Origin of the sequence: Citrobacter sp. TBCS-15 (assembly GCF_005280815.1) — a bacterium.
GTDB lineage: Bacteria > Pseudomonadota > Gammaproteobacteria > Enterobacterales > Enterobacteriaceae > Citrobacter > Citrobacter werkmanii.
On the sequence record NZ_SZWK01000292.1, the window covers coordinates 1 to 114,480 of the forward strand.

General features: G+C 49.8%; 113 protein-coding genes, 2 tRNA genes and 1 pseudogene (1 of these 116 only partly in view). 75 read left to right on the top strand and 41 right to left on the bottom strand.

The features are described from left to right. Positions 1-202: 202 nt before the first annotated feature. Positions 203-1,006 carry a 2,5-didehydrogluconate reductase DkgB gene (gene dkgB, locus FDW96_RS17635; RefSeq protein ID WP_137366050.1) on the top strand — a complete coding sequence of 268 codons (804 nt, stop codon included), beginning with the start codon at positions 203-205 and terminating at the stop codon, positions 1,004-1,006. A 21-nt stretch (positions 1,007-1,027) separates the two neighbouring features. Here dkgB and yafC read toward each other — a convergent pair whose 3' ends face one another. Further along, a complete protein-coding gene (yafC, locus tag FDW96_RS17640) occupies positions 1,028-1,942 on the bottom strand; it encodes a DNA-binding transcriptional regulator YafC (RefSeq protein WP_061383113.1) in 915 nt (304 codons plus the stop codon). Positions 1,943-2,046: 104 nt separating this feature from the next. On the opposite strand from yafC, the gene FDW96_RS17645 reads away from it, so the two are divergent. The 3 genes from FDW96_RS17645 (at position 2,047) to FDW96_RS17655 (ending at position 5,003) form a co-directional block, all read left to right on the top strand. Then, entirely contained in the window at positions 2,047-3,222 is a 1,176-nt protein-coding gene (locus FDW96_RS17645; protein WP_042310505.1) for an MFS transporter, read from the top strand. Positions 3,223-3,353: 131 nt separating this feature from the next. After that, positions 3,354-4,154, top strand: a complete 801-nt coding sequence (locus tag FDW96_RS17650) for an endonuclease/exonuclease/phosphatase family protein (RefSeq protein ID WP_038637479.1) — start codon at positions 3,354-3,356, stop codon at positions 4,152-4,154. Between the two features lie 78 nt (positions 4,155-4,232). Next, the gene (locus FDW96_RS17655) at positions 4,233-5,003 is read left to right on the top strand and encodes a class I SAM-dependent methyltransferase (protein ID WP_061383112.1); all 771 of its coding nucleotides are present in this window, start codon (positions 4,233-4,235) and stop codon (positions 5,001-5,003) included. Between the two features lie 49 nt (positions 5,004-5,052). On the opposite strand, the gene mltD is transcribed toward FDW96_RS17655, so the two are convergent. Continuing rightward, entirely contained in the window at positions 5,053-6,411 is a 1,359-nt protein-coding gene (mltD, locus tag FDW96_RS17660) for a murein transglycosylase D (protein ID WP_042310500.1), read from the bottom strand. Between the two features lie 71 nt (positions 6,412-6,482). Further along, entirely contained in the window at positions 6,483-7,238 is a 756-nt protein-coding gene (gene gloB, locus FDW96_RS17665; protein ID WP_042310498.1) for a hydroxyacylglutathione hydrolase, read from the bottom strand. Positions 7,239-7,271: 33 nt separating this feature from the next. Here gloB and FDW96_RS17670 point away from each other — a divergent pair, with 33 nt between their 5' ends. After that, entirely contained in the window at positions 7,272-7,994 is a 723-nt protein-coding gene (locus FDW96_RS17670) for a class I SAM-dependent methyltransferase (RefSeq protein WP_137366310.1), read from the top strand. Here FDW96_RS17670 and rnhA read toward each other — a convergent pair. Then, the gene (rnhA, locus tag FDW96_RS17675; RefSeq protein WP_137366051.1) at positions 7,991-8,458 is read right to left on the bottom strand and encodes a ribonuclease HI; all 468 of its coding nucleotides are present in this window, start codon (positions 8,456-8,458) and stop codon (positions 7,991-7,993) included. The two genes, FDW96_RS17670 and rnhA, sit on opposite strands and share 4 nt — an antisense overlap. A gap of 64 nt (positions 8,459-8,522) precedes the next feature. On the opposite strand from rnhA, the gene dnaQ reads away from it, so the two are divergent. Together dnaQ and FDW96_RS17685 are read left to right on the top strand one after the other, a co-directional pair. Further along, positions 8,523-9,251 (top strand): DNA polymerase III subunit epsilon, encoded by a 729-nt coding sequence (gene dnaQ / locus FDW96_RS17680; protein ID WP_042310534.1) that lies wholly within the window; start codon positions 8,523-8,525, stop codon positions 9,249-9,251. 133 nt (positions 9,252-9,384) lie between these two features. After that, positions 9,385-9,461: transfer RNA gene (locus FDW96_RS17685), tRNA-Asp, on the top strand. A 156-nt stretch (positions 9,462-9,617) separates the two neighbouring features. Here FDW96_RS17685 and FDW96_RS17690 read toward each other — a convergent pair. Both FDW96_RS17690 and FDW96_RS17695 read right to left on the bottom strand, forming a co-directional pair. Beyond that, positions 9,618-10,136, bottom strand: coding sequence for a hypothetical protein (locus FDW96_RS17690; protein ID WP_042310494.1), 519 nt, complete (start codon positions 10,134-10,136; stop codon positions 9,618-9,620). Between the two features lies 1 nt (position 10,137). Beyond that, entirely contained in the window at positions 10,138-10,926 is a 789-nt protein-coding gene (locus FDW96_RS17695; protein WP_137366052.1) for a winged helix-turn-helix domain-containing protein, read from the bottom strand. Positions 10,927-11,568: 642 nt separating this feature from the next. On the opposite strand from FDW96_RS17695, the gene FDW96_RS17700 reads away from it, so the two are divergent. The 9 genes from FDW96_RS17700 (at position 11,569) to FDW96_RS17740 (ending at position 20,671) form a co-directional block, all read left to right on the top strand. Continuing rightward, positions 11,569-12,117: a fimbrial protein gene (locus FDW96_RS17700; protein WP_038637500.1), complete on the top strand. Its 549-nt coding sequence runs from the start codon at positions 11,569-11,571 to the stop codon at positions 12,115-12,117. A gap of 69 nt (positions 12,118-12,186) precedes the next feature. After that, complete coding sequence (locus tag FDW96_RS17705) at positions 12,187-12,735, top strand: fimbrial protein (protein WP_042310489.1); 549 nt, start codon at positions 12,187-12,189, stop codon at positions 12,733-12,735. Positions 12,736-12,776: 41 nt separating this feature from the next. Next, the gene (locus tag FDW96_RS17710; protein ID WP_042310487.1) at positions 12,777-15,248 is read left to right on the top strand and encodes a fimbria/pilus outer membrane usher protein; all 2,472 of its coding nucleotides are present in this window, start codon (positions 12,777-12,779) and stop codon (positions 15,246-15,248) included. A 26-nt stretch (positions 15,249-15,274) separates the two neighbouring features. Further along, a complete protein-coding gene (locus FDW96_RS17715) occupies positions 15,275-16,051 on the top strand; it encodes a molecular chaperone (RefSeq protein ID WP_042310485.1) in 777 nt (258 codons plus the stop codon). 11 nt (positions 16,052-16,062) lie between these two features. Beyond that, positions 16,063-16,668, top strand: a complete 606-nt coding sequence (locus tag FDW96_RS17720) for a fimbrial protein (protein WP_137366053.1) — start codon at positions 16,063-16,065, stop codon at positions 16,666-16,668. After that, the gene (locus tag FDW96_RS17725; RefSeq protein ID WP_042310479.1) at positions 16,665-17,729 is read left to right on the top strand and encodes a fimbrial protein; all 1,065 of its coding nucleotides are present in this window, start codon (positions 16,665-16,667) and stop codon (positions 17,727-17,729) included. The genes FDW96_RS17720 and FDW96_RS17725 overlap by 4 nt, the downstream gene beginning before the upstream one ends. A 9-nt stretch (positions 17,730-17,738) precedes the next feature. Continuing rightward, the gene (locus FDW96_RS17730; RefSeq protein WP_042310477.1) at positions 17,739-18,281 is read left to right on the top strand and encodes a fimbrial protein; all 543 of its coding nucleotides are present in this window, start codon (positions 17,739-17,741) and stop codon (positions 18,279-18,281) included. 1 nt (position 18,282) lies between these two features. Beyond that, a complete protein-coding gene (locus FDW96_RS17735; protein WP_137349238.1) occupies positions 18,283-19,950 on the top strand; it encodes an O-antigen ligase in 1,668 nt (555 codons plus the stop codon). Position 19,951: 1 nt separating this feature from the next. Then, positions 19,952-20,671, top strand: coding sequence for an EAL domain-containing protein (locus tag FDW96_RS17740; RefSeq protein WP_137366054.1), 720 nt, complete (start codon positions 19,952-19,954; stop codon positions 20,669-20,671). Positions 20,672-20,686: 15 nt separating this feature from the next. Here the strand turns inward: FDW96_RS17740 and FDW96_RS17745 are convergent, their stop codons facing one another. The 3 genes from FDW96_RS17745 to fadE form a co-directional block, all read right to left on the bottom strand. Then, positions 20,687-21,097, bottom strand: coding sequence for a Spy/CpxP family protein refolding chaperone (locus tag FDW96_RS17745; RefSeq protein WP_038637532.1), 411 nt, complete (start codon positions 21,095-21,097; stop codon positions 20,687-20,689). 180 nt (positions 21,098-21,277) lie between these two features. Then, a complete protein-coding gene (locus tag FDW96_RS17750; RefSeq protein ID WP_042310470.1) occupies positions 21,278-22,045 on the bottom strand; it encodes an amidohydrolase in 768 nt (255 codons plus the stop codon). Positions 22,046-22,886: 841 nt separating this feature from the next. Continuing rightward, the gene (gene fadE, locus FDW96_RS17765) at positions 22,887-25,331 is read right to left on the bottom strand and encodes an acyl-CoA dehydrogenase FadE (protein WP_087856497.1); all 2,445 of its coding nucleotides are present in this window, start codon (positions 25,329-25,331) and stop codon (positions 22,887-22,889) included. A gap of 239 nt (positions 25,332-25,570) precedes the next feature. Between fadE and lpcA the strand changes: the two genes are divergently transcribed. Then, on the top strand, positions 25,571-26,152 hold the full coding sequence (lpcA, locus tag FDW96_RS17770) for a D-sedoheptulose 7-phosphate isomerase (RefSeq protein WP_016149592.1): 582 nt from the start codon (positions 25,571-25,573) through the stop codon (positions 26,150-26,152). Between the two features lie 111 nt (positions 26,153-26,263). After that, positions 26,264-27,031, top strand: coding sequence for a class II glutamine amidotransferase (locus tag FDW96_RS17775; protein ID WP_042310466.1), 768 nt, complete (start codon positions 26,264-26,266; stop codon positions 27,029-27,031). Here FDW96_RS17775 and dpaA read toward each other — a convergent pair. Continuing rightward, on the bottom strand, positions 27,002-27,742 hold the full coding sequence (dpaA, locus tag FDW96_RS17780) for a peptidoglycan meso-diaminopimelic acid protein amidase (protein WP_042310464.1): 741 nt from the start codon (positions 27,740-27,742) through the stop codon (positions 27,002-27,004). The two genes, FDW96_RS17775 and dpaA, sit on opposite strands and share 30 nt — an antisense overlap. Before the next feature lie 349 nt (positions 27,743-28,091). Between dpaA and FDW96_RS17785 the strand changes: the two genes are divergently transcribed. Continuing rightward, positions 28,092-28,853: a C40 family peptidase gene (locus FDW96_RS17785; protein ID WP_137366055.1), complete on the top strand. Its 762-nt coding sequence runs from the start codon at positions 28,092-28,094 to the stop codon at positions 28,851-28,853. A gap of 37 nt (positions 28,854-28,890) precedes the next feature. Here FDW96_RS17785 and flhA read toward each other — a convergent pair whose 3' ends face one another. From flhA to FDW96_RS17820, 7 genes are read right to left on the bottom strand one after another with little or no spacing between them, the layout of a single operon-like run. Beyond that, on the bottom strand, positions 28,891-30,984 hold the full coding sequence (flhA, locus tag FDW96_RS17790) for a flagellar biosynthesis protein FlhA (RefSeq protein WP_137366056.1): 2,094 nt from the start codon (positions 30,982-30,984) through the stop codon (positions 28,891-28,893). Continuing rightward, complete coding sequence (gene flhB, locus FDW96_RS17795) at positions 30,968-32,107, bottom strand: flagellar biosynthesis protein FlhB (RefSeq protein WP_137366057.1); 1,140 nt, start codon at positions 32,105-32,107, stop codon at positions 30,968-30,970. Before flhB ends, flhA begins: the two co-directional genes overlap by 17 nt. Continuing rightward, positions 32,097-32,879 (bottom strand): flagellar biosynthetic protein FliR, encoded by a 783-nt coding sequence (gene fliR / locus FDW96_RS17800; protein ID WP_137349244.1) that lies wholly within the window; start codon positions 32,877-32,879, stop codon positions 32,097-32,099. Before fliR ends, flhB begins: the two co-directional genes overlap by 11 nt. 1 nt (position 32,880) lies before the next feature. After that, a complete protein-coding gene (locus FDW96_RS17805) occupies positions 32,881-33,153 on the bottom strand; it encodes a flagellar biosynthetic protein FliQ (RefSeq protein WP_003838859.1) in 273 nt (90 codons plus the stop codon). Positions 33,154-33,165: 12 nt separating this feature from the next. Continuing rightward, positions 33,166-33,924, bottom strand: coding sequence for a flagellar type III secretion system pore protein FliP (fliP, locus tag FDW96_RS17810; protein WP_137349246.1), 759 nt, complete (start codon positions 33,922-33,924; stop codon positions 33,166-33,168). Continuing rightward, positions 33,921-34,292 carry a FliM/FliN family flagellar motor switch protein gene (locus FDW96_RS17815; RefSeq protein ID WP_137366058.1) on the bottom strand — a complete coding sequence of 124 codons (372 nt, stop codon included), beginning with the start codon at positions 34,290-34,292 and terminating at the stop codon, positions 33,921-33,923. The genes fliP and FDW96_RS17815 overlap by 4 nt, the downstream gene beginning before the upstream one ends. Continuing rightward, positions 34,285-35,148 (bottom strand): FliM/FliN family flagellar motor switch protein, encoded by an 864-nt coding sequence (locus FDW96_RS17820; RefSeq protein ID WP_061383097.1) that lies wholly within the window; start codon positions 35,146-35,148, stop codon positions 34,285-34,287. The genes FDW96_RS17815 and FDW96_RS17820 overlap by 8 nt, the downstream gene beginning before the upstream one ends. Before the next feature lie 593 nt (positions 35,149-35,741). Here FDW96_RS17820 and FDW96_RS17825 point away from each other — a divergent pair. From FDW96_RS17825 to FDW96_RS17860, 8 genes are read left to right on the top strand one after another with little or no spacing between them, the layout of a single operon-like run. Further along, complete coding sequence (locus FDW96_RS17825) at positions 35,742-36,728, top strand: sigma-54-dependent Fis family transcriptional regulator (protein WP_137366059.1); 987 nt, start codon at positions 35,742-35,744, stop codon at positions 36,726-36,728. Between the two features lie 47 nt (positions 36,729-36,775). Continuing rightward, positions 36,776-37,129, top strand: a complete 354-nt coding sequence (locus FDW96_RS17830; RefSeq protein ID WP_042310447.1) for a flagellar hook-basal body complex protein FliE — start codon at positions 36,776-36,778, stop codon at positions 37,127-37,129. Positions 37,130-37,133: 4 nt separating this feature from the next. Next, positions 37,134-38,813 (top strand): flagellar basal-body MS-ring/collar protein FliF, encoded by a 1,680-nt coding sequence (gene fliF, locus FDW96_RS17835; RefSeq protein WP_137366060.1) that lies wholly within the window; start codon positions 37,134-37,136, stop codon positions 38,811-38,813. After that, complete coding sequence (locus FDW96_RS17840; RefSeq protein WP_003838846.1) at positions 38,791-39,807, top strand: flagellar motor switch protein FliG; 1,017 nt, start codon at positions 38,791-38,793, stop codon at positions 39,805-39,807. Before fliF ends, FDW96_RS17840 begins: the two co-directional genes overlap by 23 nt. 3 nt (positions 39,808-39,810) lie before the next feature. After that, the gene (gene fliH / locus FDW96_RS17845) at positions 39,811-40,521 is read left to right on the top strand and encodes a flagellar assembly protein FliH (RefSeq protein ID WP_061383093.1); all 711 of its coding nucleotides are present in this window, start codon (positions 39,811-39,813) and stop codon (positions 40,519-40,521) included. Then, the gene (fliI, locus tag FDW96_RS17850; RefSeq protein ID WP_137366061.1) at positions 40,514-41,854 is read left to right on the top strand and encodes a flagellar protein export ATPase FliI; all 1,341 of its coding nucleotides are present in this window, start codon (positions 40,514-40,516) and stop codon (positions 41,852-41,854) included. Before fliH ends, fliI begins: the two co-directional genes overlap by 8 nt. Before the next feature lie 2 nt (positions 41,855-41,856). Beyond that, entirely contained in the window at positions 41,857-42,300 is a 444-nt protein-coding gene (gene fliJ / locus FDW96_RS17855; RefSeq protein WP_042310438.1) for a flagellar export protein FliJ, read from the top strand. Then, positions 42,297-42,692 carry an adenylyltransferase/cytidyltransferase family protein gene (locus FDW96_RS17860; RefSeq protein WP_137366062.1) on the top strand — a complete coding sequence of 132 codons (396 nt, stop codon included), beginning with the start codon at positions 42,297-42,299 and terminating at the stop codon, positions 42,690-42,692. Before fliJ ends, FDW96_RS17860 begins: the two co-directional genes overlap by 4 nt. A 17-nt stretch (positions 42,693-42,709) precedes the next feature. Here the strand turns inward: FDW96_RS17860 and FDW96_RS17865 are convergent, their stop codons facing one another. From FDW96_RS17865 to flgA, 9 genes are all read right to left on the bottom strand, one after another. Beyond that, positions 42,710-43,912 carry a sulfatase-like hydrolase/transferase gene (locus tag FDW96_RS17865; protein ID WP_137366063.1) on the bottom strand — a complete coding sequence of 401 codons (1,203 nt, stop codon included), beginning with the start codon at positions 43,910-43,912 and terminating at the stop codon, positions 42,710-42,712. Position 43,913: 1 nt separating this feature from the next. Then, positions 43,914-45,182 (bottom strand): ATP-grasp domain-containing protein, encoded by a 1,269-nt coding sequence (locus tag FDW96_RS17870; RefSeq protein ID WP_137366064.1) that lies wholly within the window; start codon positions 45,180-45,182, stop codon positions 43,914-43,916. Then, a complete protein-coding gene (locus FDW96_RS17875) occupies positions 45,179-46,294 on the bottom strand; it encodes a DegT/DnrJ/EryC1/StrS aminotransferase family protein (protein ID WP_137366065.1) in 1,116 nt (371 codons plus the stop codon). Before FDW96_RS17875 ends, FDW96_RS17870 begins: the two co-directional genes overlap by 4 nt. After that, positions 46,291-47,367, bottom strand: a complete 1,077-nt coding sequence (locus FDW96_RS17880) for a glycosyltransferase (protein WP_170974729.1) — start codon at positions 47,365-47,367, stop codon at positions 46,291-46,293. Before FDW96_RS17880 ends, FDW96_RS17875 begins: the two co-directional genes overlap by 4 nt. Before the next feature lie 31 nt (positions 47,368-47,398). After that, entirely contained in the window at positions 47,399-49,960 is a 2,562-nt protein-coding gene (locus FDW96_RS17885; RefSeq protein WP_137366067.1) for a glycosyltransferase family 2 protein, read from the bottom strand. A 56-nt stretch (positions 49,961-50,016) separates the two neighbouring features. Then, on the bottom strand, positions 50,017-50,961 hold the full coding sequence (locus FDW96_RS17890; protein WP_137366068.1) for a lysine-N-methylase: 945 nt from the start codon (positions 50,959-50,961) through the stop codon (positions 50,017-50,019). 135 nt (positions 50,962-51,096) lie between these two features. After that, positions 51,097-51,525: a flagellar protein FlgN gene (gene flgN / locus FDW96_RS17895; RefSeq protein WP_137366069.1), complete on the bottom strand. Its 429-nt coding sequence runs from the start codon at positions 51,523-51,525 to the stop codon at positions 51,097-51,099. Between the two features lie 12 nt (positions 51,526-51,537). Beyond that, positions 51,538-51,825 (bottom strand): flagellar biosynthesis anti-sigma factor FlgM, encoded by a 288-nt coding sequence (flgM, locus tag FDW96_RS17900; RefSeq protein WP_137366070.1) that lies wholly within the window; start codon positions 51,823-51,825, stop codon positions 51,538-51,540. Positions 51,826-51,921: 96 nt separating this feature from the next. Then, a complete protein-coding gene (flgA, locus tag FDW96_RS17905; RefSeq protein ID WP_373562173.1) occupies positions 51,922-52,692 on the bottom strand; it encodes a flagellar basal body P-ring formation chaperone FlgA in 771 nt (256 codons plus the stop codon). Positions 52,693-52,774: 82 nt separating this feature from the next. On the opposite strand from flgA, the gene flgB reads away from it, so the two are divergent. From flgB to FDW96_RS17965, 12 genes are all read left to right on the top strand, one after another. Then, positions 52,775-53,122, top strand: coding sequence for a flagellar biosynthesis protein FlgB (gene flgB, locus FDW96_RS17910; protein ID WP_042310529.1), 348 nt, complete (start codon positions 52,775-52,777; stop codon positions 53,120-53,122). A gap of 2 nt (positions 53,123-53,124) precedes the next feature. Next, a complete protein-coding gene (gene flgC, locus FDW96_RS17915) occupies positions 53,125-53,556 on the top strand; it encodes a flagellar basal body rod protein FlgC (RefSeq protein ID WP_006685942.1) in 432 nt (143 codons plus the stop codon). Continuing rightward, positions 53,556-54,425 carry a flagellar hook capping FlgD N-terminal domain-containing protein gene (locus FDW96_RS17920; protein ID WP_137366071.1) on the top strand — a complete coding sequence of 290 codons (870 nt, stop codon included), beginning with the start codon at positions 53,556-53,558 and terminating at the stop codon, positions 54,423-54,425. Before flgC ends, FDW96_RS17920 begins: the two co-directional genes overlap by 1 nt. Before the next feature lie 26 nt (positions 54,426-54,451). Continuing rightward, positions 54,452-55,654, top strand: coding sequence for a flagellar hook protein FlgE (gene flgE, locus FDW96_RS17925; protein ID WP_137349256.1), 1,203 nt, complete (start codon positions 54,452-54,454; stop codon positions 55,652-55,654). Positions 55,655-55,663: 9 nt separating this feature from the next. Beyond that, a complete protein-coding gene (locus tag FDW96_RS17930) occupies positions 55,664-56,401 on the top strand; it encodes a flagellar basal body rod protein FlgF (RefSeq protein ID WP_042310418.1) in 738 nt (245 codons plus the stop codon). A gap of 30 nt (positions 56,402-56,431) precedes the next feature. Beyond that, positions 56,432-57,217: a flagellar basal-body rod protein FlgG gene (gene flgG, locus FDW96_RS17935; protein ID WP_042310416.1), complete on the top strand. Its 786-nt coding sequence runs from the start codon at positions 56,432-56,434 to the stop codon at positions 57,215-57,217. A gap of 56 nt (positions 57,218-57,273) precedes the next feature. Further along, positions 57,274-57,939, top strand: coding sequence for a flagellar basal body L-ring protein FlgH (gene flgH / locus FDW96_RS17940; protein ID WP_038643004.1), 666 nt, complete (start codon positions 57,274-57,276; stop codon positions 57,937-57,939). Between the two features lie 14 nt (positions 57,940-57,953). Further along, entirely contained in the window at positions 57,954-59,075 is a 1,122-nt protein-coding gene (locus tag FDW96_RS17945) for a flagellar basal body P-ring protein FlgI (RefSeq protein WP_137366072.1), read from the top strand. An 8-nt stretch (positions 59,076-59,083) separates the two neighbouring features. Continuing rightward, positions 59,084-59,386, top strand: a complete 303-nt coding sequence (locus FDW96_RS17950) for a rod-binding protein (RefSeq protein ID WP_029139422.1) — start codon at positions 59,084-59,086, stop codon at positions 59,384-59,386. A gap of 98 nt (positions 59,387-59,484) precedes the next feature. Beyond that, a complete protein-coding gene (gene flgK, locus FDW96_RS17955) occupies positions 59,485-60,861 on the top strand; it encodes a flagellar hook-associated protein FlgK (protein ID WP_043015271.1) in 1,377 nt (458 codons plus the stop codon). A 17-nt stretch (positions 60,862-60,878) separates the two neighbouring features. Further along, a complete protein-coding gene (gene flgL / locus FDW96_RS17960) occupies positions 60,879-61,808 on the top strand; it encodes a flagellar hook-associated protein FlgL (protein WP_137366073.1) in 930 nt (309 codons plus the stop codon). A 25-nt stretch (positions 61,809-61,833) separates the two neighbouring features. After that, a complete protein-coding gene (locus FDW96_RS17965) occupies positions 61,834-62,835 on the top strand; it encodes a flagellar hook-associated protein (RefSeq protein WP_137366074.1) in 1,002 nt (333 codons plus the stop codon). On the opposite strand, the gene FDW96_RS17970 is transcribed toward FDW96_RS17965, so the two are convergent. Both FDW96_RS17970 and FDW96_RS17975 read right to left on the bottom strand, forming a co-directional pair. Continuing rightward, positions 62,832-63,311 (bottom strand): hypothetical protein, encoded by a 480-nt coding sequence (locus tag FDW96_RS17970; RefSeq protein ID WP_043015274.1) that lies wholly within the window; start codon positions 63,309-63,311, stop codon positions 62,832-62,834. The genes FDW96_RS17965 and FDW96_RS17970 overlap by 4 nt on opposite strands. Then, positions 63,289-64,239: a transcriptional regulator gene (locus FDW96_RS17975; RefSeq protein ID WP_137366075.1), complete on the bottom strand. Its 951-nt coding sequence runs from the start codon at positions 64,237-64,239 to the stop codon at positions 63,289-63,291. Before FDW96_RS17975 ends, FDW96_RS17970 begins: the two co-directional genes overlap by 23 nt. A gap of 553 nt (positions 64,240-64,792) precedes the next feature. Between FDW96_RS17975 and lafA the strand changes: the two genes are divergently transcribed. The 11 genes from lafA to dinB all read left to right on the top strand — a co-directional run bounded on the left by lafA (position 64,793) and on the right by dinB (position 74,081). After that, positions 64,793-65,707 carry a lateral flagellin LafA gene (gene lafA, locus FDW96_RS17980; RefSeq protein WP_137366076.1) on the top strand — a complete coding sequence of 305 codons (915 nt, stop codon included), beginning with the start codon at positions 64,793-64,795 and terminating at the stop codon, positions 65,705-65,707. Between the two features lie 196 nt (positions 65,708-65,903). After that, complete coding sequence (gene fliD / locus FDW96_RS17985) at positions 65,904-67,229, top strand: flagellar filament capping protein FliD (RefSeq protein WP_137366077.1); 1,326 nt, start codon at positions 65,904-65,906, stop codon at positions 67,227-67,229. Positions 67,230-67,262: 33 nt separating this feature from the next. After that, positions 67,263-67,655, top strand: coding sequence for a flagellar export chaperone FliS (fliS, locus tag FDW96_RS17990; protein WP_003843794.1), 393 nt, complete (start codon positions 67,263-67,265; stop codon positions 67,653-67,655). 4 nt (positions 67,656-67,659) lie between these two features. Further along, positions 67,660-67,983, top strand: a complete 324-nt coding sequence (locus FDW96_RS17995) for a hypothetical protein (RefSeq protein WP_043015277.1) — start codon at positions 67,660-67,662, stop codon at positions 67,981-67,983. Beyond that, complete coding sequence (locus FDW96_RS18000; protein WP_137366078.1) at positions 67,980-69,152, top strand: flagellar hook-length control protein FliK; 1,173 nt, start codon at positions 67,980-67,982, stop codon at positions 69,150-69,152. The genes FDW96_RS17995 and FDW96_RS18000 overlap by 4 nt, the downstream gene beginning before the upstream one ends. Positions 69,153-69,159: 7 nt before the next feature. Then, on the top strand, positions 69,160-69,630 hold the full coding sequence (gene fliL / locus FDW96_RS18005) for a flagellar basal body-associated protein FliL (protein WP_061383066.1): 471 nt from the start codon (positions 69,160-69,162) through the stop codon (positions 69,628-69,630). Between the two features lie 20 nt (positions 69,631-69,650). Continuing rightward, entirely contained in the window at positions 69,651-70,367 is a 717-nt protein-coding gene (locus FDW96_RS18010) for a FliA/WhiG family RNA polymerase sigma factor (protein WP_006685924.1), read from the top strand. A 29-nt stretch (positions 70,368-70,396) separates the two neighbouring features. Then, the gene (motA, locus tag FDW96_RS18015) at positions 70,397-71,260 is read left to right on the top strand and encodes a flagellar motor stator protein MotA (RefSeq protein ID WP_006685923.1); all 864 of its coding nucleotides are present in this window, start codon (positions 70,397-70,399) and stop codon (positions 71,258-71,260) included. A gap of 2 nt (positions 71,261-71,262) precedes the next feature. Further along, positions 71,263-72,261 (top strand): putative lateral flagellar export/assembly protein LafU, encoded by a 999-nt coding sequence (gene lafU / locus FDW96_RS18020; RefSeq protein ID WP_042310392.1) that lies wholly within the window; start codon positions 71,263-71,265, stop codon positions 72,259-72,261. Between the two features lie 56 nt (positions 72,262-72,317). Continuing rightward, on the top strand, positions 72,318-72,959 hold the full coding sequence (locus tag FDW96_RS18025) for a DNA primase (RefSeq protein ID WP_137366079.1): 642 nt from the start codon (positions 72,318-72,320) through the stop codon (positions 72,957-72,959). A gap of 66 nt (positions 72,960-73,025) precedes the next feature. Next, positions 73,026-74,081: a DNA polymerase IV gene (gene dinB, locus FDW96_RS18030; protein ID WP_137366080.1), complete on the top strand. Its 1,056-nt coding sequence runs from the start codon at positions 73,026-73,028 to the stop codon at positions 74,079-74,081. Between the two features lie 102 nt (positions 74,082-74,183). On the opposite strand, the gene pepD is transcribed toward dinB, so the two are convergent. Then, positions 74,184-75,641 carry a cytosol nonspecific dipeptidase gene (pepD, locus tag FDW96_RS18035; protein WP_137349260.1) on the bottom strand — a complete coding sequence of 486 codons (1,458 nt, stop codon included), beginning with the start codon at positions 75,639-75,641 and terminating at the stop codon, positions 74,184-74,186. 261 nt (positions 75,642-75,902) lie between these two features. Between pepD and gpt the strand changes: the two genes are divergently transcribed. From gpt to crl, 3 genes are all read left to right on the top strand, one after another. Next, positions 75,903-76,361: a xanthine phosphoribosyltransferase gene (gene gpt / locus FDW96_RS18040; protein ID WP_038637683.1), complete on the top strand. Its 459-nt coding sequence runs from the start codon at positions 75,903-75,905 to the stop codon at positions 76,359-76,361. A 100-nt stretch (positions 76,362-76,461) separates the two neighbouring features. Further along, a complete protein-coding gene (gene frsA, locus FDW96_RS18045; RefSeq protein ID WP_079225374.1) occupies positions 76,462-77,706 on the top strand; it encodes an esterase FrsA in 1,245 nt (414 codons plus the stop codon). 57 nt (positions 77,707-77,763) lie between these two features. Continuing rightward, positions 77,764-78,165 (top strand): sigma factor-binding protein Crl, encoded by a 402-nt coding sequence (gene crl / locus FDW96_RS18050; protein WP_042310381.1) that lies wholly within the window; start codon positions 77,764-77,766, stop codon positions 78,163-78,165. 57 nt (positions 78,166-78,222) lie between these two features. Here crl and phoE read toward each other — a convergent pair whose 3' ends face one another. Next, on the bottom strand, positions 78,223-79,278 hold the full coding sequence (gene phoE, locus FDW96_RS18055; protein WP_137366081.1) for a phosphoporin PhoE: 1,056 nt from the start codon (positions 79,276-79,278) through the stop codon (positions 78,223-78,225). Positions 79,279-79,567: 289 nt separating this feature from the next. On the opposite strand from phoE, the gene proB reads away from it, so the two are divergent. The 11 genes from proB (at position 79,568) to FDW96_RS18110 (ending at position 92,688) form a co-directional block, all read left to right on the top strand. Further along, entirely contained in the window at positions 79,568-80,671 is a 1,104-nt protein-coding gene (gene proB / locus FDW96_RS18060) for a glutamate 5-kinase (protein WP_003031373.1), read from the top strand. Positions 80,672-80,682: 11 nt separating this feature from the next. Further along, complete coding sequence (gene proA, locus FDW96_RS18065; RefSeq protein ID WP_061383056.1) at positions 80,683-81,933, top strand: glutamate-5-semialdehyde dehydrogenase; 1,251 nt, start codon at positions 80,683-80,685, stop codon at positions 81,931-81,933. 279 nt (positions 81,934-82,212) lie between these two features. Further along, the gene (locus FDW96_RS18070) at positions 82,213-82,932 is read left to right on the top strand and encodes a Crp/Fnr family transcriptional regulator (RefSeq protein ID WP_042310374.1); all 720 of its coding nucleotides are present in this window, start codon (positions 82,213-82,215) and stop codon (positions 82,930-82,932) included. A 594-nt stretch (positions 82,933-83,526) separates the two neighbouring features. After that, positions 83,527-84,114 carry a common pilus major fimbrillin subunit EcpA gene (locus FDW96_RS18075; protein WP_042310373.1) on the top strand — a complete coding sequence of 196 codons (588 nt, stop codon included), beginning with the start codon at positions 83,527-83,529 and terminating at the stop codon, positions 84,112-84,114. Between the two features lie 52 nt (positions 84,115-84,166). Then, positions 84,167-84,844, top strand: a complete 678-nt coding sequence (locus FDW96_RS18080; RefSeq protein WP_137366082.1) for a hypothetical protein — start codon at positions 84,167-84,169, stop codon at positions 84,842-84,844. A 58-nt stretch (positions 84,845-84,902) separates the two neighbouring features. After that, positions 84,903-87,395: a CS1-pili formation C-terminal domain-containing protein gene (locus FDW96_RS18085; protein ID WP_137366083.1), complete on the top strand. Its 2,493-nt coding sequence runs from the start codon at positions 84,903-84,905 to the stop codon at positions 87,393-87,395. 4 nt (positions 87,396-87,399) lie between these two features. Next, positions 87,400-89,016 (top strand): fimbrial protein, encoded by a 1,617-nt coding sequence (locus FDW96_RS18090; RefSeq protein WP_137366084.1) that lies wholly within the window; start codon positions 87,400-87,402, stop codon positions 89,014-89,016. After that, entirely contained in the window at positions 89,013-89,708 is a 696-nt protein-coding gene (locus tag FDW96_RS18095) for a fimbria/pilus periplasmic chaperone (RefSeq protein WP_137366085.1), read from the top strand. The genes FDW96_RS18090 and FDW96_RS18095 overlap by 4 nt, the downstream gene beginning before the upstream one ends. 647 nt (positions 89,709-90,355) lie before the next feature. Then, the gene (locus FDW96_RS18100) at positions 90,356-91,804 is read left to right on the top strand and encodes an EAL domain-containing protein (protein ID WP_137366086.1); all 1,449 of its coding nucleotides are present in this window, start codon (positions 90,356-90,358) and stop codon (positions 91,802-91,804) included. A gap of 178 nt (positions 91,805-91,982) precedes the next feature. Beyond that, positions 91,983-92,447: an isoprenylcysteine carboxylmethyltransferase family protein gene (locus tag FDW96_RS18105; protein ID WP_137366312.1), complete on the top strand. Its 465-nt coding sequence runs from the start codon at positions 91,983-91,985 to the stop codon at positions 92,445-92,447. Between the two features lie 165 nt (positions 92,448-92,612). Further along, positions 92,613-92,688: transfer RNA gene (locus FDW96_RS18110), tRNA-Thr, on the top strand. A gap of 14 nt (positions 92,689-92,702) precedes the next feature. Here FDW96_RS18110 and FDW96_RS18115 read toward each other — a convergent pair. Next, positions 92,703-93,140 (bottom strand): annotated as a pseudogene (locus tag FDW96_RS18115) (tyrosine-type recombinase/integrase); the annotation flags it as partial. 528 nt (positions 93,141-93,668) lie between these two features. Between FDW96_RS18115 and FDW96_RS18120 the strand changes: the two are divergent. Genes FDW96_RS18120 through FDW96_RS18130 form a run of 3 tightly spaced genes read left to right on the top strand, consistent with a single transcriptional unit; the run spans position 93,669 to position 95,540 of the window. Continuing rightward, positions 93,669-94,337 carry a hypothetical protein gene (locus FDW96_RS18120; RefSeq protein WP_137366087.1) on the top strand — a complete coding sequence of 223 codons (669 nt, stop codon included), beginning with the start codon at positions 93,669-93,671 and terminating at the stop codon, positions 94,335-94,337. 8 nt (positions 94,338-94,345) lie between these two features. Continuing rightward, the gene (locus tag FDW96_RS18125; protein ID WP_137366088.1) at positions 94,346-94,981 is read left to right on the top strand and encodes a hypothetical protein; all 636 of its coding nucleotides are present in this window, start codon (positions 94,346-94,348) and stop codon (positions 94,979-94,981) included. 7 nt (positions 94,982-94,988) lie between these two features. Next, the gene (locus FDW96_RS18130; RefSeq protein ID WP_131797670.1) at positions 94,989-95,540 is read left to right on the top strand and encodes a hypothetical protein; all 552 of its coding nucleotides are present in this window, start codon (positions 94,989-94,991) and stop codon (positions 95,538-95,540) included. Positions 95,541-96,228: 688 nt separating this feature from the next. On the opposite strand, the gene FDW96_RS18135 is transcribed toward FDW96_RS18130, so the two are convergent. Both FDW96_RS18135 and FDW96_RS18140 read right to left on the bottom strand, forming a co-directional pair. Continuing rightward, the gene (locus FDW96_RS18135; RefSeq protein ID WP_042310362.1) at positions 96,229-96,621 is read right to left on the bottom strand and encodes a VOC family protein; all 393 of its coding nucleotides are present in this window, start codon (positions 96,619-96,621) and stop codon (positions 96,229-96,231) included. Positions 96,622-96,703: 82 nt separating this feature from the next. Continuing rightward, on the bottom strand, positions 96,704-97,699 hold the full coding sequence (locus FDW96_RS18140) for a LacI family DNA-binding transcriptional regulator (protein WP_042310361.1): 996 nt from the start codon (positions 97,697-97,699) through the stop codon (positions 96,704-96,706). A gap of 265 nt (positions 97,700-97,964) precedes the next feature. Here FDW96_RS18140 and FDW96_RS18145 point away from each other — a divergent pair, with 265 nt between their 5' ends. From FDW96_RS18145 to FDW96_RS18170, 6 genes are all read left to right on the top strand, one after another. Next, a complete protein-coding gene (locus FDW96_RS18145; protein ID WP_042310359.1) occupies positions 97,965-99,203 on the top strand; it encodes an MFS transporter in 1,239 nt (412 codons plus the stop codon). Between the two features lie 19 nt (positions 99,204-99,222). Beyond that, a complete protein-coding gene (locus tag FDW96_RS18150) occupies positions 99,223-100,656 on the top strand; it encodes a glycoside hydrolase family 32 protein (RefSeq protein ID WP_061383051.1) in 1,434 nt (477 codons plus the stop codon). A gap of 98 nt (positions 100,657-100,754) precedes the next feature. Next, entirely contained in the window at positions 100,755-102,044 is a 1,290-nt protein-coding gene (locus FDW96_RS18155; protein WP_137366089.1) for an OmpG porin family protein, read from the top strand. Positions 102,045-102,058: 14 nt separating this feature from the next. Then, entirely contained in the window at positions 102,059-103,552 is a 1,494-nt protein-coding gene (locus FDW96_RS18160; RefSeq protein ID WP_137366090.1) for a glycoside hydrolase family 32 protein, read from the top strand. 12 nt (positions 103,553-103,564) lie between these two features. After that, the gene (locus FDW96_RS18165; RefSeq protein WP_137366091.1) at positions 103,565-104,578 is read left to right on the top strand and encodes an OmpG porin family protein; all 1,014 of its coding nucleotides are present in this window, start codon (positions 103,565-103,567) and stop codon (positions 104,576-104,578) included. Positions 104,579-104,623: 45 nt separating this feature from the next. Next, the gene (locus FDW96_RS18170) at positions 104,624-105,574 is read left to right on the top strand and encodes an aminoimidazole riboside kinase (RefSeq protein WP_042310349.1); all 951 of its coding nucleotides are present in this window, start codon (positions 104,624-104,626) and stop codon (positions 105,572-105,574) included. A gap of 104 nt (positions 105,575-105,678) precedes the next feature. Here FDW96_RS18170 and FDW96_RS18175 read toward each other — a convergent pair whose 3' ends face one another. The 6 genes from FDW96_RS18175 to FDW96_RS18200 all read right to left on the bottom strand — a co-directional run bounded on the left by FDW96_RS18175 (position 105,679) and on the right by FDW96_RS18200 (position 111,790). Next, a complete protein-coding gene (locus FDW96_RS18175) occupies positions 105,679-106,851 on the bottom strand; it encodes a MalY/PatB family protein (RefSeq protein WP_042310347.1) in 1,173 nt (390 codons plus the stop codon). Between the two features lie 12 nt (positions 106,852-106,863). Then, positions 106,864-108,315, bottom strand: a complete 1,452-nt coding sequence (gene nhaC / locus FDW96_RS18180; RefSeq protein WP_042310346.1) for a Na+/H+ antiporter NhaC — start codon at positions 108,313-108,315, stop codon at positions 106,864-106,866. A 140-nt stretch (positions 108,316-108,455) separates the two neighbouring features. After that, positions 108,456-109,466: a LacI family DNA-binding transcriptional regulator gene (locus FDW96_RS18185; RefSeq protein ID WP_137366092.1), complete on the bottom strand. Its 1,011-nt coding sequence runs from the start codon at positions 109,464-109,466 to the stop codon at positions 108,456-108,458. A 101-nt stretch (positions 109,467-109,567) separates the two neighbouring features. Then, entirely contained in the window at positions 109,568-110,179 is a 612-nt protein-coding gene (locus tag FDW96_RS18190) for a LysE family translocator (protein ID WP_042310341.1), read from the bottom strand. A gap of 236 nt (positions 110,180-110,415) precedes the next feature. Beyond that, positions 110,416-111,222 (bottom strand): AraC family transcriptional regulator, encoded by an 807-nt coding sequence (locus FDW96_RS18195; protein WP_137366093.1) that lies wholly within the window; start codon positions 111,220-111,222, stop codon positions 110,416-110,418. A 118-nt stretch (positions 111,223-111,340) separates the two neighbouring features. Next, positions 111,341-111,790, bottom strand: a complete 450-nt coding sequence (locus FDW96_RS18200; protein ID WP_042310338.1) for a GNAT family N-acetyltransferase — start codon at positions 111,788-111,790, stop codon at positions 111,341-111,343. A 124-nt stretch (positions 111,791-111,914) separates the two neighbouring features. Between FDW96_RS18200 and FDW96_RS18205 the strand changes: the two genes are divergently transcribed. Then, positions 111,915-113,384, top strand: a complete 1,470-nt coding sequence (locus FDW96_RS18205) for a PLP-dependent aminotransferase family protein (protein WP_137366094.1) — start codon at positions 111,915-111,917, stop codon at positions 113,382-113,384. Positions 113,385-113,573: 189 nt separating this feature from the next. Beyond that, on the top strand, positions 113,574-114,287 hold the full coding sequence (locus FDW96_RS18210) for a GNAT family N-acetyltransferase (RefSeq protein ID WP_137366095.1): 714 nt from the start codon (positions 113,574-113,576) through the stop codon (positions 114,285-114,287). A 52-nt stretch (positions 114,288-114,339) separates the two neighbouring features. On the opposite strand, the gene cbdX is transcribed toward FDW96_RS18210, so the two are convergent. Together cbdX and appB are read right to left on the bottom strand one after the other, a co-directional pair. Further along, the gene (cbdX, locus tag FDW96_RS18215) at positions 114,340-114,429 is read right to left on the bottom strand and encodes a cytochrome bd-II oxidase subunit CbdX (RefSeq protein ID WP_072014779.1); all 90 of its coding nucleotides are present in this window, start codon (positions 114,427-114,429) and stop codon (positions 114,340-114,342) included. A 1-nt stretch (position 114,430) separates the two neighbouring features. Then, positions 114,431-114,480: the 3' end of a cytochrome d ubiquinol oxidase subunit II gene (appB, locus tag FDW96_RS18220; protein WP_137366096.1), read on the bottom strand. Its footprint extends 1,099 nt past the window's final position; only the last 50 of its 1,149 coding nucleotides appear in the window; its start codon lies off the right edge, out of view; its stop codon occupies positions 114,431-114,433.

Below are 114,480 nucleotides of genomic sequence, written 5' to 3' on the forward strand. Positions count from 1 at the left end.
GCAGGGGGTCGCGGGTTCGAGTCCCGTCCGTTCCGCCACTTATTAAGAGCCCTGAGCTAACGCTCAGGGCTTTTTTCTTTGCTTGTCATATGATTATTGCTGTTTTAGCAAAAATCCTCTGCTTTAATCGATCTTTTTCTCGATCCTCTCGTTCGTCATAATGATTCCAGTTAACCCATTTTGATAAATAAAGAGGAATTTCATGACTATCCCTGCATTCGGTTTAGGTACTTTTCGTCTGAAAGACGACGTGGTTATTGCTTCTGTTAAAACGGCGCTTGAACTGGGCTACCGTGTTGTCGACACTGCGCAAATCTATGATAATGAAGCGGCTGTTGGTCAGGCAATTGCTGAGAGTGGCGTACCACGTAGCGAGCTGTACATCACCACCAAGATCTGGATTGAAAACCTGAGCAAAGACAAGCTGATCCCAAGCCTGAAAGAGAGCCTGAAAAAACTTCGTACGGATTATGTCGATCTTACGCTGATCCACTGGCCATCACCGGGGGATGCCGTGTCTGTTGAAGAATTTATGCAGGCATTGCTTGAAGCTAAAGAACAAGGTCTGACTCGCGAAATTGGCATCTCAAACTTCACCATTCCGCTGATGGAAAAAGCCATTGCTACAGTGGGCGTGGAGAATATTGCCACTAACCAGATTGAACTGTCTCCGTATCTGCAGAGCCGCCAGGTGGTTGACTGGGCGAAAGCGCACGGTATCCACATCACCTCTTACATGACGCTGGCTTACGGTAAGGCGCTGAAAGATGAGGTGATTGCACGCATTGCGGCTAAGCATAATGCGACTCCGGCACAAGTTATCCTGGCATGGGCAATGGGAGAAGGTTATTCAGTAATCCCTTCTTCCACCAAGCGTGAAAACCTGGCAAGTAACCTACTGGCACTGGAACTGCATCTGGATGCCGAAGATAGAGCAGCGATCGCGGCACTGGATTGCAACGACCGCCTGGTTAGTCCGGAAGGTCTGGCCCCTGAGTGGGATTAATTGCCTGACCCTTTGTATCCTTTAACCCTCTTTCACAGCTCCTTCGGGAGCTGTTTTTATATGTTCACTTAAGAAGTCGATAAATGCCCGGATACGTGTACTGACGGCACGATCGCTGTAGTAAACGGCGCTGAAAGGCATTTCTACCGGCAGACGCTTATCGGCCAGCAGTTCCACCAGTTCTCCCTGCTCGATCTCTTTGTCAATCATATAATCTGAAAGACATGCAATGCCGTTACCGTTCAGGCAAAGCTGTTTTAACGTTTCTCCGCTGTTGGAAGAAATCCCACATTCGATCTCATGGAGCTGCCCATCGCTACAGGCTATTGGCCAGGTATTGAGCGAGATGGGTTCAGAAAACCCCAGGCACAGATGCCGTTTTAACTCTTCAACGCTCTCAGGCTTGCCAAAGCGGGCAATATAGTCAGGTGAAGCGATAATCTTGCGATAGCTGGTAAATAACGGGCGCGCGCGCAGACTTGAATCTGTCAACGTGCCTGCGCGTATCGCAACATCCACTTTTCGTTCAATAAGATTGATGAACGTTTCTGAGGAGACAAGAGACAACGTCATTTCCGGATACCGTTCACGAAAAGGTTTGATCAGCGGCATCAGGAAATGCAGCATTACCGGCGTTGCCGCATCGATACGCAGTAAGCCGCGCGGAGTATTACGCGACTCCATGATTTCCGTTTCTGCTGCGGCCATTTCTTGCAGTATCTGCTGCACACGCCTGAAGTATCGCTCTCCTTCTTCGGTCAGGCTCAGCTGTCGGGTCGTACGATTAAGCAGACTGACGCCGAGCTTCATCTCCAGCTTTTTAACTGCCCGGCTGACAGCGGAATTGGCCTGGCCGAGCTGCTCTGCCGCCCGACTGAAGCTGCCGCTTTCCACGACAGCGACAAAAATTGCAAGTTCTTCGGAGGTTGCTTTCATTTTTGCACCTGAAGCAAAATTAAATTGATATTTTGAATATTTTTGTCATTAAAACATCCAGGCATACTGCGTGTCATCTGATTACTGATGTTATGGAGTTATTTATGCCTCTCGCTTTATTTGCACTGACAATAAGTGCCTTCGCTATTGGCACGACTGAGTTTGTGATTGTCGGCCTGGTGCCGACCATTGCACAACAACTGGCGATCTCGTTACCTTCCGCCGGAATGTTGGTTTCAATCTACGCGCTGGGCGTGGCTATTGGCGCGCCGGTGCTGACTGCTCTGACCGGACGCTTACCGCGTAAACAGTTACTGGTCGCGCTGATGGTCTTGTTTACGGCCGGAAATTTGCTGGCATGGCAGGCACCGGGCTATATGACATTAATCGTCGCCCGTCTGCTGACGGGGCTGGCGCACGGTGTGTTCTTCTCAATTGGCTCTACCATCGCGACAAGTCTGGTGCCGAAAGAGAAAGCGGCTTCCGCGATCGCCATTATGTTTGGCGGCTTAACGGTCGCGCTGGTCACGGGCGTGCCGCTGGGAACATTCATCGGTCAGCATTTTGGCTGGCGCGAGACTTTTCTTGCGGTATCACTGTTAGGAGTGATTGCGCTGATTAGTAGCCAACTGCTGATCCCGGCTAACATCCCCGGTCGGGCTGCCGCCAGCATTCGTGACCAGGTGAAAGTGCTGACCCATCCTCGTCTGTTGCTGATTTACGCCGTTACGGCGCTGGGCTATGGCGGGGTATTCACGGCATTCACCTTCCTGGCGCCGATGATGCAGGATCTGGCTGGATTCTCTCCGGCAGCAGTAAGCTGGATCTTGCTGGGCTATGGCGTATCTGTGGCTATCGGCAATATCTGGGGCGGCAAACTGGCAGATAAGCATGGCGCCGTTCCTGCGCTGAAATTCATTTTCGCCGCGCTGTTTGTTCTGCTGATGGTCTTCCAGGTGACCGCGTCTACTCAGTACGCCGCACTGGTCACTATTCTGGTGATGGGGATCTTTGCCTTTGGCAACGTACCGGGTTTGCAGGTCTACGTTGTTCAGAAAGCCGAACAATTCACGCCTAATGCGGTAGATGTGGCATCAGGACTCAACATTGCAGCGTTTAACATTGGTATTGCATTGGGTTCAGTGATTGGCGGGCAAACGGTGGAGCATTACGGTTTGGCGCAGACGCCGTGGATTGGCGCCCTCATTGTTCTGGTGGCTTTCTTACTGATGGGCGTCAGCGGTCGTCTTGATAAACCTGTACGCATTGCTCTGGGGTAAATCATTGATGTAAGCGCCCACTTACAAAACAAACTGCAATTGTTCGTTGAAAGTGAGTGCTAAAATCCCTATAACAGAAGAACCAGTCCGGCTGCGGACTGGTTGACGTTACAGAGGTTTGAAAGTCTAAAGTGCGAAAAAACACCTATGCCATGCGTTATGTTGCCGGACAGCCGGTAGAGCGGATTTTACCGCCAGGCTCGTTTGCGCATATTGGCCAGGCATTACCCGCAGGCGCTCCGTTAAGCAGTGAAGATCGTATTCGCGTGCTGGTATGGAATATTTTTAAGCAGCAGCGTGCAGAATGGCAGTCGGTGCTGAAAAATTTTGGCAAAGACGCGCATCTGGTGTTATTGCAGGAAGCACAAACCACGCCTGAACTGGTGCAGTTTGCGACCGCTAACTATCTCGCTGCCGACCAGGTACCCGCCTTTGTGCTGCCTCAGCACCCCTCTGGCGTTATGACGCTCTCCGCCGCCCATCCTGTTTACTGCTGTCCATTGCGCGAGCGTGAGCCTATCTTACGGCTGGCGAAATCAGCGTTGGTGACAGTTTACCCGTTGCCTGATACGCGTTTATTGATGGTGGTGAATATCCACGCGGTAAATTTCAGCCTTGGCGTTGATGTCTATAGTAAGCAGTTACTTCCTATTGGCGATCAGATTGCCCATCACAGCGGTCCGGTGATCATGGCGGGTGATTTCAATGCCTGGAGCCGTCGACGGATGAATGCGCTGTACCGCTTTGCGCGCGAAATGTCGCTGCGCCAGGTGCGCTTTACCGACGATCAACGCCGACGCGCGTTTGGTCGCCCTCTCGATTTTGTGTTCTATCGTGGTTTGAACGTGAGTGAAGCCTCTGTGCTGGTCACCCGCGCATCCGATCACAATCCGCTACTCGTTGAATTCAGTCCCGGCAAACCTGAACAATAACGGTGTATCAGGTCTGCCGTAGGGCAGACCTGTAGTGGTGCTGCCCTTCCTATTAAACAACAACCGAAGGACAACACAATGACAACACGCTCTCATCATGACAACGTCGAAAAACAGTTTGGCTCTCAGGCTAATGCCTATTTGACCAGTGCGGTACATGCCTCTGGCCGCGATTTGCAACGCCTGTCCGCAAGGTTGTCAGCATTTCCGCAAGCCCGGTTACTGGATATGGGATGCGGAGCAGGGCATGCCAGTTTTGTGGCTGCGCAGCAAGTCAGGCAGGTCGTAGCTTATGATTTATCGTCACAAATGCTTGAAGTGGTGGCGGAGGCGGCAAAAGACAGGGGGCTGGAAAACCTCTCCACGCGCCAGGGTTATGCCGAAAGTCTGCCATTTGAAGATAACGCTTTTGATGTGGTGATTAGCCGCTATTCCGCGCATCACTGGCATGATGTCGGGCGCGCGCTGCGCGAAGTGAACCGCATCCTGAAGCCCGGCGGCGTACTGATCGTGATGGATGTGATGTCGCCGGGTCACCCTGTACGTGATATCTGGTTACAAACCGTGGAAGCGTTGCGTGATACCTCGCACGTACGCAATTATTCCAGCGGGGAGTGGCTGTCTTTAATCAATGACGCCAACCTGATTGCTGACACCTTGTTAACTGATCGTCTGCCTCTGGAGTTCAGTTCGTGGGTTGCGCGGATGCGTACGCCTGCGGCGTTGACCGAAGCGATTCGTTTATACCAGGAGAGTGCTTCTGCTGACGTGAAGGCCTACTTTGCATTACAGGAAGAGGGTTCGTTTACCAGCGACACGATAATGGTAGAGGCGCATAAAGCAGGATAAATAAAAAAGGCACTGGGGGGAAACCAGTGCCTTCATTTCAACAATGTTATCAGGAGTCCGGCATACCGTTGTTTTTCACAAACAACGTTAGCTGATCGCCAGGCTGCAGGTTGTCCGTATCGCTATTCCAGCGCATCACATCCTTGATGTTAACCCCGTGACGTTTGGCAATGCTCGACAGCGAGTCGCCCTTACGGACACGATAGGTGATGCTATCGCTGTTGTTAGCCAGTCGCTGCGCGCTGGTTCCGGCGCCTACCGTCAGGCTTTGGCCTACTTTCAGGGAAGAACCACGCAGATTGTTCCACTGTTTCAGGTCTTTTGTGCTCACGCCAAGACGTGAAGCAACGCCAGAAAGCGTATCGCCAGAGCGAACCTTGTAGCTACGGCTGTTCAGCGGCGTGTTATCCGCGAGCAGCGTTGACTGCACGGCTGCAATTTCGCCTGAAGCCAGAGACTCACGCAGTTTTTCTGCATGCTTCTTTGGCACCATCACGTATTGCGGACCGCTGGCACCCAACGTGGAGCCTTTCACGCCTGCATTGAAGGTCTTCAGCTTGCTGACGGATATACCCGCCATATCGGCAACCTGAGCCATCTCAACCGGGCTATTCAAGCGAACACGTGCCAATGCGCGGCTTTCGTCTGTTGTAGGCAGACGCACGCCATAGCGCTTGCTGTTTTTGAGAATATCGCTCAAAGCCAGCATTTTGGGCACATACAGCTTCGTTTCCTGAGGCAACGGTAACGACCAGAAGTCGGTGGATTTACCACGCGCTTTGTTCGTTTTGATCGCCTTCATCACGCGACCTTCACCGCTATTATAAGCAGCAATGGTCAGCAGCCAGTCGCCATCAAACATCTTGTTCAGACGCTGCATCATGTCGAGCGCGGCAGTGGTGGAAGCCACAATGTCGCGACGTGCATCATAATTGCGGGTCTGCTTTAAACCATAATTGCGCCCCGTGCTCGGAATGATCTGCCAAATACCTGCGGCATTGGCGCCAGACGTTGCGTGAGGATCAAAAGCGCTCTCCACTATGGGTAGTAGTACCAGTTCCATTGGCATGTTACGTTTCTTAACCTGCCCGGCTATCCAGTACATATACGGCTCTGCCCGTAAAGTTACATCGTGGAGATAGCTCTTATTGCGTAAATACTTCTGTTTCTGTTCGCGAATCCGGCTGTTTTCCGGAATTCCCATCTTTAGCTCGTCACCAATGAAAGCCCACAAATCTTGATCAGCAGCGATAGATGTTCCATCGTCCATCCATCGCGCCTGACTTGTAAACTTTCCTGCTTCCCCTTGACCAGCTGCAGAAAGGCTCTGTGCGTGCTGTTGGACGTTACCAGTATTCTGGCACCCAACAAGCAGGACAGAGGCGAGTAATATCGCTTTTGCCTTCATGTGTGTGTCAATAGTTGCTTAAAAGACGACCGATCATAACGGCGAAGTTTTCAAAAGGCAACCCGGAATTGTCAGAACGTATCTTTCTTTGACCTTAACCAGGCAAAACGCTCTTCAGGTTGTTGCAATATTGTTTCTTTGTTTATTTCGTTAATTAAATCAATATCTTCAGTTCGCAAAAAAATATTATTTCGCCGCTCATTTTTCAGAATTACGGGTAGTGTCATTTGTTTTTTTACGCGTAACTCATTAACTTTACGATAATATTCATTTATGAACGAATCGTGCGGGAGGATGCTTAAAGCAAACTTCATATTTGCTAATGTGTACTCATGTGCGCAACAAATCAAAGTATCATCGGGAAGAGCGCTGATTCTTTTAAGTGATTGATACATCTGCGTTGCAGTACCTTCGAAAAGCCGACCACAGCCCCCAGAAAAGAGCGTATCTCCGCAAAATAGGTAAGGTTGGCTAAAGTAACAGATATGTCCTAAAGTGTGACCCGGAGTGGCAATTACCTTAAATTCATGCCCCAATACGAGTGCAATATCGCCATCTTCGACTATGTGCGTCGTTCCCTTATCTTGCGTTTCAGCCGGTCCGTATACCACTATTTGTGGGAAGTGTTGCAGGAGTTCTTTCACGCCGCCAACGTGATCCTGATGATGATGGGTCAGCAGAATGGCCTCTGGCACCCAGTTATGTTCTGCAATGGCTTGCAGAACTGGGGCGGCTTCGCCCGGGTCGACAATCAGACAATGTTGGTCATTATTTGACAGGACCCAGATGTAATTGTCCTGAAATGCAGGAATACTGTTAAGATTCATATCTTACCTCTCAAAGTGAAACGGAAGGTTATGATGAAACCGGCAAGGATCCCTCAAACTGTCGTAGCGCCCGTGAGCTGGGGTGATTTACCCTGGGGCGAATACTATCGTGAGGCGCTGGAGCATCAGCTTAACCCGTGGTTCGCAAAAATGTACGGTTTTCATCTGCTTAAAATTGGTAATTTAAGCGCAGAAATCGATTCTGAAGCGTGCGCGGTTTCTCATCAGGTAAATGTTTCTTTGCTGGGTTCTCCCATGCAGGTAACGGCCGATCCTTTACATCTGCCCTTTGCCGACAAGTCAGTGGATGTCTGTTTGTTGGCCCATACGCTACCGTGGTGTTCCGATCCGCATCGGTTACTGCGTGAAGCCGATCGCGTGCTGATTGATGACGGCTGGTTGATTCTGAGCGGGTTTAATCCGGTAAGCCTGATGGGACTGCGTAAACTGGTGCCGGTATTGCGCAAGACCTCGCCTTACAACAGTCGGATGTTTACCCTCATGCGTCAACTAGACTGGCTCTCTTTGCTAAATTTTGAAGTGATGCACTACAGCCGTTTTCATGTCCTGCCCTGGAACAAGAAGGGCGGGAAAATGTTAAGCGCCCATATTCCTGCCCTGGGATGTTTGCAACTGGTGGTCGCACGTAAGCGAACCATTCCGCTTACGCTCAACCCAATGAAACAAAATAAAAGCAAAACGCCAATCCGCCAGGCCGTTGGCGCTACCCGGCAATACCGCAAACCGGACGCTTAAGCCTCGGCCTGATAACCAATGTCATCCTGAGTGGGGCTCATTGCCGCGGCGCGCGCAAGCTCATCGCAGCGTTCGTTTTCCGGATGACCCGCATGGCCTTTAACCCATTCCCATTTGATTTGATGTGGACCCAGCGCGGCATCCAAACGTTTCCACAGATCGACGTTCTTTACCGGTTTTTTATCTGCCGTTTTCCAGCCGCGCTTCTTCCAGTTGTGGATCCATTGCGTGATGCCCTGGCGCACATACTGGCTGTCGGTACTGAGTATTACTTCACACTGCTCTTTCAGGGCTTCCAGCGCAACGATTGCCGCCATCAGCTCCATGCGATTATTGGTTGTGAGGTTGTACCCTTCACTAAAGGTTTTTTCGCGTCCGCGATAGCGTAAAATCGCCCCGTAACCACCTGGCCCTGGATTTCCCAGGCAAGAACCATCGGTGAAAATTTCTACCTGTTTAAGCATCTCTGGTAGACTTCCTGTTTTAGCAAATCGAAATCAAACGATAAGTCTGACATAAATGACCGTTATGAGCACTGGAATTACACGACAGGTAGTCCTTGATACCGAAACCACCGGTATGAACCAGATTGGCGCCCACTACGAAGGCCACAAGATCATTGAGATCGGTGCGGTTGAAGTGGTGAATCGCCGCCTGACCGGTAATAACTTCCACGTTTACCTGAAGCCGGATCGGCTGGTGGATCCGGAAGCGTTTGGCGTACACGGCATCGCAGACGAATTCCTGCTCGATAAGCCTACATTTGCCGAAGTTGCCGATGAGTTTCTCGACTACATTCGCGGCGCGGAGCTGGTCATCCATAACGCATCGTTTGATATCGGCTTTATGGATTACGAGTTTGCTAAGCTCAATCGTGGTATTCCGAAAACCAACGAATTTTGCAAAATAACCGATAGCCTGGCGCTGGCAAGGAAAATGTTTCCTGGCAAGCGAAACAGCCTTGATGCGTTATGCTCGCGTTATGAAATAGACAACAGTAAACGAACCCTGCACGGCGCATTGCTCGATGCCCAGATTCTGGCCGACGTTTATCTGATGATGACCGGTGGGCAGACCACCATGGCGTTCTCGATGGAAGGCGACAGCCAGCAGCAAAATGACACGGGGATCCAGCGCATTGTTCGACAGTCCAGCAAACTACGCGTTGTTTTTGCCACTGATGAGGAGTTAGCGGCCCATGAGTCGCGGCTTGACCTGGTGCAGAAGAAGGGGGGAAGTTGTCTCTGGCGGGCGTAGATGACCCAATTACAGTGCAGAAATGACCATTCGGGTGATTTTTGCAGCAAACGATTAAAAACGTGAGAAAAAGCGTTGACGAGGCGCGAGGCAATCCGTAATATTCGCTTCGTTCCCAAGCGGAACACAACGCGGAGTGGTAGTTCAGTTGGTTAGAATACCTGCCTGTCACGCAGGGGGTCGCGGGTTCGAGTCCCGTCCATTCCGCCACTATTCAGAAAGCCTGAATCAGAAATGATTCAGGCTTTCGTCGTTTTAGTCCCACCCAAAATAACAATCCCTTCATTACACTGTATCGATACATCCGCGCTGCCGGGCGGGAAACACATCAGGTCATCCTTAACCCGACGCATATCGTAGAGGCGATTAACCCGCGAAGTGATTCATCACGCAGGCGAAGCGGGGTGAAAAGTTATCGCCAATAAGAACCGTTTCCTCATTCAGGTGCTTCAGCATATATAGCTTGTCGGCACGTTCGTAAGCGTCGAAGAAGAGATAATCGACAGCATCCGTTGCGTCATCATCGGGGGATTTTTCACGTCCATCGGGAGTGAGCATGAAAACGCCTGCGGTATGGCCGAGCGGACGGGCGTAGCGAAAGAACAGTTTTCGGTTAACCGTGAACTCACCATCATCACTTTTGAATTTCCCTTGTACTGACAATGAAAGGTGTCCGGAATTGTAGCTAGTGATCAGCATAATTCCGTTGAGTTCCTTTTTGCTATTTTGGATATCGAGTATCGACGTGAATTCCGATGAGCATGAAAAGCTGATTTCTTGTTTCTTCGCATTCCCGGCGATAATGAAAAAAGCAATGGCCGCCAGCCCAAAAATGGCAATTACCACTGACCATAGTAAAGGAGAGTGATCGCTTTCCTGCTTCATATCATTCCTCATAATGACGATACTGGCTGACGCAATGGTAATAGCCGAGGTTTAGTCCGCATTCAGCGGCAAACGACCACTCAACCAGGTTATGGTTGCTCGCCCACGTATTAAGATAGAGATCTTTTGGATGCGAACAGTTTGGGGTAATTCCCACTGACTTGAATATATCCAGCGCTTTCTTTTCAGTTATGGTATCGGTGAGAGCATTCCCTAATATATGTACCCGGCATTGCTCGTAGTCGATTGTCCGCAGAATAGCTGCGTCCGTCATGGCGATTTCATTGGGGATCCATGTTAACCACGCTGTCGCCAGCACTGCGAGGCCGGTGATTAACGTTGTTATTGCGACAGGCCATCGGTTCCGGTTCTTTTTGTTGAGCTTCGTTGCAACATTGGCAATTCGCGCTGGTGTTTGCGCCTCTTCCAGTTGCTGAATATTGATATTGACATCGCCCATCCGAAATCCCATTCGCGGAATGGTGACGATGAGCTCTGCAGGGTGACCCGTTGACGTTATTGCTTTGCGCAGAAATGAAATGTGCTGGTTGAGATTGGCATCCGTCGCCCGGGCGCCATTATGCTGGAAAACATTCAGCAGAATTTCATCGCGCGAGGAAATCTCTTTACCATTTTGCAACAAATAGAGCAGTAATTGCGTTGCCACATTATTCAATGTGGCCATTTCACCGGATGTCAGGTCTTTTAGGGTATTTTTATTTGGTCTGAAAACTAAGCCATCACCAATAATTACGGATTTAATTTTGTTTATTGGTATATGAGAAATCACTGATGTCTCCTTTAAAGCAGGATATCTCGCATTCGAGTGGGGGAAGCAATAGCATAACATAATTCATTTATAAAAAATGGTTGCGCCATAGATCGCTTCATTAATATTTATATAACAATATTTTAATATTTCTTATAGATGTCTCATTCTCCTTTCTCTCTGTCACTATCTTATTGTCATTACTCGGTTTTGATATCCACCTTCATTTTTACAAAACTTTCATAAATACATTTTGCCTGGTGTCCGGACTAAATAAAAAAATAGTTGATAGATAAAAACTCTATAAAAACGCAAAATAATAGATATTAACACTAACGGTTGCCTGAATTTTGGCGATTTTTTAGGTAAACGATCGTTGTGCAGGCGGTGATACAACACGATTCCCTGAGTTTGATTAATACCGTATTTTTGCATTGTGTCATTTTTCTGCCGACTTAATATAAGCCCCGAAACAGCCTGAACAGCTGTAGACGGTATTTCGTATGGAATGCCAGCGATGTTCAAAATAAGGGGCGGGTTGAGATGGATTGTTTGCAAGGATATGCGCTACCGCCACCTGCAGATCAGCATTTCCATGACTTAAATGTCTGCGGAAATAGATCGTCGGAATAACTAAAAACGGATATAAGGTTAAGTAGTAATATGAAAATGAAAAACGTGGCTGTGGCCTGCGCGCTGATGGCGGGAATGACTTTGACTGCCTCTTCTGCTTTCGCTGCAAAAAATGTTGAACCGACTAACGGTAAAATTCAGTTCACCGGTTCTCTGGTTAATTCCGCATGCGGTCTGGCACCTGAATCCAGCCCGGTGCAGGTTAATTTTGGTGAGATCCCAACCTCTCAGTTAAAAGACAACCAACGTGCTGGCGTTAAGCATGCCAAAATCGTTCTTCAGGGCTGCGACACCACCGTTGCGAAAACGGCCACTGTGACCTATACCCCGGCAACAATTGATACAGACAACAACGCGCTGGCTGCATTCACTTCTGGTACTGCAAAGGGCGCGGGTATTGGTATGGTTGACAGCGGCAACCAGGATGTGGAATGGGGTAAAGCTGCCTCTCAGGTCAACATCACTGACGGCGAAACTGACATTGATTTCGTGGCTTATCTGCAGGCAAACAACGCTTCTGCAGCGGTAACACCGGGTGATTTCGAATCTACCGTTAATTTCCAGATCGACTATCAGTAATTACCCGCAGCGGGCGCATTAATGCGCCTGCTTAACCCTTCCTGCGAATAACTGAAAGGAAATACGGTTATGCCTGGATGGCGAATTTTACTGCTTTTTGTCTTTATCTCGCCTGCATGGGTTATGGCTGGCGCCAATCGTCTAAACAGTACGCCCGGCAAAATGCGCATGCGAGGAAATATTATTGAGGCTGCCTGTTATGTTGATCCGCGCGACCGATCGCTACTGGTTGAATTCGATGATCTCTCTGCCAGAGATATTTCTGGAAGACCAGAAAAAGTGTCCGCGCATGATTTCAGTATTCATTTGCTGGGATGTTCATTAGGGGATTCTCAACATTCCGGGAATGTGTTTCAACGCGCCAATATTACCTTTTCTGGTGCGCCCGACAGGGACAATCCTGATTATCTGAGCGTGCAGTCGGAAACTGAAAATTTAGCAATAGAAATATACGACAGCAAAGGACAGCAAATTCATCTGGGCGAACCATCACCGGATTATGTGCTTAATCCAGGGAAGAACACGCTCAACTTTACGGCTTATTTGATCTCCCGTGACGGAAGAATGACATCCGGCGAATTTACTGCGGTCACGCATTTTGTTGTGAATTATCTCTGAGCTGCACTGCAATTCGGGTATCTGAAGGTTTGCGAACGAAAATGATCACGCTGAAAACAGATAAAAAACGCCTGGCGCTATTTATTACTCTGGTTTGTGCCTCTGCATGGGCTGAAGCGGATGAGGCCGTTGAATTTAATACTGACGTACTGGATGCCAGCGACCGGCAGAATGTCGATTTGCAGCGTTTTTCCGAAGGCAACTTTGTGACTCCCGGTGAATATCTGCTGGATGTTCGTATTAACAGCCAGGAAATTCCTCAGCAATCGATCCGCTATATCGTCGATCCTGCCAACTCGCATAAATCCATGGCGTGTCTGACGCCACAGCAACTCGAATTACTGGCGCTCAAAGAAGAGGCACTGACCTATATTCATCCGATTAGCGCGACATGTTATGACATTTCCCATCTGCCGGGTGTGGCGTTGAATAATAGCGCAGGCGTACTGGACATTACCGTGCCGCAGGCATGGATGAAATATACCGATCCAGACTGGACGCCGCCGGAACGCTGGGATAATGGCGTCGCGGGGCTGATTTTTGACTACAGCATCTCGGGTCAGGCCACACATTACGAGCAGGGGGGCGATCGTTACCGCTCTCTTTCTGGCTACGGGCAAACAGGTTTTAACCTCGGCGCGTGGCGCTTTCGCGGGCAGTATCAGGCCAATTACGCTTCTGATGATAATCGTGGGCGTATCGACTGGGATCAGATCTATGCTTATCGCCCATTACCGATGCAGGCGGCAAAACTGACGCTTGGCGAAATCTATCTGAATTCTCAGGTCTTTGATTCGGTTCGTTTTACCGGGGCTAACCTCGCCAGCGATGAGCGTATGCTGCCACCGAATTTGCAGGGTTACGCGCCTGAAGTTCATGGCATCGCTCGTAGTAACGCCAAGGTCACCGTTAGTCAGCAGGGCCGTGTTATCTATCAAACCACCGTTCCTGCGGGGCCGTTTAATATTCAGGATCTGCACGGCTCGGTACGCGGCACGTTGGATGTACGCGTTGAGGAACAGGATGGCAGCGTACAAACCTTTCAGGTTAATACGGCTGATATACCTTACCTGACGCGCCCAGGCTACGTTCGCTACAACGCCGCGGTCGGTAAGCCATCGCTTTACAACCATGACATTCAGGGCCCTGCGTTTTATACCGGCGATTTTTCATGGGGGGTCAGCAATGCGTGGTCGCTGTACGGCGGCGCGCTGCTCACTGGCGAGCGCTATAACGCCTGGTCGATGGGGATTGGGCGGGATTTGAGCTGGCTGGGGGCGTTGTCGGCGGATGCGACGCAATCCGTGAGCCGTGTGAAGCATCAGGCTGAACAAAAAGGCATGTCCTTTAAGCTCAGCTATGCCAAAACCTTCGATGAATACAACAGCGCCATCACCTTTGCCGGGTACCGCTTTTCACAGCGTAATTTCCGCACTTTTTCGCAGTTTCTCGACGAGCAGTATGCCAATAACAACAGCGCCGGTAACGAAAAAGAGATGTACACCATCACCGGTAACAAGACCTTTTTTGCCGACGATCCGCAGTTAGCCACCACGCTGTATCTGACCTACACCCACCAGAACTACTGGGATCGTCGTTCGCAGGATCGTTACGGGTTGTCGATGGGACACAGCTTTTCGTTGGCGGGCATCCAGGGGATAAGCGCCAACCTTGCGGCTTACCGTTCTGAGTATCAGGGCAAACGGGACGACAGCCTTTCGCTTTCAATTTCGATTCCCTGGAGCGATGGCCGCTCCATGGATTATGAGTTGCAGAACAGCGGCAACCAGACCAGCCAGATGGTTTCGTATTCCGATAACCGCGACCGTAACAACCCATGGCGTTTGCGCGCAGGGGTTTCCGGTGAAGGGCGCACGGCATTTGATGGCTATTACAAGCACCGCAGCATGATGGCGGAGCTGGAATCTAACGTCAGCTGGCAGCAATCACGCTATTTCTCCGTAGGCGGCACGATGCGCGGCGGTTTTACCGCGACGCGTCACGGCGCGGCGTTGCACAACAGCCAGGCGTCAATGAATACCGCCAGAGTGATGGTTGATACCGACGGTGTGGCGAATGTACCGCTGAACGGCGAACAGGCGCATTCAAACCGCTTCGGTATTGCCGTGGTACCGGACGTCGTCAGCTATCACAGCTTTGATACCCGCATCGATGTGGACGCAATGGACGAGGATATTTCCGCGACCAAAGCCATCGTCACCAACACCCTGACGGAAGGGGCGATTGGCTATCAGCGCTTTGCCGTGGCGCAGGGGCAAAAAATGATGGCGCTGCTGCGCCTGAAGGATGGTTCGGTCCCGCCGTTTGGCGCCGAAGTGTTTAACGCCAACGGCGTCAGCGTCGCCATGGTGATGGAAAACGGCATGGCCTGGATTGCCGGTGTGAATCCAGCCGAGCGTCTTTCCGTGGCGTGGGGCGGCCGAGCGCAGTGTCACTTACAGGTGCCACAACAACTCAACCCGGAAGGTAACGTGCTGTTGCCTTGTGAATAATTTCAATAACCAGAATGAATTTTGTCATGAAAAATCAAGCTTTTTACTCCGTGCAGCGTTGGCTCAAACCCGTGGCTTGTGGCCTGCTTTTTATTGCAGAGATCAACGCTTCCTGGGCGGGTATTGCGCTCGACCGTACCCGGATGATCATCACCGGTGATGCGCGATCTGTCAGCGCGAACTTAACCAATACCAGCCCGAGCATTCCGTTTTTGGCCCAGTCGTGGGTGGAAGACGCCAACGGAACAAAAGTTACCTCGCCGCTGATGGTCTTACCGCCGCTACAGCGAATTAACGGTGGGCAAAAGGGCATTGCCCGGGTGACGAAAACCAGCGGGATTAATGCGCTGCCTCAGGATCGAGAAAGCCTGTTCTACCTGAATGTGCGTGAGATTCCACCTAAGCCTGATAAGCCGAACGTGCTGCAACTGGCGATGCAGTCGCGCATCAAATTGTTCTACCGTCCGACCGCCATCGTGCCGGAAACGCCGGGCGCGGTGTGGCAAAACCAACTGGTCTTTCACAAGCAGGGTCTACGCTGGACCGTGGATAACCCAACGCCATACTTCGTCACCTTGATCGGTTTAAGCCGTAAGCCGGAAGCGCAGGGCGGCGGCAGGCTGACTGATTTCCCCGGGGTTATGGTTTCACCAAAATCCTCGCTTGATTTCAGCGTCACCGACGGCAGCGTTAGCCAGTTCAGCATGATGTATGTGAACGATTTTGGCGGTCACCCTGAATTGAAATTCAGCTGCACAGGCAATGTGTGTAAAGCATTGCCGATGGAGCAACAGCCCCGGTAAAGGACTCGTAAATGAAAAAGATGCTTTGCGCTCTGCTGATGGCAGGTATGGCCTGCCCGGTTCAGGCCACTAGCGGCCGCCAGGATATGAGCAACGTTTCCGGCGAGTATGGCAACGTCCGCTTTCATGGTCGGGTGTTCGTTTCGCCGTGCGTGCTGGATATGGCTTCACGCGATCAGACCATCGATCTGGGTGATATTTCCGCCAGCAGCTTTCGCCAGAGCGGCGATCGCAGCGATCCGGTATTAGTGACGCTGAACCTGAATGGCTGCTTAAAAGGTTCTGGCCATACCTTAAGGGATTTTCCCGGACAGACCAGCGAAATGCCGGAGCTGGCGCATAGCACGGTGGAACGTGGCGTTTCGATGACGCTGATGGCCGAAGGCGCGCCGGAAAACAGCGATCTGGGGCGTATTCGCGGCGATGTGCGTGGTGCGGGCATTCGGCTACTGACCGAACGCAACCAGTTGATCCACCTGAATCAACCGCAACGCATGTGGATCCTCAAACCAGGTGATAACGCGATTCACTTTCTTGCCGCGCTGGAATCTTTTGGGCAGGAGGTGACCGCTGGCGAATTTAACGGTCTGGTCAGACTTAAGCTGGAGTATCTATGAGCGTATTGCATAAAGCGCTGCTGTGGGTCGTGCTGGCAGGCAGTCCTCTGGCCGGGCATGCATTCACACAGGGGGAAGGTGAGCCGGAGGGCGGGTCGCCGCATCAGTACGATATTGAACTGAGTTCGCTGGATGTCAGCAAAAACCATGTAGGCGGCAGAACGGAGCCTTTTACCTGGAATCTGGGCAGTTGGTATGTGGTGAATTTTTATTGCGAACAGGCCGATATCTCTCGGGAGCCTATTTATTACACCACCACGACCACCATGCCGCCTTCAAATCAGGGGGCGAACCGTTTTCGGTTAAACGAGTATCTGGATGTGGAAGTTCAGGTGTGGGTTGCCGGACGTTACAACAAATACGTCCAGGCGCCTTTTACCAACGTTTCAAACCGCAACAGTAACAACAGCTGCAAAAAGCGTAAGGGCTACACGCGCGCCACGAACGTTGAAAGTGGTTCAAAAGGGAAAGTGACGTTTATTGTCACTAAACCCATTATCAATGGCATCAATATCACCTCCCAGTCGCTGGTGGAGGTTGCCGGGCGCATGGGCGGTGCGGGACCTACGCCAACCACGGCGATTTCACGTGTGGTCATTAAATCCGGGCTCATTACCGTGCCGGATAAATGCACCTTCAATCGGGGAGACAAAATCAGCATTGAGTTTGGCGATCTGCCCGGATCCGCTGCAAAACTCAACGGCACCAATTACAGCAAGTCGATCCCGATACATGTGGTCTGTGAAGGCGGCAGCTTCGATCAGGGCGCGCTGAATATCAATTTAGGTGTACAAACCACCACGGCGTCAGGTACGGCTGGGTTTAACGATCATCTTCTCGGCACGTTGAGTGGGGGACAGAAACGCGACGATCTCGGCATTATGATTAAAGACGAGAGCGGCGGCACCGTAGTGCCCAATCAGTTCTACAACGTGAAGGGTTTTTACCAGAATCAGGGCGACTGGAATCTCACTGCCGCACCGGTGGCAAAGCCGGGCGTGGGGAGCGTTAAGGAAGGTGAGTTTGAAGCCTCTGCCACCGTTGTCGCGCAGTTTCAGTAGGGTAATACCATGACTTTCAGAACGTTAATCGCGGTGAGTACGCTGCTGTTTGGCGCAACGGTACAGGCTGATACCAAACTGGTCGGTGGCGATATGTATTTTCACGGCACCATCAGAGCGCTGGCCTGCAGCCTTGCACCCGGCGGCGACAAAATCGAGGTCGATTTCGGGCAAATCGCGACGCAGGATCTCTATCTCTCAGGACGCAGTAAGCCGGAAAAATTCAGCATCCAGTTACGCGACTGCAACCCGGAGGTTTTCCGCGGGATCTCGGTCACTTTCAGCGGCAAGGAAGATGCGGAGCTTACCGATCATCTGGCGCTGGATAGCAGCGAGCAGGACGGGGCATCGGGGATCGGGATTGGAATGAGTGAAGACGATGGCACGGCAATCCGGCTTGATGAAAGCACGTCAGTTACAGAGATTACTGAAGGGTCGATGACGCTGAATTTTTTGGCGTGGGTCGCGGCAGAACCGTCGGCGATAAAAAACCAGTCTCTTGAATACGGTCCGTTCAGCGCCAGCGGGACCTGGACGTTGAATTACCAGTAGCATGATGAACGCACTGAATCGTATTGCGCCGCTGCCTGGCCAGAAATTATTGCTGATTGTCAGTCTGTTTTTCTGGTGCGGGATCATGCACCTCTACTGGCTGAATAACGGCGGCAGCGGTCTGTCGTTGCCGCTTAATATTACCAGTTGGATCTACGCTGCAGTATTGGCAGCAAGTACGGCGATGCTACTGCCTCGCCGACGCTGGCGCATCACTGTACCTGCTATTGGATTTATGCTGGGCGCGCTGATCCTGACGCTGCTTTGTCTGCTGACGCCGGGCATCTGGCGGTCCGAGGCGCTGCTGGTAGCGGGGGCGTTACTGGGTGGCGTGCTTGTCTATCTGGTGACGTTACAAATTCCACTTACGACAAACGTTCGCACGGTATTGCTGGCCCTGTTATGGGGGGCATGCGTCATCGAATGTGTGGCGTTTGTCTATCAGTACTGGCATTGGCCGGGCGTTGATTACTGGGAGTTCGCATGGCGGCGCGGCACGCGGCCCTACGGTATTTTTCAGCAGGTCAATCTGCTGGCCAGTTTCACTGCGTGCGGCGTGCTGCTGTCAGCGCTGCTCTTTTTACGCCAGGGCGGCAGATACCGAATTGTTTTCGGGGTTGCTCTGGTGATGATGGGATTTGTGCTGCATGAATCCCAGTCGCAAACCGGCTATTTGTCTCTGGCGGTCGGTGAGGTGTTACTGATGGTGGTGTTCCCTGCACAACGCCGCACGCTGTTGCTACTTCTCCTGCCGTTGGCGTTAGGTATGGCGACAGGCGCTGCCGCTCGCCATTTTTTGTCCGTTGCCACGGTAGATCATTTAACGACTTCTCATGTGCGCTGGACGGTGCTGAAAACATCACTGGCATTATTTGCCGAACGCCCGTGGATGGGATGGGGCGTGGGCAGTTTCGCTGCTGTTTTTCTCGAACGAGCGGGGCCATTGGGGCTGAGTAGTATCTCGCATCCGCACAACGAACTGGTGCTGTGGCTGGTGGAGGGCGGTCTGGTTGGACTGGCGGGCGCGCTGTGTTTTATTGCGGGTGGGTTATGGCTCTGGCTGCACGGAAATTGCTGGCGTCGTGCCTGCCTGGTGGCGGCGTTGCCAGTGGTTATCCATATGTTGACGGAATACCCGGTCAGACAGTCAACGCCACACTGGTTATTGCTGATCCTGCTGCTTCGTTGCGCAGATGGCGCGCTAAAAGGGGCTAGTCTGACGCGCCCGGCGACGTCGTTGATTCGTGGGCTGGCATTTATCTCGTTTCTGATAGCCACTCCCTTGTTACTTCTCACGCTACAGACGCAACAGCAACTGACGCTGGCGGAACGGCAATCAACACAGTGGCAACTTGCCGAATCGCTCCCGGTAGGCGGCTGGTTGCTTGCCACACGCTACCACTTTGATCTCCAGATGGGATACCTGCAACGGTATCAACGTACCCGGGATGCTCGCTGGCTGGAGTTGGTGCGCCGTTGGGCGCCTGACTATGTGCGTGTTCACCCGGACCCGAATATCTCCTTCACGCAAATCTTGCTGGCGATGCAGCAGCGCGACCTGGCTCAGGCGCACCGCCTGGCGACCCGCTTTTACCTGATCTATCCGAACGATCGCCGTATCTCCTGGTTACAGGATGCACGACGTCCTTTTAATCAAAAAATGGAATGATATGAACAGACTCAGCGAACAGGCTCAATATGTACCCGAGCTTCCCCGTAATGCCGAACTGCTGCGGATCTCCGGGATCCGTTTGCAGCGCATTCATTTTTTTGATGATGCATCACTGGATGTCCGTGAGGTGTTAAGCCAGGTACGCACACCGCTCCCGCTGGATCTTTTTTTCAAGCATCTTTCTGTCACCGCGAAACAGCAGCTGTTTATGTGGCAAATGCAGCGGGTACTCTTACTCCCAGGAAGCTATTCGCTGAATTTATCCGTCAGGATGCTGACCTGTCTGTCGTGGATCTCGCGACTCACCAGGCAGGCGCATCAGGGGCGGATTGTTATTGAAATTCAGGATCCCGCTACCATGATGCGTCTGGAAAAGGCAGAACAGCAGGCGGTATGCATCGCCATAAAAACCCTGGTGCGCCATGGTTTTCGCGTGTGGCTGGATGACGTTTCGCCTGAGCTGTTTTTTGTCTGGCGACTGTCTGGCATCCGTTTTGATGCCATTAAAATTGAAAGCGGGATGTTTCATCAGTTCAGATCATCGGAGTGGCAGTTGAGGGTACTGGTCAATCAATTTCGCGGGCTGGGAGAGCGGGTGGTGATCGAGGGAGTAGAAACCGCGCAGGATTACGCCATCTGCCGTATGAGCGGCGCTGATGCTGTACAGGGCTTCTTTTTTCAGCAGGAGATCGTGCCGAAAAGCCTGAATCATTGCTGATTCAGGCCCTGGGGATTACTCGCTCAGCGTCTGTGCGATATCTTTCTGTACCTGCTGGCGCTGTTCCGGAGTCAGCACTTTGTTCAGGTCAAAGTAGTATTTCACACGATAATAACGCGCTTGTTGTTCGATGTTGCTGAACGCGGAAAGCTGCTTCTTAACGGCGGTTTCATCCCATTTCCCGGACTTGATGACGTCGATCAATGCGCCATCTTTAACATCTTTCACTGAAATCTGGCTGACGTTGGTTTCAAGCTGCTGGTGCAGTTTTTTGATCTGCGCAACCTGATCGGTGGTCAGCTTAAGGTGCTGGACTACCGGGTCCTGAGCTGGAGCGGGAACGTTGGATACATTTGCTGCAAACGTGCTAAAAGAAGCGCCAGCTACGGTTGCAGCCAGCAAAGTCATGCGTACGAAGTTCTTCATTATTGAAATCCTGATAAAGGAATTATTAACATTGTCAGACACTCGCCGGTTACGAGTGATTATCCCTTGCAGAATACGTTGCCTGAAGCATGTCGCCACGCGAATTTGTTTTGCGGTTGGTTACGGAGTGCAACAATCCCGCTACGGAAAAATGTTACGCAGCGGGAGGAGAGGCGATATCTACAGCGCGAACGGGTCGGCGTCCTGCCAGGCGGGAAACTTTTCGCGATACTCACGCAGTGCCGAGAGCGACAGTTCAGCGTCAATACGTGTGGCTTGATGCGGCTCGGCGGTGGCAATAATCTCACCCTGTGGATTTATCACCCGGCTGTCACCGCGATAATGATGACCGTTACCGTCAGTTCCTACACGGTTACATCCTGCTACATACGCCTGATTCTCAATCGCCCGTGCAGTGAGCAGAACCTGCCAGTGCAGTGAACGCGGCGCGGGCCAGTTAGCCACATACAAGGCGAGGTCGTAATCGTTACGGTTGCGCGACCACACCGGAAAACGCAGGTCATAACAGACTAACGGCAGAATGCGCCAGCCGCGCCATGTAAAAATAACGCGCGCTTCTCCCGCCTGGTAATGCTGATGTTCATCCGCCATGCGGAACAGATGACGTTTGTCATAGAAATGCACATTACCTTCGGGCTCGACCAGTAAAAAACGGTTAACCGCACCGCGTTCGGACTGAATCGCGGCACTGCCCGCGATCAGGGCGTTCGTCTGTTGCGCTTTGGCGCGCATCCAGCTTACGACTTCTTCCTGTGGCAGCGATTTGTTTGCCGCTTCCATCGCAAATCCGCTGGTAAACATCTCGGGCAACACAATCACATCACGTCCGGTGACGGTTTCCAGTTGTCGGTCGAAATGGCGCAGGTTGGCCGGGCCATCCATCCAAATCAACGGTTGTTGCAGCAGAGTAATTTTCAAACCAGGCACGATCGAGGCTCCTCGTTGAACAACATTTTGACACTGTAGCATGAGCTTTAACGAAAATGTGGCAATAAGAAATCTCCCCGCATATAGCGTAATGCTGTTCAGTTAACGCCTCTGTTTCAGAAAGCATCACCAGTATTGGTAGAAGTTATGAATATGCTGTCTCAGAGAAAGGGTTCCGTTCACCTTATGTTCATTGTTTCTCTGAAACATCGATTCCTGTGAACGTGTAAAGGGCGTTCTCCGCCACGCCCTTTACCATCCCGGCTCCCGGCGGGAAAATTGTTGCTGCGCAATACCCTCCGCTTATTCCTTCAGGCTACCGGGCCGGGCGCGATGAAGCGTCCCTGCAAAGCGCGCCCTGAGCCAGCATCCATGCTGGCTCTCCCGGCCTTACGGAAACACGTCGGCAATTTTCAGCCGGACCAGCCCACACCTCACCATCTGCGTTTTTGGTCTGAACAGCAAAACAGATTTAACTGGAAGTCAGAGCATTGAAGCGATGACTCCGGTCCGGCTGAAAATCGATGAGGCGCTGACGGCTGACCGGGGTTGCCCGCAGGGATGCGGGCAGAGGGGACGGCCTGCATGGACGCAGGCTCGGCCCCGACCCGACAGGCAGACGGCATAAGACGAATGAATCGCGAAGCGACGATTTTCCCGCCGGGAGCCTGGGATGCAAGGGAGGCGGCGGGAGCCTCCCTTGCACGTTCATGTGTAATGCGGTTTCAGAGAAGTAATGAGCATAAGGTGAACGTAATCCTGTTCATAGGCGGAATGTTCACCCTATATGCTTAACTGACTGGCATTACCCATTTAGCGGTGCTTAATGCCGTGCGGAAGGTTATGCCGCTTCGACCTTACGCACTTTCTCTGGCAGCTTTACCGGCTGAGTCGCCAGCTCCTCGGGTTCGAAGTCATCCACGTTGATACTGCGCAGACGGCTCGCTTCGGCTTTCACCAGAATCGCGGCTTCGTCTTTATCAATCAACCCTTTGGCCAGCGCGTTATGCGCCAGTTCGTCCAGGCGGGTAAACGGCAGGTTTTTACCCAACTCTTTGCAGATCCGCTGGTGGATAGGGTCGGCTGCAATCACGTCCAGCAGAGCCTCTTCCAGCAAACCGACCGGGTTATGCTCGCTTGGCGTCAGGTATTGACCGCGGCCAAGGCGAGAACGGGTGGCGCTCGGAACCTGCAAAATCTTCGCGACCTTATGATCCAGCTTGTCGGACGGTGCATGATAGTGGCGACCGGTCGGGAAGATAACCACACTCAGCAAACCGGCAACCAAACGGTTCGGGAAGTTTTTCAGCAGATCGTCCATCGCCTGTTCGGCTTTGTACAACGCATCCTGGACGCCCCAGTGAACCAACGGCAGGTCGGCTTCATTACGGCCTTCATCGTCATAACGCTTCAGCACCGCAGAGGCCAGGTACAGCTGGCTTAACACATCCCCCAGTCGCGCCGAGATACGTTCACGACGCTTCAGGCTACCGCCCAGAACAGCCATAGACACATCCGAAAGCAGTGCCAGGTTGGCGCTCAGACGGTTCAGGTGCTGATAGTAACGTTTGGTCGCATCGGCGGTCGGCGTGCTACTGGTTAAGCCACGCGTCAGGCCCAGCCAGAAACTGCGTACCTTATTGCTGCCAACGTGACCGATGTGTTTGAACAGCAACTTGTCGAACGCATTCACATCGTTATTCTGCGCCGCAGCCATCTCTTCCAGCACATACGGATGGCAGCGAATCGCACCCTGACCGAAGATCATCATACTGCGGGTCAGAATGTTAGCGCCTTCAACGGTAATGGCGATAGGCGCCCCCTGATAAGCACGGGCGAGGAAGTTACTTTCGCCAAGCATGATGCCTTTACCGCCAGTAATATCCATGGCATCGATGATTGATTGCTGCCCACGGTGGGTACAGTGATACTTCACGATAGCCGACAGTACCGCCGGCTTTTCACCTAGTATAATGCCGTAGGTAATCAGCGACGCCGCAGCATCCATCACGTAGGCGTTACCGGCAATACGCGCCAACGGCTCTTCAATACCTTCCATCTTGCCGATAGAGATTTTGAACTGGCGACGAATATGCGCATACGCGCCGGTTGCCATTGCGACCGATTTCACGCCGCCCGTGGAGTTAGACGGCAGGGTAATACCGCGCCCCACAGACAGACATTCCACCAGCATACGCCAGCCCTGACCGGCCATTTTTGGGCCACCGATAATGTAATCAATCGGCACGAAGACATCTTTGCCCAGCGTCGGACCGTTCTGGAACGGCACGTTAAGCGGGAAGTGACGACGGCCAATCTGTACGCCCGGGGTTGAGGTTGGGATCAGCGCACAGGTAATGCCGAGTTCCTCTTCCCCACCCAGCAGTTTTTCCGGGTCGGAGAGTTTAAATGCCAGACCCAGTACGGTAGCGATAGGCGCCAGCGTGATATAACGTTTGTTCCAGGTCAGGCGCATCCCCAGCACCTGCTGACCCTGCCAGTCCCCCATACAGACCACGCCGGTATCAGGGATCGCGCCTGCGTCGGAACCTGCTTCCGGGCTGGTCAGGGCGAAACATGGGATCTCCTGACCACGTGCCAGACGCGGCAGGTAATGATTCTTCTGCTCTTCGGTGCCGTAGTGCTGCAGCAGTTCGCCTGGGCCTAATGAGTTAGGTACGCCGACTGTGATTGCGAGGATCCCGGAGACGCCGGAGAGTTTCTGCAATACGCGAGCCTGAGCATACGCGGAGAATTCCAGCCCGCCGTACTCTTTTTTAATGATCATCGCGAAGAAGCGGTGTTCTTTCAGATACGCCCACAGTTCCGGCGGCAGATCCGCGAGTTCGTGGGTGATCTGGAAGTCATTCGCCATGCGGCATGCTTCTTCAACCGGACCATCAATAAACGCTTGTTCTTCAGCTGTCAGATGCGGCTGAGGATAGTTATGCAGTTTTTTCCAGTCAGGTTTCCCCTGGAACAGGTCGCCTTCCCACCAGGTTGTACCGGCATCAATCGCTTCTTTCTCTGTACGCGACATTGGCGGCATGACTTTACGGAAACCGCGGAACACCGGCGCAGAAATCATGGATTTGCGCATCGGCGTAAAGTTAAACGGTACGAGAATAATGGCCAGAGGAACCAGCAGCCAGACTGACCACAGACCTGCCACGCCAAGCGCAGCCGTCCAGGCGAGCAAAATTAAGCTGCTGAGGAATAAGCTCACGCGGTGATAGAACAATACGCCGAGCAGAACAACCGTAGCGATAATACTCAAAATCATCATAACGAAAAGCTCCCTTGCTTGTAGGAGGTCTGACCACTTGTGATGGTATGGTTGTAGTGGATGTAAATTCTTTTAGCAATGTGTTTACAAAATAATTACAACAAAGCTCACATTGTTGGTGTTTTAACCGGCACAAAAAATCAAAAGCCGCGGCCATTCCTGTGGCTTGTACTTCTCGCTGGTAGCGCTATCCGGTACACTGCATCTTGTCATTTACATTCATGCTGAAGGATATCCTCATGTACCAGGATCTTATTCGTAACGAACTGAGCGAAGCGGCGGAAACGCTGGCTAATTTTCTTAAAGATGACGCCAATATTCACGCCATTCAGCGCGCGGCGGTCCTGTTGGCAGACAGCTTTAAAGCCGGTGGTAAGGTACTTTCTTGCGGTAACGGCGGTTCCCATTGCGACGCGATGCACTTCGCCGAAGAGCTGACCGGGCGCTATCGTGAAAACCGCCCTGGTTATCCGGCTATTGCTATCTCTGACGTTAGCCACATCTCCTGCGTCAGCAACGATTTCGGTTACGATTATGTGTTCTCCCGCTACGTTGAAGCGGTTGGCCGTGAAGGTGATGTCCTGTTAGGCATCTCGACGTCGGGTAATTCTGGTAACGTGATTAAAGCGATTGCCGCAGCGCGTGAGAAGGGGATGAAAGTCATCACCCTGACCGGTAAAGATGGCGGCAAAATGGCGGGCAGTGCGGATATCGAAATTCGTGTGCCGCACTTTGGCTACGCTGATCGTATTCAGGAAATTCATATCAAAGTGATTCATATCCTGATTCAGTTGATCGAAAAAGAGATGGTTAAATCATAAGAAGGCGATTGCCGGATGGCGGCTGAAACCTTATCAGGCCTACATGAGCTCCACGTAGGCCTGATAAGCGCAGCGCCATCAGGCAGTTCACGGTTTTAAGGTAGGTGATGTATGTGCGAACTGCTCGGGATGAGCGCCAATGTGCCAACCGATATCTGCTTTAGCTTCACCGGGCTGGTTCAGCGCGGCGGAGGGACCGGGCCGCACAAAGACGGCTGGGGTATTACGTTTTATGAGGGTAAGGGTTGCCGTACGTTTAAAGATCCGCAACCCAGCTTTAATTCGCCTATCGCTAAACTGGTACAAGACTATCCCATCAAATCCTGTTCCGTAATTGCCCATATTCGTCAGGCGAATCGTGGAGAAGTGGCGCTGGAAAATACCCATCCATTTACCCGTGAACTATGGGGACGCAATTGGACGTATGCCCATAACGGGCAGCTCAGCGGTTATAAATCGTTGGAGACTGGTAATTTCCGTCCGGTCGGTGAAACCGACAGCGAAAAAGCCTTTTGCTGGCTGCTGAACAAGCTGACAGAGCGTTATCCACGCACGCCAGGTAATATGACAGCGGTGTTTAAATATATCGCGGCGCTGGCAGGAGAACTGCGGGAGAAGGGCGTCTTCAACATGCTGTTGTCTGACGGTCGTTATGTGATGGCTTTCTGCTCGACCAACCTGTTTTGGATCACCCGTCGAGCGCCATTTGGCGTAGCGACGCTGCTGGATCAGGATGTGGAAATTGATTTTAGCTCAGAGACCACACCCAATGATGTGGTCACCGTGATTGCCACTCAGCCGTTAACCGGCAATGAAACCTGGCAAAAGATTATGCCAGGCGAATGGGCATTATTTTGTCTCGGGGAGCGCGTAGTTTGATGCCAGCTGCGGTTGAACGACTTCGTGACTCAACGGCTTGCTGATAACGTAACGGCCATCGACGACGGAAACGGTCGGTGGCTTACGCGTTTGTTCAAAGTAATCGTATCCTGGCTTTAACTGGGCCCAGAAATCTTTGTAATACGAAAACTTATGACGCTGCATGTTGGCATCGGTCATGCGGAACGGGTAAATGCTCACCTGTACGCTGGATTGTCCGAACACCAGAGCGCCGGTGACAAACTGGAAAATCTCATCAATACCGTTGTCGGTCATCGCATAGCAGCCGACGGAAACGCAGGCGCCGTGGATCATCAGGTATTTACCTTCATAACCGTGTGCACGGTCGTAGGCGTTAGGGAAACCGATGTTAATCGCCTTATAGAAGCGGCTATCCGGTTTGAGCTGTCCGCGTTGTACGCTGTAAAACCCTTCCGGGCTTTTGAAATCGCCCTGACGCTGTTTCGGTCCTAAACCGCCGGAATAATTACAGATCTTATAACTGTCGAGCAATTGATACTGTTCGCCCATCTTGACGTACAGATCCAGCGTTCGCTCTTCTTTGAAGATCTGGATATAGACAGGGGAGCCCATTAACTGCTGCTTATATTCTTTGCTGACAGGCGTGGTCGGGCTGCTGCTGCTCAGCAAACCAGCAAATGAAACGCACGGCAATAAAAGCATCGCAAGAAAAAATGCGATTTTACGCATACTGCTTATTCCTTGATAAAACGATTACACACGCCAGGACGGCAAAAAGAGTCCCCAAATCGGATAAATCTGGATCTGGAGCGCTCACATTAGCACCAAGAGAGTTTTTCGCAAGTCTCTCGTGCGGCGTTTACACTTTAGTTTTTCTTTATACGGAAAATTGCGCTTAAAGGCAGTCAGACACTGGCTTGTTTTGTTGGTTAGCACACTGCATTTCTTCTTATTAGTGAAGAATGTCTAATATATTGAATTTAAAAAATTAATTATTTAATAATCGAATATTAAACAGGAACGATGAGCAATAGCGGTAAACTGCGGTGAACGTGTTTGACCAGGTATTCTTCTTTTCATGTTTTTTGTCTCTGCGCCCCGTTGCTTCTTACCGGGCCTGCTGTCTTTGTGTGTTGTGCTGTCTTTACCGTCTGTCGCCAAAGTTCAGCCCCACTTATCTGACGCCCATTTAAGCTATGCGGCGCAATTGCGGATGCGTAACCGCGCCCGGCTGCTGAAGCAGTATCACGCACAGGAAAAAAAACAGGCAAGCTACGTGGTGGAAGGCAACGCAGAAAGTAAACGCGCGCTGCGCCAGCAGAACCGGGCGCTGATTAAACAGCACCCGGAGTGGTTCCCTGGCCCACTAAAAGCCAGCGACCATCGCTGGCAGGAACTGGCTGAGAATGATCATTTTCTCAGTAGCGATCATCTGCACAATATCACTGAAGTGGCCATCCACCGACTTGAGCAACAGCTAGGTAAACCCTACTTGTGGGGAGGTACCGATCCTGATGAAGGGTTTGACTGTAGCGGGCTGATTTTTTATGCCTACAACAAAATCCTGGCGGCAAAATTGCCCCGGACGGCGAATGAAATGTATCACTACCGACGGGCAACCATCGTCTCTAACCGCGATCTTCGCCGTGGTGATTTAGTCTTCTTTCATATTCACAGCCGGGATATTGCCGATCATATGGGCGTCTATTTGGGGCAGGGGCAATTTATTGAATCGCCGAGGACGGGAGAAACCATTCGGGTGAGCAATTTAACCGATGACTTCTGGCGGGATCATTATCTTGGTGCCCGTCGTATTCTTACGGAAAATACGATTCTGTAATCAAAAAGGCGGTGTAATCACACCGCCTCGCCAGGCGTTAACTCAACGCCCCCATGATCTTTAATTCCAGCTCATCCGGAACTTCGTTATAAGACAACACCTGTAGGCCCGGGGCAAACAGGCGCGCATAGCGCGCGAGCAGAGGACGTAACTGCGGCGCGACCAGCAGCACCGGCTCTTTCCCCGCCGCTTTCATCTGCTCTTTTATCTGCGGCATATTGGTCTGGAACTGATTCAGCATATTGGGATCGACCGGCACACTGTCCAGCATCACTTTTCCACTTTGCTGAGCCTGATTCACCACATTCGCCAGCAGATTCTCCAGTTCACTATTCAGCGTATATACCGCCAGCTCATCTTTGCGTACAAACGGGTGGGTAATGCTGCGACGTAGCGCCAGACGCACATCCGCCGTTAACAGAATATGATCTTTGGTCACGGCGCTACTAGCGACCAGTACGGTGGCTATGGTGACGATATCGCGCAATGACACACCTTCGATAAGCAGCGCCCGGTACACTTTCAACAGTTGGCTGTAATTCAGCGCTGCGCTCAAATCTTCCGCCAGACGTGGCGCCATAGAAGAGAGACGGTTATGCAACTGCGTAATGTCATCGTAATTAAACAGCTCTGGAATATAGTTACGAATGATCTTATTCACATGCGTCGCAATGACGCTGGCGCTATCAATAACCTGATACCCCATATTTAACGCTTTCGCTTTTTGCGTTGGGACAATCCAGGTGACCGGCATTCCGTAGGCCGGATCGTGACCTAAAACACCGTCGATCTCGCCATAGGTTTCACTGGAGGGCAGCGCCATCAGCTTATCTGCGGGAATGTCGGCCTCATCAGCCTTGATCCCATTGATAAAAATGGCGTACTGGGTCGGTTTGAGACGGAAGTTTTCACGAATGCGAATTTCCGGTAACAACACGCCGTTGCTGTCTGAGATCACCTGCCGCACACCGCGAATACGTTGAGTGAGCGGATTCCCTTTGGATTTATCGACCAACGACACCAGCTTGTATCCCAGGCTCAGGCTGATAGGTTCAATTAAAGGGATGGTTTCCCAACTGACCTGCTGCTCGGTGGTTTCTGCGATGGTTTTGGTCAGCGTTTCGAGATTTTTCTCTTCGGTCTCCGCAACCTTGGGGCGCTTGCTCATGCGCCAGGCGGTGAATCCCAACAGGGCGCTGAAAATCAGGAAGGGGAAATGAGGCATCCCCGGCACCACTGCCAGCACAAACATAATGCTGGTGGCGGTATACAGCACGGAGGGGCTGGCCAGCAGTTGGCTACGCACGTCTGTGGCAATATCGCCGCTGTCGCTTACACGGGTGACGATGATCGCTGCCGCGGTCGACAACAGCAGAGAAGGGATCTGGGCGACCAGGCCGTCACCGATGGTCATCAGTACGTATTGCTGGAATGCGGCTTCGGCGCTTAAATCGTATTTAAAGATCCCGATACAGACGCCGCCGATCAGGTTGATAGCCAGGATCATCATCCCGGCGATGGCATCGCCGCGTACGAACTTTGACGCACCATCCATCGCGCCATAGAAATCCGCTTCGCCCGCTACGTCTTTACGTCGTGCTTGCGCCTGCGCCTGATTAATCAGTCCTGCGTTGAGATCGGCATCGATCGCCATCTGCTTACCGGGCATGGCGTCAAGCGTAAAGCGGGCAGAAACTTCGGAGATACGCTCCGCACCTTTGGTCACCACGATAAAGTTAATGATCATCAGAATGATGAACACCACGAAACCAACGACAAAGTTACCGCCGATCACCACCTGGCCGAAGGACTCAATCACCTTACCGGCAGCGCCTGCACCCATGTGACCGTGCAGTAATACCACGCGTGTTGACGCCACGTTCAGCGTCAATCGCATCAGGGTGGTGATCAGCAGAATGGTCGGGAACAAGCTGAATTCGAGCGGGCGTTTCGCTGAAACGGCCACTAACAGCACCATCACCGCCAGCACGATGTTAAAGGTGAACAGAATATCCAGCAGGGCCGGTGGTAACGGCAGGATCACCATGGCCAGGATACACAGTATAACCAGCGGAATGCCGATGTTACCGTTACGCAGCAGCGCCAGGAATTGTTTAGTTGTTTTCGGCATCCAGTTTAAGAACCTCTTTTGGAATGGAAATATGTCTGTTCAGCGAAGGACGTGCTTGTGAACCGTCACGCCAGTGCTTCATTTGCAGTACATAGGTCAGGACGTGTGCAATCGCCCGATACAGTTGAAATGGGATCTGTTGATTCACCTGGGTGGTGTAATAAACGGAGCGTGCCAGCTTAGGAAACTCAACAACTTCAATATTGCTTTCTGCCGCCACCTGGCGGATATACAGCGCGATTTCATCAGTGCCTTTAGCAACCACGAAAGGCGCTGCGGCGCGTGACTGGTCGTACCGTAGCGCCACGGCATAGTGGGTTGGGTTGGTGATCACCACATCGGCTTTTGGCACAACTTTGCGAATTTGCCCCATCGCCATTTGCCGTTGCAGGCGACGGATCCTGGCCTTAACCTCGGGTTTACCTTCCTGATTCTTATACTCTTCTTTCACTTCCTGTTTCGTCATCTTCAGCCCTTTGGTGAACATTTTTTTTGCCAGAGGGACATCGATCAACGCAAAGAAAACAAACAGGATGACAAAGTTGCGCATGATGCTGCTGTACAGCGCCAGACCATCGCTGATGGCCTGTTTGAAATGAAGCTCTTGTAAGCCGAGGAATGCGGCAACGTTATTGCGTACGCTGAGCCATAGCATCACCAGCAGCACTATCGCTTTGAGCGTCATCTTGCCGGTATCGACCAGATGGTCGGTGGAAAACAGGCGACTAATCCCTTTGATCGGGCTTAATTTGCTAAAGTCCGGCAATATTTTTTTCGGCAGGAATAGCCAGCCTCCCGGAATCAGTGAGGCAAACAGCGCGGCAACCGGCATGGGTAACAGCGTCAGGATGAATTTCCCCAGAATCAGCAGATGGTGCTCAAGGAACTGACCGATGATATCCGGGTCATTAATGTTCTGCGCGTACTGATGCACACTGATAAAGCTTTCGCGCACGAAATCTTCGTACCAGGGAAAGCTGCTGGAGATCACCATAAACGCGGCAAACAGACTGGCGGCAAGCCCCATATCTTTTGAACGCGGTATTTGTCCCTCTTGTCTGGCCTTGCGAAGTTTTTGCGCCGAGGGTTTTTCTGTTTTTTCTTCGCTACTGTTATCCGCCATAGTGCCCCTTCAACGCGTCAAGCTGCTGTAAGACGAAATTCGCCAGGTGCAAATAGTGGTCGGGCAGGTTGTAAAGCAGAGTCGCAAAGCAGATCAGGCCCGCCAGCATGTTGATGGGAAAACCTAATGAGTACAGGTTGAGCGGTGGTGCAATACGGTTTAGCAGACCAAAGCAGCCCTGAACAATCAGCATGATGAAGGTTGTCGGCAGCGCCAGCAGCGTGGCGGCGGCGAATACCCAGCCCAGCGCCAGGGAAATCGTGCGCAGAGATTGCGGATGCAGAGCATTGCCAATCGGCCAGTAAGTAAAGCCTTTGAATAAAATACTCACCAGCAACAGATGTCCGTCCATGGCAAAAAACAGTATCACCGCGTAGATGTTAATCATTTCCGCCAGCACCGTCGTTGACGCGCCGCTGCTGGGGTCGTTCATTACCGCCATGCTCATCCCCATATTAAAAGAGAGGATCTGACCCGCCAGTTGCAGCGCTAAAAATAAAAACTGCAGCATCAGGCCAAAAAGCATCCCCCACAGAAACTGCTCTGCGGTCAAAATAATGCTGTTCATCGACAGCAGGCTGGTGGGCACCGGGTGGGGGATAAGGGGCGTAATGATAAAGGCCAACGCCAGTGACAAAATAATGCGTATACGTATGGTGAGCGCGGCATTATCCAGTACCGGCGCGTAGTGAATAAACGCCATAATGCGCACGAAGGGAAACCACATACCCAGAATCAGATTACTTAACTGTGTAATATCTGTTTCGCGCATGTCAGTGCACCAGAATGGCGGCCTGAGTGAACAGATGCACGCAGAGATCGCTCAACTGGACGATCATCCATTTTCCGCAAATACCTAATACCGCGAGGGTGACGATCAGCCTGGGTAAAAAACTAAGCGTTTGTTCGTTAATCTGCGTCACAGCCTGAAAAATGCTGACTAACATACCGACCAGCAGGCTGGGAACGACCAACACGCAGACTAAAATGATCACAACTTTTATACCGCTGGCGACGATGTCTGCGGCTACATCAATGGTAAGCATGTCTGATCTCCGTTAGCCTAGTCCCAGACCGCGAATGCTGGAGGTCAGCGTCCCAACGGTCAGCGCCCAGCCATCAATAAGCACAAACAGCATCAGCTTAAAGGGCAGCGAAACGATCAGCGGTGACAGCATCATCATCCCCATCGCCATCAGTACGCTGGCGACGATCAGGTCGATCACGAGGAACGGAATGTAAATCATAAAACCTATCTGGAAGGCGGTTTTGAGTTCGCTTAGCACATAGGCGGGAACGATAATGGAAAGATCCTGATCGACGGCGTTCCCTTTCGCATTGGCGATCGTCATTATCTGCGCAATCGCTTTTTTATTGGTCTGCGCCAGCATAAAACGTTTCAATGGCGAAGCGGCTGTACTCAGGGCGTCGGGGAGCGTGATTTGATCGTTTTCAAACGGAACCACGGCATGATCGTAAATGTTGAGCCAAATTGGGCGCATCACCAGCATGGTTAACGACAGCGCAATGCCAATCAATATGCGGTTCGGCGGCGTTTGTTGCAGCCCCAACGCCTGACGAAGCAGGGAAAGAACAATAATAAAACGGGTAAAACAGGTCATCATCAGCACCAGGGTAGGCAGAATGCCCACCAGGGTCATCAGGATCAGGACCTGGATTTTTACGCTGTATTCCTGGCTATTTCCGTGTGAAATCACATTCAGCAACGGGATATCTCCCCCTTGCGCGCAGGCAAAGGGAGAAAGGATGAGTAACGAGATACCCAGTAAGAGTGTGAGTGTTGGCGCGCGTTTCATGGTGCCAGGTCGTTGATTTCATGCGTGTTGAATTCAAGGACGCGCAGGCCATATTTTTCGTTGACCACAACCACTTCAGCCTTACCTAGCAGGATATTATTGACCTTGATATCCAGCGGTTCACCGGCGAGTTTATCCATCTCGATGACGGTGTCGTCATCGATGTTCAGCAGATCGGCCAGCATCACCTCTACGGATGAAACTTCCAGCGTTAGCGTGACCGGAATACGTTTGAGTAATGACATCGACTCGGAAAAACGGTCTTCTAAACGCGCCACCAGCTTTTCTGTGGCAGACGGTGTGGGTGGCGTAGTCGCTTCGGGGGCTAACTCGAAGCCTTGCTCTAAAATATCTTCTGGCTTACTCATAGGATTTCTCCGTCTTGCTCGTTAATTCGGACAAAAACAGTTTGTCTTTATCCTCTACGATCAGGGCATTAAATAATTCGGATTTCCCGATATAAACAGGGAAAGTATCAGGCATCGCAATCGGTAAAATATCGCCGGGTTTAATCGTCGTCAGGTCGGCAACATTCAGAGGAATTTCTGCAATCTTCACGTTCATGGTTAGCGGCAGCGTATGAATGATTTCTTTGATCAGCGTTTTTTTACGCGTTTCAGCGCTGGCTTTATCAATCTGCTTTTTTTTCTCTCCGTGTTCGCTACGGCGGATCAAATTCAGAATGTAATCGGTATGCGAATCGTCCAGTAAGATGCGGAAACTGCAATTCTCATCATCACCTAATACAAATGTAAGCTGATAAGCCCAGTGGGTTTGTATGGTGCTGCTGTCGGGTTTGAGCGTCAGTGGAATACCGGATATATTTTTATTAAAAATGATATTGCAAATATCCAGTGCCAGTCTGCTTCTCAAGCGGATTTCCGTTTTGGTTGGTAAATCATCTTGCGACTTCTCGTCGGCGAGAGATGATGTCAGACCATAAAAGTTACCTAATAACATTAACAATAATGCGCGGTCGATATCAAAGGCCAGATGCCCAACCTGAGAAACTAATAATTCCGCACTTTTATTGATAACATCCATCTCACAGTGTATTTTTTTTAGTGTTATATTTGTGCGATGTTTTTTCAGGAAATAGTTTCCAAGATGTGATTCAATTGTATCAAAACTTCCCGTAAACATAGTCGGCAGACGATGATATGGACGTCCAAGCCGGTTTCCTTCAAGTTTAAAGATTCCGGGCGTTTGACTATATTTCAGCATGGTACGCTTTCTCAGCTGTAATTTCTGGGGCGGATAAGTTGATATCAAATTCCGCGGTTATCAAAGAAAATACAAATCCATTTAATTTACTGTTCATCCTTGACGCTATTCTCATAGTGTTGAAGTCCATTAGATACGAAATGCAGTACCTACTCACGTCTATGGAGTAGGGCTGGATATTAGATATTTTACCCCTCTCCTCTGCAAGTTATTAATGGTGATGAACTATAATTAAAAAATAATTAATTACGCATCCGTGATGTTGCCCACTTACTGCCTGTCGCTGCTTAGGCTTATCATTATGTCTGTTTTTTATGCGATTTTTCTTGTATGTTGATGTTTTTAAAGGAATAATATTTTTATTATCTTTTAATTTAAGATTGTTAATGTTACTGGTGATAGTATTTTTTTAGGAAAATCCCTATTTGGAAATAGTCTCAGATAGGGCAGCCCCGTGAACGGGTGGTAAAACATGAGCAAGGATGAGATTAAGACATGGCACGGGCGATATCTATTATTCGATGATTGTGCTTTGGAATGATTTGTATATTTCTCGTAACGGATGTTAACTTTACTTCTAAGTGTAAATAATCATGTTTGAACTTATTGCCGAAGCAGCCTCCAGCATTAACGTTTTTTCAATGGCCAGGCGTATTGCTGCGTTTAATGTTCCAGTACTTATCCATGGCGAAACCGGTACTGGTAAAGAATGTATCGCCAAATTTATTCACTCGATTGCATTTGCGCAGGAGGCGTCGGCGCCTTATATCGGTGTGAACTGCGCCGCTATTCCTGAAAACATGCTTGAAGCAACGCTCTTTGGTTATGATAAAGGGGCGTTTACTGGAGCGGTGGCCACCGTACCGGGAAAGATGGAATTAGCCAATAACGGTACATTACTGCTGGATGAGATTGGCGATATGCCTTTAGCGCTACAGGCTAAAATATTGCGTGTATTGCAGGAGCAACAGGTTGAGCGCTTAGGGAGTAACCGTTTAATCAAACTGAACTTCCGTTTAATTGCCTGTACCAATAAGAATCTTGAAGAAGAGGTGGCCGCAGGACGCTTCAGAGAAGATCTCTATTATCGGTTATCAGTTATTCCGTTGACCATGCCGCCGCTGCGCGAGCGCATGGAAGACATTATTCCGCTGGCGGAGTCCTTTATCAAAAAATACTCCACGGTGCTGGTTAAAAATATCAAGCTTTCTGAATCATCGCGCCGGGCATTACTGAGCTACGAATGGCCGGGTAACGTGCGTCAACTGGAGAACGCTATACAACGGGGAATGATCCTGAATCGTGATGGCGTCATTTACCCCGATACTTTAGGTCTGCCATCCATTGAGTCTGATTCCTGGAGCGAGCCGCAATGGCAACCTAAACCCAGCGCGCAGATCACCACCAGCGACAATCTGGGCCAGCATGGTCGCAGCGCACAGTATCAATATATCGCTGACCTGATGCGCAAATATCAGGGTAATAAAACCAAAATCGCTGATTTATTAGGAATCACCCCACGTGCGCTTCGTTATCGTCTGGCATCAATGCGAAAACAGGGAATAGAAATCTTTTCCTGAATCAGTCTGTGGTACCGAGAACGCTTTTCTAATTTTAAGAGTAGGTCATGAGCATAAATACGATAGCCCCAGCCAGTACCATGCAGACGCAAATGATGCAGGACATGCAGCAGATGAAAGCGGTCGCGCAAGCGCCCGTCCTTTCGCCGATGCAGGTAAACCCCCAGTTGGCATCATCTCCGGTTTCGTTCGACCGGGTTATGCAGGGGGCGCTGAATCATGTTGATCGGTTCCAGCAGGTTGCGGAACAAAAACAAACGGCCATTGAGATGGGGAAAAGCGACGACCTGGCGGGGGCGATGATCGCGAGTCAGCAGGCATCGTTATCGTTTTCCGCGCTGGTGCAGGTACGTAATAAAGTCGCTTCCGGATTCAATGACCTGATGAGCATGTCAGTCTAACGCTATGAATGAACTAATAAAAAAAGTAACTCAGTTTTTACCCTCGTTCTCTTTCAGGCTGGATGGTAAAAAACGCCTGGCGTTACTGGCGGCAGCGGCTATTGCGGCTACCGCCATTATTGTCAGCGTGCTGTGGAATGGCAACCACGGCTATGTTTCGCTGTACGGTAGCCAGGAGAATATCCCGGTTTCGCAGATAGTCACCGTGCTGGATGGTGAAAAACTGGAATACCGCATCGATCCGCAAAGCGGACAAATTCTGGTTCCGGAAGAGGCTTTGTCCAAAACGCGAATGACGCTGGCGGCGAAAGGCGTTCAGGCCATGCTGCCCAGCGGCTATGAGCTGATGGACAAAGATGAAGTGCTGGGTGCCAGCCAGTTTGTGCAGAACATTCGCTATAAGCGGAGCCTGGAAGGCGAACTGGCGCAAAGCATTATGACGCTGGATGCGGTTGAGAGCGCCCGCGTGCATCTGGCGCTCAATGAAGAGAGTTCTTTTGTCGTCAGCGACGAGCCGCAAAACAGCGCCTCGGTGGTGGTGCGTCTGCATTATGGCAGCAAGCTGGATCTCGATCAGGTGAATGCCATCGTGCACCTGGTATCCGGCAGTGTGCCTGATTTGAAAGCTTCGCAGGTCAGCGTTGTCGACCAGGCGGGGAATTTGCTGTCCGATGGTATTGGCGCGGGTGAAGCGGTTTCTGCGGCGACGCGTAAGCGCGACCAAATCCTCAAAGATATCCAGGATAAGACCCGCGCCAGTCTCGCAAATGTTCTCGACTCGCTGGTAGGAAGCGGTAACTACCGGGTGAGCGTGATGCCGGATCTCGATCTGAGCAATATCGACGAAACCCAGGAGCATTACGGCGATACGCCAAAGGTTAATCGTGAAGAAACGGTACTCGATAGCGATACCAACCAAATCGCCATGGGGATCCCCGGCTCGCTGAGTAACCGTCCTCCATTGGCGGCAAATCAGGTGACGAATGGTGCCAATGGAACCGCGCCAGAAGAGCCTCGCCAGCCTGCTGCGTTGTCAAAGCATAGCGAGAACAAACGCGACTACTCCTGGGACCGTAGCGTTGAACATATTCAGCATCCTGGTTTCGACATTAAACGTTTAAATGTGGCCGTGGTACTTAACCAGAGCGCGCCTGCGTTGAAGAACTGGAAACCGGAACAAACCACGCAGCTGACGGCGCTGTTGAATAACGCCGCCGGGATTGATGCTAAGCGTGGCGACAATCTGTCCTTATCGCTGCTTAATTTTGTGCCGCAGTCGATCCCCGTCGAGCCGGTGGTCCCCTTATGGAAGGATGACAACATTCTGGCCTGGGTGCGTCTGATTGGTTGCGGCCTGCTGGCTCTGCTGTTGCTGCTGTTTGTTGTTCGTCCGGTCATGAAACGGTTGACCGCCGAACGTCGCCGGACGTCGACACCAGAGCTGGCGCTGGACGCCGCACCGATCGCGATTCCTGCGGACAAACCTCATTTTGCGGCCGCTGAAGATGAACGCAAAAACATTGAACTGCCTTCTTTCCCTGGTGACGACAGCCTGCCTTCGCAGAGCTCCGGTCTGGAAGTGAAGCTGGAGTTCCTGCAAAAACTGGCGATGAGCGACACCGATCGCGTAGCTGAAGTTCTCAGACAATGGATTACCAGCAATGAGCGAATTGACAATAAATAACGGCAGTAACAACAGCTACCTCGAGCAGGCCGCAATTTTATTGCTGTGTCTGGGCGAGGAGGCGGCAGCCACGGTGATGCAAAAGCTCAGCCGCGAAGAGGTGGTTCGTCTCAGCGAAAACATGGCGCGTCTGTCTGGCGTAAAAACCAGCATGGCGAAAAAAGTGATCAATAACTTTTTTGATGAATTCCGTGAGCAGAGCGGCATTAACGGCGCCTCGCGTTCCATGCTGCAAGGGATCCTCAATAAAGCGCTGGGCACTGAAATCGCCAGCAGCGTGATCAACGGTATTTATGGCGACGAGATCCGTTCGCGGATGGCGCGTTTACAGTGGGTGGAACCGCGCCAGTTGGCGATACTGATCTCAGAAGAGCATTTGCAGCTACAGGCCGTATTCCTTGCCTTCCTGACGCCAGAGATCTCGGCTACGGTACTGTCTTACATGAATGAGTCAGTGCAAAACGAGATCCTCTATCGGGTTGCCAAACTGAACGATGTAAACCGCGACGTGGTGGATGAGCTGGATCGGTTGATCGAACGTGGGCTGTCGGTGCTCTCCGAACATGGTTCGAAAGTGAAAGGGATCAAGCAGGCCGCAGATATCGTGAACCGCTTCCAGGGTAACCAACAGGTGATCCTCGATCAGCTGCGCGAACGCGATGAAGATGTCCTCGAACAGTTGCAGGACGAAATGTACGACTTCTTCATTTTGAGCCGCCAAAGCGACGAAGTGCGCCGTCGCCTGCTCGACGAAGTACCGATGGAAGACTGGGCGGTGGCGCTGAAAGGTACCGAAGCGCTGTTGCGTCGCTCGATTTATGCCGTGATGCCTAAGCGTCAGGTACAACAGCTGGAGGCGATAACGTCGCGCCTGGGTCCGGTTCCGGTGAGCCGTATTGAGCAGATCCGCCGTGAGATCATGGGGATTGCCCGCGAGCTTGAGGAAGCGGGTGAAATTCAGCTTCAGCTGTTTGCTGAACAGACGGCGGAGTAACACATGGCGATTGAAACCATTCGTGGTCGTTACCGGCTGCATCGTTTTCCTCCTCGCCAGCGCCATCTCCAGGCTGAACAGCTCACGCCGGGTATTACCCCAGCGGATTATCAGCGCCAACTGATGGATGGCTTCCAGGAAGGGCTGCAAAAAGGTTTTGAGCAGGGGATGACCGAAGGCCAGGAGCAGGGTTTTCAGGAGGGGCATCAGAAGGGGCACGATGAAGGTCGTCGTCAGGGATACACTGAAGGCAGCCTGGCCGGACAGCAAGAAGGGCGCAAGCAGTTTGAACGAGCCGCCCAGCCGCTGGAAGCTATCTCCGGCAAAGTGAATGACTATCTCGCGCACATCCAGCGTAAACAGCGGGAAGACCTGCTGCAGCTGGTTGAAAAGGTTACCCGCCAGGTGATTCGTTGCGAGCTTGCGCTGCAACCGACGCAGCTATTATCGCTGGTCGAAGAGGCTATTTCGGCCTTTCCGGCGATGCCTGAGTCGCTACAGGTGCTGCTGAGTAACGAAGAATTTAACCGTATCAAAGATGTCGCGCCTGAGAAGGTCACCGCATGGGGACTGACGCCATCTCCCGATCTGCAGGCGGGCGAGTGCCGGGTGATTACCGATAAATCCGAGCTGGATATTGGCTGCGAGCATCGACTCGAGCAATGTATGTCGGCGCTCAAAGAGTCGCTGCTGCCGGAGTCGACGGGTGAGTGACCTTTCCAGCTTCGACAACGCGCTGCGTTCCATTGAGTCGATTCCTTTAGCCCGGGTTGCCGGGCGACTGGTGCGCGTGAACGGCATTTTGCTGGAGAGCGTGGGCTGCCCGTTGGTAACGGGCCAATTGTGCCGCGTTGAAAGCGCCAACCATACGCTGATTGACGCGCAGGCGGTGGGATTTAATCGTGATATCACCTACCTGATGCCCTTCAAACACCCCGTCGGACTGATGGCGGGGGCGCGCGTATTCCCCGAAGAAAAAGCCCAGGAGATCCTGATTAGCGAAAGCTGGCTGGGGCGGGTGGTCAATGGCCTGGGCGAACCGCTGGATGCCAAAGGTCGTCTGACCGGCAATGACGTGCTGCCACCTCAGGCGCCGTCTATCAACCCCCTCACGCGTCGGTCGGTAAACCAACCGCTGGATGTTGGCGTAAAAGCAATCAACGGTCTGCTCACTATCGGTAAAGGCCAGCGCGTGGGATTAATGGCCGGCAGCGGCGTGGGAAAAAGCGTGCTGTTGGGGATGATCACCCGCCAGACCAAGGCCGACATTGTGGTGGTGGGGTTAATTGGTGAGCGTGGCCGCGAGGTGAAAGAGTTTATCGATCATTCACTGGGCGCGGAAGGGTTGGCAAAATCTATCGTCGTCGCGGCTCCGGCGGATGAGTCGCCGTTGATGCGTTTGAAAGCCACCGAGCTGTGCCACTCTATCGCGGCCTGGTTTCGCGATCGCGGGCATCACGTTTTACTGCTGGTGGATTCGTTAACCCGTTATGCCATGGCGCAGCGTGAGATTGCGTTGTCATTAGGGGAACCTCCGGCGACGAAAGGCTATCCGCCATCGGCGTTCGGCATGATCCCAAAGCTTGTGGAAAGCGCGGGCAACAGCGAAAGCGAAGGTTCAATGACCGCCATTTACACGGTGCTGGCGGAGGGGGACGATCAGCAGGATCCGATCGTTGACTGCGCGCGCGCGGTGCTGGATGGGCATATCGTTCTGACCCGTAAGCTGGCGGAAGCCGGGCATTATCCAGCCATCGATATTGGGCAGTCGATCAGTCGATGCATGACGCAGGTTACGCCCAACGAACACCAACAGTCAGCCCGTCTGCTGAAACAAAACTACGCCACCTATATGGAAATTAAGCCGCTGATCCCGTTGGGAGGCTATGTTGCCGGAGCCGACCCCAGCGTTGATAAAGCCGTCAAAGTGTTCCCCGCTATCGAGCGTTTTCTGCGTCAGGAGGTGAGTGAACCCGCCTCACTTGAGCTGGTGCAAAGTCGCTTACAGGCCCTTTTCCCCCAGGCAAAGAAAACGGAAGGTAAATAATCATGCGGCAAATTATTGATACCCTGGCGCAATTGCAGCGCCTGCGGGATAAATCAGTAAAAGACATGACGGTCCAACTGGCTAAACAGCAGCAGGTCTGTACCGGTTTTGACAATAACATAAAAGCGCTGGGCTACCTTATTCAAAAAACCGGCACCGGCGTTGACACCCCTTCCGTTGAATCACTTAAAAACGTCACGGGTTACAAAGGTACGCTGCGCACGGTAATTGCCTGGCAAGAACAGGAAAAAACGCTGGCTAAAATCAAAGAGCAGCGTATTCAAAAAAATCTGGTTGCCGCGGCCTGCGAAGAGAAAATTGTTGCCATGACGTTGGCAGATAAGCGTTACGCGCTGAGCAATGAGGCGCAGGTAAAAGAGCAAAAAGCCGTAGATGAAATAGCCGCGCAATGCTGGCTAAGACAGAAGACGCTGGGACTGGTATGAAAACGATCATTACTTTCGGCACATTTGATGTTTTTCATATTGGACATCTGCGTATTCTTGAACGCGCCAGGCAGTTGGGTGAGCGACTGATTGTCGGTATCTCTTCCGATGCGCTAAATATGCAGAAAAAAGGCCGGATGCCGGTTTACAGCCAAAGCGATCGTATGGGGATTGTTGCCGGGCTGAAATGCGTGGACAGTGTGTTTCTCGAAGAGTCGCTGGAGAAAAAAGCGGATTATATTCGCCAGTTTAACGCCGATACGCTGGTGATGGGCGATGACTGGGCAGGACGCTTTGATAGTTTGTCGTACCTGTGCGAAGTGATCTATTTCCCAAGAACACCATCGATATCCACCACCTCGATTATTGAGGTGGTGAAAGGATACAAGTGAGGTTTCAGTGGATTCGGTTATTTTGCCGGGAGCACCTCACTTTTATTTTTAATCCAGACATCCAGCTGTGTTTTCATGTCATGTATATGTTGCGCAATAAGCGGTACCATTTCGGCTGAGAAAAAATGTTGCATATGCGGATGGATCCCGCCAGTGCGTTGTCTGTGCGCTTTCTCGAGATCAAGGTATGCTTCCCCTGAATTTTTATATTTGACTAACGGTAAGATATCAAAATGATTTGCCGGGTCAGCCTTCCATAAAAACATCTTCAGTTGATCATCAACTTTCATTAAATGAAAGTGCTCGGAAGTGATGGCATAGCCTTTCCTGAGCGGACTCCCGCCGTGTTGACTTTTCTGCCGGGCAAATAAATTACGGCTATAACAAAAACGGCGTTGTGGCGTTAAGGCGAAAGCGTGGCTTTCACTCTTTTTCGCCTCAGCAATATCAAGGAGGGTTAGTGCCGTATTATAGATATCGACCATGCTAACCATATGATTTAAATCAGCCGATTTCATTCCAGGGCAAAAAATAAACGCCGGGGTGTGTACTAATGATGTATACGGTTCAATACCATGGGTATAGCCGCCATTAAAGCCATGTCCCCAAAAGTCATCACCATGATCGCCAAAGGCGACGATAATTGTATTATCGAGTTTTTTGGCTTCCAGCAGCATTTTAATGGTCTGTCCGACCATAAAATCCATGCTTTGGTAACCACGTTGCCAGCGTTCGAGGCTGTTAGCGCCACCTTTTTTAATGTCGTCGTAATAACAAAGATGGCTACTGAGATTCCATAAGTAGAGCGCAAAGGGTTCCGGCTGGGAAACGACCTGCTGCATTTCTGCCAGCATTATTTTCGACGTGTCATACCAGTTAAAGGTATCCGTTGCACTCCAGATAGCATCGACATTTGCCCAGTTTTTTGGGTAACCCATGCCTGCAGTGGTGTATCCGTGCTGCTTTAAAACATCGAAAAGCGCCGGGCAGTGGCGATGGATGGAGATGTTTTCCTCAAGATGAGTATTATGCTCTAACGTATTGTCATCCCCATGTAAGAGGTCGCTTAACGCCATCAGTGAGGAGGTTGCACTCGAGATAAAATTATTAAATCGCAGCGACTGATTATAGATTTTATTAGTAAAAGGAAACCACTGCCGATTATTAAAGATCGTGTGGTTAAGACTTTCAAGATGCAAAAATATAATGTTTTTTTTCATGTTATTCACATATTAATAGTTCGAGCATGCTGATGTCGAAGACGGGGATGGCGGTGACAGAGGAAACTTCCTGCCTTTCACGAAAACTGTCATCGATAAATATGGCGTCGGGTTCGTGAATATAATCACTTTTTTTATCGTGTTTACCCAAGTGGGTGACGGTGTCAAATAAAGCGTTAATCCGCCGTTGCCCCAGTTCAGCGTGAATATCACCAGCATGACGCGTGAGAAGATGAATTTTTATCCCGCGATTCAGACACTGGCAGAGAAAGGTGAAGACAGGCACGCAGAGTTTATCTTTTAGCACTACCGTATCATCGTAGTCGATGTACACATGCCGGTAGGTAAAATCATGCGTATAGTGATTGGCTAAGCTGCGGGTAATTTGCAGGTTTTCAGCGAGCGGGCGCAGCGAGACGTTAACGCGCATACTTTCGTACAATGTCAGCATGGCGAAATTGATGCCATTGGCGCGGTTGAGCGCCATTGTTCCAGCAATACGTGGAGCAACTTCCAGTAATGTCAGCGCACCCGAGGCAGAACGCTTCAACTGAAAAAACCATGCGCCGTATAACTGTAATCGCTGTGATATCGCACGTGCGTAAGTTTCAACTTCTGGCAGGCTGACTAACGCGGAAGTCATCGCAATACCGGCGCGTATCCGCGAGCGTACGCGCGGTTGGCAAAACAATAACCCCTGCGCGCGATCGGAAAAACAGTCCACGGTGAACTCTTCACCGTTTAAGTATTCACATATGATCAGATCATTTCTCTGTGCGAGGAGCGATGCCAGCCTGTCTGGGGAATCAACCCGCAAAGCTCCCTGCGCACCTTGCCCGCGGTCGGGTTTGACAAATACGGGCCACTGCGCGACCTCGCTGGGATCATTGAATACGGCTGGCAGAGGGACCGCACCTTTAAGCGCCTGGTAGGTTTTACTTTTAAACCGCGTGATGCGGCATGTTTCCCGTGATGGGCAGAGTACCGTAGCGGAAAGCGCCTCCCGGTTTTCAGACAGAAAAAGAAGGGCGTCATCATGAGCCGGAAAAATATAATCAATACTTTCTTGTACAAGTAATGCCTGTAAGACAGGTAACCCATCCTGATGCGTAACATCCGGCACGACATGATATTCGCAAGCGTAATGTCGGGCATGGCTATCGTAGTCGGCACCAGCAAGAACCAGATTAATGTTTTTTTCGTTGCGCAGAGACAGGTAAATCTCACGCCCAATCTCAGTTCCCGCCGGGAAGATAAGGATATTGATCATGCGGTTATCAGCTCGATAATGGTGCTGAGTTCAGCGGATGTCATATCTGGATAAATCGGCAGGCACAGCACCTGTTCGGCGATTTGGTTTGCCACAGGCAGGGTCTCTTTATTGGCGCCAGACATGTTTTTGTACATATTGAGATTAGACAGCAGGGGGTAGAAATACCGCCGTGTTAGAATGTTATGGCTTTTGAGATGATCGTATAACCCATCTCGCGACATTTTATAATCAGGACGCACGAGGATTGGGAAGTAACTGTAGTTACTCTTGTGATTCGCGTTGCCTGCCGGAATGAAAATGCCTTGCGTATTGGCTAACTGCTCACGGTAACATTTATCGATTTGTTGGCGTTTTGCTATCGCCTCATCCACATACTGTAATTGCAAGAGACCAAAAGCGGACTGGACCTCATTCATTTTTCCATTGATGCCAGGTGCCACAACGGTTAACTCGTCAGCAATACCAAAGTTCTTCAGATAATCGATTCGTTGTTTGGTTTTTTTATCGTAGCTAACGATAGCGCCGCCTTCAAAGGTGTTGAACACTTTGGTGGCATGGAAGCTCAGTACGGAAAGATCGCCATGGCGTAGAATGCTTCCGCCACAATCTTCTACAGCAAAGGCATGCGCCGCATCGTAAATAACAGGAATACCGTAATTATTGGATATTTTTTCAATTTCAGCGGTGTCGCAGGTTTGCCCGTAGACATGTACCGGCATGATCAATCCCGTTTTGCCGGTAATCGCAGATTCAATCAGGTGTGGGTTGATGTTAAAGCTGTGCGGATCAATATCAACAAATACCGGCGTTAACTGGTTCCAGAGAATACTGTGCGTAGTGGCGACAAAAGAATAGGGTGTAGTAATGACCTCGCCCTTAATTCGCAGCGTTTGCATCGCGGCGATTAAGGCGATGGTGGCATTACAAAACAGCGAGATATAGGGAACGTTTAAATAAGAGGCTAACTTCTCCTCCAGCAGTTGATGCATGGCGCCGTTATTTGTTAATTGCTTACTTGACCAGATCTCTTGCAGATAAGGCATAAACTCTTCCAGCGGAGGCAGGAAGGGTTTGGTGACGGTGATAAGGTTTGGTTCTGCTTGTTTCATTGCTGAAGATCCTGAGAGAATTTTGCGCTGATTTGTTGGTATTGATCGGGCAGTCTGCTTTTTAAGCTGGAGAGGATCGTGCTTCTTATCTTATTGTCATTAATGCTCTTTAATGCCGCGTAATATAATTGCGGTAATATCTCCAGACGAATGTCACAATAGATGATGGCTTGCACGATATGATATTGTGCCTTATTAACATCTTTAGTGTGGATCGCCGCGATAAAGCCCTGAAAATGGAGCAAAGGGTCAGTTGGATGTTTAACTAACAGTTCGTCAATATCTTCCTTGACCAGCGTATGATCGGGGTGGGCATACTGTTTCCAGCGACTGTTCATCGCTTCTACCCAGGCGTCTTCATGTTTCCATTGATTCAGGATCATCATCCTGTTTCGGTACATTAATTTGCTGTTATCTTTTCTGTACCAGGTGTTATTTTCATGTCGACGGTAGTAGGCCACTAAACGCTGCGTTGAAATAAAATGACCCTGGCGGGAAAGTTTCAGAAACATATCCCAGTCTTCCTGGACCAGTTCTGGATCGGAACGCTCTATCTTCAGATACGCCTCGCGGCGGATTAACGATCCGATATAAAGGCTAAGATTTCCGGAAACCAGCAGATGATGAAAAACGTCACCATTAAGAAAGAGATCGCTGTAAGGAAAACGCGAGCCGTCAGGCATGATGACCTGAATGGCGCTATAGCACATTACGCAGTGCGGGTTTTTCTCTAACACATTAACCTGGTGAGAGATTTTAGTGGGAACAATGAGATCGTCTGAGTCAACCACGGCAATATATTTTCCCGTGGCCATGTTCATGGCTTCAATGATCGGTTTGTCGCCGGTTTTATCCTTCTGCGAATAATAGTTGGTCTCCCGCAGTATCGTTTTGCAATTATATTTCTGCTGGTATTTTTTAATGATCTCAACGGACCGATCGGTTGAGGCATCATCGACGATAATGACTTCGGTATTTTTCCACGTCTGGTTAAAGACGCTATCCAGCGCCTCTTCAAGAAAAGCATCGTGATTATAACTGGTAACGATAATACTCACTAAAGGCGTTGGCATAGCGTAATCTCTGGAGAAAATTATTTTGTTATCAACTAAATAGCTTCTGTTGCAAACTAAGCCGCAGCGTATTGTTTTGCTGCTGCGGCGAGGCATCGATGAGCTTTACGATCTCCTGCGCCGCCCGTTTCCCCGCCTGACCATCCATAAACGCATCGCAATAGTGGTGGCGAATCTCAGCCAATGGCGCTTCCAGCGCAGCCCAGTCAAACTCGCAAGAGAGTGCGTGGCGCAAGCTCTGTATATCCTGTGCCACCGGGAGAACGTCGCGGATACGTTGATCGGCACTGTCAGGGGTTGAGAAACTTTGTTGGCCATCCAGCAACGAGGCCATCTCAGGCCAGCTCAGTAAAATGACGCGTTTATTCATATGAATGGCGTCAAAAATAAAGCCGCTGCTGTCCGTCAGGACGTAATCCGCCTGCGCAATAAGCGCCAGCAGATGCTGTGGGTCGTCAAGTCTGTTCTTTAAATAGCGCTGCGCCAGCGCCAGAGAGGCGGCTTCTTCCGGTCTGTGCCGGGTGCCATGATGCAATTTAGTGACGATATTATATTCATGGCTTAACCGACTGAGCTGTTCTGCCCAATGGGGCAGCGAGCTTAGCGTGCCATAAGTCGGGGCATACAGTATGGTCTGTTTTTTCGCATTGAGCTTCAGGCTGTTTGGCAACGTGTTATCAAAAGTGTGGTTGTGCCATTCATCGAAGCGCGGATTGCCGACCACTTTTGCACTGCCGCCAATATCAAGCGCGTGCTGGCTATAGTGGCTGTAGCACAGGATGCGATGATAAAAAGCGTTCCACCAGGCATGGTTCCACTCTTCTTTCGCCAGGCCATACATGGCACGCACATGGGTATCCGCCAGTCCGTTTAACAACGGCGTATAGTAAGGGCTGACCAGGCATTTGAAACGCTGGCGTTGCTCAATGACCGTAGAAAGGCGTGTTCCGCCCAGCGCGGGGTCGTTAATGGTTTTAATCGTTGCCGTCATTTCATCCAGAAACGACTTGTGTATTTTGTCACTTACCAACAACGAGCAAGTATGGCCCATCGCCTGCAGCGCGCGAATAATGGGGCGGTACACCGCGTAATGTAGCGACGTTTCCATATAGAAGCCAATGGCATCGAGATGAGTGGAAGTCGAAGGTAGCGAGTTGCTTACCAGCGCGTTGACGGTCTCGGGTTTTTTATTAATTTTATTGAAGTAGTAGCCGATGTTATCGGTTTCTTTCTTCTCGATATCGCTATATCCCGCGCGTTGATAACAAATGCTCGGATAACACGATAGCCATTTTCCTTCACGTAGCAGCGGCTGCCATTGCTCTTCGAGGGTGTCTGAGAGGTCATGCTCCATTTGCTGAGCCAGCGTCGGGTAATAGCGGCTGTTTACCAGATAGGCGCAAACCTTATTGCAGTCGCGGGCATGGATCATACCCTGCAGGCTTTTCAGTTCACTGCCTTGTTTAATTTCTCCGCCGAGGATAACCACTTCCCACGGAAAATTAGGTAACGCGCTCAGGAGCGAGTTAAGTACACGAATATGCTTTTCCTGTTTGAGGATCACGCTGTCATCTTCAAATAACAGGTAGTTTTTCCAGCCCTTACGCTGCGCCAGCTGTAGCGCCTGCATATGGGATTGACGGCGACCAATCTGGCCATTGGTTGCTACTGATGCGGCCAGCCGGGTAACCTTTTCCGCAGGGAAATTAAGAAACGTCAGCTCTTGCTGGATGTGCGCTAAACGATCCGGACGAGAATCCAGATTCACGATCACCACCTGATCAATGTAATCCCAGTGGATCGGCTGATGATGCGTGGCGTTATGCAGACTTTGATACCAGTTTTTTAGCATCGGGTCGGTAACCGCCTGTGCCAGCGAGGTTTCCTGCGGCTCGCTGCTTCCCAATACAAAGTCTTTATCGAACGTATTTTGGCTATGCGAGATACAAATAATGGTGCGCTCGCCCGGCAATTGTAGTGGATTCACCGTGAATTGATTGGTGAATCCTTCTTCTTCGCCTAAGTTACATTCATCATCGTAACGGTGCTTTTTCAAATAATTGCGATGGTAGCAAAAGGTGCCGTTGAGAATGTTTTGCGGGCCAAAGCTGCGGCTTTTAAACAAGCGGTTGATATGGCTATACCAGATGGGGATCTGATCGGAACCCGAAATCAACGCCCGGTGGCGCTGCATCATCTCAATGGTGTAAGAGATTTTATCTGATGGATAATAATCATCATCATCCATACACAAAATATATTCACCTAACGCCAGCTCATTGAGCATATTGCGTTTTCTGCCCAGGTCGAGCTTTTCCGGGTGATAGATATAGCGAATATTAAATTTCTCAGGGTGGTTTTGCGTCAGCCTGTCGATGATCGACTGATGGCTTTGCGGGGAATCATCGAGGATCACCAGCTCCCGGCGGTCGGCTGGGTAATCCTGATACCGGTACATGTACAGTAAATAGGGTAAGAAAGCGGCGCGGTTCCACGTGGGAGTGACAACGCTGACAAATGGCTTTTCACGGCCAGTATCCAGCGTTTTGACAATGCCGGTCAGGGCGGAACGAGCTTTAGAGGTTTCAGGCATAGTGATGTGTATTCGTGATTCGAAAAAGGACCGGGCATTCACCCGGTCAACAGGCACTAACGTGTAATCAGGGAAAACGCCGAGAGCAGAGGGTCTCCGGGTAGTATGTTCAGAATATGCTGGCGCAGCGAGTTGGCATTCTCGCTATTACGCCAGGCTTCAAACAGCGCGAAAAGGGCATAAATTTCGTCGTGGCTTAATGTGGAATCGTCCATTGTCCACAGGCAAAAGAGTGTGCGAATCATAAAGACATCGGCGACCAGCCAGTAGAAACGCTGGAGCGGGCTTTCATCGTCGTGTTGCGGGAAAGTGTCGTGATACAAGCGATAAATCAGGTAGTTACTGAAAATCCAGCTCTCCTGCGCGAAATAGCGATCCCATGTCATTAACCACTGCTCCTGCAACTGCTGCTGGAGCAAGGCTTCACTGTTGGCATCCTGCAGCATCAGCAGGCTGACCTGCAGGGGCAAGGTCAGCTTACGCGCACTTTCCGGCAACAGCTCCCAATTGAAATCACAGTTGCCCATTTGGGTGATCATTTCCCGCTGCAACTGGGGCAGGCTGGGCAGTTGTGCGAATTGCTCCTGCAGTTTTCCACTTTCTGCATGTTCAGCCAGCACTTGTGGTAGCGAGGCCAGCTTCTCAAGCGTAGGGTCGCTGTCGCCTGGGCATTTCTCGGAAAAAGAGAGCATGATGCCCAGCGCATACAGGCGCAGTTCCGGCGACAAACCTGGAAGGGTGATGGTATTCAGAGCGGATTGATTCAAGACCTGATCGCGTGCGGATAACGCCGGGCTGTCCAGGTCAGCTACGCATTTTGACGTATGCAGGACAAAGGCATTGGGATCGCCTAATGCAGCCTGGCAGCTGGCCGGATCGGTTAAGTTCAGACTCTGACGAACTTCCGTTTTCCAGCGCATGTTGACCAGTAAAGCGGAATCCGGGTGGTGGGATAAAAACAACCGGACAAAGTCGGGTTCATAACAATCAATCATACTCATAATTTGTTCTCAGTAATCCCAATGTTCAAAATCTGGCTATAACATTGCAATATCCATGCCTGAATTTTAATTGTATTTATATCAATTGGTTAGGCGAGGCGCGGAAAGTCGGTTTCCGCGTCAGGGAAGGAAGTTTTAGCGCTGGTAAATAAAATCTGGCTCAGTGCCTAAAAAAGCCTGAATAAACTCATACTGACGGATCAGCAGATCGCCATTTTTTTCGTTGTACAACTTGCAGCGTTTCGCTTTTTGCTCAAGGCTTTGCCACCAGCCCTCTGCGGCAGTTTTCTGCACGCCCGGCAACCAGCTAAAGACCTGCTCTATCCCTGCACGATTGACGCTTACGCCCAGCAGTTGCAGGATCGAGCGGCGCTGTTGGCTGCTGTTTTGCAACTGCTCATAATGCTGTTGAATAAGTTCATTGACAGCCAGCAGCTCGTCGCTGTCGCGACGGATCATACACAGACGTTGTTGTTCCAACTGGTGTCTGAGCGCGTCATATCGCGTCCCGTCCTCGCGGATGCCCTGAAGCAGAGTTTTCACCTGCTGTAACCTGGTACTCACTGTTGTAGCCTCTTATTTCTGGAAAAAGCTGAGCATGTCCCCAGCCAGTTGATCGGTATCAACCTGCAAATCGCCTGAGGCCAGCATGGCCTGCATTTGCGCCACTTTGTCGTAATCAACGTCACTTTGCGTATCGTTGTTCAGCGTTTGCTGCGCCGTTTGCAATCCCGCCTGAGTAATATCATCGGCAGAAAGCGTCGCGACGCTGGAGGTTGTGGTCTGCGCGCTGCTCTTGTCTGCACGCGCCTGTTCGGTTGTCGATGCAGGACGATTGCCTGGCAGAGTTGGGGTAATTTTCATAGCAACCTCGTACATATTTCGTTGGGTTGGTTATCCGTTATTGGCTAAAAGCGACGGCAATAGAGGAAAACTTTAATCCCACCACAAAAAATCCCTTCACTGCTCAGCAGTGAGCGTAGTGACCACGCCGGTATCGTCCACCATCCCGCTAATGATCCGCTGGCTGCTGCTGTTGCGAACTTTTATCACATCCCCTTTACGACCATTTTTCAATGCCACGCCCGGCATCGAGGCGGTAATCCCGGCCGTATGGGAGACGATCATTACCGGCTGGTCCCGTTTAACCAATACAGGCTGAACCAGCTCGCTACGGGTAATCGGCTTACCCGGTTGCAGGGCGCGCTTGCTGGTGAGACCAATTGCTTCGTCCATATTTGTCATCAACCCTTCACGCTGGTTGCTGATATTGAATTTTTTAAGCTGCAGGTCGTCGGTCGTAATCACCGTATCTCGGGCAATCAACGACTTTGGCATCACTACCGGCACCGACACGTCGGGGCGCACTGCAACGTCATATTTCCAGCCCGCATTGCCCGGGCAGGTCACCACAAAGTTCATTCGTGACAAGGCCATCTCCGGGGAGGTACTGGAGGTGATCTGTGGCGTCGACGCGCATAGCGCGCTGGTGCTCACGGCTGAGGGGATATAGATATTGAACGTGTAGCGATAGTCCTGCCACTGCTGTTTGCGCGCCAGCGCGTCAATTTCATGACTGGCGGCATCGAGAACCCGCGCGTTGATCTGTTCCCGGGCGCTGTGCTGAATGGGGTGGACGGCGGCATGTACGGGTAAGACACAGCATATAGCCAGCATCATTTCCACGGCAAAGCGGAAAGAAGGCTTCCTTCTGTGGGGAGGTGTTTTCATAAAGTCATTTCTCATCAATCACTTAAAAGTTGGCATACATATTGCTAATAACAGCGATATCTACGCAGGAGTGATGCAAGAAATGGGAATCAGTTTTCAGCAGGCATTGGGTGTACATCCGCTGGCAGTGAAGTTACGTCTTGAGAGGACCGAGCTACTGACTGCGAATCTGGCAAACGTCGATACACCAAATTTCAAAGCCAAAGATATTGATTTTGCCGCTGAGATGCAACGGGCAAGTCGCACAAATGTTCCACCCGAGGTGGACGTGAAGTACCGGGTGCCGATGCAGCCTTCAGAGGATGGCAATACCGTAGAGCTGAATACCGAGCAGGCCCGGTTTTCACAAAATAGTATGGATTATCAAAGCAGTCTGACCTTTTTGAACCTGCAACTTAGCGGTATCAAAGAGGCCATTGAAGGAAAATAACCATGTCGTTTACTGATATTTACCAGATTTCCGGCTCGGCGATGACGGCTCAAACCATCCGTCTGAATACCGTCGCCAGCAACATGGCGAATGCGGAATCTCCTGCCAGCAGCGAGGCGCAGGCCTATAAGGCGCGCAGCCCGGTTTTTGCCGCGGTTTACAACAATAGCCTGATAGGTGGACATAACCGTCACGCCATTGATGGTGCCAGCGTACAGGTACAGGACGTCATGCAAAGCGGCGGGGCGGTGAAACGTTATGAGCCGCATCACCCAATGGCGGACCAGAATGGTTTTGTCTGGTACCCGGACGTCAACGTGGTCGAGCAAATGGCTGACATGATGTCCGCGTCACGTGATTTTGAAACCGACGTTGATGTGCTGAATAACGTCAAAAGTATGCAGCAAAGCTTACTCAAACTGGGAGAAGTGTAATGAATACCCTGGCTCTGTATGCCCAATCTCAGGCGCTGGCTTCTTCTCAGGAGAAGACGACGGCCGTTGCTGAAAATAACGTCGGCGCAACGGCGCAAAGCACCAATCTGGGAGACAGTAGTTCTTCTACGACGTCGTCAACGACGGATACCAGCGACACCAGCAGCACCCCAACAACGACAACGTCCACCGAAACCTCGGCGGTCGACACCTTTTTGACGCTGTTTGTGGCTGAAATCGAAAATCAGGATCCAACCGATCCCACCGATCCTACGGCCTATATCGATCAGCTCTCCTCAATGGCGCAGGTCGCCATGATGGAAGAGATGAGCGTCCAGGCCAACACCAACGCCGTGCTGATGAGCAACATTCAGGTGATGGCGCTGGGGAATATGGTCGGCGACGACATCATGGTGCAAACCACCTCGCTGGATATCGAAGATAACAGCAAGGAGATTCAGGGGCGCGTCACGCTGGATGACAGCTGTACCGATGTGGATTTGCACTTTACCGATGAAGCGGGTGATGACTACACCGTGTCGCTGATCCCGGAAGGTGAAACCTCCGTCGGACCCGGCCAGGTGGACTTCGACATCAATCCTGCGGATTACGGCATCCCGCCGGGCGATTACAGCGTATCCGTGGTGACCAATACCGGGGAAGAGGAAGTGCCGATTGAGGTGACGGGCAAGGTGGAAGATGTGCGTATTCCGCTCGATGGCAGCACGCCGGTGCTCAACGTTGACGGCGTTGGCGAAGTGCCATTCACCATGATCACCCAGTTTGGTGTACCGGATAGCACTGATGACACCACGCCGCCAGATACTAACGACGGCAGCGATAACACCGACAGCAATACGGTGCTCTGATTTAGTTTACATTACAGGAAGAAACAATGAGTTATGAAATTGCAGCGACGGGCCTGAACGCCGTCAACGAACAGCTTGATGGCATCAGTAACAACATCGCGAACTCCGGTACGGTCGGATATAAATCGATGACCACTCAGTTCTCCGCCATGTATGCCGGAACGCAGGCGATGGGCGTGAGCGTGGCGGGTTCGGCACAAAGCATCTCCACCGGCGGCTCAATGGTTTCAACCGGTAATGCGCTGGATTTGGCTATCAATGATGATGGTTTTTTTGTTATGTGCGACAGCGCCGGGAACATCTCCTATACCCGCGCCGGTTCCTTCGTGACGGACAAAAACGGCTATATCGTTAATGCCTCCGGCGATTACCTGCAGGGTTATCCGGTTGATGACAGCGGTACGCTGCAAACCGGTACCGTTACGGATATCCAGATTAAAACCGGCAACATCCCGGCGCAGGCCACGGACAGCATGACCTTCACGGCAAACTTTGACGCCAGCGATGAAGCGATCGATCGCGCCAGCGTACCGTTTGACGCGAATAACAGCGATACCTACACCGACAGCTACACCACCACCGTGTATGACTCGCTGGGTAATGAGCACTCGGTTAGCCAGTACTTTACTAAAACCGGGGATAACACATGGGAAGTGCAGTACACCTTTGATGGCGAAGCGCAAAGTGGCGTACCGCCGACCACGCTGACCTTCGATCCGAATACCGGCAAGCTGACATCGCCAACAACGCCGCAAACCATCACGTTCACTACTGATGAAGCCGCACCGATTTCAATGACCATTGACTACTCCGACTGTACTCAGTACGGCTCTGATTTCTCGGTCACCACCAACTCCGCGACTGGTTATGCCTCCGCGACGCAAAACGGCGTGCAGGTTGATGACGACGGTAAAGTTTACGCCACCTACAGCAACGGCGAACGCATGCTGCAAGGGCAGGTGGTGCTGGCGACGTTCCCGGATGAGAACGGGCTGGAAGCGGTCAGCGGCACTGCCTGGGTGCAGACGGGCGAATCCGGTACGCCGCTGATTGGCACGCCAGGCTCCGGCTCTTGCGGCACGCTCTCCTCCGGCATGCTCGAAAGCTCCAACGTGGATATCACCAACGAGCTGGTCAATCTCATGACCGCCCAGCGTAACTACCAGGCGAACACCAAGGTGATTTCCACCAGTACGCAGCTGGATCAGGCTCTCTTCCAGGCGATGTAAGGCTAAGAAATGGATCGGTTGATTTATACCGCGTTGAGCGGCGCCACCCAGACGCTACTGGAGCAGCAGATTAGCGCCAATAACCTTGCCAACGTCAACACCAATGGTTTTCGTGCGGATATGGCGATGGCGAGCAATGACAAAGTGAAGGGCGGTGGCTTCGACACGCGTTTTATGGCGAAGGAAAGTCCCAGCGGCGTCAATGACAGCACCGGCGTGGCGGAAAAAACCGAACGTCCACTTGATGTTGCTATTCAGGGATCCGGCTATATCGCCGTGCAGGATAAAGCGGGAAACGAGGTCTACACCCGTAACGGCAATATTCAGCAGGACGATCAGGGGCAACTGACCATCGACGGTAACGTGGTGCTCGGGGATAACGGCCCGATTATTTTACCGCCAAACGCGATTGCCTCTTTCGGCAGCGACGGCACGCTCTCCGTCACACCTGACGATGGCGATGTCACTGCCACGATGGATATCGATCGCCTGAAGCTGGTGGATATTCCGGTCGCCAACCTGGCGAAAAATAGCGAGGGGATGCTGGTGACGGCGGACGGCGTACCGGCACAGCGCGATGAGAACATCAAAGTGAGCGGCGGCTTTCTGGAAGGCAGTAACGTGTCTGCGGTGAGCGAAATGATGTCGTCCATTGCGATGAACCGTCAGTTCGAAGCGCAAATCAAGATGATGAAAACGGCTGAAGATCTCAGCGACTCAGGCAACAGACTGCTACGCGGCTCCTGAGTCGTAGCCTTTAATCAGGGATAAAGTTTTATGAACGCAGCGTTATGGATCAGTAAAACCGGCCTGTCGGCGCAGGATGCTGAGATGAGTGCGATTGCTAACAACATCGCCAACGTCAATACCACGGGCTTTAAGCGCGACCGCGTGATGTTCCAGGATCTGTTTTATCAGACTCAGGAAGCGCCGGGCGCCATGCTCGATCAAAATAACATCATGCCGACCGGTATGCAGTTCGGTAGCGGTGTTCGTATTGTGGGAACACAAAAAACCTTCACCGAAGGGAATGTAGAAACCACCGACAATACGATGAACGTCGCCATCATGGGGCAGGGGTTCTGGCAGGTGCAAAAGGCCAATGGGGATATCGCATATACCCGTGACGGCAACATGCAGGTTAATGCCGACGGCGTGCTAACCAACGCCCAGGGATTGCCGCTACAGCCAGAAATTGATGTACCAGCAGGGGCCACCCAAGTCGCTTTTTCGCCTGATGGCACCGTGACGGCAATCCTGCCCGGTGACAGTGACCCTACTGAACTGGGGCAGCTAACGCTGGTGAATTTCGCCAACCCGGCCGGGCTTTCAGCCGAAGGCGACAACCTGTATCTGGAAACGGCGGCCAGCGGCCAACCGACGGAAGGTATTCCGGGGGAAGATGGTCTGGGAACGTTACAGGATAAAGCACTGGAAGGCTCGAACGTGGACATCGTCAACGAAATGGTGGCGATGATCACCGTACAGCGCGCCTATGAGATGAACGCCAAAATGGTCTCTGCGGCAGACGATATGCTGCAGTTTATTAGTCAGACACTGTAACTCAAGAATGTGAAATGCCGGATGGTTCAGCGCCATCCGGCAGAAATAGGCAGAACGTGAAAAATTATCTCTGGCTGATGGTACTGCTTCCCCTGTTAAGCGGGTGCGAATCGCAGGCCCTACTGGTCAAAAAAAATGACGAATTCTTTGCTCCTCCCAAAACGGAAGCGCCGCCAACGGCGGATGGTCGTGCGGGTGGCGTGTTTGAAACGGGGTATAACTGGTCGCTGACGGCGGACCGCCGCGCCTATCGGGTGGGGGATATCCTGACCGTGATGCTGGAAGAATCCACCCAGTCGAGCAAACAGGCGAAAACCAATTTCGGTAAGAACAATACCGTTGATATCGGCGCGCCGACGCTGTTCGGACATACCAAAGATAACCTTTCCGCTTCCGTGGATGCTAATCGTGACTTCAACGGGACGGCGACCTCGCAGCAGCAAAACAGTTTGCGCGGTGAAATTACGGTGTCGGTACATTCGGTACAGTCGAACGGTATCCTGGAAATTCGCGGTGAAAAATGGCTCACCCTTAACCAGGGCGATGAGTACATTCGCCTGAGCGGTCTGGTGCGCGCCGATGACATTCAGAACGACAACTCCGTCTCATCGCAGCGTATTGCCGATGCGCGTATCTCCTATGCGGGGCGTGGCGCCTTGAGCGATGCCAATGCGGCGGGCTGGCTGACGCGTCTGTTTAACCATCCTCTCTTCCCGATCTAATGCAGGGTTTTGATATGCAATACTTAAGCGGGCGCTGGATGAAGGCGTTAAACGGCATCGTTATCGCCCTGAGCCTGGCGCTACCTGGCGCGGTGCAGGCGCAATCTCTGGAGTCGCTGGTTAATGTCCAGGGGGTCAGGGAAAACCAACTCGTCGGCTACAGTCTGGTGGTCGGTCTGGATGGAACCGGGGATAAAAACCAGGTCAAATTTACCAACCAGACTATTACCAACATGCTGCGCCAGTTTGGCGTACAACTGCCGGGCAAAATCGATCCGAAGGTGAAGAACGTTGCGGCGGTGGCGGTCAGCGCGACGTTGCCGCCCATGTACTCGCGTGGGCAGACCATTGACGTCACGGTCTCGTCGATTGGCGATGCCAAAAGCCTGCGCGGCGGCACATTATTACTCACCCAATTACACGGCGCGGACGGAGAGGTCTACGCCCTTGCGCAAGGGAGCGTGGTGGTCGGCGGGATGAACGCGACCGGGGCCAGCGGCTCCAGCGTCACCGTGAATACCCCCACCGCCGGGCTGATACCGAACGGCGCGTCGGTAGAGCGTGAAATTCCCAGCGATTTCCAGATGGGCGATACCATCACGCTTAACCTGAAACGTCCTTCTTTCAAAGATGCCAATAATATTGCGGCGGCGATCAACGCGTCGTTTGGCGGCATTGCGACGGCACAAAGCTCAACCAACGTTATCGTCCGCGCGCCAACCAGCCCCGGGGCGCGCGTTGCCTTTATGTCTCAGTTAGATGACGTCCAGGTGCAGGCGGAAAAAGTCCGGGCACGGGTGGTGTTTAACTCGCGTACCGGTACGGTCGTTATGGGCGATGGTATTGCCCTGCATGCGGCGGCGGTATCGCATGGCAGTCTGACGGTTTCCATCAATGAAAGCAGCAACGTCAGCCAGCCGAACGCTTTTGCCGGTGGCCGTACGGCGGTGACGCCGCAAAGCAATATTTCGGTGAATCATGCCCGTCCGGGGATGATTACGCTGCCTGAATCCAGCAGTCTGAAAACGTTGGTTAATGCGCTCAACAGCCTGGGAGCCACGCCAGACGACATTATGTCTATTTTACAGGCCCTGCATGAAGCCGGGGCGCTGGATGCCGATCTGGAGGTGATTTAATGGCCGATATTAAGGTGAATCATAGCGGGGGTATTGACGGCAGCGATGCGTTAATGGGCCCCAAAATCAAAGATAACGATTTGCAGAAAGCAGCCCAGCAGTTCGAAGCCATCTTCTTACGCAACATGCTGAAAGAGATGCGTAAAACCAATGAGATCTTCGACTCCAAAGATAACCCGTTTAACAGCGATTCGGTGCGCATGATGCAGGGGTTTTACGACGATCAGCTATGCAACAGCCTGGCCCAGCAGCACGGCATTGGGATTGCGGCGATGATCGTCAAACAGCTCTCCCCGCATCACAAAGGATAAAGGTTGCGCGGCGGCTTAAGAACTGCGGTTTTTTCGCCGCTTTTTATCGGCAAGGTTGTTAACGACAGACCGGGCAACTGACCGGCGAGGACTCTTTGATGGACATGATTAACATTGGCTACAGCGGCGCATCGACTGCGCAGGTTGAGCTTAACGTAACGGCGCAAAACACGGCCAACGCCATGACCGACGGTTACACCCGCCAGGTGGCCATTACCAGTACCATAGGCGCCAGCTCCGGTTCGGCGAACAGCGCGGGTAACGGTGTGCAGGTGGACAGTATTCGCCGGGTATCTAACCAGTATCAGGTGAACCAGGTCTGGTATGCCGCCAGCGATTATGGCTATTACAACACCCAGCAAGAATATTTAACGCAGTTGGAAACCGTGCTCAGCGATGATAACAGCAGCCTGAGTGGCGGCTTTGACAACTTTTTTGCCGCCCTCAACGAAGCGACTACCAGCCCGGATGATTCCGCTCTGCGTGAGCAGGTGATCAGCGAGTCCGGGGCGCTGGCGCTGCGCGTGGATAACACCCTCGATTACATCGACTCGCAAAGCAGTGAGATAGTCAGCCAGGAACAGGCGATGGTGGCGCAGGTGAATACCCTGACCAGCGGCATTGCCAGCTATAACCAGCAAATCGCCGAAGCTGAAGCCAATGGCGATAACGCCTCTGCGCTGTACGACGCCCGCGACCAGATGGTGGAAGAACTGAGCGGCATCATGGATGTCCAGGTCAATATTGATGATGAAGGCAACTATAACGTCACGCTGCAAAACGGTCAGCCGTTGGTCAGCGGGCAGGAGAGTTCCACCATCGAACTGGATACCAACGCCGATGGCACGCAGAGCATGTCGCTGACGTTCGCCGGAACCACGTCATCCATGAACACCGATACCGGCGGCTCGCTGGGTGCGCTGTTTGATTATCAGAATGAAGTGCTGACGCCACTGACGGGAACGATTAACAGCATGGCGGAGCAGTTTGCCGATGCGGTGAACACCCAACTGGCGCAGGGCTACGACCTGAACGGAAATCCCGGCGAACCGCTGTTTATCTATGACGAAAACTCATCGGATGGCCCGCTGGAGGTTAATCCTGATATCACCGCCGATGAGCTGGCATTTTCCAGCTCGCCGGACGAAAGCGGCAACAGCGATAACTTGCAGGCGCTGATCAACATCTCTACTGAACCGCTGGATATAGAGGGGCTAGGCAGCGTAACCGTGGGCGAAGCCTGTTCGTCGATCATCAGTAACATCGGTATTTACAGCCAGCAAAACCAGACGGAAGCGGAAGCGGCGGCGAACGTGTACTCCGAAGCGCAGAACCAGCAGAGCAGCGTCAGCGGCGTCAGCATGGATGAAGAAGCGGTGAACCTCATTACCTACCAGCAAATTTACGAGGCCAACCTCAAAGTTATCTCAACGGGCGCAGATATTTTCGACTCTGTGCTGGAAATGTGTAGCTAACCGGAAGAGGAATTAATATGCGAGTCACTACACAACAGTCCTATGTGTCCATGACGCAGAGTTTTAACGACCTTTCCAGCGATCTTTCCCACGTCGTCACGCAGATGGCGACGGGGAAAAGTATTCTGCTGCCGTCAGACGATCCTATCGCTGCGACACGCATCACCCAGCTTAACCGCCAGCAATCGGCCCTCGATCAGTATCAAACTAATATTGATTCCGCCTCAGCGGGGATGAGCCAGCAGGAGTCTATTCTCGATGGCGTTAATAACGATCTGTTAGCGATTCGCGACGATCTGCTGGAGGCCGCCAACGGCACCAATACCGCCGAGTCGTTATCCAGCCTGGGGCAGGATATTCAGTCGATGACCGAAGCGATGGTCTCAGCGCTGAATTATCAGGATGAAGACGGTCACTATGTGTTTGGCGGGACGGTGAACGATCAACCGCCAATTGTTGCGGTGGATGAGGACGGCGACGGGGTGACCGACAGCTATACCTATCAGGGTAACGACGATCATCGTCAGACCACGGTGTCTAATGGCGTTGAGGTTGATACCAATGTTGCGGTCAGCGATTTCTTCGGCGACAGCCTCGACGTTCTGAACACCCTGACATCGCTGTCGAAAGAGCTACAGGATCCGTCTGTAGACCCTGCCGATCCGCAGGTACAAAGCGATATTCAAAATGCCATCGATACGGTAGATGTGGCCTCTGACGCGCTCAACGCTTCTATCGCCACCATTGGTGAAACGCAGAATACGATGACCATGCTGAGCGGCGCTCAAACGGATATCTCAACGTCCAACGATCAGCTTATCAGCCAGTTGAGCGATCTGGATTACGGCCCAGCCTCCATTACCTTTACCGGACTGGAAATGGCGATGGAAGCCACCTTAAAAACTTACTCCAAAGTGAGTGAGTTGAACCTTTTCAGTGTGATTTAACAGCGAGTAGTAGCTCAGGAATAGTATGCAGGTCGGTTTAAATACAACATCACTCTCCGGTAGCGGAGCGCTTAATCCTTCTGTGCAGCAGCATACCGTTGCGCAGAATGCCCCTGTCCGTCAAAAGTTACCCGCAACGGCGAGTGATTACCCGGCCTCACCGCTTATTACCACCCGGCCTCAGCGCTATAGCGTGCAGCTTAACGATCAGCTCACCACGCTGCAGCAGGCCGATCACTATCTGGGACAACTGGAACAGCATTTGCTGGATTATCGCCATGCCTCGCGCCGTGGCGGGCAGACGCAGCAGCAAAAGGGCGCCGAACTTACCCAGTGGCTGGATAAAAGAACGGCGTTATCCGGCGGCGCGGTGGACAGGCAATTGCGTCCGGTTTTGCAGGGCGAGGCGCGAGTGACATTTCACTCACCTGAACTGGCGCAGATGCTGCAAAAAGATGCCATAAGCTCACGTATGTTCAGCGTCTCTGACGGGCGGCAAACGCAGCACTCGGCGGTGGTGGTGGGTGAGGATATGGATCCAGGCCAGTACAAAATGATGATGAGCAACGCGCTGCGTCGTGTCGGGGTGCAGGTGCACGATCGGCAGGGGGCGCTGAGCTTTTCCACTGCGGAAAAGCAGTGGACACAGATCCAACAAACCCTGAGCGTACGCGATGTTGATGCGAAGTCATCGGCGTTTACCCCACTCAAAACGTTTGCCGATCCGTCCCGTTCAGAAGACCTTCTGCAACATATCGCGCAGGGCAGTTCCCGTTCTCAGGATGGCTTACAGCAGACGCTGGATGTCATTGGCGATCAGCGTGCGCAAATGGCTGCCCAGCAGGAGAAGGCCCGGCAGTTGATTGACAGTATGGCGCGTTTCCCACAGGCAGAGAGTGCGGTAAAAGCCTCTGAATCACTGGGGGGAGTATTGGATCATGCTAATCACAATTATCAGGTATTAGCACAGGCGGTCAACGGACAAGCCCGACTTTCCAGTCAGACGGTCCGTAGTTTATTAAGCTAATCCTGGTGGCATGCTTTTGTTGAGAAAGTAAAAGCAGAGGGGTCTGTGATTAACAGACCTCCTACATCCTGTGTAAAAAGCAAATTTTGCTGCGCGTCTAAATGAATCCACCACGTATGCAGGTTGTGTTCTGTCACAAACGACCCGAAATTTGCCAGCCGAGAATCGTTTTGATCGGTTTTGGTTGTACTAAAATGAAACTCCCCCTGTTTTGACGTGCCAGCATAATGGTTAATACAGGCGGCGATCTTAAACGTTGATGGCGTTTTGTTACTTTGCTCCAATGGGACGAGAGTAACGGTCGTGTTTTTATTCAGTGGACTCGTAATGAGTTCATAATGAACGTTTTTGCCAGAATTAAGATCGTAATTAACAATAACCGTATTTTCAATGTGGGCTTGGGCCATAAAGGTACAAAATAACGTTAAAGCGGACAGGCAGGGGAAAAAGTAATTATTTGCATTTTGGCATTTCATTTAACATTTTCTCCACTTCTTTAATTAAAATACCATTCATTTCATTATCTTTATTTAGCCAGTTATCAAAGCTCAGCGCTAACTGCCAGTTGTCATTGCATTGATTGCTTAGCACAATATCAAGGGCAAGCTTGTTGAGAGAAACCCGATAATACAGGGTCATCGAGGCGCTATGCGTGACCAATAGTTGATTGATCTGCTCTACACCAGGAAGAATATGTTGTGAAACGAGTGATAATGATTTCTTATTCTCACCTGGATCATAAAGTTGATAAGCCGTAATACGATTGGCGTTTTCCAGCGTCTCTTTAACCAGTTGCGGTGCGTCTTCCATTTTAGTGACAGCTGGTGCTTTAAAATATGAGATTAAAATAAATAACGACAGTGCGATAACGATAACGGGCAAGGTTATCAGAACAGCGCGATAAGGATGCCGCCTGAAGGTTGTTTTTCTCTGGCTTCTCGGCAATAGTTGACTGTTAAGTAAGGGTATTCCCCCATGAATTGTTGACGGAAGCGTTTCATCAGGCGCAAGGGGCTCAACAACCTCGGTACGCTTCTCGGCTTCATCAATGGTACTGTCATCGGCCACAATTTCATTAAGGTCAATAGTTTCAATCAGGTAGTTTTTATTAAATAAATACCCTTTTTTGGGTATGGTTTTTATAATTTCCTGCTGCTTGCCATCATCATCGATAGCAACACGCAGGGCATGAATGGCGGTCGGCAGGCTATTTCCACCGACGATGCGATTCTTCCATACTGCGCTCATTAAATAAGACCGAGATAAAACTACATCGGCATTTTTAGCTAATGTCTCTAACAGAATAAAATGGTATTCGCCCAGGCGACGTATCTCGCCTGTTTCACAATGGATTAACGCATTAAGCGAGGAATCCAGCCGCCAGTTGTTAACTACGATACTCATCGTTTTGTATACCCGTGCAAGATTTTATATCCCTGGTGTCACACCGTTAAAAATCAGTGCATTAAAATTCTGAAGAAAGTGAAATGTCTTTCTGGCTATGAAGCTACAGCCGAATCGCTATTGAGTGTTTTTTATGCTGTCCAAAAAAGGATTTGAAATGTAGCGAAAGTGCCTGAGACTCACAATATAAAAATACAGGGTATTTGCAACCAAATGTAAAATAAGGTCAGGCGGTGGGTGATTAAGGTATTTTTGATTAAGTATAATCTCATTGGTATCATGGCGTTAACTCTGTTGGTGTGTAAGCAATCAACTCGTTATTAGATATTTCTAATAATCTTTTAATTAAATCTTGATTGCGATATCCCTTATGTAGTGGGTGTCGGGTAAAGGGAAGCACGAAAAGCTAAAATAGAGTAGTGGTTTATCTCTCTGGTTAATGAGGTGGTAAGGAACGTAAAATTTTTTTTCGCAGCGCTTTAAGTTTTCCAAACGGGTGGTCGTTTTTACAGAGTATCGAAACGAAAAACGATTATTCCCAAGGAGCAGTACCATGTTATCGATTAATACTAATACCGCATCAATGTCTGCTGTTAATGCTATCAACAAAAGCAGCGCATCACTGTCTACTTCTATGGAACGTCTGGCGACAGGTAACCGTATTAACTCATCTGCAGATGACGCCGCGGGCAAGCAGATTGCCAGCCGTCTGACCGCGCAGTCCAGCGGTATGGGCGTTGCGCTGAGCAACATCAACGATGCCACTGCCATGCTGCAGACTGCAGACAGCATGTTTGATGAAATGACCGACGTACTGGGCCGTATGAAAGACCTGTCCACTCAGGCAGCGAACGGCACCTACAACGACGAAGATTTGCAGGCGATGCAGGACGAATACGACGAACTGGGTCAGCAGATGTCCGATATGCTGCAGAACACCACTTACGGCGGCACCAACCTGTTCGGTGTTTCCGGTACCAGCAACACCGGTAAAGACGGTCTGTTCCAGAGCGCGGTAACCTTCCAGGTTGGCGCTGAATCTTCTGACACCATGACCGTTAACATCTCCAGCCAACTGGACGATCTGGTTAACGCGTTGGATCAGGTGAGCGCTTCTTTCAAAGGTGACCAGGCTGATGCTACCGGTAATGCCGGCGTTTCCGGTGGTACTGAGTTGACCACTTCTGGTTCTGCAAACCAGATGATCACCACCATCCAGACTGCAATGGATGACGTGTCTAAGATCCAGTCCAAACTGGGCGCATCTATCAACCGTCTGAACGACACCGCTGCTAACCTGACCAGCATGCAGGACAACACTGAAGTGGCGATCGGTAACATTATGGATACCGACTACGCGACGGAAGCGTCTAACATGACCCAGCAACAGGTGCTGATGCAAACCGGCATCACCATGCTGAAGCAGTCCAACAGCATGTCCAGCATGGTTTCCAGCCTGCTGCAGTAATTCCTGACTTAACGTCATTCACAACACCGCCACCCGGCGGTGTTGTGCTTTCAGCGACCTGGCTTTTACCTGGAAACCTTCCAGGGGAAGGGAAAACGCATTTCCGCCACTAAGTTAACTAACTGAATCTGAATAATAAAAAATGTTGGCATGCGTTTTGCTATTACATAAATAATGTTGCACGGAGTCATCGATTATGAGCTTTACGAGTCCGATCCAAAAATTAGCACAAGAGTTTGCCTACGCCGATATTGCTACCCAGGCGACGAATTTGCAGAACGAACAGAACGAATTGAATGCAGAGAGCAGCGGTCTGGACTCGCTCAGTACCGCGCTGACGAATTTTCAGACGGCCATCGATGCGCTGAACAGCGACACCGACGGTCCGCTGACGTTTTCTGCTACCTCTAATAATGACGCGAATACCGTATCGGCGAACTCCGAGGCGCAGGCCGGGACTTACTCATTTTATGTTTCGGCGCTTGCGCAGGCGCAACAAACCACCTTCAGCATGAGCGACGACCAGTACAGCGCATCCGGTACCTTTACGTTATCGATGGATGACGGCACGACCATGGATATCGATCTTGCTGCTGCCGATGAAGATGGCGACAGTTTCATTGATGCCAACGAACTGGTTGACGCGATCAATGACTCGGACGACAACCCCGGCGTGTCGGCGGCATTGGTTAAAACCGATGGCACCACCACCATCATGCTGACCTCTGATACTACGGGAAAGCAAAGCGGTTTTTCGGTGAGCGTTTCTGGCAACGACGAGCTTGCTGCGGCGGAGTCATCTAGTGAGCAGATGTTAACAAATCCACAGGACGCCGAAATCCATTTGGGTAACGAGGACGGCCCTGCCATTACCAGCAGCTCCAATACGTTTGATGATGTTATCCCCGGCGTGACGATGACCTTTTCTGAGGTCAGCGATCCTGATGATCCGAATGATGTAACCACTTTTACCGTCGCGGAAGACTCCAGCGGATCGCAGGCCAAAGTGCAGACCTTTGTGGATGCCTACAACACGTTAATCGACACCATCGATTCGTTGACCAGCTATGGCGATGACGACACGGCTGCCGGGGTTTTTGCCGGTGACGCCGGGATGAATTCGCTGGCAAATCAGATGGATGATATTGCTCACGCCTCCTACGGCGGTGTTTCGATTGTCGACTATGGCATCACGCTGGATGACGACGGTCACTTACAAATTGACTCCACCCAGTTCAGCGAAGAAATGGAAGAAAATCCGGACGGTTTGACCTCTATTTTCGTCGGGGAAGACAGCATGGTCGCGCAGATGGACGACCTGATGGAAAGCTATCTGGATTCCAGCAACGGCATCATCGCCATGCGTCAGGAAAACATTGATGACCAGCAGAGCAAAATTCAGGACGAAAGCGATCAACTGACTGAAACCTATAACACCAACTACGAGCGCTACGTGGAAGAGTACACCAATACGCTGGTTGAAACGTACACCATGAAAGTGAGTATGGCCGCGTTTATGTAACCGGCTGGTTTAAGAGAAGGACTGAGAATCAACATGTACGACACGCAGGATGGTTATTCGCAATACAAAGAGATGGATCTTGCTGCGCGTACCGCAGCAGCATCGCCGTTAGAGCTGGTGCTGGTGCTGTTTTCGGGGCTGATGGACGAGCTGGAACGCGCCAAAAGCCACATTGAGAACAAACGCTACGAGCGTAAGGCGCAAAGCATCAACAAATGCATCGATATTCTCAACGCCTTAACCAGCTCGCTGGAGTTTGAAACGGGCGGCGAGCTGGTGGTGAATTTGTCCCGGCTGTATGACCACTGCGTCTACCGCCTGTACGAAGCCAGCGGCGAATTATCGCTGGAAAAAATTGATGAAGTGATCCTCATCCTGACGAATCTGCGCACGGGCTGGGAAGGTCTGTCGGCAAAACTGGGATAAGGCGATGCAAAGAGAGCGTCTGCAACAGCAACAGCAGCTTTATGCCCTGGTACAAGAGATGAACGACGCGCTGGATAACAAGCGTTGGCGACGATTACCCGGCCTGCATCAGCAGGTGATGCGCGTTTTTCATGACTATGCCGCCTGGGAAACTGATGCCGGGGCGCTGAGGGAAGTGAAAAGCAAAATGCATGCGGCGTTTGAGGCGCTAATAACCCGGCGAACGCAGCGTGCCGAAGAACTCAAAGCGCGCATGGATCAACATCAGCAAAACCAGGAAGGAATGTTGGCGTACTCAATGGTTAATTTAATTTCGGAGAAGGCATGAATCCTGTATTACTGGCCTCGGCCAGTGCGTTGGCAGAGGCCACACCGGAAAAGGCGGCTATTTCAGCCCCAACAACGTCAACGAGCGGCAGCACGTTTTCTTTGCCGCAGGCTGGGCTTAACGCGGTGGCTGAACGTTTGATTGGCGCAAAAGTCAACCAACAGCAGGCGTCGGCGGCCGGGCATCAGCGCGATGATGCAGATCCTGCGGCTATGCAGGCATTGCTGGCGATGCTGTTGGCGCAACCGACTCAGGCGGCTCCTGCTGGAGTACAGAAGCAACCTGATGGTGAAATGCTGAAAATGCTGGCGCAGGTGCAAACCACTCATTCGGGATCATCGCTGCTGCGCCAACTGGCGAGCGCCATGGCCCAGCCGGAAAAAGCGTCCACGCCATCGGCCGAGCAGCATACAAACGACTTATCGTCACTGCCGCCTAAGCTGCAAACGTTATTGGCGTCTCTCAGTGAGGATTTGCCGCCAGCAACCCCGGATCAACAGGCTAAGCTGGCGACGTTTTCCGCCCAGGATCTGCGTGCGATTGCGCCGGAGCCTGCGTCACTCTCGACCACCCAACAAATTTCTGCTCGGGTGAAAGCAACCCAGAACGCCAGTCCGCGCCCGGTGGTGGAGAGAAAAAACGCTGGAGTGACGGTTAACCCGGCGCTCTCTACGCAAAGTTTACTCACTACGGCGGCGCAGGGAAATCAGCCGGTGAATCCGCTGACTGACCATAACATCGTGTCAACGCAAGCGTCCTCGCCAGTGATGATGTCAACGGAGGAACTCGGGGAGAAACTCACCGCGCTGCTTAAAGACAGAATTCAATTCCAGTTGGGTCAGCAACAGCAGGTGTCAACCATTCGTCTTGATCCTCCTTCGCTAGGCAAACTTGAAATTGCCGTGCAACTGGATGCAGGCAAGCTGATGGTTCACATCGGCGCAAATCAGAGCGATGTCTGCCGCTCATTGCAACAATTTAGCGAGAACCTACGCCAGCACCTGACGGCGCAGAACTTCATGGAAGTCAATGTTCAGGTCTCCTCCGAGGGGCAATCGCAGCAGCAAAAACAGCAGTCAGGTCATCAACAGGATGAGGTGACGTCGGCATTAGTGCTCAATGATGAACCTCAATTTCAACGGAATGAATCCGTTCTGATCAAAGTGTAAAAGTAAAATGAAGAAAATTGTTATCGCGTGTGTGATCAGCTCCGTTGTGGCTCTGGGTATTGCGGGGGGCGCAGGATGGGGCATTTATCATTCTATGAATAAGCGAACTACGGCTGCAGCAGAGGTTCCTGCCCATGAAGCGGAAGACAGCCAGGATGAATCCAGCAGTATTTTTGTCTCTCTGCCGGAAACGGTGGTTACGCTGCATGATGATGAAGGGGGCGATCGCTATATGGTCGCTGAGCTGGTAATGGTCGTTGATTCAGAGAAAGACGCTGAAAAAATTAAGAAGGACGAACCGCTCTATCAAAGTATTACCGTAGATGAGCTTTCGAATATGAAATATGAAGATATTCGGGCGCTGAAGATCTCCGATATCAGAAAGAAAGTATTTGAGAATCTGAAAGTCGAATTAGCGAAACGCAAAATGGCGACACCTTATAAGGACATATTGGTGAAAAAAGTCGTGTTCCAATAAGCGGCAAGCCAGGAAATAACATGATACAGGATGCTTACGAGTCAGAAGACTTTAATGCCACGCCCGTGCTCACGCCAAAGCAAGAGAGCCATTATTTACAGGCTTATCTACCTTTGGTGCGCAAAGTGGTGCGTCAACTTGCGCCGCAATGTACCTGCGTTATGGACAGGCAGGATATGGAGCAAACGGCGCTGATGGGATTGCTGAATGCGATTCGCCGCTATGGTCAACCGGATGAAGGCTTTGCCGGTTATGCCGTCCACCGTATTCGTGGCGCCATACTCGATGAGCTGCGCAGCCTCGACTGGCGGCCTCGTCAGTTACGGCAAAAATACCATCAGATTAAAGATTTGATTCGTGATGCGCGCACACAGCTTGGGCATGAACCCTCATGGGAGGAGTTGTCCCGGCTGGGATTATCGTCTGAGGATTATCAGGAATATCAACAGTTGGAAGGCGCCGAAACGCTGGCCAGTCTGGATGAATTACTGAATGGCGATATGCCGATTGCACCGCTCGAAGGGCGGGGACTTGAGGAGCAATTCGTCACCCAGGAAATGTTGAGTTACGCCCTGAGCCAACTCAGCGAAAAAGAGGGCCTCGTGCTCTCAATGTATTACCAACACGATATGAATTTAAAAGAGATCGCGCTGGTATTAGGGCTGACCGAAGCCCGAATTTGTCAAATGAATAAAAAAATCACGCACAAGATTCGTGATTGTTTATATCCAGACTAACAATTCCGAATCAACATGCGGAGGACGTAATGCAAAAGATTTTTGGTTTATTAGTGGTTTTGGGCTGCGTATTTGGCGGCTACTTTGAGGCTGGTGGGCAGTTAATTGCTATTTGGCAGCCAGCAGAAATTATTATTATCGTCGGTGCTGGTCTGGGGGCGATGATTATTGGTAACCCGGTACATGTCCTGAAAGAGATCGCCCACCAGATCAAAGGGGTGATCAGTAAAAAGAAAATGGGACCGGAGTTTCAGCGTCAGCTACTGATGTGCCTGTATGAGCTGCTGGAAATGGTGCAGAACGGTGGTCTGCGTATGCTGGATCAGCATATCGAGCAGCCGGAAGAAAGCACCATTTTCCAGAAATACCCGCTGGTGCTGACTCAGAAGCGACTGGTGACATTTATCGCCGATAACTTCCGTCTGATGGCGATGGGGAAAATCGATGCCCATGAACTGGAAGGGATCCTCGATCAGGAACTGGATACCGCCGAAGAGTCTTTGTTAACCCCTTCGCGCTCCTTGCAGCGTACCGCCGAGGCGATGCCTGGCTTCGGGATTTGCGCGGCGGTGCTGGGTATCATCATCACCATGCAGTCTATCGACGGTTCCATTGCGCTTATCGGTCTGAAAGTGGCGGCGGCGTTAGTGGGGACATTCTTAGGGGTGTTCATCTGTTATTGCCTGATGGACCCGCTGGCAAACGCCATGGAACAGCAGGCGCGGGCAGAGCATTCGCTGCTCGAATGCGTTCGTACCGTGCTGGTGGCGCAAGCGGGCGGTAAACCGACGCTACTGGCGGTCGATGCTGGCCGTAAACTTCTCCATCTGGCCTCTAAACCCACTTTTGCCAATCTGGATGCGTGGGTTAATGCGATGCTGGAGCAGGAATAAGCATGAGGAAGGGGCCAAATCGTCGCGATCGCGGCGCGAAAACCACCATTATCCGCCGACAAATTAAAAAGAACCATGCAGGTCATCATGGCGGGGCGTGGAAGGTCGCCTTTGCTGACTTTACTCTGGCGATGATGGCGCTGTTTATGACGCTGTGGATTGTGAACAGCGTCAGCAAGGCTGACCGTGAAAATATCGTGGCGGCGCTGCATGGTCAGTCAATCTTTAACGGTGGCGGTATGGCGCCGTTGAACAAGCTGGGCAAGCAGCCGATAGCGCCAGGCGCGCAGAAGAAAAACGTCACGCGCAACAAGCTTGATAAAACCGTGAATCCACAGGAGACGGCGAGGATCACGGAAGAGAACGCTAAAAAGGCGCTGGATGTGAACGAGAAAACGGCGTTACTGAAACAAAAATCAGCCCAGGAGCTAGGCGAGCTGGCGACCGACATTAACGTCATTGCCCGCAATGCGCATATGGAGACCAACCTTGAAATGGAGATTGTTCCTCAGGGGTTGCGCGTTCTGATTAAAGATGATCAGAACCGTAATATGTTCGAACGCGGTAGCGCCAAAATTATGCCGTTCTTTAAATCGCTGCTGGTTGAGCTGGCCCCCGTGTTTGACTCGCTGGACAACAAGCTCATCATTACCGGGCATACGGACGCGATGAGCTATAAGAGTAACATTTACAACAACTGGAACCTGTCAGGCGACCGCGCATTATCGGCCCGTCGTGTGCTGGAAGACGCCGGGATGCCGCAGGATAAAGTAATGCAGGTCAGCGCAATGGCTGACCAAATGCTGCTGGATGCGAAAAATCCGGAAAGCGCCGGCAACCGTCGCATTGAGATCATGGTATTGACACAAAGCGCTTCCGATACGCTGTATCAATATTTTGGTCAGCATGGCGAGAAGGTTGTGCAACCACTGGTTGATAAGCTCGACAAACAAAAGCAGGTGACTTCTTTACGCCAACATTCTGCTCCCGTCGCTCATTAATTCTGTTCCCCGTCCCCCACGCAATGTGGGGGCAAATTATCCCGCAGGAAGGCAATATGATAGATATAGCCCATATTATTCCATTGGATATTCATACTGATAACGTCACGGATGTGGCCTGTCAGGGCGCGCATTTCGACAAAGTTTCCGGGATCTGGTACACCGAACCCCATGAGCTAAACGAGGCGCTTCGTGACTATGTCTACAACACCGACAGTTTTAACATCGTCGCGCCGTACTATCTGGTGATTACCTCGAAGATGCACTGCTGGAACTGCCACCAGCTTACCCATATTCACGGAGTGATGTTTACCCGGTTTATCAGAAAAGATCAGGATGGCAAAGGCTGGCAATCTATTCGACGGAATACCTTTCTGTTCCACATTAATTCTCTGCCTGAAGAGATAAAAAAGAACATCAAAGCCAGCAATTACTATCTGGATAAAAGTAAAACCACCGGGCTACGTTACTGGATGAATCATTGTGAAATTTGTGGAGAGCGTCTGGGCGACTACGAGCTTTTCTGCGTGGAAAATGACGCCTTTCGCCTGATGACGATCGAAAAATTGCTGCGAGCAAAGATTCGCAAAGTGAATAAGCTTTTTGTCAGTACGGCGGGTAATCCCGCAGAACATAAGACCACGGACATCGTGCGCTACCTGTGTGATGCGCGCTTCGTTATGAATGGTCCTGCGTAAAGCATAATCAGACTTCTCACACCATAAAAATACTGTATACTTAAACAGTGTTGTGGGAGGCGAGTGATGCGCAAAATCATACATGTTGATATGGACTGTTTTTTCGCGGCGGTGGAAATGCGTGATAATCCAGCCCTGCGCGACATTCCCATTGCTATTGGCGGCAGTCGTGAACGCCGGGGGGTTATCAGCACTGCCAATTATCCGGCGCGTAAATTTGGCGTGCGTAGCGCAATGCCGACCGGAATGGCGTTAAAACTGTGCCCGCATCTCACGTTATTGCCTGGTCGATACGAGGCTTATAAAGAAGCCTCCCGCCAGATTCAGGCGATCTTCTCCCGTTATACCTCGCTGATCGAACCTCTTTCGCTGGATGAAGCCTATCTGGATGTGACCGACAGCGCTCACTGTCACGGTTCCGCCACGCTGATAGCGCGGGAGATCCGCCAGACAATTTTCAACGAGCTACAGTTAACCGCCTCCGCCGGGATTGCGCCGGTTAAGTTTCTGGCAAAAATAGCCTCCGATCTCAATAAACCCAACGGGCAATATGTCATTATCCCCGCCGATGTTCCCGAATTTCTCAGAACGCTGCCGTTAGGGAAAATACCCGGCGTAGGCAAAGTTTCTGCCGCTAAGCTGGAAGCGATGGGGTTGCGCACCTGCGAGGATGTTCAAAAATACGACCTGGCCATGTTGCTCAAACGGTTTGGTAAGTTTGGTCGCGTGTTGTGGGAACGCAGCCAGGGTATTGATGAGCGCGACGTCAACAACGACAGACTGCGCAAATCAGTCGGCGTCGAGCGTACGCTGGCAGAAGATATTCATGAATGGGCTGAATGTGAGGAGATTATTGAGCGTCTATATCCCGAACTGGAACGGCGTCTGGCAAAGGTAAAACCGGATCTGTTGATTGCCCGGCAGGGAATAAAACTCAAGTTTAATGATTTTCAGCAAACCACGCAGGAGCACGTCTGGCCGCGCTTAAGTAAAGATGACTTAATTGCGACGGCGCACAAAACCTGGGATGAACGTCGGGGAGGGCGAGGCGTGAGACTGGTGGGATTACACGTCACGCTGCTGGATCCTCAGTTGGAAAGGCAACTGCTGCTGGGAATTTGACTCTGATGTATTGCCGGATGGCGGCGTAAACGCCTTATCCGGCCTACAAATCAACGCGTAAGCCGGATAAGCGCAGCGCCATCCGGCATTTATTACAGAGACTTACTTCGCCGGAATCGACTTCAACAGTTCAGTCAGCAGCGTCCAGTAGTGGCCGACGCTTTCAATATGAACCTGCTCATCCGGGGAGTGCGGACCGGTGATAGTTGGCCCGATGGAAACCATGTCCATATCCGGATACGGTTTCTTGAACAGACCACATTCCAGACCGGCGTGGATAATCTGGATGTTCGGCGTTTTGTTGAACAGACGCTGATAGGTTTCGCGAACCAGGTGCATAACCGGAGAGTTAGCATCCGGCTGCCAGCCAGGATACGCGCCTTTGGCTTCGGTTTTGGCACCGGCGAGCTTGCCCAGTGAATCCAGCATGCTTACCACGTAGTCTTTACCGCTGTCGATCAGCGAGCGAACCAGGCAGTGGATCTGTACATTATCGTCAGTCATGGTCACGACACCGACGTTCAGGGAGGTTTCCACCACGCCTTTCGCTACGTCGGAATTGCGGATCACGCCGTTCGGGGTGGCGTTCAGTAGACGAACAAAGCTATCGCGAGACTGTGCGGTCAGCGCGGCTTTATCGTTGGCTACGGCATCCAGAAGCAGAGCCAGATTCTTCTCTTTGGCTTCCAGTTCGTTTTTCAGGATGTCCTGGTAAGTGTTAACCAGCGCTTTTAACGCATCAACCTTATCAGTAGCCACGGCGAGGGTCGCAAAAGCTTCACGTGGAATCGCGTTACGCAGCGTGCCGCCGTTGAAATCAATCAGACGCAGATCCAGCTCTTCAGCGTGGCCCGCCAGGAAGCGTACCAGCAGCTTATTTGCGTTACCGAGGCCTACGTGGATTTCGCCACCGGAGTGACCGCCTTTCAGACCTTTTAAGGTCAGTTTAAAGCTCTGGAAACCAGCCGGAACCGCCTCACGGGACAGTGGCAGGTTTGAGGTAAAGTCGATACCCCCAGCGCAACCCATGTAGATCTCACCTTCTTCTTCAGAGTCGGTATTGATCAGGATATCTGCCTGCAGCCAGTTAGCCTGCAGACCGAACGCGCCATCCATGCCCGCTTCTTCGGTCATAGTCAGCAGCACTTCCAGCGGACCGTGTACCACGTTGTCATCCGCCAGGACGGCCAGCGCGGACGCCATACCGATGCCGTTATCCGCACCCAGCGTGGTGCCACGGGCTTTCACCCATTCGCCATCAATATAAGGTTGGATAGGATCTTTGGTGAAGTCGTGCACGGTGTCGTTGTTTTTCTGCGGGACCATATCCAGGTGCGCCTGCAGAACGACCGGTTTGCGGTTTTCCATGCCTGCAGTGGCAGGTTTGCGAATCAGGATGTTACCGACCTGGTCGCGCTCGACGTGAAAACCTTTCTCCTGGGCCCAGCTCAGAATATGTTCAGCGAGCTGCTCTTCATGGTAGGACGGATGAGGAATAGAACAGATTTTGGCAAAAATATCCCACAACGGTTGCGGGGATAATTGAGACAGTTCAGACACGTTGAGTCTCCTTGGCGATGTCCTACAAAACTTGCTTGCAGGGCACGGGGTTAGCTGAATAAAAAACACCACAAGTCAGGCTTGCGCGATGCGATTGAGAATACCACTTTCTCCGCTGACGGCTAGCATAAAGCATGCAAAAAGAGGCGTGGATTCTGCGAAACACTGGTTTTTAGTGCGTCAGATCTCTATAATCTCGCGCAACCTGGTTCACCCTCAATTTATTAATTAGCCGTAGATAAACAGGCTGGGACACTTCACATGAGCGAAAAATACGTCGTCACCTGGGACATGTTGCAGATCCATGCACGTAAACTGGCAAGCCGCCTGATGCCTTCTGAACAATGGAAAGGCATTATTGCCGTTAGCCGTGGTGGTCTGGTGCCGGGCGCATTGCTGGCGCGTGAATTGGGTATTCGTCATGTCGATACCGTATGCATCTCCAGCTACGATCACGACAACCAGCGCGAGCTGAAAGTGCTTAAGCGTGCTGAAGGCGACGGTGAAGGTTTTATCGTCATCGACGACCTGGTTGACACCGGCGGCACCGCGGTTGCGATCCGCGAAATGTATCCTAAAGCGCATTTCGTCACTATTTTCGCTAAGCCGGCAGGTCGTCCGCTGGTAAATGATTATATTGTTGATATCCCTCAGGATACCTGGATTGAGCAGCCTTGGGATATGGGCGTAGTGTTTGTCCCGCCGATCTCTGGTCGCTAATCAGCAACGCTTTCAACGCCTGGCTATGCCGGGCGTTGTTCTTTATTAATCCCCATCAGGTTACACTATGCCTTAATGAGTATTCATGGAGGCTGCAAGAATGTCACAAGCTAACCTCAGCGAAGTCCTGTTCAAACCCCGCTTCAAACACCCTGAAACGTCTACGCTGGTTCGTCGTTTTAATCACGGCGCGCAGCCGTCCGTACAATCTGCCCTGGATGGCAAAACAATCCCACACTGGTATCGCATGGTGAATCGCCTGATGTGGATCTGGCGCGGCATCGATCCGCGTGAAATCCTCGAAGTACAGGCGCGTATCGTGATGAGCGAAGCCGAACGCACGGATAAAGAGCTCTACGACACGGTCATTGGTTATCGTGGCGGGAACTGGATCTATGAGTGGGCAAAGCAGGCGATGGAATGGCAACAGAAAGCGTCTATGGAGGAGGATCCACAGGTGAGCGGGCGCCACTGGCTGCATGCCTCTACGCTGTACAACATTGCCGCTTATCCGCACCTGAAAGGCGATGAGCTGGCAGAGCAGGCGCAGGCTCTGGCCAATCGCGCCTATGAAGAAGCCGCTCAACGGCTGCCGGGCACGCTGCGTGAGATGGAATTCGCGGTCGCTGGCGGCGCGCCGATAACCGGCTTCCTGCATATGCCAAAAGGCGAGGGTCCGTTCCCGACGGTACTGATGTGCGGCGGTCTCGATTCCATGCAAACGGACTACTACACCCTGTATGAGCGCTACTTTGCTCCGCGCGGTATTGCCATGTTGACGCTGGATATGCCGTCGGTCGGATTCTCATCAAAATGGAAACTGACTCAGGATTCCAGCCTGCTACATCAGCATGTATTAAAGGCGCTGCCTAATGTCCCGTGGGTGGATCACACCCGCGTGGCGGCCTTCGGTTTCCGTTTTGGCGCTAATGTGGCGGTACGCCTGGCGTATCTGGAGTCGTCACGGCTGAAGGCGGTGGCCTGCCTGGGACCGGTTGTACATGCGCTGTTGAGTGACCCGCAGCGTCAGGCAAGCGTCCCGGAAATGTATCTTGACGTTCTGGCCAGCCGCCTGGGGATGCATGACGCTTCCGATGAAGCGCTGCGCGTTGAGCTTAATCGCTATTCATTAAAAGTGCAGGGACTGCTCGGTCGACGCTGCCCGACGCCAATGCTGTCGGGGTTCTGGAAAAATGACCCGTTTAGCCCGGAAGAGGAGTCGCGTTTAATCACCTCGTCATCTTCTGACGGTAAGCTGCTGGAGATTCCATTCAACCCGGTGTATCGCAATTTTGACAAAGGACTGCAAGAAATAACCAAGTGGATCAATCAGAGATTGTGTTAAAAGTTTGCTAAATTTTATCGATTTGGTAAAACAGGAGCTTCACCTAAGGAGATCGTAATGACGTTACCGAGTGGGCATCCGAAAAGTAGATTGATCAAGAAATTCACCGCGCTTGGCCCGTACATCCGGGAAGGGCAGTGCGAAGACAATCGCTTTTTTTTCGATTGTTTGGCTGTTTGCGTCAACGTGAAACCCGCCCCTGAGAAACGTGAGTTCTGGGGCTGGTGGATGGAGCTTGAGGCGCAGGAAAAACGCTTTACCTACAGCTATCAGTTTGGTTTGTTTGATAAAGATGGCAACTGGACGGCGGTGCCGGTGAAAGAGACTGAAGTGGTAGAGCGACTGGAATACACCTTACGTGAGTTTCATGAAAAATTACGTGGGTTGTTAACGTCGCTGAATCTGGCGCTGGAGCCTGCTGACGATTTTAAGGATGAGCCGGTTAAATTAACCGCATAATGAACAGTAAAATGCCGGATGGCGGCGCAACCCCATCCGGCATTTTTTTATACTAAATCAGAACTGATAAACCATACCGACGGCAACGATATCATCATCGTTGATACCCAGTTTATTGTCGCTATCCAGCTGGTTGATTTTATAATCGACAAACGCGGACATATTTTTGTTGAAATAATACGTTGCGCCAACGTCGATATAATTCACCAGATCTTCATTGCCGACGCCTTCAATATCTTTACCTTTTGACAGCACATAACCCAGCGACGGACGCAGACCAAAGTCAAATTGGTACTGAACAACCGCTTCGAAGTTCTGTGTCTTATTGGCGAAGCCGCCGGAAATCGGCGTCATATTGCGCGTTTCAGAATAGAACGTCGCAATATAGATATCGTTAGCATCATATTTTAAACCCGTTGCCCAGGCTTCTGCTTTATCGCCCGTACCGCGAGTTTGCAGATTCTGCTGATTGGTACGATCGGAGTTGGTATAAGCGCCGCTTACGGCGAAATCGCTACCGCCAAAGTCATAGGTAACGGATGTACCAAAACCATCGCCGTTCTGTTTTTTCACATCGCGGTCCTGGTTTTTACCCTGATATTGCAGGGTCAGATCCAGGCCATCCACGACGCCGAAGAAATCGGTGTTACGGTAAGTCGCCAGGCCGCTGGCGCGTTTGGTCATAAAGTTATCGGTCTGCGCAGATGAATCGCCGCCGAACTCCGGGAACATATCGGTCCATGCTTCTACATCGTACAGTGCGCCCAGGTTACGACCATAATCAAACGAGCCAAGATTTTTTAATTTCAGACCGGCAAAGGCCAGACGTGTTTTTTGCTGGTTGGAATCACTTTCAGCTTTATTGCCTGCGAACTCTGCTTCCCAGCGACCATAACCCGTCAGTTCATCATTAATTTGCGTTTCGCCCTTAAAACCTAAACGGATATAGCTTTGGTCGCCGTCCTTGCTGTCATAATCCGTCATGTAATGCATGGCTTTCACTTTGCCATACAGATCCAGTTTATTGCCGTTCTTGTTATACACTTCAGCTGCCTGTACGGATGCCGACGCCACAATCCCCATCACCACTAATGCCAGAGTGTTCTTTTTCATTTTCATTCCTGATTAAAAGTACGCGCTAATATTCACTGGGTGTGATCCCCGTTAAAAGACAGGAAGGTTTTTAACGTCTGGCAATGAACGTTTTATGACAAAGTAAGAATATTTTTAAAAAAGAGTGTTTTTATGTTTCTGTAATCAATGCGTCAAAATCTGCCGCTACGCTTGCTGATCCTGCGCAATAAAATTTCATGCTTTGTGCGCTGGCTGTTGGCAACCGGGGCCAGTCCTGCTAAAACGTTCGTTTGATATCATTTTCCCCAATTTTGAATGGCAGAGAATCATGAGTGACAGCCAGACGCTGGTGGTAAAACTTGGCACCAGTGTGTTAACGGGCGGATCGCGCCGCCTGAACCGCGCCCATATCGTAGAACTGGTTCGCCAGTGCGCGCAGCTTCATGCCGCAGGGCATCGTATTGTTATCGTTACCTCAGGCGCGATCGCCGCCGGGCGTGAGCATCTTGGTTACCCTGAGCTCCCAGCGACGATAGCCTCGAAACAGCTGTTGGCGGCGGTAGGGCAGAGCCGATTGATTCAACTGTGGGAACAGCTGTTCTCTATTTACGGTATCCATATCGGGCAGATGCTGCTGACGCGTGCGGATATGGAAGACAGAGAGCGCTTTCTTAATGCCCGCGATACCCTGCGCGCGCTGCTGGACAACAACATCGTTCCTGTCATCAATGAGAATGACGCGGTGGCGACCGCCGAAATTAAAGTCGGCGATAATGACAATCTCTCGGCGCTGGCGGCGATTCTGGCCGGAGCCGATAAGCTGCTGCTGCTGACCGATCAGCAGGGACTGTTCACCGCCGATCCGCGCACCAATCCGCAGGCGGAGCTGATTAAAGACGTTCACGGTATTGATGATGCGCTGCGCGCCATTGCCGGCGACAGCGTTTCTGGCCTGGGAACGGGCGGGATGGGCACTAAATTGCAGGCCGCAGATGTCGCGTGCCGCGCCGGAATCGACACTATTATTGCCGCGGGCAGCAAGCCGGGCGTGATTGGTGATGTGATGGAAGGCGTTTCCGTTGGGACGCGTTTTCATGCTCAGGCCTCTCCGCTGGAGAACCGTAAACGCTGGATTTTCGGCGCGCCGCCTGCCGGGGAAATTACCGTCGATGAGGGGGCTACCGCTGCGATCCTGGAACGCGGCAGTTCATTACTGCCAAAAGGCATTAAAAGCGTGACAGGCAACTTTTCTCGTGGTGAAGTGATTCGTATCTGCAATCTCGAAGGGCGCGATATCGCCCACGGCGTGACCCGCTATAACAGCGACGCGCTTCGCCGTATTGCCGGACACCACTCACAGCAGATTGACACCATCCTTGGCTATGAATACGGCCCGGTTGCTGTCCATCGCGACGACATGATTACCCGTTAAGGAACAGGCATATGCTGGAACAAATGGGCATTGCTGCCAAAGCTGCGTCATACAAGCTGGCGCTGCTCTCCAGCCGCGAAAAAAATCGCGTGCTGGAAAAAATAGCCGATGAGCTGGAAGCGCAAATGGAAAGTATCCTTAGCGCTAACAAGCAGGATGTAGAACAGGCGCGTGAAAATGGTCTGAGCGAAGCGATGCTCGACCGCCTGGCACTGACCCCTGCGCGCCTGAAAGCGATTGCTGATGATGTGCGTCAGGTGTGTAATCTTGCTGACCCGGTCGGGCAGGTGATTGACGGGGGCCTGCTGGATAGCGGCCTGCGTCTCGAGCGCCGTCGCGTCCCGCTGGGCGTGATTGGCGTGATTTATGAAGCGCGTCCTAACGTTACCGTTGATGTTGCCTCCCTGTGCCTGAAAACTGGTAATGCGGCGATCCTGCGCGGCGGGAAAGAGACTTACCGGACTAACGCGGCGACCGTGGCGGTGATCCAAAAGGCGCTGGAAGCCTGCGGTTTACCCGCAGCAGCGGTGCAGTCGATCGACAACCCGGATCGCGCGCTGGTCGCTGAAATGCTGCGTATGGATAAGTACATCGATATGCTGATCCCACGCGGTGGCGCGGGCCTGCACAAGCTGTGTCGTGAGCAGTCGACTATCCCGGTCATCACCGGCGGCATAGGCGTGTGTCATATTTATGTGGATGATTCTGCTGAAATCGCTCCAGCGCTGAAGATTATCGTCAACGCCAAAACCCAGCGTCCGAGCACCTGTAATACCGTGGAGACCTTGCTGGTGCATCAGGATATCGCTGAGCGTTTCCTGCCTGCGTTAAGCCAAAAGATGGCGGAAAGCGGTGTTACGCTGCACGGCGACGAAATCGTGATGCAGGTACTGCATGGCCCGGCCAAACTGGTGCCGCTGAAACCGGAAGAGCTGGATAACGAGTTTCTGTCTTTGGATCTGAACGTTGTGGTGGTCGAAAATATGGATGGTGCTATCGCGCACATTCGCGAACACGGCACCCAGCACTCAGACGCTATCCTGACGCGCACGCTCAGCAACGCCAACCGTTTCGTGAATGAAGTTGATTCTTCTGCCGTGTACGTGAATGCTTCCACCCGTTTTACCGATGGCGCCCAGTTTGGACTGGGGGCTGAAGTGGCGGTGAGTACGCAAAAACTGCACGCGCGTGGCCCAATGGGACTTGAAGCACTGACCACATATAAGTGGATTGGCTTCGGCGACGACACCATTCGCGCGTAATTGAAACCGGGTGATGCAAAACAGGCGTTTGATTCGCAAGGCCAGTAATGCATCGCCCGGTTTGTTTTAACCTTCTTCGCCATACCTGCGTTCGTTTCAGCTCTGCGTTTTTAATCATCCGCAGCAGACTATATTTATTCATATTCTCGTTTGTGCCAGAAAAGTGAGCTAGCACAGAATTTTCCCTGTCTGGAATGAATTTTCCTGGTCTGCGGCTCACGTATTGTTCCTAACGCCCGTTCTATTAGAATCAGTCTCATTTTTATGAGGAGTTGTTGCGTGAAATCGGATATTCACAAACTTAGCATTCCTGTTGTGCCGCTCGGCAATCCGTTTCCACCCCGCCATTGTTCGCTGTGTCCAAAGGGATCGGTGATTGATCGTGATAATGAGTACAGGTTAATAGACAAAAGAAGGAAGTTTAAAGCAGGTGAGATTCTCGCTCGGCAGGATGAAACCGCTGAGATGCTTTTTGTGATTCATGAGGGGTATTGCAAGTCCAGTGTGGAATGTGGCGATAACGTTTTGATCAGCCGCTTTTATGTTCCGGGGGATATCATGGCGCTGGATGCTGTCGAAGGGAGAACGTATCTGACCACCATCAGGGCTGCAACGACTGCGGAAGTTTGCCATATCGACATCGCGCGGTTGTTCAAGGTCGCAGAGAAGGATCCTTCAGTGGCCGCAGCAGTCATCAAGTTTCTGTGCAGAGATAATGGGTTCATTGTTGAGAAATTGCGGCGTTATGCGAATAAACACGCGGAGGCCAGAATCGCCGCTTTCCTGGTGGAGTTTTACGAGATGCATTTGCGCATTGGCAGACCGGAAACGACGCTTCGATTGCCTTTTTCCCGGGAAGAAATTGCCAGTTATCTCGACCTTAAAATTGAGACCGTCAGCCGCTCATTAAAATCACTCGAACAACAGGATTTGATTACCATACATCGGGTACGTACGGTAACACTTAATAGTTACCTTGGTTTGAAAAGCTTCATCTAATTCTCTCCTTTATGCACATGATTTTTATCTGGTAATACCAGGAATATTCTTTTTATATGGAAAATTCCTGGTATTACTTGTGTGAAATAATTATCAATTCGAATATTAATCCTCCAGACTTGTGCTTTGTTTATAAGAATATTCCCCTTCAAACGAAAGTTTTATGAGAATTTTCTTGTGAAGGATAAATTTTAGCAAAATTGCAACAAAGAATAAGCATTCTGGATGAAATATGGATGTTTTGATTATCTTTATGTTTTGTAAGGATTTTGGTGTGAATTTATTTGTATGACATTTTTGATAAATATCAAAAACATAAAAAAGATGAATTGTTTGCTGTGACTTATTTGTTTGGGTGATAATTCTGGGGCGAGGCTTGTTTTGAGTAAATATCTCTTAGGAAACTTCTTAGAGGTCTTTTTTTGTGGGAAAATTCTTAGTCTTTTATAATTTCTGCGTTTCAGGGTTTGTTGAGATGTTACTTAATTCAAATGATAATTTTTGGGCGCGGCAATTCTGGCTCGCAATAATGGAACCGCTGGAGTGACTTAATAATAAGACTCGGTGGTGAGTTTGTTCTTAGGAGAAGATAAAATGAAAAAATTATTATTAGTGACCTCTCTGGCTTCTGTATTTGTTGCGGCAAATGCAATGGCGGATGTTACTGCTTCTGCAACAGCCTCGTGGGATGCGACGGCAACAAAAGATACCTCCAGCATGTTGGTTGTCACCCCGCTGAATTCTTTAACCTTTCAGTATGCGGAAGGACTGAATGGCTTCAACTCCCAGGATGGCGCATTTGATGTGACCATTCAAGGCCAGGAGACCGCCACTGATTTTGAACTGACTGCTCAGATTGTTAGCAATACTCTGACTAACGCCAGTGGCGATGCTTCTACCCTGAACGTCGGGGTGGCATGGAATGGCACCCCGCTGACTAATTCATCAGATACCGTCCTGGTCAACTCCAGCTCGACTTCTGGTCTTGAAAGCCTGATGGCTGATGGCGCTTATAATGGTGCTGCTCGTGTCAGCGATCAATCCAACTTCAAATTCACCATCGCGTCAGCGACTTCTGATGGTACCCAGGCAGTAACGGATTACTCTGCCCTGCCGGACGGCTATTGGACTGGTGATGTAAAAGTACAGTTCAATGCAACCTGGACGACTCCGTCTGCCTAAGCAATAAAGATTCGGGAGAATATTTTCTCCCGAATTTATCAGGAATGGTGTCATGAAAAAATATTTACCGGCAGCAATGTTGGTAGGGTTAGTAACATCTTTTTCCAGTTGGGCAATTAATGTCGGTGAGATTACATCGATAATGACTTCTGCTGAGAGTTCATTATCGAAAGAAATTGCCAATATGACAGATTCGGCACGTTATGTCAGTGTTTCGGTAAAACAATTGTCATCACCTTTGGCGGGTGGTATCGAAATAAAGCCTGTTAATTCTGGAGAGTTACTTTCTACACCTGCCAATCTTATTCTGCCTGGTCAGGCGAAGGATGTATTTCGTTTCTTCTATAAAGGACCTGCAGATGATGTCGAGCGTTATTATCGTCTGCAATGGATTGATGAACCGGTCACCGAGAGCGCAGAAACCCGGGCCAATAAAATGGCTGTTGCGACAGCATCCGCTGAAATTGGCACTATTTTGGTGGTGGCGCCGCGAAAGGAGCGTTTTGAATATAGCCGACATGGCGATGTTATTACCAATACCGGCAATGTTTCGTTTCGTGTGATCGCCTATGGGGCATGTAAGGATAAGGCCCGCGATCGGGGACGAGGCTGTCGCGAACGTTATTACATTATGCCGGGTACGAAAATAAAATTACAGTTTACCGACATTAGCAATAGCCGTTCACGGATCGGTATCTGGCACGGTAAACAGTTTATTACAGTGAAGTGATGGTCGATTGCAGCCATCTGTACGGGATAAATAAAAATACCGGAATGTAAGGATGCATATGACAACAAATAATATTGTCGGCGGTAGCTTTTGTCTTTTTCTTGCTCTGACACCAGGATTTTCACATGCAGCCCCAGTAAAAGTGGGTAATTACGTTATTCCCAGCGCTTTCGCCCGTTCACTGGAGCAGGGAATGACGGTGCCGGTATATATTCGCTACAACGAGACTGACGAGAAAAGTCAGCAAAAAATTGCCGATGCGGTTATTGCGCTTGTTGATGGCAATATTACCGTTAAAGCCCTGACGCTTGCTGAATTGCCCAATAATGCGGTGCTCTCTGAGAAAACCCGCGCGATGGTGGAAAAAATTCGTGATGTGAAATTTCATGACAACACGAAAATTGAACTGTCAGATGATGTGCGCCTGCAACTCAATGTCTCTTCATTTCACCTGGAGATGATCGTCAGCAAAGATGCATTAACTGAAGCGATTGTCGCACGTAGCAGTCTGCTCGGGCCTTCCAGCGTAGAGACGCTCTCCAACATCCTGAATTATAACTTCGGCACTTACTACAACGACTATCGTAACGGCAGTAGCACCCGCAGTTATCTGACGATGGACAATACAACATCGCTACGTGAACACCACATCAACATTAACGGTTCGTTTTACGGCATAGGCGACAGCAATGGCACCAGTAAACTCTATCGGGCGATGTATGAGCGCGATTATAACGGGTATCGACTGGCGCTCGGGATGCTTGACACCTGGAATGTCCAGTCTATTGCCAGCCTGAATGCGTTGAATGGCGGTAAAATTTACGGCGTGAGCTACGGAAACAAAGGAAATACGGTGGTTGAAAACACCGCGCTTTCACTCACGCCGATTACCGTATTTTTGCCAGCAGCTGGCGAGGTTCATGTCTTTCGTGACGGACGATTGCTCAGCGTGCAGAACTTTAATATGGGCAGCTATGAAATTGATACCAGTCGTTTTCCGTATGGAGTTTATGACGTCACGGTAGATATCGTGGTCAATGGCCGGACGATTAATAGTCGTATCAGCCGGGTTAATAAAATCTTTGCCCGCCAGCAGGCTGCTGGAATTGATCAGCTCTCGTGGCAGTTTTTTGGCGGCTCACTGGATTATGATCGGGTGAGCTATAAGCGTAACCATTATCGTGATTTGGGCAGCGAGCAGACATGGATTGCCGGCGGGGCCGCATCGGTAACGCTGGCGATATTGTCGGGGTTAGGTCTGAAGTCGACGATCTACGGTTTTGACAACAATGCGGTCAATGAAACGGATGTCACACTCAATGTGAATGAATACGTCAGCATTGGCGCTCAGACGCTGGTAGCGAACGATTCGTCATGGCGAAACATCAGTAACATTAATCTCAATGTGCCTGAGGGGTATGGTTCTCTTTGGGCATCTCGTGAAGACAGTAAAATTGGCGATCGTCTGCCGGTGCAGGAACGTGACAATTATTCTATTGGCGGCACGCTGAACCTCGGAAAGTTTATTCCTCATGGCGGTTCGCTCACCGTGAGTCAGACGGAGAATCGTTATTCCGGCAATAAATACCGTAACCTTGATTACAGCACTACTCTATATTCTGGCAGGTATGCCTCGGTTGGACTGCGTGCTGGGATCCAGCGTTATTACTACAACAACCGAAATGACGATGGGAGACAGGAACGTTATGTCAGCCTGGATTTATCGTTGCCGTTGGCTTCCTGGCTGAGCATGGGGGTCTCCCGGGATCGCTATGGCAGCACCCAGGGGAATCTCAGCGCGCGCAAGCAGTATGCTGAAGGTCCCATTAAATCGGTCGGCCTGGCGGCGTCAACCCGTCTGAGTGGTGAACAATATTACGACAACAATTATTCGATAAATGGCAATCTGAGTTATGACACGAAATATAACGCCGGTACCGTATCGGTAACGCGTTCCGCGGATAACTCCACCAATATGAACTTCTCTTCTCAAGGCTCTCTGGCGTGGGCTGGCAAAGACTTCGGTCTGAGTAAAGAGAGGCAGCGGTCTGGTGTCATCGTGAAAACAGATTTGACCGGCGAGGGGAAACTGGCTGCGAAGATTAATAATCGTAATTATCTTCTCAGCGGTAAATCCAATTTCATTGCACTCCCGCCCTATGCTCAATACAAGCTGGAGATCCTCAATGATAAGAACTCTGAGGACAGCTTCGATATTGTTTCAGGACGCAAACAGGAACTGACGCTTTATCCGGGGAACGTTGGCGTTATTAACCCTGAAATTAAAAGCATGGTCACCGTGTTCGGGCGTATTCGCTACCCTGATGGGCAATTGGCTGCAAATACCGATATTCATAACCATATTGGTAAAACGCGCACGGATGAAAAGGGTGAGTTTGCTATCGATATTGATAAAAAATATCCGGTCATCACGTTAATTTCAGCCAATGGCAGCGTATGTGAAGCCGATCTTGATCTGGAAAAAGCACGCGGCGCAGCGTGGGTTGGTGAGGTGAAATGCGCAACGCAAACCACCATGGCACAGAGGTAATAAAATGAAAGTATTAATTAAGTGGGTTATTTTAATCTGTGCCGTGGGGAGCTTTACGCCTTTGCCTGTTTTAGCTTTGAAGGCCTCCTCGTCCGGCTCTGTCAGCAATAATTATTTATTTATTGAAAATGCCATCGATGGTGAATATTTTATTACCCCATCGGCGCTTGATCCGCGCTTCAGCGGGTCAAACACGTGGATAAAATACGGTACCTCGCAGGTCAGCCTCGGATATTTAGGTTTTGTGGGCTGGACTGCACCCGGAAATTATTATCAGGATATGTGGATTGATAACTCCCCGATTAATGGACCTTTCCGGGGAATTCGTTGTTATAGCGGCACACAGTGCCCATCGACCGGGTTTATTGCCGGGCAAGGAACTGACAATAATGGTTTTTATCATGCACAGGTGGGATCTGTCGCAGGCGTTGTTGGCGGAGCCTACGGATTCGCCTCCCTGACAGATACTGCCTATGAGTATTTTCGCAATGTATCTACCGGTAGCAGCGAAACCTACGTATTCAACCGCTGCTATACTTCTGTAAATTATGATTATTCTTCCGGACAGCGATGCAAAGACCAGTCGACTGGATTATGGAATTACGTTAATTACACGTTGACCAAACGCGGGCATCTGTCACTTGAATCGACTAATGCGTTTCAGGAACTTTGGGTTGCCAGCGACGGAACGCCGAGCATCACCAAAGACTCTGGTTATTGTGAGCTTGGCGTGGTGGGCGGCACCGATGGTGTGATTTGCAAGATGGTGAGTTATAACCTGCAACAAACGGCTAATCTGACCGCCTCTCTGACGTTTCGAGCTTATGTTGACACGGCGATGCTTGGTTTTACGCCCGGAGCGACCACCGTGAGATACTCCGGGAATGGTTCAAACTGGTATAACTATGGTACTTCAACGGCGTATTACAACGTTTTTACCACGTCTGGGGAGTATATTTATATTTTTCTGTCGAAAGCATTTCTGAAAAATCTCGTCGATTCAGGAATCAGCATTACTAATAGTCAACCGTTTACTTTTGGTTTTTATAATGGCTTAACACCAGAGTCTGGATATTACCAGTTTACACCTTCGCTGCAGCTTAATATTGTGCCGAAGGAGTATGGGATCAGTATTATCTCTGCGAATAATACTACTTCTGCAAGCGGCAGCGGTACGATTGGCGATGCCGCTCCGATTGAGATGGATTACACCGTAACCGTCTCCGGACCCCGTCAGGCCGATAGCATTACCGCCCAGGTTATTGGGGATAGTACAACGATAAACAATGTGCCTTATTGCCTGTTTACCTCTACGCAAGGAGGACTATCCGTCCCAATTCCCGCCTTTCTTCAGTACAACAGTCAGTCGGGGGGCGTGGTGCAGAAACGAAACAGCTGTAGTGAGGCGGCAATCAACATGAGCGATGCGCAGTGGCAACAGACGCCCTGGGACGCAAATAACAACGATGATGGAAGCTACTATGCCACTGATTTGAAATTGCTTTTCCCAATGAATGATTCACGTTCGCTGTTAACCGTTTCTGGTGCGGACTGGGAAGGTGTCGTCAGTGCCAGTGGAGAGATAAAAGTCACGGCGAATTGGGTGGGAGTCACGCCATGAATCGCTGCCATTTGGCACTTAGATGGGTATTTGTCTTGCTGTCTGCGCTGGCTGCATGCTCTGTACAGGCTGTTTATCTGGAATCAACTATTTATGAGATGCCATCGGATAAATCGTTTATCAGTAAACGAATCTATAACGATAGCCAGAAACAGAATTTGTACAGTATTAGCGCAGTAAAAATTGATAAACCGGGGCCAGGAGGTGAAAACAGAAGCGCTATTGCCGAAGGCGAACTTTTATTTACACCACTGAATTTTTCACTGGCACCGCAGGCGAGCGAATTTTTTAAGATTTTCTACCGTGGTCCACAGGATGATAAGGAACGTTATTATCGAATTCTGTTTCGCGAAATGCCGATAACGCTGCTTACCCAGCGCAATCAAGGGAAAGGCGGAGCGGCGCTCCCGGTAATCGCCATGGATACCATACTGGTTGTTCGTCCGAGAAAAATCAATCTGGCATACTCGGTTGATGAGAGAAACGGGACACTGAAAAACACCGGGAATACTTTTTTTAAGGTCATCGTACACCGGGGGTGCCATTCAACAGATGATGAAGCCATTATGCGTTATGTGTTACCCGGGGAAACCTGGCATAGTAGTGAACTAAAAACACAAAACAGAAAATTTATAGTTGCTTTGCAGAAATATTTACCTGTGGGGCAGGGGTGCTTCAGAATGAATCAATAGTATGTATCTTTATAAAATACAGTCATAAGTTCAGAATAGATAAAATTTTTTCCATTCGTACACAATATACGTTATTTTTGAAATGGATTGTATGAAAGTGTAATGAATGATCAGTTTGAGTAAGATTCCACCAGAAAAACTGAGATATCTTGATATTACAGATTGGCCGTGCAGCTATCGTCAAAAAATTAAATGATAATGTTCCTGATGATATTACTGAGTAGCTCATGTTAAGCCAGTTTTTTTTCTAATGAAATGTGATCCATATCGCTGGAAATGGTTATGGGATAAGAATTTTATGACATGCGCACAGGGTTTGTCTGGCAGAATAATTTTTTTAGTTACATATGTTGTCGTTTTTTGATTTTATGGTTTTATATTTTGACTTGCTGTCAACGTGAGCGATTTTATTTGTGCCGCTTAGGAATCAGGAATATTCCTTTTTCAGTGTTTAAAAGGCCTTGCTATTTTACGGGGATACTCATATGGACAGTTGTGATTATAAATTCCTAACCTGCATGAGATGACTTATGGAAAAAGTTAACTCACGCGCCGCCTTATAATTATTGGAGGTTAAAGGTGTTGTACATGCTCTCGTGCATAAAACGAGGGGCCTGCTATGCCATAAATTAAAGTTGGTGATAACTATGAATACGAAAAAGGTTTTTCTTCTCAGTTATGATATTTTCCTTTTCTCAGGAATAAAAGCGTGGTTGCCAAATCTGGTGCTGGTTGATGCGCGATCATTTATTTCTGGTACTCAGTCAATTATTCCACGGTATCCATCCTGTTTGCTGATTATCGATAATCGGTTACCATTATTCCTTGTCAGGAAATGGTTTCAACGAAATAGCACACAGTTTATCAATATAAACTGTATTGTTCTGCGGATGAATGAAACGCGTTCTGTTAATCGAGGGTACGAAGAGTATGCATTCATTAATGGACGGGAATTATCGGAACAGTTGATTTTTCAGCTAAGAGCCAATTTGATGGCCCCCATTGAAGTTGTGGAAGTCACTAAAGGTTCAACGATGTTTACTTTTCATTTGTCTGAATTTGAAGAGGAAATGCTGTATGCATCATTTACAAAAGAAAAATTGCACGATTTTTGTATTGCTAACTCGCTAACCATTAAATCAGTGTATAGATACCGGGAACGAATTACCGCTCGTCTGGGGTTTTCACATTTTAATGAAACTATCATTTTTTTAACCAGAAATAATTTATTGCATGATGGTTGTCCGACGAACAGTCATTCTGGTGAAAATTTAATATACGGCGATGCATATGATATCTCAGACTCTGGTCGACTGAGTATGGCAATAAGGAATGAAGAAATCATTCCTTATTTTCAACCCATCGTAAATATCAATGGGGATGTCTGTGGTGTTGAGGTTTTAGCTCGCTGGCCACATGGGCATAACTATGCAATTTCTCAACGTGAGTTTATACCACTGGCTGAAAAAAGTGGCTTAATGAATGAGTTAACGAGCTATTTAATGACTACCGTCGCGCGTAATCTGGTCGATGGAAGTGAGGATATCAATAAAACTCTATTTGTCTCTTTTAATGTCAGTCCATCAGGTTTAAGTAATCCCGTTTTCTATTGGGAATGCCTTAACTTTATGGAGATAACACAAAGGCTACCGATTCAATTGATGATTGAAATAACCGAAAACCAGACGCTCACTATTACTCCTGCCATCAAAGAGCTGATACGATCGCTGCGAAACAAAGGAGTTTTGTTTGCTTTAGATGATTTTGGGACAGGATATGCTAACCTTTGCTATCTCAATGAGTTAGACCTGGATGTTATAAAAATTGATAAAACTTTCATCAAGGCTATTAAAGATGTTGAGCAACATATCCCTATGCTCGAGTCAATCATTCACCTTTCTGGACTCCTGGGATTACGTATGGTGGCGGAGGGGGTTGAACATGGTTATCAGCAGCAATGGTTAGGAAAAAATAATGTTGATTACCTACAGGGTTATCAATTTTTACCGCCAGTGATGTTTGATGATTTTATGCGTTTTTACAAGCAGTCGGTAGGTCTATTTGAATCAGCGCCGGATTCCACTTTCTCAGCATGAAACCTGACGGGAACATCAGGGGCGTATGCCTCTGATGCCAGTATTTTTGCCGAGGTTAGTACTACAGAGTCTGCCTGGTGAAGGCGATAGCCTGTTGTGAGTGAAACATCGTTTGTCTATGTGTTTTTTACAGGGTATTTATAGCGGTATCAGCGTTCATCAAGCCGGTTCAGTCGTTATGCGCCATTTCCTGCAAAAATTAAGAGTCTGGTTTCCGCCACCACTCATCTTAGTACTTTTCCTCGCAGCGGATGCGATGACGGCGAGCCCACGTTTCATATTCGGTGCGGTGAATATCGTGATCAGCGCATTACTGACCAGCGTCAGTCTGTGGGTGATACTGCATACCGCGTGGCAAATGCTAATGAAACGCACGACGCTGAACCCGCTTCATACGGAAAGAACGACCACGCTTGTTACCGAAGGTTGTTACGCCTGGAGCCGCAACCCTATTTACCTTGGAATGAGCGGACTCCAGTTGGCCTTCGCTTTCTGCGTCGGCAGCCTCGCCGGGATACTGGCTGTACCATTATTTATGCTGGTGATAGCCAGATTGCATATCGATTTTGAAGAAGAACAGTTGCGAAAACATTTCGGGCCGGAATGGGAACGATATGAGCAACGGGTTCGTCGTTGGCTATAGTCATAACCAACCGTGTACAAGCGTTCTTGTGTTGACACGATTCGTGCGTAATTGAAAGCGGATGATGCAAAAATAGGCGTTTGATTCACAAGGCCATTGACGCATCGCCCGGTTAGTTTTAACCTTCTACCCCGTGTTCACATTCGTGGACATGTCCTTTTCAGGGCCGATATAGCTCAGTTGGTAGAGCAGCGCATTCGTAATGCGAAGGTCGTAGGTTCGACTCCTATTATCGGCACCAGTACCCATGCGGCTTCACCCGATATTCACCAAGTCTGCAAACGTGCCTTGTGCCATATTTGTGCCATTTCCTGCCAGAAATGAGTCAATTTGCATCGCATGTTGCGTCAGGTGATTCGGTGCCAAGTGAGCATATCGCTGAACCATTTCAATACTCTCCCAACCTCCCATTTCCTGAAGCGCTGATAGAGGAACGCCGGACTGCACAAGCCAGCTAGCCCAGGTGTGCCGTAAATCATGGAAACGGAAGTTTTCAATTCCGGCTCTTCTTAACGCAGCCCTCCACGCTGTGTTAGCATCGCTCCTCATCTTCCTGACCTCTTTAGTCCTTGTTCCATCCGGACGAACAGATGATTCAGTGTGAACGAACACCCATCGATTGTGCTTTCCTACCTGATCGCGTAATACCCTGCATGCAGAATCATTAAGGGCGACCCCAATCGCCCTGCCTGTCAGCCTGTTATGGTTTGTTATGCCTTACTAGGGAAAACTAGGGGGAAAGTGTCAACCGCTACCGCTTCAGAAAACTTCAGGTACACGAACTCGTGAAGGGGAGGTGTTAAGCACACCCGCTCTGCAACCATCCTCGAGCCTCTTTCAGATCGCTGTTCTGGTTTGCCCGGACGCTGGCGTTCAGATTGAGTTGTCAAAAGTTGTCACCCACCGGCAGCGCAAGTGGGGATTTTTGGCAGAACGCGCTCTAAGTTACAGTTGCATCATTTGGTATGTTTGATTTGAGCAGTTCACAGGTAAGTTACTATCGAGTATAAAAAAGTTCTTAGTTCAGTGGACATGATAGGTTAGGAAATACGCATGATGCGCGTTTTTAGTGATGAGTGAAGTAAGATGTGAAGATTACAACTTACATCTCGTAAGGCAATCAAGTTATGGTATAAACTAATGTATTGATATGATACCGGCTTATAACTGGTTGTAGTGCTTATAGAATTATATGATTACTGAACAAAAAAGGAGTTTTAAATGTTTGAGTTTCAGTTTAGTTACTTCACCAAAGGGCAATTTATTGATAATTCCCCAGAAAGTATATTTCCTTTAATTACTGCATTTGAAAACAAGTTTTTACCAAGCTTTGCCGATGAAATAACTCCAATGGGGGTTCGGAAAGTTATCCGTATTGTTGGCATTAATGAGTTTGAAAATATTTCTGTTTTGTTTGCATCTGAAGCTGTAAATATAAACATGCTTTACAGAGACACTAAACCTGAAAATGCCGATGTTATCAAAAGGCTTGATTTTATAACAAATGCACTTTCAAAAGTTAAGGCAGGTGCTAAGGCTTGGCGTCTTGCTTCAATTGTTACTTCAATTGAGCGTGTAACGCCTGAAAATAATGAAAAAATGTACGCCAAATTCTTTAATGATGATTATCAGGGTAACTTTTTCGAATGGAATACCAGAAGAGCCAAAAGAGAACAGCATGGCAGTGAAATTTTTAATGTCGTCGCTACTACCAGCCGTGGCCCTGTAATGAACTCGAATAGCCCAAGTGAAACTTTTGACGCAATAGTCATCCAGTTAGATGTTAACACTGTTCCTGAGAACTCTTTAGATCGATTCGCAATCTCTAGCGAGCACTTTGGGCAACTTGTTGATATAGCAAGAGAAAATGTCGATTATCTTTTAGGTTGAGGTAATTTATGACTCATATCGACACAAAAAATAATTGGGTTCAAGATAAAAGTGCTAATGTAGGTTCTACCTATAATAAAGTAGTGCTCAATTATTTTAATAAATATTATTTTAGCGAAGATGATAACAAAAACACATCTACAAATTTGAGTACTTATGTAGAGTACGCAGATAGTAGTGCTTTAGAATCCAAAGCAAAAAATGCCGATGACTTAGAAAAAATAATGTCATTTGTGTATAAAATGCTGTTGACCGAAGATTTTGGTTATGGGGATAATCCACAACTAAAATATGTTGTGGAGAATATATTTAGAAAAAGTAAGTCCGAAGCACAAATGTCATTCATCAATATGGCAACCAGAAAAGTGTATGTTTCTGACAGCGTGACAATTGAAAAGTTTTTTGCTCTTTTGATGTCTCTTGATGAATCAGATATTGAAGGTATTGTGCTGACTATCATCCAAATGTTTTTGTCACATAAAGATATTAGCGCTGCGGAAGGTGCATTATCTTTATTAGACAAATATGGAAAGGATAGAGATGCTTTGGAGATAGCGAAACAGATAAGAAAATTCGATTACGGTTTTCTTAATGAATATAAAGAAAAAGTTATTAGCAATCTTAAGCAGCATATAAAAGAGTGAGTTGATAATGGCAATTTATATTAGGAAAATTACTAAATCTAAGTGGGATTGGATGAATCCAATTAGCCACAATGTTGCCCCCCAAGATCTTGGAACTGATGGTGTAACGAATTGCTGTAAAACCTCTGGAAATACTTTATCTATCTGGAAAATTGATAGTGAAAGTTTAGTGAGTGACGATGATAAAAAAGTCGTAGCCACGTTGGTGACAAATGGCGGAAGCCTATCATCAATTGATTGTATCTTTTTGAGTGATGAAGACTTTAACGTCTGCGGTCTTTCAGTAGATCAAAAAGACGGCGATTCACTGATTTCTGATGTAAAATCAAGGCATTACAATATTGTAAACCTCAATATGAGTAGCGTCAGTGCTCTTGGTTTATTAATAAAAAAGAAAGTTTCAGGTGTTAAAACTGGAGAGGAAATAACGCAAAAAACTCAACTTAAAAAAATTGATGTCGGAAGTATAAAATCGTATATTAAACAATTTATCCCTCAAAATACTGCTGAAGCAGAAACTCTAAAACTTAAAAGTGGTTTTAGCAAAATATACGATTAGTATTATTTTTTTCAAAGTCATAATGGCTACATATGTAAAAGATCGCTTAGCAAGCGATCTTTTACTCAAAGGCTTTAATATCCTTTTGGTGCTAAACCGCAGTGTGTAGAGTACGCCATGTCAAAAGATTAAGTTAAGCAAAAACCTGCGGCGCAAAGGTGTAGACCTCTATCTTTGAGTTCTCAGAAGATACAAATTGCGATATCACCGACATATCCTGGTAAAAAAGAAGAGCAGAAAATTTCTCTCCAGCCCTTGCTGTATCTGGTGGCTCATTGCTGGAGTAGAGCTAGCTACTAAGCGATTATGAGTAAAGTTAGGTATTGTTACATGAGTCTTCTATAACTTAGAAATGCGACCAAATAGGTATTTCGTAAGCGTGTGAAAACCACGGAAAACCTTTATGCGATCTGATGTCGGAGAAGAAAATCTTATGGGGGTACTTTTGGGGGTATCAATAAAAGTCTAAAATGGAAAATCACATGTAATTCAATAGGTTTTATGGTTATGTACTGTTCCTATTATCGCACCATTTCAAGTCATTACGTCCTCCGGCCTTTAAGAAAACCACGTTTCTCCTCTCGCGCCGCACGCATACTTTTTGACTCGGGTTAAAGATTTGAACTGCTTTTGGGTTCTGAGCCTGTCGAGTTCACGCCGATAACAGAATTACCGGATAAAGACTTCTTCAGGCTACGTTCGCGTAATAGATAAACGCGAGCTTGTTGCCGTCCGGATCGCGTACGTAGGCGCTGTAAAATCCCTGACCATACTGCGGCCTATGACCCGGCGCGCCTTCATCTGTGCCGCCCAGGCTGAGCGCGAGGGTGTGCAACTGCTCAATATGTTCGACGGAACGCGCATTCAGCGCCACCATCGTGCCATTACCAACGCTGGCAGGTTGTCGATCAAAGGGGCTGCCGATGCACAGCCCAACGGTGTGGTTGCTGTTGAATGTTCCCCACGACGCCCCTTCTTCATTACGCCCGGCCTGCGGTTGCCCAAGCAGTTCCATTAGCGGATCGTAAAACTGAATGGCGCGCGGGAGATTGTTGGTACCTAACATAATGTAAGAAAACATACTTTCCCTCATATTCATGATGCCAGGAGTCTCAGTGGCTTTCCTGTCGTGGTGGCGTAGATGGGGTAACCTGTTGGCATGTTCAGAATGATTCGCGTAACAGCCAGGGACTGTCGACCAGAACTTTCTCCCGGTGACTGTCGCCGTTGATAATGTGCAACGTACTTAAACGCCCAATTTCATAATGCGGTAACTGGACTGTGGAAAGCGGGGGTAAGAACAAATTTCCGATCCCAACGAGATTATCATACCCAAGAACAGCAATGTCCTGTGGGATGCGAATCCCCTGTGTTAACAGCGTTTGATATACCATAAATGCGATACGGTCATTGCCACAAATTACCGAATCAAATTGCGGCATCCCCCGATCAATATATCTCAGCAAAATGTCCGGAATATCACGATAGTGTTCATCTCCATATTGCATATAGCAGTGTTCGAGCGCGTCAGGATTAATATTGGCCTCACGGCAGGCGCGATCGAGCCCCTGACGGCGGCGTCGCGTCGCCAGATGGTTGACAGGTAAATGCAGGCAAAGAGGGCGACGGTATCCCGCTGCTAATAGCGCCTGCACTGCCGTATATTGCCCTTGTTCATCATTGGGGATATAGCTGGCAACTGCTTCTCCCTTGTTCTCGCAGTTGGCCAGAACGCAAGGGTGCTTCAGTAGCCTGGAAGGGACGTTCACCTCACGCAATCCCATCGTGGTGAAAATGATCCCTCCGGGTCGGTGTGCGAGCAGCAGATCGACAATATCGTCAGGATTATCATCGGCAAACATGTTAACCACGAAGCTATTCCAGCCGTAGGCGCGCGCGGTTTCCTCGATAGACAACGTAATGTCGACTGAAAAAGGGGTTGTGACAGTATCCAACGCGAGCACGCCAATCGTTTTATTTCTGGAACCGACACGACGAACCTGCCGGGCAGAGAGGTCCGGCACGTAATTTAGCTGTAAAATAGCCTCCTGTACCCGGGACAGGGTTTCAGGCTTCACACGTTTCGGATCGTTCAGCACCCGAGACACGGTCATTAGCGATACATTGGCCAGTCTGGCCACATCTTTTAAAGATGCCATAGTCTTCCATTAAAGAAACTAACTACCCAATCCAGATATTGTACGCAATCCATCTATTAACGGGTTGTGAACAAAGACAAATATTTATTCCAGACATCGACCCCCGATGAATGGCAAGCGACGATAAAAAATGTGATCTTGATCCGAGCATAAAAATGTTAACGTTAACTTTTGTGATTAACATCGATTATCGCATCAAAATCAAGTGTACAGGCAAAATGTTAACGTTACCATCTCGGTATGTCATTTCCCTGAGATTACGTAGATGAATAAAAGATCTTCTCGCAGCTATCTGCTGCTCAGCGCGCTGCTGTTCTTTTTCTTTGTGACCTGGTCCTCATCAAGTTCACTTCTCTCTATTTGGCTGCATCAGGAAGTGGGACTAAAGGCGTCGGAAACCGGAATTATCTTTTCCGTGCTATCCGTCTCCGCGCTGTTTGCTCAGGTTTGTTATGGCTTTATTCAGGACCGACTTGGCTTGCGTAAACATCTGTTGTGGTGCATCACAGCGCTTTTGATCCTCTCCGGACCCGCTTATTTGTTATTTAGCTATTTGCTGAGTATTAATATTTTGCTGGGAAGTGTGTTCGGCGGTTTGTTTATCGGTCTGACATTTAACGGCGGTATCGGCGTTCTGGAGTCCTACACCGAGCGAGTTGCGCGTCAGAGTACCTTTGAGTTTGGTCGGGCACGTATGTGGGGGTCTCTGGGCTGGGCTGTGGCTACCTTTTTTGCCGGGCTACTGTTTAACATTAACCCTGACCTTAATTTCCTGGTGGCCTCTTGCTCCGGGATTATCTTCTTCTGTCTGTTGGCCCGTTTAAAAGTCGCGGCTCCGGCAAGCATGGAAAAACTTGAAATCGGCGCTAAAAAAGTCTCTCTGGAAGATGCGCTGAATTTGCTTACTCTGCCACGTTTCTGGGCGTTGATATTCTTCGTGGTCGGGACCTGCATTTACGGCGTTTACGATCAGCAATTCCCAGTCTATTTCTCTTCACAGTTCCCGTCATTAAGAGAAGGGAATGAGATGTTTGGCTATTTAAACTCTTTCCAGGTTTTTCTGGAGGCGGCAGGCATGTTTTGTGCACCCTGGTTGGTTAATCGCATTGGCGCTAAAAATGGTCTGATATTCGCCGGAATGGTGATGGCGATGCGTATGATCGCTTCCGGGCTGGTGGAAGGACCGCTACTTATTTCCATTACTAAATTACTTCACGCTGTCGAACTACCGATATTGTTAGTCGCTATTTTTAAATACAACAGTCTGAATTTTGACAAGCGTTTGTCCTCCACGATTTATCTGGTGGGATTCGCCTGCACCAGTTCCATTATTGGCACCGTATTATCCCCGCTGGCAGGCTTTAGCTATGAGAAATTTGGCTTCGCCCAGTCCTATCTAATCATGGGCATTATGGTGTTCTGCACCACGTTCATTTCAATTTTCCTTTTGCGCTCAAATAAGTCTTCATCTGAGCCATCCTTTCTGCAGCAAAATGCTGTGTAATGTACTGAGAGTAAAGACGATGACATCCTTATTAGAACAAGCCGAACAGACGCTTGAAAAAGCACAATCCAGTATTAATCCGCGATGGTATCCACGGTATCACCTCGCTGCTCGCGCAGGCTGGATGAACGACCCTAACGGCCTGGTTTGGTTTGACGGTTGGTACCACGCGTTTTATCAACATCACCCTTATTCTCCTGAATGGGGGCCAATGCACTGGGGACATGCCCGCAGCAAAGATTTGGTGCACTGGGAGCATCTGCCAGTCGCGCTGGCGCCAGAAGGTCCGGCGGATGTGGATGGCTGTTTCTCCGGCTCCGCCGTGGTGGATGGCGATATGCTGGCGCTGATTTATACCGGACATAAATTTCACGGTTCGCCAGACACAGACGACAATCTCTACCAGGTGCAGTGTCTGGCCACCAGTCGTGACGGTATCCATTTTGAGCGGCATGGGATGGTGATTGATACGCCCCCTGGACTGCATCATTTTCGTGACCCGAAGGTATGGCGTGAAGGGGAATGCTGGTACATGGTGGTCGGTTCCCGTGTAGAGAATACGGGGCAAGTGCGTCTGTATAGTTCATCCGATCTCCGCAAATGGCAAGACGAAGGGATATTCGCTGAGGCTGATGAGGGGAAGGGCTATATGTGGGAATGTCCTGATTTCTTTACTCTGGGAGGGAAGCGGATCCTGATGTTTTCTCCGCAAGGGATCGCGGCGAAAGGTTATCACCATCGCAACCTTTTTCAGAGTGGCTATTTACTCGGGGAATGGCGGCCCGGTCAACAATTCACCCATGACGGACAATTCATTGAACTGGACCATGGCCACGACTTTTATGCTCCGCAAAGTTTTCTGACCCCGGATAATCGCCGCATTGTTATCGGTTGGTTGGATATGTGGGAATCACCGATGCCCGAACAGCAGGACGGCTGGGCAGGCATGCTGTCTCTCCCGCGCGAACTGAGCCTTGGTGACGACCATCGGGTGAGGATGAAACCCGCTGACGAAGTCTCTGCGCTGCGTGGCAGCTATTATCCAACGCCTGCTTGTTGCCTGCGGAATCAGAAAGTCCTTATGACGGCTGATGCCGAAGCGGTCGAGGTGCAACTGCTATGGGATCTAAACGCCTCTACAGCGGAACAGTTTGGTATGTCATTAGGGGATGGGCTGAGAATTTACGTCGATAATCAGGCCCAACGTCTGATAGTGGAGCGTCGTTATCCAGAATATTCGCTGGAAGGAACTCGCAGTATTTCGTTGCCAGCAGACGGTGTACTGTCATTACGCATTTTTATCGACCGCTCATCAGTAGAGGTTTTTGTGAATGAGGGTGAGGCATGCTTAAGTAGCCGAATTTATCCTCATCCGGCGCAGCGCGATCTTTCGCTGTTTGCGAATCATGGTGTTGCCTCATTACAGGAAGCCGGATATTGGTCTTTGGAGTAATAATTTAGTCCTGATTCGCCTTACCTCTTACCTAGTGAGCTTTTATTTCTGCCAGTCTTAGGCTGGCATGTTATTGCCTGGAATAATGAGATAATGAAATGGATGAAATATTAATACCTCACTATCGCGTTAGCGCGATAAACATCAAAAAATTTGTTTTAAAACAAAAAATCCTGGCCTGTATGATAACGTCAGTTACGGCATTTCCCGCTATTGCACAGGATAATACCGAACAACCAGCTACCTATATCGGTAGTTATCAAAGCTATTTTTCTGATGAATATGATACGCCACAAGATAATATTGGCCAGCCAACAAAAGGAGGTGAACAATCGACCAATCGCGTCACTGCTCCTCCTGTTACTACAGGGGCAGAAAATAAACTGGCAACTTCGTCGATGCCGACAGCCTCGCATCGAGAAACTGAAAATAAAACAACTGAGGTGAAAAAGAGTAATACTTTAGATAAGTCTGATGATGTCAGCGTGTTGCGTTTAAGACAGGAAGATCCTCCTGTTCACTGGGACAGTATTGGTCGTAATATGGAGGCTGGTGGCCTGCATGGAAACATCAGCACTCAGATAGAAATTGATGATGTTCGTTGGAGTGATAATAAGAAAAATAGCGGGAAATTTAAACTCGCCACCATTCAGGCTTTTTTAAGACATGATGAGTTACCAAACTGGTACTTTGGCTTCTGGAATGCCCGCGAGGATAGCTATAAAGGACAATTTAGTAATCAGGATTACAAAGGCACAAATACGATCAATGAGTTTTTTGTCGGCCATATTTTTGAAACCTGGCGCGGTAATATCGGTACGGAGGTCATGGTTGGTTCGGAAACAGCAACTAAACGTTGGAAAAACAGGTACAAAATCTGGCAGGACCTGCGACTAACCAACAAATGGAGCCTGGCCGGTTACGCCTATGGCGAATATCAGCCGCAGGGTAATGAACCGGGAAATGGCGATCTCGAGCAGTACATTTTTGAAATTGAACCCGCCATTCAATACCGTGTGAATCCCGATCTCGGCCTGTATTTGCGGCCTTATTATTACTATAACCGTCAGGAACGTGAGAGCTGGGGCGACATTGTAGAAGAAGAATGGAAGGTGACGGCTGGACTCTGGCGAAACTGGTATCCTCTGTTAACCTCCCTGTATTTAGGTTTCGGTCAGGACAAAATAGATAACGCCAGCAATGGCAAAGAAGTTTTCTATGACGGTCGTTATAAATTCATTGGTGGCACAATTAGTTATCCAGTTTTTGGTGAAGTTAGATTATATGGTGAGTTCAAAGCACAATTCACGAAAGAAAACGGGCTCTGGACTTCTAGCGGCCATTCGTGGAATCCCTTTACCGTGGTTGGCGTGAATTATAACTTCTGATATTCAGGTGTAACATGAAAAAAATAATATTAGTGGTATCTGCCGCTCTGTTGGCACTTTCGTTTATCAATATGCCAGCCTGGTCGCAGCCTTCTAAAGAAACATTACACAATAAAAGTATTCGCTATATTAATGATTTTTTTCCCCGGGTGGAGGGATCATTTATTGGTGACCCAATGCCTGTCTATAACGATGGTGAATTTGATATTTTTTATCTCAATGATGTGCGCGGCGGTAGCGATTTAGGCGTACATGCTATTCATTTATTATCGAGCACCAATTTATATAACTACCAGAACCATTCTGAAGTGATTCCCTACGTTAACGACGTTGACGATCCTGAACTGCTATTGGGAACCGGCTCGATTATTAAAGTCGGCAATACCTGGCATGCCTGGTATACCGCGCACAATGAAAATGTGTTCCCGGTTGAGTCCATTATGCACGCGACCAGTAAAGATCGTCTTCACTGGGTAAAACACCCGCAGGATACGATTCTGCCAGGTGATAATTATCGCGGTAATGACTTCCGGGATCCTCATGTTGTTTGGGTTGCAGAAAAGAAAGAGTACTGGATGTTAATTACCACGCGTAGCGAGGGGCGCGGTGTCATAGCCCGGTACAGTTCAACCGATTTAAAGAACTGGGAAGACCGTGGTGTATTTTTTGATAATGACACGATTACCAGTAACTCTAACCTCGAATGCCCAACGCTGGTTTTCTTTAACGGACGTTGGTATCTCAGCTTTAGCGACCAATGGCCGCTACGCCTGACCCAGTACCGGGTTGCGGATAATCCGGATGGACCGTGGCGAAAGATGGACAATTATGTGGTTGATGGCTCGGGGTTTTACGCAGGAAAACTTGTACTTAAAAACGATCGCCTGTTTGTTTTTGGTTGGATCCCAACCAAAGCAGGAAGCAGTGACAATGGCAATATTGACTGGGCAGGAAATCTGGTCGCTCATGAGCTCATCGCAGATAAGCAGGGGCAGCTTAGCAGCATCCTTTCACAGGAACTTCAGACGGTCATTAATGATAACCCCGGTCCGGTGACCAGCTTAACAAGCAGTAAAATGATAAAAACAGCCACACAGTTTGGTCCATTACAGTCTGTTGTGTATCCACCTCTGCCCAAACGAGGTGAGTTAAGTGCAACTGTAGATATCCCTTCTGCCGGAATGGTGATGAGTTTTGGTCTGACTGACGACAGAGTAAGCGATGCAAAGCTTAACGTTGTGTTCAATAAGAGCAAAGGCAAGGTCTACTTTTTCAATGCGCCACTCACATCTATTCACCATGCGAATGCGGAATCATGGGTAAATGTTCCTCTGGATGAAAAAATTGAGTTACGTGTGCTGATTCAAAACTCAATTGCTGTTTTTTATATAAATAATAAAGCCGCATTCAGTACCCGAATGTATTCCATGCCGGAGAAACCATGGAGTATCAGTTTGCCACAAAATGATAATTTTCACGCCACATTGAAAATAAAAGAAATAATATAACGAGATATCACTATGAAAAACTATCATGCCCTGTCTGTTATTTTTGTTCTTCTGTTTCCGGCGCTGGCGAATGCGAGCATGAGCATCATGAAGGATGTATCGGGAAAGGTGATTGCTGTGGATCCGTGGTCATATCTGGATGAAGACGTAATGTGGACCTCAACCCGTTCCTCAAATCCTGCTGGCGGTCGTGTTCATGGTCAACTGAAAATGAAATATGCTATCGAGGATAATAACTGGCGTAACAGCCATTTCCATAACGGAAATGATTCACTGACATTTGTACAAGGGGTGATGCGTCATGATGCGTTACCCGGTTGGTATTTGGCATTTTCTGAGGGCCGAACTACCAACTATAACGGGACATGGGAGGATCAAACATACCTCAGCCAAAATCAGTGGACGCAGTTGATTGTTGGCCATGAATATTTCTACAAGCGTCTACGTTATGGTTGGGACGTGATGGGCGGAAGTTCATCACTTGATGACCGTTGGCAGGGGCGCGTCAAGTTCTTTACCGATTTGCGTGTTACGGACAACTTCTCGTTCTTTAACTATCTTTATCAGCAGATTGATCATCGCCGTGATGGCGGTTCCCAAAATGACCGGGATAGACGTTCATTTCAGATTGAACCTGGCGTTCAATACATTATTAACAATACCACTGGAGTCTGGTTTCGCCAGCAATTCGCTTCTGCCATTTTAGACCGTGCGCAATGGGGGGATATTGATGAAAAAAGTTGGACAACATCACTTGGCGTCTGGCACAACTGGGGGAAATTATCCACGACATTTAGCGGTGGATATGGGCATTATAAGAAAAATAATGCGCGGGATGAAGATGGAGAGGTATTCCAGAATACCCGTAACCGCTTTCTTAAATTATCAGCGAATTATCCATTAACCTCTCGTTTTACGGTGTCCGGGGAAATAACCGGCTCGTTAATAAACCAGAGTGGCAGTTGGGTCACTAATGGTGATGCCATAACCACCGACTATAAGCTGATGCTGGATTATAACTTTTAATCGTCACGTTTAAATAAATGCGTTAATTACCATTGAGGAAATGTCATGAATATCTGGACGCTTGGCGATGCGGTGGTTGATCTTTTGCCGCTTTCAGACATGCAATATCAAGCTTGTGCAGGAGGAGCGCCATTCAATGTGGCAATTGGTACTGCGCGTTTACACAGGCAAAGTGGTTTTATTGGTCGGGTTGGTGATGACGACTTTGGCCACTTTCTAAAAAAGACGCTGTCTGATGCAGGCGTCTCAACTGCAAGCCTTCAGGTGGATAATCAGCACAGAACCAGTACGGTGCTGGTCTCGCTGGGTAACGGTGGCGAACGTGGATTTACATTTTTAACCAATCCCTCCGCGGATCAATTTTTAACGTCCGCCGCGCTTCCAGATTTTAGCGACGATATTTTGCACTTCTGTTCTCTGGCTCTGGTGGCTGAAGGTTGCCGTGATACATTGGCTTCTGCCATCGCTCAGGTTAAACAACGGGGCGGATTACTGAGTTTCGATGTAAATTTACGCGAGCAAATGTGGCCCGATAAGGATGAAATGCTCAAAGTGGTACGCCACTATTCTTTACAGGCTGACATTCTTAAGCTTTCAGAAGAAGAGTGGTACTGGATGACCGGTACACACGATTTTGCCCATGCGCTTGACGGCCTTAAGGCGCTCCCTGCACAACTGAAAGTTGTAACCTACGGAGCGCAGGGCGCGATGGTACTTTGGCAGGATAATGTGATCCATTTCAACGGCTATACCGTCGACAGTATTGATACGACTGGGGCGGGGGATGCTTTTGTCGCCGGTTTGCTGGCCTGGCTGGCAGACAACCGGATGCCGGAGTGTGTTGAACAGCTTCGCCAGGCTATTGCCTGGGCCAGTGGCTGCGGTGCGCTCGCGACAACCCGCAAGGGGGCGCTGACCGCACTGCCGGATATCGAAACGCTGAATGCTTTTATTACGCAATGTCATCTACCGGACTACGAAATAAAAGACCTTTAAGCATGATAACGGCGAGCTAAATAATTTTAGCTCTCTGTGATTTTGTGAATGTCCCCGCATCCTCATCGGATGGCGGGGATTTTTACTTTATTTTTGCAGGAAGATTAAACTGTAATACGCTTCAACCCCGCTATCGCTTTTTCGAGGTAGGCGCGTGGACATCCCATGTTCAGGCGAATAAAACCTTTGCCAGCCGAACCAAAGCTATTTCCCATTGAAGGCGCAATACCGGCAACATCAAGCATAACCCCTTTGAGTTGCTCATCATCCAGTCCAAGCGCTTTGCAATCGATCCACAGCAGATACGTACCCTGGGAAGGAACAACCCGAGCCCACGGGAGATATTCATTAATCTGTTGAATAAACCAGCGTCGATTTTCAGCCAGATAATCGAGCAACTCGTCTAACCAGGGCGCGCCATGTTGCCATGCAGCCGTACTTGCCTCGACGGATAGCGCATTGAACACATCCAGCCCATGCGCATCCAGACGGCGTAAAAAGTGTTCACGCAATGCCGGTGCCGGTATCAGAAAATTAGCAATGCGTAGTGTCGACAAACCAAACGTTTTACTGGCGGAGGTGGCAGAGATAACGCGCGAATGCCAGCGCGCTCCCAGATGCAGAACTGAAGTAAATTTTTCCCCTGGCAGTAATAAATCAGCCCATATTTCATCAGACAGCAACGTAACATTATAGGTCTCACATAAGGTGAGTAGCTGTTCCAGCTCCTGGGCAGACCAACAACGGCCAGTTGGGTTATGCGGATTACATAAAATCATCAACGGTGGGCGTTCAGCCCGGAATAACATTTCCAGGTGCACAAAATCCATTTGATAACCCGTAACCGGATCCTCAGATAATGGGTTTTCCAGGAGCTGCCTGCCGTTCAGAGAGATAATTTTGGCGAATGAGCCGTAGTACGGCCCCTGAACGACCACGCCTTCACCGGGTTGACTCAACATTTGCACCAGTAGAGATAACCCCGGAACGACGCCTTCAATACTGCAGACCCACTCCTGCTTAATTTCCAGTTGATGGCGGGTGGAGAACCATGAGTTTAATGAATCAAAGTAACTTTGTGGGCGTTCGCTGTAACCAAAAATGCCGTGCCCGACGCGGAGTGTTAAAGCCTCCTGAACGGCAGGGGGGCAAGTAAAGTCAAAGTCAGAAACCCACATTGGCAACAGTTCATGTGTATCTTCGCCGAAATATCGCGTCATAAAGTCCCATTTCAGCGAACCGGTATTGTGGCGATCGATAACCTTATTAAAATCCATTGCATGCTCTCCCTATTCTGTTGCCGTAATATTTTTATCTGTTCCTGCCGCCGATGGCGCTTTTGCGATACCGATTCCTGTAAAACCATAAATCAAGGCGAAGAAGATTGCGGCATAGCACTGAATCGCCCATGGCAGTAAATCAAGCGTACTCACGCCTAATGTCGTTGCCATATAGACACCGGCAGCGGTCCACGGTAACAGCGGTTCAATGACGGTGCCTGCGTCTTCAATGGTGCGGGATAGATTTTTGGTATCCAGTCCCATACGACGGTATGCGTCTTTAAATAATTCAGCAGGGACCAGAAGCGCGAGTTTGCCGTCGCTTGTCGCACCGGTCACCAGAAGAGTTGTGCCAATGGTTGCCGCAATTAACTGACCGACACTGTGAATGACTGTCAACAGGCGGTTAATAATAATGTTGAGCGCCCCCGTTAACGTTAAAGCACCAGCAAAAGAGAATGCGCAAAATACCAGAAGGATAGTGCTCATCATTGAGAACATTCCGCCACGGTTAAGCAGGCGTGGTACATCCGCAATAATACCCTCGCTCCCTTGCGGGAACATCGTAATATTAAAGCCATCTATAAAGGCATCCAGTCCCTGCTTGATGCTAAGTCCCTGCATGGCAACGCCCAGAATCAGGGCTAATACGCACGCGCTCAGCATTAAAGGAATGACCGGTTTTTTACGAATCGCCCCCCATAAAACGATTACTGGCGGCAAAATCAGAATGATATTGAAGTGGTATAGCGACTCCAGAGCGTTGACAATGTCGGTAACCCGTTGTGGCGTGGCGACCTCGCCGAGCATATTGCTGTGGCCGGCAATAAGATAAACCACGGCGGCAAGCAGAAAGCTGGGAATGGTGGTCCACAATAAGTGCTGGATATGCTCGAAAAGGGTGGTATCTGCAACAATGGCCGCAAAGTTGGTGGAGTCTGACAGCGGAGATATCTTGTCACCGAAGTAAGCGCCAGAAACAACGGCACCTGCCGCTGCTGCCATCGAGACATCCAGTCCGGCGGCAACGCCCATCAATGCTACGCCAACCGTTCCGGCGGAACCCCAGGAGGTTCCGGTACACACCGATACGACGCTGGTCAAAAAGAACGCGGCGATGAGAATGTATTCGGGGCTGATGAGTTTCAGTCCCCAGTACACCATATAAGGGATGGTGCCGCTAAACATCCATGTTCCAATCAGGCCGCCAACGCAGATAAGAATCATAATAACCGGCATTGCTTTGGCGAGTTTATCGACCACCGAATTAATGATGTCTTCCCAGCAATACCCTTGCCACCAGGCCATACCCGCGGCGACTGCAGCAGAACATAGCAACAAAGGCTCAATACGTAGCCCCATGATGCCGTAGCCAATAATTAACAGCAGTAGCATGGCTAAAATAGGGATCACTGCCAGTCCAAATGAGAGTGTTTTTTTCTGATTTTGAGAGGCATTCATTCATGAATCTCCAGTCTGTAAGGTCGTTCAAGAGTAGAGAACACCCTTTAGCCTGACTGTGATCGTTCATTGGCCCTCATGTAAGCGATTACATGAGAGCGTCAAACTTGAAGTCGATCACAATTCAGGGGCTTGACGATTTACGCATTGATTACGGGGGGAAGAACAGAATCGCGGATCACCAGATCCGCAGTAAAGCTATTCACACTGGGACGCTGGGGGGCGCCCTTAAAAAGCTGTATCGCCAAGTGCGAAGCACAGCGCGCCATCCGTTCAACGGGGTAATGCATTGTTGTCAGCGCGGGATAGAGATAGCGCGCCATCACCACATCATCGAACCCAACAATTGAAAGCTGCTGTGGAAGTGTAATTCCTTGTTGATGAAGGATGCGCATAATCCCGGCGGCCATCACATCATTAAACGTCACCGCTGCAGTGAAAGGCATGCCGCAATTTAGCAACTGATGCGCTGCGCGTTCGCCCCCCTCTTCATTGAAGGGGACGCTAATAACCCAGTTTTTGTCTGGCGTAATGCCATATTCGGCCAGCGCCAGCTGATAGCCTTCCAGCCGCTCACGACGATCAATAATCGGTAAATCACTTGTCACGCAGGCAATACAACGGTGTCCTTGTTCCAGTAGATGTAGCGTGGCTGTTTTGGCTGCTTGACTATTTTCCAGCCATACGCAGCGATTGGCCATCCCGGCAATATAGCGATTCACGACGACCATGGCCGGGAAATGAGCGGCATATCGCAACAGTTCTTTTTCGGAGAGCCTACTGGCATGGACCACAATAGCTTCACAGCCTTGGTTGATCAGGAAATCGAGTCCTGATTTTTCCATTCCTTCATCGTGGCCACCGCTGCATACCATCAGCCGAAATTGCTGCTGGCGTGATACTTCTTCCACGCCTCGGGCAAGCCTGGCAAAAAAAGGATCGGCTAGATTGCCGGTCAATAACCCGAGCATGTCCCCGCTGCGTTTCGCTAATGCAATAGCGGCGGCATTGCGATGATAGTTCAGCTCGCGCATGGCTTTTTCAACACGCTCACGCGTCACGGGTTCAACCCATGCAGTTTGATTAATAACGCGTGAAACGGTTGCGGTTGATACTCTTGCTAACTCTGCAACATCCTTTATCGTTGCCATACCGGCTCTTTACCTTTTTGATGCTTGAGAATTTGCTTATCACTGGATTTTATTTGGAAAATTAACTATTGGCTTTTATTTATCATGAGTTCATCTGATGTCTAGATTTGCATCAGTGCCAGTTTAACGGCAAGCCCGGCAAACGCAACAGCAAAGAAACGCAATACCCAACGTTGCACTGCAGCATTAGCAACCACATGCTGGCGTATGCTGGCTGCACTAATTCCATATACGGTAAATACAAAGAAAGTCATAACCATAAATATCAGGCTCATCTCCAGCATCTGAGAAACAGGTGAGATCTCACCTTTAATAACGAACTGTGGTAAGAATGCCAGGAAAAACATGGAGAGTTTGGGGTTGAGTAGATTGATAAGTATCGCCGAGGTTATAACTTGCCTTAAACTCTGTTTTTTAGTTTTACTGGCCATATTCAGATTTTTATTTTCATTAAGCGTTTTCCATGCCATATAAAGCAGATATGCTACTCCCAGATATTTAATTATCTCAAGGGAAATTTCACTGGTATGCAGTATTGCAGCAAGTCCTGTAATAACTGTTAATATGTGCGGAACAATACCCAGTGTGCAACCCAATGCAGCAATTATACTTACGCGTGCACCATCTGAAATGCCCGTGGCGACAGTATAGAGTACGCCAGTCCCTGGAGACGCCACGATAATGAGAGTGGTAAGTAGAAACTCAAGCGTCATAATGAATTTCCCCCACAGACTTTTACTTCGGACTCGATGTAACAGGGCGACTGAGTCTGCGCAGTGAGGTTGGTACGGGAAATAATGCCATCTGCATGAATTATTCCAGTGTAGAGTCGTTCAACATGATTACGAATGATGGGAGGGTAGAATAGTGACATTGGCAAATCTCTCTTCCGGAATGTTTCCAGCAGCATGCCGAGTGTCACGATTGGTGTATTGAACAAAATTGCAGCTTACTTTATCGCTGCAGCATAGGCGCCGGGCGTTATGCCATAAGTACGAACAAAAAGTCTCGTCATATGACTTTGATCTGCAAAACCGGCGGTATAGGACGCATCAGTTAGAGACATTCCTCCAGCGATGAGCTGCCTCGCTTTTTGCAGTCTCCGCTGTATAAGATAAGCATGTGGAGTAAGCCCTGTGACTGTAGAAAAAACACGTAGTAGCTGAAACTGACTCACGCCTCCCAGAGCTGAAAGCTCATGGAGTGATAACGGTAATGAGGGGTCATCATCAATACGTTCCTTTGCCAGAGTAATTGACTTTGGCACACCCTTTTTCTCAATACGCGGGCTTGCGAGTAAGCCTGCCAGTAAAAAGAGCAGGGTTTCTTCCTGTTCAATTTCGCTGTGCCCACCGCGGGAATCCGTCAGAATTCGAAAGAGTGTCGAGAAATGGACTGCAGGCTCACGATTGCGAAATACTGGGCTGGATAGCTCAACGCAGCCAGAGCGACTTTCTGTCAGAATTTGCATGGCGCCGGACAAAACGGTGGGGTCGAAATAGAGCATGCGCCACGACCTGCTTTCTGTTCCCAAAGGTGAGCCATCATGGACTTCACCAGGATTAACGGTGATCACATTTCCCACTACAGCTTCAACCCTACCGCGCCCCCTCATCGAAACCTGAGCTCCGCGATCGATTAAGCCAATACCGAACTGATCATGAGTATGACGCCCAAACCGGAAGGACGTATCGGCAGATACCGCATGGACACCTGCCATCCCACATCGAAGGGTTGCGAAACGTTCTTTCTTCATCGAATTAAGATCGGGGTAATGAGTTATCAGTACATCCTCTGAGTATATCTACTCAGAGGCTAATCTTTGATTTTTTTTAAAACTGAATGATTAACGTCTGTTCGAAGTGTTATTTCGCTCACATACGATATTCAATCATCCCGCTCTTTTTGGCCACCCAGTCATACAGTCGTTGTCCACGCAGATTGGTTTCATGCGTGTGCCAGTATAATCTTGACGCGTGGTTTTTTTGGGCTTGTTGTTGTACATACTCGATAAGCTGTTTACCGATATGTTGACCGCGTACATCTTCGCTAACAAATAGATCTTCGAGATAGCAATAATTTGATTCTGCCCAGGTCGAACGGTGAAAGAGATAATGCACCAGTCCCACTATTTTTCCATCATATTTGGCAACTGCACAATAAACAGGTTCGCCAGGCGTCAGAAAACGCTCCCACGTTAATTTTGTTACTTCATCTGAAATTTTAGTGCGATAAAATGTCTGGTAGTTTTTCCATAAAGGAAGCCAGCTGGCGTAATCTTTTTGTTCTGCACTTTCAATAGCAACGTCATTCATGTTAATCATATATATCCTGATATTTTATACGAATAGTGTGTTAGTATGATGATACTAAGAATTTTATAAATTCTCGTAAAGAGACACTTTCGATATATTGATAGGATCCACTTTTAGTATAAAGGTTAATACAATGAAGAAAAACAATGCGCCTTTATTTCAAGGATTTGTTTTAGGGAAAGGTGCGGTTAAGGAGCAGGTCTACCACATCCTCCGCGATCACATCCTCGAAGGGCGATTGCCGCCAGGAACAAAAATGCCGTCAACCCGGGCGTTGTCCGAGATGATGTCAATTTCACGAAATTCAGTGATTGCCGGTTATGACCGGTTATTAGATGAAGGGTATATTCTGACCCGGAAAGGGTCTGGAACCTATGTTGCGCATCATATTCCGGATCGAAGTATCAGCAATTGCTATCCAATAATGGCGCCGGAGAAAGTCGTCACGCCTGATGAACAGCTAAACAGCCAAAATAATCCTGTGCGCGATTTATGGTCGAATGAGTATGAAGGGCGCGGCATGAACCGTCTATTTGCGGTTGGCGTTGGCTGTACGGATCTCTTCCCGCACGCACTATGGGGCAAATTACTGCAACGGGTCTGGAGACAATCCCGGCACCAATTGGGGGCCCACACTCACCCTGGTGGATACTTTCCTTTGAGAAAAGCGGTTTGTCGCTACATTAAAACAACGCGTGGAGTGAACTGTAACGAAGATCAGATAATCATCGTGAATGGTATTCAACAGGCATTGAACATTACCGCACGAGCATTGCTGTCGGCAGGAAGTGACGTTTGGCTGGACGAGCCGGGCTACAAAGGTGCCCGCGGAGCCTTCTTGTCTGTTGGCGCGATGGTAAGGCCGGTACCGGTAGACAGCGAAGGAATGAATGTCCGCTATGGTATTGAGCATTTCCCTGACGCTAAGCTGGCCTATGTTGTCCCGTCGGATCAATATCCATTAAGTGGAACGTTGAGTTTATGCCGGCGTTTTGAGCTGCTGGAATGGGCGAAGTCGAATCAGGCATGGATATTTGAAGATGACTATAATAGCGAGTTCCGCTATGCCGACCGTTCTTTACAGGCATTGCAGGGATTAGATCATAATCATCGTGTTATTTATGCTGGTACATTTTCGAAAATGATGTATCCAGAATTTCGTTTAGGTTTTTTAGTTGTCCCGCCCGGTTTACAAGAACAGATTATGGTGACGAAATATTTTACAGATCTCGGTACCAGTTATCTTGAGCAGGCCGTGATGGCGAATTTTATTGAGGATGGGCACTATGCCAGTCATGTACGCCGAGTTCGCAAAGCGTGTTATGAAAGAAGAGCTGCGCTGGTCAATGCTATTCAAGAATACCTTGCTGATAAAATGATTGTTCAGCCTTCTGACTCTGGCGTTCATATTGTGTGCTGGCTACAAAACGGATTGACCGGAAATGAAGTCGAGGAAAAAGCCAGGGTACTTGGGATGGGAATATTATCACTGGGCCGTTATTACCAGGGAGATATCACCCGACAGGGGATTTTGATTGGTTTTGCAAATCATCCTGCTGAGGCAATTGTTGATGGGATACGCCGTCTGGCCCAGGTTATTTAAAAAATATTTTATTCAGCTCTTATCATTAATGCTGCAATACGCTTGTGTGGTTCCGTCTAAGATATTATGCCTTTTTTTGTACAATGAAATGCTGTGGATCCGTAAAAAACACGCATTCTGGTTCTTTTGGTCTGGTTAGTTTGATCATACTCTGCGCGGGTTTAGTCCTGTTTTGTCAGAGGTACGGATATGTCGGGCATCTTTAATCAATTCCATCAACCCGTAGGTATGTCTTTGTCAGACTGGAAAGGCGCACCCTTTCCACAGGCTCAGCAAATTACAGGTCGCTATTGTAAGCTTGAACGTATTAATGCCGAACGCCATGCCAAAGAGTTGTATGAAGCGTACTGCGAAGCGAGTGATTTTCGTGACTGGACATATCTGGCGGCAGGGCCTTTTGAAACTTTTGACTCCTTCCTGAACTATGTAAAAAACATGGAAGAACAGACAGATCCGATGCATTTTGCCGTGATTGATTTAGTCACTATGCAACCTGTTGGTACGTTTGCTCTTATGCGTATCGATCCCTCAAATGGTGTGATTGAGGTGGGGCATATTTCTTACTCCGTACGCATGAAACGCACACGAATCTCAACGGAAGTCATCTCATTGCTTTTAAAGTACGTTTTTGCGGATCTGGGCTATCGCCGTTTTGAATGGAAATGCGATGCGCTTAATGCGCCTTCCCGTGGGGCGGCGGAGCGCTTTGGCTTCAGTTTTGAAGGTATATTTCGTCAGGCTGTCGTCGCGAGGGGGCGGAATCGAGATACTGCATGGTACTCAATCATTGACGGTGAGTACCCGACACTCCGACCGGCCTACGATATGTGGCTCGATGAGCATAATTTTGACAACCAGGGACGGCAGATTCAGCGTCTTGGCGAGCTGATGGAAAGGGGATAAAAAAGCTCCCCGAGTAAACCAAGGAGCCAGAAAGCGTAGCGCACGCGCAGTATTATTTCTGCCGCGACTCAAGCCAGACCAGCGCCAGCGTAGAGAGCGCACACATCAGCAGAATGCTGACAAACCAAAACAGATACCACATCTTATAGTCCTCCCGGGTAAATTTCGTGGTTGTGGCGGCGGATCGTTTCTA

Excerpts from the sequence above, each read along its gene's own strand:
- dkgB (WP_137366050.1), top strand. The coding sequence starts at position 203 with ATGACTATCCCTGCATTCGGTTTAGGTACTTTTCGTCTGAAAGACGAC.
- yafC (WP_061383113.1), bottom strand. The coding sequence starts at position 1,942 with ATGAAAGCAACCTCCGAAGAACTTGCAATTTTTGTCGCTGTCGTGGAA.
- FDW96_RS17645 (WP_042310505.1), top strand. The coding sequence starts at position 2,047 with ATGCCTCTCGCTTTATTTGCACTGACAATAAGTGCCTTCGCTATTGGC.
- FDW96_RS17655 (WP_061383112.1), top strand. The coding sequence starts at position 4,233 with ATGACAACACGCTCTCATCATGACAACGTCGAAAAACAGTTTGGCTCT.
- mltD (WP_042310500.1), bottom strand. The coding sequence starts at position 6,411 with ATGAAGGCAAAAGCGATATTACTCGCCTCTGTCCTGCTTGTTGGGTGC.
- gloB (WP_042310498.1), bottom strand. The coding sequence starts at position 7,238 with ATGAATCTTAACAGTATTCCTGCATTTCAGGACAATTACATCTGGGTC.
- FDW96_RS17670 (WP_137366310.1), top strand. The coding sequence starts at position 7,272 with ATGAAACCGGCAAGGATCCCTCAAACTGTCGTAGCGCCCGTGAGCTGG.
- rnhA (WP_137366051.1), bottom strand. The coding sequence starts at position 8,458 with ATGCTTAAACAGGTAGAAATTTTCACCGATGGTTCTTGCCTGGGAAAT.
- dnaQ (WP_042310534.1), top strand. The coding sequence starts at position 8,523 with ATGAGCACTGGAATTACACGACAGGTAGTCCTTGATACCGAAACCACC.
- FDW96_RS17690 (WP_042310494.1), bottom strand. The coding sequence starts at position 10,136 with ATGAAGCAGGAAAGCGATCACTCTCCTTTACTATGGTCAGTGGTAATT.
- FDW96_RS17700 (WP_038637500.1), top strand. The coding sequence starts at position 11,569 with ATGAAAATGAAAAACGTGGCTGTGGCCTGCGCGCTGATGGCGGGAATG.
- FDW96_RS17705 (WP_042310489.1), top strand. The coding sequence starts at position 12,187 with ATGCCTGGATGGCGAATTTTACTGCTTTTTGTCTTTATCTCGCCTGCA.
- FDW96_RS17710 (WP_042310487.1), top strand. The coding sequence starts at position 12,777 with ATGATCACGCTGAAAACAGATAAAAAACGCCTGGCGCTATTTATTACT.
- FDW96_RS17715 (WP_042310485.1), top strand. The coding sequence starts at position 15,275 with ATGAAAAATCAAGCTTTTTACTCCGTGCAGCGTTGGCTCAAACCCGTG.
- FDW96_RS17720 (WP_137366053.1), top strand. The coding sequence starts at position 16,063 with ATGAAAAAGATGCTTTGCGCTCTGCTGATGGCAGGTATGGCCTGCCCG.
- FDW96_RS17725 (WP_042310479.1), top strand. The coding sequence starts at position 16,665 with ATGAGCGTATTGCATAAAGCGCTGCTGTGGGTCGTGCTGGCAGGCAGT.
- FDW96_RS17730 (WP_042310477.1), top strand. The coding sequence starts at position 17,739 with ATGACTTTCAGAACGTTAATCGCGGTGAGTACGCTGCTGTTTGGCGCA.
- FDW96_RS17735 (WP_137349238.1), top strand. The coding sequence starts at position 18,283 with ATGATGAACGCACTGAATCGTATTGCGCCGCTGCCTGGCCAGAAATTA.
- FDW96_RS17740 (WP_137366054.1), top strand. The coding sequence starts at position 19,952 with ATGAACAGACTCAGCGAACAGGCTCAATATGTACCCGAGCTTCCCCGT.
- FDW96_RS17745 (WP_038637532.1), bottom strand. The coding sequence starts at position 21,097 with ATGAAGAACTTCGTACGCATGACTTTGCTGGCTGCAACCGTAGCTGGC.
- fadE (WP_087856497.1), bottom strand. The coding sequence starts at position 25,331 with ATGATGATTTTGAGTATTATCGCTACGGTTGTTCTGCTCGGCGTATTG.
- lpcA (WP_016149592.1), top strand. The coding sequence starts at position 25,571 with ATGTACCAGGATCTTATTCGTAACGAACTGAGCGAAGCGGCGGAAACG.
- FDW96_RS17775 (WP_042310466.1), top strand. The coding sequence starts at position 26,264 with ATGTGCGAACTGCTCGGGATGAGCGCCAATGTGCCAACCGATATCTGC.
- dpaA (WP_042310464.1), bottom strand. The coding sequence starts at position 27,742 with ATGCGTAAAATCGCATTTTTTCTTGCGATGCTTTTATTGCCGTGCGTT.
- FDW96_RS17785 (WP_137366055.1), top strand. The coding sequence starts at position 28,092 with ATGTTTTTTGTCTCTGCGCCCCGTTGCTTCTTACCGGGCCTGCTGTCT.
- flhA (WP_137366056.1), bottom strand. The coding sequence starts at position 30,984 with ATGCCGAAAACAACTAAACAATTCCTGGCGCTGCTGCGTAACGGTAAC.
- flhB (WP_137366057.1), bottom strand. The coding sequence starts at position 32,107 with ATGGCGGATAACAGTAGCGAAGAAAAAACAGAAAAACCCTCGGCGCAA.
- fliR (WP_137349244.1), bottom strand. The coding sequence starts at position 32,879 with ATGCGCGAAACAGATATTACACAGTTAAGTAATCTGATTCTGGGTATG.
- FDW96_RS17805 (WP_003838859.1), bottom strand. The coding sequence starts at position 33,153 with ATGCTTACCATTGATGTAGCCGCAGACATCGTCGCCAGCGGTATAAAA.
- fliP (WP_137349246.1), bottom strand. The coding sequence starts at position 33,924 with ATGAAACGCGCGCCAACACTCACACTCTTACTGGGTATCTCGTTACTC.
- FDW96_RS17815 (WP_137366058.1), bottom strand. The coding sequence starts at position 34,292 with ATGAGTAAGCCAGAAGATATTTTAGAGCAAGGCTTCGAGTTAGCCCCC.
- FDW96_RS17820 (WP_061383097.1), bottom strand. The coding sequence starts at position 35,148 with ATGCTGAAATATAGTCAAACGCCCGGAATCTTTAAACTTGAAGGAAAC.
- FDW96_RS17825 (WP_137366059.1), top strand. The coding sequence starts at position 35,742 with ATGTTTGAACTTATTGCCGAAGCAGCCTCCAGCATTAACGTTTTTTCA.
- FDW96_RS17830 (WP_042310447.1), top strand. The coding sequence starts at position 36,776 with ATGAGCATAAATACGATAGCCCCAGCCAGTACCATGCAGACGCAAATG.
- fliF (WP_137366060.1), top strand. The coding sequence starts at position 37,134 with ATGAATGAACTAATAAAAAAAGTAACTCAGTTTTTACCCTCGTTCTCT.
- FDW96_RS17840 (WP_003838846.1), top strand. The coding sequence starts at position 38,791 with ATGAGCGAATTGACAATAAATAACGGCAGTAACAACAGCTACCTCGAG.
- fliH (WP_061383093.1), top strand. The coding sequence starts at position 39,811 with ATGGCGATTGAAACCATTCGTGGTCGTTACCGGCTGCATCGTTTTCCT.
- fliJ (WP_042310438.1), top strand. The coding sequence starts at position 41,857 with ATGCGGCAAATTATTGATACCCTGGCGCAATTGCAGCGCCTGCGGGAT.
- FDW96_RS17860 (WP_137366062.1), top strand. The coding sequence starts at position 42,297 with ATGAAAACGATCATTACTTTCGGCACATTTGATGTTTTTCATATTGGA.
- FDW96_RS17865 (WP_137366063.1), bottom strand. The coding sequence starts at position 43,912 with ATGAAAAAAAACATTATATTTTTGCATCTTGAAAGTCTTAACCACACG.
- FDW96_RS17870 (WP_137366064.1), bottom strand. The coding sequence starts at position 45,182 with ATGATCAATATCCTTATCTTCCCGGCGGGAACTGAGATTGGGCGTGAG.
- FDW96_RS17875 (WP_137366065.1), bottom strand. The coding sequence starts at position 46,294 with ATGAAACAAGCAGAACCAAACCTTATCACCGTCACCAAACCCTTCCTG.
- FDW96_RS17880 (WP_170974729.1), bottom strand. The coding sequence starts at position 47,367 with ATGCCAACGCCTTTAGTGAGTATTATCGTTACCAGTTATAATCACGAT.
- FDW96_RS17885 (WP_137366067.1), bottom strand. The coding sequence starts at position 49,960 with ATGCCTGAAACCTCTAAAGCTCGTTCCGCCCTGACCGGCATTGTCAAA.
- FDW96_RS17890 (WP_137366068.1), bottom strand. The coding sequence starts at position 50,961 with ATGAGTATGATTGATTGTTATGAACCCGACTTTGTCCGGTTGTTTTTA.
- flgM (WP_137366070.1), bottom strand. The coding sequence starts at position 51,825 with ATGAAAATTACCCCAACTCTGCCAGGCAATCGTCCTGCATCGACAACC.
- flgA (WP_373562173.1), bottom strand. The coding sequence starts at position 52,692 with ATGAAAACACCTCCCCACAGAAGGAAGCCTTCTTTCCGCTTTGCCGTG.
- flgB (WP_042310529.1), top strand. The coding sequence starts at position 52,775 with ATGGGAATCAGTTTTCAGCAGGCATTGGGTGTACATCCGCTGGCAGTG.
- flgC (WP_006685942.1), top strand. The coding sequence starts at position 53,125 with ATGTCGTTTACTGATATTTACCAGATTTCCGGCTCGGCGATGACGGCT.
- FDW96_RS17920 (WP_137366071.1), top strand. The coding sequence starts at position 53,556 with ATGAATACCCTGGCTCTGTATGCCCAATCTCAGGCGCTGGCTTCTTCT.
- flgE (WP_137349256.1), top strand. The coding sequence starts at position 54,452 with ATGAGTTATGAAATTGCAGCGACGGGCCTGAACGCCGTCAACGAACAG.
- FDW96_RS17930 (WP_042310418.1), top strand. The coding sequence starts at position 55,664 with ATGGATCGGTTGATTTATACCGCGTTGAGCGGCGCCACCCAGACGCTA.
- flgG (WP_042310416.1), top strand. The coding sequence starts at position 56,432 with ATGAACGCAGCGTTATGGATCAGTAAAACCGGCCTGTCGGCGCAGGAT.
- FDW96_RS17945 (WP_137366072.1), top strand. The coding sequence starts at position 57,954 with ATGCAATACTTAAGCGGGCGCTGGATGAAGGCGTTAAACGGCATCGTT.
- flgK (WP_043015271.1), top strand. The coding sequence starts at position 59,485 with ATGGACATGATTAACATTGGCTACAGCGGCGCATCGACTGCGCAGGTT.
- flgL (WP_137366073.1), top strand. The coding sequence starts at position 60,879 with ATGCGAGTCACTACACAACAGTCCTATGTGTCCATGACGCAGAGTTTT.
- FDW96_RS17965 (WP_137366074.1), top strand. The coding sequence starts at position 61,834 with ATGCAGGTCGGTTTAAATACAACATCACTCTCCGGTAGCGGAGCGCTT.
- FDW96_RS17970 (WP_043015274.1), bottom strand. The coding sequence starts at position 63,311 with ATGAAATGCCAAAATGCAAATAATTACTTTTTCCCCTGCCTGTCCGCT.
- FDW96_RS17975 (WP_137366075.1), bottom strand. The coding sequence starts at position 64,239 with ATGAGTATCGTAGTTAACAACTGGCGGCTGGATTCCTCGCTTAATGCG.
- lafA (WP_137366076.1), top strand. The coding sequence starts at position 64,793 with ATGTTATCGATTAATACTAATACCGCATCAATGTCTGCTGTTAATGCT.
- fliD (WP_137366077.1), top strand. The coding sequence starts at position 65,904 with ATGAGCTTTACGAGTCCGATCCAAAAATTAGCACAAGAGTTTGCCTAC.
- fliS (WP_003843794.1), top strand. The coding sequence starts at position 67,263 with ATGTACGACACGCAGGATGGTTATTCGCAATACAAAGAGATGGATCTT.
- FDW96_RS17995 (WP_043015277.1), top strand. The coding sequence starts at position 67,660 with ATGCAAAGAGAGCGTCTGCAACAGCAACAGCAGCTTTATGCCCTGGTA.
- FDW96_RS18000 (WP_137366078.1), top strand. The coding sequence starts at position 67,980 with ATGAATCCTGTATTACTGGCCTCGGCCAGTGCGTTGGCAGAGGCCACA.
- fliL (WP_061383066.1), top strand. The coding sequence starts at position 69,160 with ATGAAGAAAATTGTTATCGCGTGTGTGATCAGCTCCGTTGTGGCTCTG.
- FDW96_RS18010 (WP_006685924.1), top strand. The coding sequence starts at position 69,651 with ATGATACAGGATGCTTACGAGTCAGAAGACTTTAATGCCACGCCCGTG.
- motA (WP_006685923.1), top strand. The coding sequence starts at position 70,397 with ATGCAAAAGATTTTTGGTTTATTAGTGGTTTTGGGCTGCGTATTTGGC.
- lafU (WP_042310392.1), top strand. The coding sequence starts at position 71,263 with ATGAGGAAGGGGCCAAATCGTCGCGATCGCGGCGCGAAAACCACCATT.
- FDW96_RS18025 (WP_137366079.1), top strand. The coding sequence starts at position 72,318 with ATGATAGATATAGCCCATATTATTCCATTGGATATTCATACTGATAAC.
- dinB (WP_137366080.1), top strand. The coding sequence starts at position 73,026 with ATGCGCAAAATCATACATGTTGATATGGACTGTTTTTTCGCGGCGGTG.
- gpt (WP_038637683.1), top strand. The coding sequence starts at position 75,903 with ATGAGCGAAAAATACGTCGTCACCTGGGACATGTTGCAGATCCATGCA.
- frsA (WP_079225374.1), top strand. The coding sequence starts at position 76,462 with ATGTCACAAGCTAACCTCAGCGAAGTCCTGTTCAAACCCCGCTTCAAA.
- crl (WP_042310381.1), top strand. The coding sequence starts at position 77,764 with ATGACGTTACCGAGTGGGCATCCGAAAAGTAGATTGATCAAGAAATTC.
- phoE (WP_137366081.1), bottom strand. The coding sequence starts at position 79,278 with ATGAAAAAGAACACTCTGGCATTAGTGGTGATGGGGATTGTGGCGTCG.
- proB (WP_003031373.1), top strand. The coding sequence starts at position 79,568 with ATGAGTGACAGCCAGACGCTGGTGGTAAAACTTGGCACCAGTGTGTTA.
- proA (WP_061383056.1), top strand. The coding sequence starts at position 80,683 with ATGCTGGAACAAATGGGCATTGCTGCCAAAGCTGCGTCATACAAGCTG.
- FDW96_RS18075 (WP_042310373.1), top strand. The coding sequence starts at position 83,527 with ATGAAAAAATTATTATTAGTGACCTCTCTGGCTTCTGTATTTGTTGCG.
- FDW96_RS18080 (WP_137366082.1), top strand. The coding sequence starts at position 84,167 with ATGAAAAAATATTTACCGGCAGCAATGTTGGTAGGGTTAGTAACATCT.
- FDW96_RS18085 (WP_137366083.1), top strand. The coding sequence starts at position 84,903 with ATGACAACAAATAATATTGTCGGCGGTAGCTTTTGTCTTTTTCTTGCT.
- FDW96_RS18090 (WP_137366084.1), top strand. The coding sequence starts at position 87,400 with ATGAAAGTATTAATTAAGTGGGTTATTTTAATCTGTGCCGTGGGGAGC.
- FDW96_RS18095 (WP_137366085.1), top strand. The coding sequence starts at position 89,013 with ATGAATCGCTGCCATTTGGCACTTAGATGGGTATTTGTCTTGCTGTCT.
- FDW96_RS18100 (WP_137366086.1), top strand. The coding sequence starts at position 90,356 with ATGAATACGAAAAAGGTTTTTCTTCTCAGTTATGATATTTTCCTTTTC.
- FDW96_RS18105 (WP_137366312.1), top strand. The coding sequence starts at position 91,983 with ATGCGCCATTTCCTGCAAAAATTAAGAGTCTGGTTTCCGCCACCACTC.
- FDW96_RS18120 (WP_137366087.1), top strand. The coding sequence starts at position 93,669 with ATGTTTGAGTTTCAGTTTAGTTACTTCACCAAAGGGCAATTTATTGAT.
- FDW96_RS18125 (WP_137366088.1), top strand. The coding sequence starts at position 94,346 with ATGACTCATATCGACACAAAAAATAATTGGGTTCAAGATAAAAGTGCT.
- FDW96_RS18130 (WP_131797670.1), top strand. The coding sequence starts at position 94,989 with ATGGCAATTTATATTAGGAAAATTACTAAATCTAAGTGGGATTGGATG.
- FDW96_RS18135 (WP_042310362.1), bottom strand. The coding sequence starts at position 96,621 with ATGTTTTCTTACATTATGTTAGGTACCAACAATCTCCCGCGCGCCATT.
- FDW96_RS18140 (WP_042310361.1), bottom strand. The coding sequence starts at position 97,699 with ATGGCATCTTTAAAAGATGTGGCCAGACTGGCCAATGTATCGCTAATG.
- FDW96_RS18145 (WP_042310359.1), top strand. The coding sequence starts at position 97,965 with ATGAATAAAAGATCTTCTCGCAGCTATCTGCTGCTCAGCGCGCTGCTG.
- FDW96_RS18150 (WP_061383051.1), top strand. The coding sequence starts at position 99,223 with ATGACATCCTTATTAGAACAAGCCGAACAGACGCTTGAAAAAGCACAA.
- FDW96_RS18155 (WP_137366089.1), top strand. The coding sequence starts at position 100,755 with ATGGATGAAATATTAATACCTCACTATCGCGTTAGCGCGATAAACATC.
- FDW96_RS18160 (WP_137366090.1), top strand. The coding sequence starts at position 102,059 with ATGAAAAAAATAATATTAGTGGTATCTGCCGCTCTGTTGGCACTTTCG.
- FDW96_RS18165 (WP_137366091.1), top strand. The coding sequence starts at position 103,565 with ATGAAAAACTATCATGCCCTGTCTGTTATTTTTGTTCTTCTGTTTCCG.
- FDW96_RS18170 (WP_042310349.1), top strand. The coding sequence starts at position 104,624 with ATGAATATCTGGACGCTTGGCGATGCGGTGGTTGATCTTTTGCCGCTT.
- FDW96_RS18175 (WP_042310347.1), bottom strand. The coding sequence starts at position 106,851 with ATGGATTTTAATAAGGTTATCGATCGCCACAATACCGGTTCGCTGAAA.
- nhaC (WP_042310346.1), bottom strand. The coding sequence starts at position 108,315 with ATGAATGCCTCTCAAAATCAGAAAAAAACACTCTCATTTGGACTGGCA.
- FDW96_RS18185 (WP_137366092.1), bottom strand. The coding sequence starts at position 109,466 with ATGGCAACGATAAAGGATGTTGCAGAGTTAGCAAGAGTATCAACCGCA.
- FDW96_RS18190 (WP_042310341.1), bottom strand. The coding sequence starts at position 110,179 with ATGACGCTTGAGTTTCTACTTACCACTCTCATTATCGTGGCGTCTCCA.
- FDW96_RS18195 (WP_137366093.1), bottom strand. The coding sequence starts at position 111,222 with ATGAAGAAAGAACGTTTCGCAACCCTTCGATGTGGGATGGCAGGTGTC.
- FDW96_RS18200 (WP_042310338.1), bottom strand. The coding sequence starts at position 111,790 with ATGATTAACATGAATGACGTTGCTATTGAAAGTGCAGAACAAAAAGAT.
- FDW96_RS18205 (WP_137366094.1), top strand. The coding sequence starts at position 111,915 with ATGAAGAAAAACAATGCGCCTTTATTTCAAGGATTTGTTTTAGGGAAA.
- FDW96_RS18210 (WP_137366095.1), top strand. The coding sequence starts at position 113,574 with ATGTCGGGCATCTTTAATCAATTCCATCAACCCGTAGGTATGTCTTTG.
- cbdX (WP_072014779.1), bottom strand. The coding sequence starts at position 114,429 with ATGTGGTATCTGTTTTGGTTTGTCAGCATTCTGCTGATGTGTGCGCTC.